The sequence below is a fragment of the Anaerolineales bacterium genome (assembly GCA_030583885.1).
In the GTDB taxonomy this organism is placed as follows: domain Bacteria; phylum Chloroflexota; class Anaerolineae; order Anaerolineales; family Villigracilaceae; genus Villigracilis.
In genome coordinates this window covers 801,582-916,924 of the sequence record CP129480.1, presented here as the reverse complement: position 1 = coordinate 916,924, position 115,343 = coordinate 801,582, and the positions used below count along the sequence as shown (strand labels likewise).

Sequence of the window (115,343 nt, the reverse complement as noted above, 5' to 3'; positions counted from 1 at the left end):
CAATCCACTGGCGTGTGGTCGCGCCGTTGATTGAGGGTCTGCGCGCGGAGCTCATCGTCCGCGATGATGCGGCGCGGACGTTATTCCCGCAGATCGAACCGCTCGATTTTCAGACTGCCGTCCATCTCGCGCTGGGCCGCATCCAACGCGACAACGTGGAGACATCCTGGTCGGACGCGCTGGTCACAGTGATGGGCGACTTCGAGCCGTACAAATTCACGGTCGAAGAAGGCATGTTCATAGAGCGCAGGCAGATACTGGTGGATCTGCCACCTGAAACCGTCTTCCGCTCGTACACGGGCATCGGCGGCGAGCGCGGCTGGTTGTTTATGGATTGGAGTTGGGCGTTCCGTGGCTGGCTGGATAAAGCCATCGGCGGAGTCGGTTTGCGGCGCGGACGCAGACACCCTGACGACATTCATGCAGGCGAGTCGCTCGATTTCTGGCGAGTCGAAACCGTGGACAAAGACCGCCTGATGCGCCTGCGCGCGGAAATGAAACTGCCGGGCAAGGCGTGGTTGCAATTCGAGTCCGTGCCCGCGGACGACGGGAAAACGCTGTTCACCGTCACCGCCTATTTCGCTCCGTATGGACTCTTCGGCTTTTTATACTGGTACGCCATGTGGCCCTTCCACAAGCCGCTCTTCGACGGTCTCACCCGCCGCATCGCTTCCCGTGCAAGGGTGCTGGCGCGTTCGTATTAAAACTATGGAGTGCAGGAGCTTGCTGTTGCACTCCAAAATGCCGCATTTGGGGTTATTTAAGACATGACGAATTTTCTCCTCCCCATTCTTGGATATGTATTCGGTTCGCTCCCGTTCTCGATCTGGGTCACACGCTACGTCAAAGGCGTGGACGTGCGCGATGCGGGCTCAGGTCACGCCACCACGACGAACACCATCCGCCAGGCCGGATTCGGCTGGGGCGCGCTCGTTTTGATCCTGGACATTGCCAAGGGATTTTTGCCGACGCTGCTTGCCGTGAAATATTCCGGCGAAACGTGGGTCATCGCACTGACAGCCACATTTGCAGTGGTCGGTCATTGCTGGACGGTGTTCGCGGGTTTTCGCGGCGGGATGGGTCTGGCAGCGGCGGGCGGCGCGCTCTTGGCGGTCAACCCGCTGGCATTTCTCATTTGCTTCGGGCTATTACTTCTGCTTGTTTTGATCATCCGTCACTCGGCGCGCGCGAGCGTGTTCACGGGCATCCTCGCGGCACCGGTCTTGTGGGCCGCCAACATCCGAGGCGACTCGTTCTGGCTGATGCTCGGCGCGGGACTCGTGATCGCAATCCGCTTTCTGATCGATTGGAATCGAAAATATCGGGAGTTATGGCTGGACCGCGAGAACTCTGAAAAAAGCGCGGGGTGAGATTCTGCTGTTAAGTCACAGGGCAGGTTGAAGCGTAGAAGGAAGCGTTGGGCATCTCAGTCCCCCAGCAGCCATTCGAAGAGACCGTGCTTTTTGCCGGAAATTTCCTCCAGGCGAGGCATGGACATCAACACGATGGTAATGTTATCGTGTCCGCCGCGTTCGTTCGCAAGATTGACCAGCGCATCCGCGGCAGACTTGAGATCCTTCTTCGAGTGGATGATCCTTTGGATTTCGTCATCCCAGACAAGGTCTGTGAGACCGTCACTGCAAAGCAGAATGGTATCGCCGGGTTCAAGATGGAAGCCCTGGTTGTTCTCGGATTCCTCGTCGGTTTCCTCATCATCGATCCGCAGACGGAAATCCACGTTGGGCAGTTTTACCCCGCCCAGATGGCGGCGAATGACATGCACATTCGGATGATCGTACATTTGCTCGGCAGTGATGATGCCTTTTTCGTAGGCTTCCTGCACCCAGGTATGGTCGATGGTCAGGCGCTGGATGAATTTTCCGCGCAGGAGATAAATGCGCGAATCGCCCACATACGCCGTGTAAAGTTTATTTTCAAGCACCAGGGCGCAGGCGCAGGTTGCGCCCATGCCCTCCTCATCCATCCTGCCGGCGGAATGCGCGGCAATTGCCTGGCTGGCATCATGGATGGCGCTTTCAAGTATTTTTATGGGTTTCCTTGCGGTGCTTTCTGCCACCCCCATGTTGATGTAATTCACCGCCAGTTCGGCGGCAATCTCACCGGCCCGGTGGCCGCCGATGCCGTCCGCCACAATCGCGAAGACAACCGGGCGGGCATCCTCCCTGCTCACCAAAAAAGATGAGACCGAGTAACGGTCCTCATTGTTTTTACCGGACATGCCGGCATGGCTGAGCGCGGCGACATGCAAATGAGCAAGTGTGGTACGGATCATTCTTCAATATCTTGAACAGTGATCGTCGGCGTTGAAGTCTTTGGCGGATTTTTTAACATAAACCGATAGGTTAATTGGCCAAAGTGTACCATATCGCCATGCGCCAGCCGGTACCCATCGCGCAAAACAGGCTCATAATTCACCCACGTGCCCGCAATTGAATGATTATCCATCAACACATAGCTTCCGTCATCCGTTTGCCTGAACCGTGCATGGACGGATGAAATGGACGGGTCGTCCATGATCTGCGTGCATTGCACCGGGTCGGTGCCAAAGATGATTTCCTTCTCAAGCAGCTGGATCGGCGCGACGGCGGCCGCCTGTCCATCTGGATTGAGGCGGATAAGCGACGCCGCCGCCACAGCAGACGTTGAGCCTGATTCTGTTTTCTTTGACTTGGTACGCGGCTTTCTACTCTTCCCCGCCTCCGCCACGGGCACAGTGTCCTGCTTCGTCACCTGGATCTGTTGTGTAAGCGGGTCCACACTGGCACGATGCGCTTCCTGTGCGGCGCGCAGGGACGGGATGCGCAATCGTCCGCTCAACAGGATGAGAAAGAGCACCAGCCCTGCCAGCAGGATCGAACCGAACGTGATCGGCGTGCGATATTTTGCAAGAAAGGCGGCGGGTCCCCTGGGGGCTTTGATCACGGTGACGGTCACCGGAATGGACGTGCTTGCCTTGCTCAAGCCCAGCACATCCATGGCCTCCACAACGATCTGGTGTTCACCACTGCTGGTATAGGCGTTCAAATCCCAGGTGAAGAGGTGGAACGGCTCGGTTGTGTTCTCGTCCACGATCAAACCATCCACATACAAGGTGGTGCGCGTGAGCGGGCGGACGTGGCCGTCGGGGAATTCCACGATGATCTCGATCTGCTGGTTTGCAGGCAGAAGAATCTCGGTATTGAAGGGATCATCCGCCGGCGCCTGCCGCGAAATCTGGGAGGGAGGCGCCACGGGGAATGGGTTGGGCGGCTGAATATCCACGTTGAAACGCTGCTCGGCGGATGTCAACGGACCCGAGGAAGTGTTCACCTGCACACCAAGGGAGTATTCGCCCGGGCTGTTCAAACGTGAAGTATAGGAAAGTGCGTATGTCCTGCGCAAACCGGAAAAATAGGCTTCGGGGTCGGGGAATCTCTCCTCGCCGGAATACTGGAACATGCTCCCGCCTGTTTGAATGGCGAGGTTATTGAACACTGCGGCGCTGGTGGTGGTAAAGGTTGTATTCGCATCCACGTACCAGACGAAGATGCGGATGTCATTTTCAAGCGCACGCTGAATGTACGGCTCAAGCGCATTTGCAAGGTTCGGGTCTTCCATTTGCGGGGTGATGAAGAGCACGGCGCGTTTCATACCGAGGCGCGGCGTCTGTGCACTGACGACATCCAGGGCAGTGGCGAGGGATTGCAGGTTGGGTATGGCAGCCCGCAGATCCGGTTGAAAGCCGCTTAACCCGACGATGAAATCCGCCGTTGCGGCATGGTTAATGACCGGTCCCGCCTGACTGACAAGGCTGAGGTCATCCGGCAGATCGGGCGGACGGCTTTGCGCCCACTGGGCAATGACCTGCGCCACACGTTGAAAGCGCGAGAACCCATTGGCATTGCGCACGTCCAGCGCTGTGCCCTGATTAACTGCAACCACGATCTGCATGGGGACGGCGATCTCGGTCAGCGAGTCGGCCGGGAAGGCGCGTCCGTCTTCGATAACAGTCACAGCCTCGGGGTTAAGTCCGGAGGCGAAGATTCGCTGGGCGTCGAATACATCCAAGAACGCGGAAACGGTTGGAAAGGATGCAAGATCGGCTGGGTAGAGAGTCGCAACCGCAGGGTTTTGCTGCGCGCGGACAGACGACACAACGCCAAGCAGGAGACACAAACCGAGAAACAGTGTTAAAAGTTTACGCATTACCCTCAACAAAAACAGGCGCTTCATCCCGCGGCCTGGACAGGCGCAGGTAGGTCAGCGTCCACACGGACTGGATATAGGCGGTGAGTATACCAGTGAGAAGGTAAAGCACGGGAATGTAAAGAGCGCAGCATGCCAGCGCAATATAGAGGGGCATAAGCGTCTCCTCGAGCGAATTTGCACCGATGGCGAGGGGAACAACCGCAATAATGATGGGAAACGCGATGACGATGCCAATGACCGCGCCGCCGACAAACAACACCAGCCCAAGGATGATGAAGTTAACCGCATTGGTTTTCACGATCTCCCAGCCGCGTTTGAAGCCCTCCCACATGCCGAGGTTCTCGACCACGATGGCAGCTTGCGCCTGCTCCAGAATAACCATCACCACCCAACTGATCGGGATCAGGATGCAGATCAGCGGAAGGATGCAGAGGAAGCCTACGCCTGCGGTAATCACGCCAAACAACACCAGCGGGACGAGCAGAACTGCCACCGCCAGCCCGATCAAAAAGTTCAAGCCGAAGATGCGCCAGAAGTACGGCATGCTCTCCGACCAAAGTTCGGCGAAGGCCAGGTGTTCGGCGCCTTTTTCAACCTTATACGCGCCCTGAATCAAACCGATCCTGCCCATGATGCCCAGTGCATAGAACAGGAGGGACAGCAGGATGATAAAGACGACAGCCACAAGGATGATCCACAGGTTTTGTTCGAGGAACTGACCAACCTGCTGAAATCCGCGTTCCATCTCACTGGTTGAAAATGGAAAATCCTCAGAACCTGTTTGATAACTACTGCCTCCGCCGCCTCCACCCCCCCCGCCGCCTCCGCTCGCGAACACGGCAAAGACGCCGAAGACCCACAAGATTTTATGTTTCCAGATGATCTGCCAGGCGCGTGTAAGCACCTCGCCAAGATTGAAATTATTCATACCGCCTCCAAATGTGTAATTTCTCCACCGTACAAGCGTTCATTTTTTATTCTGACCGCCGACCGTAGATGATGGCTGGCCCTGTCACGGGCAAACCTCGACGTACAGTGTTATGTACGAGAGAGAAACGGCAAAGTCGCTCATTCCCATTCAATGGTCGCAGGCGGCTTGCTCGTAATATCATACACCACGCGGTTGATTCCCTCCACTTCATTGACTATACGATTCGAAACCTTCGCCAGCAAATCCTGCGGCAGGCGTGCCCAATCGGCGGTCATGAAATCATCCGTGGTCACCGCGCGGATCGCGGCCGCCTCCTGATAGGTGCGCTGGTCGCCCATCACGCCAACAGAACGAACAGGCAGCAAAACCACAAATGCCTGTGAAGTCTGCGCACCTTTCCCTAAAAGCCCTGCATTGGATAATTCCTCCAAGAGGATCCTGTCCGCCGCCCGCAGGCGGGATACACGCTGTGGCGTGCACTCCCCGAGACAGCGTACGGTCAAGCCCGGACCCGGGAATGGCTGCCGCCAAACGAGGCTTTCGCTCAGTCCAAGCGCCTCCCCCACCAAACGGACTTCATCCTTAAATAAATATCTCAGCGGTTCGACGAGTTCAAATTCCATGTCTTCGGGAAGTCCGCCCACGTTGTGATGGGTCTTGATCTTTTCGGCTTTGTTTCTATCGGACGCAGAGGATTCGACCACATCGGGATAGATCGTCCCCTGCACCAAAAACTTTGGCTGACCGAGGTTCTTCGCCTCGCGCTCGAAGATACGGATGAATTTCTCGCCGACAATCCTGCGTTTCTTTTCCGGGTCCGTCTCACCCTTCAACGCACCGATGAATTCGTCGCTGGCTTCCACGGTGATGAGTTCCGCATGCAACCCACCCCGAAAGGCGGAAGCGACCTGCGCCCCCTCATCGGCTCGAAGCAGGCCCGTATCCACAAATACGCAGACGAGCTGGTCACCGATGGCTTTGTGAACGAGCGCCGCCGCCACGGAAGAATCCACGCCGCCCGAAACTGCCGCGAGGACGCGTTCGCTCCCCACCTGCCCGCAAATCCGTTTGACGCTGTCACCGATGATGGAGGCGGCGGTCCAGTCTGGTTTTGCGCCGCAAATATCAATCGCAAAATGCTTGAGCAATTCACTTCCGTTCGGAGTGTGATGCACTTCGGGATGAAATTGCACGCCGAAGTATTTTCGTTTGAGATCACCCATTGCCGCGTAGGGACTGTTGCCCGATTTTGCCAAGGGTTCAAAGCCTTCGGGAAGTTGGGTAACTTTGTCGCCGTGGGACATCCAGACGGTGGAGAGGTTGGAGGTTAGAGGATTGGAGATCAGAGATTGAATTTCAGCATGTCCATATTCGCGCTGTGCGGACGGGTCTACTTTGCCGCCGAGGGCGTGGGTCAGGGCTTGCATGCCGTAGCAAATACCAAGGATGGGAAGTCCGCTTTCGAGGATGAAATCTTGAATGAAGGGGGCGTTCTCTTCGTAGACGGATTTGGGTCCACCGGACAAAATAAATCCCTTCGGCTGGATCGAAAGGATCTTTTCCTGCGCTGCGTCCCATGGGAATAATTCGCAATAGACCTGCGCTTCGCGCACGCGGCGGGCGATGATCTGGGCGTATTGGGAACCGAAATCGAGAATGGCGATGGAATTCATAATTTAATCCTGTAGGGGCACAGCGGCGCTGTGTCCCTACGTGTTTGAAATAAGATGAAAATGCAAATGCGGGAAATCCTGATACCCCCCGCCGTTGACGATGAGTCGATAGGCCTTGAGGTCGAATTCGTTCACGAGGCTTTGGGCGGTGGAGTACAGGTCCGTGAGGAAGGCGGTATCCTGGGGGTCAAGTTCTGCAAGGGTCTTCACCTTTCGCTTCGGGACGATGAGCACGTGAAACTTGTAGCCCGGGGAAGGATGACGGAAAGCGACCAGGTTCGGGGTCTCACGGAGGCGTGTGACCGGGATGAGGAAATTCATGTAGACGAGAATCCAGCCAATGAAGGGAGAGAGGATCCAGAGAAGTTTCTTAATCAACGAAGGTGATCTTCCCATCATCCAGTGATTTGATGCAGGCAATGGATTCGATCGGTACGCCCAGGGAAGAAAGCACATCGCGTCCGCCTTCGAAGATCTTCTCGATGAGCGCGCCAATGCCGACGATCTTGGAGCCGGAGGCTTCCGCGAGACGCGCGAGACCGAGGATGGTCTGCCCGCTGGCGAGGAAGTCATCAATGATGAGGACTTTTTCGTCGTCCGCCAGATATTCAGGCGAGACAATGAGTTCGACCATGCGCCCCTTCGTGTGTGAGGGCGCAAGGGTGAGATAGACCTGGTCCGGCATGGTGATGGGTTTGGTCTTGCGGGCATAGACGACGGGCAGTCTCATATGAAGGGCAGTAGTCAGTGCGGGCGCGATGCCGGAGATCTCAGCGGTCAGGATCTTGGTCGCGCCGACATTTGCGAAGCGTCTGGCAAATTCCCGTCCGCAGACGTCCATGAGGTTTGGGTCCACCTGATGATTGACAAAGCTGTCCACTTTCAAAATCCCGCCGCCGAGCACCTGCCCCTCCTTCAAAATACGCTCCTGCAATTCGTTCATTTCGCCTCCGTTTGTCCAGACAGATTTAACGGGATTTTACAACCCTATGAAGGATGATGCCAGAGGGAAAATTTTATCAACCGCTCTTGTCCTCACTTAAGGTCGTAAATTACTCTGTGATAGAATCCTGCGCGTGAATAAAAAACTGATACTGGCGTCCAATTCACCGCGCAGGCGTCAACTGTTTGCGCTGGGGAATTGGGAGTTCAACGTCATCGGTGCAGATGTGGACGAAACGCCGCTTGCAAACGAAACGCCGGCAGAGTATGTTCTTCGGCTGGCGCAGGCCAAGGCTCTGGCGATCAAAGACAAGGCGGAGTCGGATGCGGTCATCATCGGCTCGGATACCACCGTGGTGGATGGCGATGTCATCCTCGGCAAGCCGGTTAATGCACAGGACGCTGAAGGAATGTTGAAGCAGCTGCGCGGACGCACGCATCAGGTCTACACCGGGCTTGCCCTGCACAGAATGCGGGATGGCAAAACGCTGACAGAGTTCTCCGTGACGGATGTGCCGATGCGGAATTATTCGGATGATGAGATCCGCGCCTACATCAAAACAGGTGACCCGCTGGACAAGGCCGGCGCGTACGCCATTCAGCATTCCGAGTTCCTGCCTGTCGCATCCATGCAGGGATGTTACGCCAGCGTGATGGGACTGCCGATGTGCCATGTCCTGCGCGCATTGCAAAAATTTAACATCGCCCCCACCGCAGACGTTCCCGCAGCCTGCCAGTCTTTATTGAATTACCAATGTCCCGTTTCCTCCGCGATCCTGAGCGGCGAACGGGTATCTTGAAAGGAAACGTAATGAAGCCATTACGCTGGATCTACACAGTCATCATCCTTGTTTTCCTCTCCGCCTGTGTTTCAAACGGAAGCAGCCTGCCACCCATTCTGGGCGGTCCCACTTCCGCGCCGCTGCCCACACCACAAGCGGGCGTAACCCCCGCACCGGATGCACAGGCGGCGGTAATGGCATTTTTGGATGCGCTGCAGCAGGACGATTATGAATCCATGTACAACATGCTGGCGCAGAACAGCCGCGCTGCGATCACATTGGAGGATTTCTCCAAACGCTGGAACAATGCCTTGAACGAAATGAGCCTGTCGGAAATCGAGTATTCGATCCGCTCCTCCCAGCTCAGCCCGGTCAACGCCGAGGTTGTGTACAGCATCACCTACAAAACCGTTTTGGCCGGCGATATCCAGCGCGAGATCGTCATGCGCCTTGCCAATGAAAACAACAGCTGGAAGGTGGAATGGGACGATGGCTTGATCCTGCCCGACCTCGCAGGCGGCAACCAGCTTGTCATGGAGTACAGCGTCCCCGCGCGCGGCGACATTTATGACCGCGAAGGTCAACCCATCGTCACACAGGCGGACGCCTTCGCCTTTGGCATCCAGACGGGGCAGATCGACCCGGACCTGCGCGAACTGCTGACCGGGGAACTCGGCGCATTGTGCGGACTCGATCCCCTCGCCATTGAAAATCAAATTGACGCCTCGGGACCCGGCTGGTACCTGCCCATGTGCGAAGGAACCCGCGCCGAAGCCCAACGGCTGCTCTCCCTCAATCCCGGCGGGTTGGTGGTGCAAAGTTATTCATCCCGCTACTACTTTGAAACCGGCATAGCACCCCAGGCGGTCGGTTTCACCCTGTCCATTTCGCCGGAACAATACGATTCCTACCGCCGCCGCGGCTACAACGGAAGTGAAAAGGTCGGGCAGCAGGGTATTGAAAGCTGGGCGGAGGAGTACCTCGCCGGACAGCATGGCGGCACGCTGCGCGTGGTTGCCGCAGACGGGCAGATCATCGCCACGCTGGGGCAGAGCAGTCCTCAGGCCGCCGACTCAATCTATCTGACCATCGATAACAACCTGCAGCTCTATGCGCAGTCCGCCTTGGAGTTCTTCCGCGGCGCCATTGTCGTCCTTGAAGTGGATACCGGGCGTGTGCTTGCCATGGCATCCAGCCCGGATTTCGACACCAATTACTTCGAGCCCACCAACCCGAACAACATCGGCTTGAGCAATTTATTGAACAACCCAAACAATCCCCTGCTTAATCGCGCCACACAGGGACAATATCCGCTCGGCTCGGTCTTCAAGATCGTCCCCTTTGCGGCCGCATTGGAAAGCGGCTTGTATCTGAAAGATACTCAATACGACTGCCAGTACGAATTCAGGGAACTGCCCGACCGTGTCCTGTATGACTGGACGTATGAATACTGCCAGCAGGCGCTTGCCAGAGGCGAATTCTGTAACACCTCGACCACCACACCCTCGGGCCTGCTCACCCTGCAGGAAGGCTTGATGCGTTCGTGCAACCCGTATTTCTGGCACATCGGCCTGGACCTATATAATTTTGACCGTCAGACGGACATTGCCAATATGGCACGCGCGTTTGGCTTCGGTTCCCCCACCGGCATCGAGCAGGTCCCCGAAGCCAGCGGACAGATTCTGGATCCCACCACTCCCGTGGATGCCGTCAACCAGGCCATTGGGCAGGGCGACGTGCAGGTCACACCCTTGCAGGTGGCAAGGCTTATGGCGGCAATCGCGAACGGCGGGACCTTGTACCGTCCGCAGATCGTCGAGACGATCCAGCCGGTGGACGGCGACCCGAAACTCGCCTTCCGCCCCGAAGCAACCGGAACGCTTCCTCTGCGCGACGAGAACCTGCAGATCCTGCAGGAAGCCATGTTCATGGTGACGAACTTCAATCTCGGTACGGCGCGTAACAACATCCGCGGCATCCAGTTCGATACGGCCGGAAAGACCGGTACCGCCGAATCTGGCAGCGGTTTGCCCCACGCCTGGTTTGCCGGCTATACCTTGAACGAGGAGGATCGAACTGGCAAGCCTCATATTGCCATTGCGGTGATCGTCGAGAACATCGGTCAGGGGTCCGATTATGGCGTGCCGATCTTCCGTTACATGGTGGAGGCCTATTACTTTGGAAGTCCGGGCAGGGTGTTTTATGATTTCGGTCAGATCGGGCAGCCGCTCCCCACGCCCACGCCGTTCGGCGGATTCCAACCATAACATGCCTCTGCATATGGGTACTAAAGGCCGCCCTTACACAGTCTTTTCCCAAACAGGGAAACTTTTAGGGTCTCTTGAAAGAAAAAGGTGAGCGTTTGACAAAAGCAGCCACCAAACAAGGTTTGATCACCAAAGCCCAATCCGGTTTCTTTTGGGTGGAAACCGGGGAGGGCGTTGTTATTTGTCAATTGCGCGGGAAGCTCAAACAGGGAAAAGCCGTCGGGGATATTGCTGCACTGGGAGACCGTGTCAGCATCACGCTTCTGGAAGATGGCAGCGGGGTGATGGAAAATATCGAAGAGCGCAAACAAGCCCTGGTCAGGCTGGATCCGCGCCCGCAGGGCATCTATCAACAGGTTCTGCTGGCCAATGCGGATCAGGCGGTCTTCGTCTTCGCGTGTGCAAATCCCGATCCAAGGTTGAAGATGCTGGATCGTTTTCTTGTCATTGCCGAAAAACAAAGAATTGCGGTCATCATCGTTGCCAACAAAATCGACCTTGTTCAAAACGCCAGGGATCTTTTTGGTCTCTATGAAGATATTGGCTATCACGTCATCTATACGTCCGTAAAAATCGAACAGGGCCTGGATGAATTGCGCGCTGTGTTAAAAAATAAGATCTCGGCGCTGGCAGGACCCAGCGGTGTGGGGAAATCCAGTTTATTGAACGCGCTTCAACCGGGGCTTGGGCTGGCGGTGAACGAGATCAGCAAATCCATGGGAAAGGGCAAACACACCACCGTCACGCGCCAGATGTTCCCATTGGAAGGCGGCGGATATGTGGCGGATACACCGGGCTGGAAGTCACTGGCATTATGGGATACACAGCCCGAGGAAATGGATGCCTATTTCCCGGAGCTGCGCGATCTTGTTCCGCACTGCCAGTTCAGCGATTGCACACATCAGCACGAGCCCGGCTGTGCCGTGCTGGCGGCGTTGAAGGATGGGAGGATTCATGCGGAACGATATGATTCGTATGTGAGACTGCGCTCCGGGCAGGAGTGACAACGATTTATGACTGGATACTGAGCGCTGATGATCAACAACTGGAACATCCTCGGACATGAATGGGCAGTGGATATGCTCCGCCAGCATGCCGCACGCGGCGAGATCCGCCATGCCTATCTTTTTTGCGGACCGCCCGGCCTGGGCCGGCGGACGCTGGCTTTGCGCCTCGCCCAATCTTTGAACTGCGAACATCCCGTTACGGCTGGCGAGCCATGCCTGACCTGCCGCACCTGCAAGCAGATCGAGTCCATGCAGCATCCCGACCTGACCGTGATCCAGGCGATGGATAATGAGTTCGCCCCAAAGGAAGGCGGCATCCTCAAAGTGGATCAGGTCCGCGAGGTGCAGCGTTCCCTGTCGCTAAAACCTTTTCAATCAAAATATCGCGTGGTTATTTTTTTACGCTTTCAGGAAGCCAACGATAATGCATCCAATGCCCTGCTCAAAACGCTCGAGGAAGCGCCGGCCCACGCCATCCTTTTGCTGACCGCCGATACCCCCGAAGGACTCCTGCCAACCATTGTTTCGCGGTGTGAGGTCCTGCGTCTGCGTCCACTTCCCACTGAAACCGTCGCGGTGGATCTGATGATGCGCGGCATGGAAGCAGACCGCGCCCGCCTGCTGGCGCATATTTCCGGCGGACGTCCCGGCTACGCTCGCAAACTGGTTGACGATGCAACCCTGCTTGAAAAACGCGAGGAAAGACTGGACGATCTTCAAACGCTCCTGCCTGCCCCTCGCGTGGAAAAATTCTCCTACGCCGACAAACTCTCCAAAGACAAGGATACCATGCGCCAGACCATCATGATCTGGCTCTCCTACTGGCGGGATGTGATGCTGCGCGCGGCGGGCGCAGGCAGTCCGCTTATTAATATTGACCGCAACATGGAGATCGAGTTCCTGGCCGGGCGGCTGGACCTGTCCACTGCGCGGAAGGTGGTCAACGAACACGAATCCGCGCTCGAAAAGATGGACCGCAACGTCAATTCGAGATTGCTGGCAGAAGTGCTGCTACTGAATCTGCCGAAAGTGTAAAAGCCCTTTACCACAGAATACACCGAGATGATTTTCTCAGAGTCCTCCGTGGTTTCCGTGCTCCTTGCGGCGAGATCTTTTCGTTACTCAATCGCCCCGCGCAGTTTTTTTGCAAGTTTCCCAAAGTGACCGGTATAGCGGATATCGTCCAAGCGTGGACGCGGGAGATCAACTTCCACGTCCAGTTTTATTTTACCGGGGCGCTGGGTCAATACGAGGACGCGGTCTGCAAGGAACAATGATTCATTGATCGAATGCGTCACCATGATGACCGTCTTCTGTTTTGCCTGCCAGATGCGCGAGAGTTCGGTCCACATGCGTTCGCGGGTAAGCGCATCCAGCGAGGCAAAAGGTTCATCGAGCAGAAGCAGGTCGGGGTCATGGATGAGCGCGCGCGCGATCCCCACGCGCTGCGCCATGCCGCCGGAGAGGTCGTGCGGGAGCGAGTCTTCGAATCCTTGCAGCCCAACCAGTTCGATCATCTCGTGCGCATTCCTCTTCGCTTCAGACGCATGCCTGCCTTCCAACTCGAGCGGTAGTTTGATGTTGTCGATGACCGAGCGCCAGGGCATGAGACTGGCTTGCTGAAACACCATGCCGATCTTCGGGCGGTGGTGATGCATAAAATGGATACTGCCATACGTCGGCTGGAGCAGGCCTGCCAGCACTTTGAGCAGGGTGGTCTTGCCTGATCCCGATGGGCCAAGGAAACAGATAAACTCACGCGGACGAACGCTGAAAGAGATGTCATCCAACGCGTGCAGTTCCCCGTTTGGGGAGGATGCTCCGTTGCCGCCATTGGGAAACAGCACGGAGAGATTCTTGACAGTCAGAGCGGGTTTGAAACTCATGAATCCTTTCACCACAAAGGGAACAAAGGGTCAAAGGTTTTCCTTCGTGCTCCTTCGTCCCTTTGTGTTAAGAACCGTTACTAGGGTACAAACTCGTTCGTGAACGCCTTGCCCAGATCCACAAGTTCGGGGATCAAGCCCATCTTCACCAGCAGGTCGTTCATATTCTCCCATGCCTGCGGGTCGGAATAGCCGATGCGTTCGGTTCCCCAAAACTCGATGGATACCAGCAATACCTGCATCTGCACATTTCTATCCTGATCCTTCAAATTCTCCACGAACTTCAGGCTGATGTCATACGCCTCTTCGGGGTCAGCCGCTGCATCTGCAATACCGCGCGCAAATGCACGCGCCATGCGCCGGATCAGGTCAGGGTCGTTTGCGATTGTCATCTCGCTGGTGACGATTCCGTTGGCGGTCAACTGCTCGTAATCCGCCACGCGCAGTTCGGTAAATTCAAAACCCTGCGAGCGCAGAACGATCGGTTCATTGGCGGCATATACAACCACAATATCGCTCTGTCCGCTGGCGAATGACTCCACCTGGTTAAAACCAACCGAATTGTATTTCACCTCCGACGAATTCACGCCGCCCGAAAACAGCAGCGCCTCCGCACCGATGTAATTCGCGCCGAACAAGCCGGGCAGGCCGAGGGTCCTTCCGCGCAGATCGGCGGGTTCGTTAATATTCAACTCCGGCGCAGCGATCACTGAAATCGGGAATTCCTGATACCACGCAAATGCATATACAACAGGCAGTCCCTGTGAACGCGCCAGCAACACCTGCTCGCCCGACGCCACCGAAAACGGGATCTCACCCGCGCCCACCAGCGCCACACCATTGGTCTCGAAGGAATAATCGAATTCGATCTCAATATTCTCCTCCGCAAAATAGCCCTTGTCTACCGCGACGTAGAACGGCGCATACTGGATGTTCGGGATGTAGCCCATCGGCAGTCGAATCTTGCGGACTTGATCCGCTTCATTCCGGGGCCCGGGGCTGGCACAAGCCATCAGGCCGAGTCCCAGCCCGAGCGTGAGTAAAATGATTTTCTTTAACATAGTGTCTCCTTTGAATTTTATGTCGTTGCGAGCCCCGAAGGGGTAAAGCAATCTCCTCGCAATGACATGGTTATTTCTGCCACTTCAAAAATCTTTTTTCCAACATCGTCACCACACCGTACAGTGACAAGGCCAGCGCGATCAGCATGAAGACCGCCACGAATACCATGGACGTGTCATACTGGAAATCGCCGAGTTTCAAAAGGAAGCCAAGCCCCCGGTTTGCATCCACCAGCTCCCCTACGATGGCGCCGATGACGGAAAGCGTTGCACCGATGCGCAGTCCGCCCAACAAAATTGGCAGGGAGGCAGGCAGTTCAAGTTTGAACAGGATCTGCCAGCGGGTGGCGCGCAGGGAGGCCATCATGTCATACAACGCTGCCGGCACGGCGCGGATGCCGACAATCGTATTCACCAGCACGGGAAAGAATACGATCAACGCACAGATGACCACCTTCGAGAGGATCCCGCTCCCCAGCCAGATGACCAGCAGGGGCGCGATCGCTATGATGGGAATTGCCTGACTGGCAACGAGATACGGCGCTAGCACCTTCTCAAGCGTGCGCGATTTTGCCAGCGCATATCCCACCACTGTGGCAAAGAGAATGCCCGCCAGCAGACCCAGCACGATCTCCAGCAGGGTGATGTGCGTGTGATACAGCAGGCTTCCATCGTTGAATGCGCGCAGGAAACGCGACCACACGTCCGCAGGGGCGGGCAGGATGAATCGCGGCAAGCCGCTCACCTGCACGATCATGTGCCATGCAAACAGTGCGAAGCCGATGGAAATCATTAAGGGAAGGATGCGTTTGAGCATGAAAAAGCGCCTCGGTTGAGTTAACCATCGAGGCGCGGAATCAGGCGCCAGCGGAGTGCGGAGCGGTTGTATCCACAAAAAATCCCGAAAACAACGAACGTTTGCGGGGCGTGAATCCAAACAGCGACGCGTGTGCTGTCGTCTTGTACCTTCTTCTATCCAGACTATTACTGTCGGCTCCGGAGTCACACCGGATCATGCCCGTTTTCCCAAGGAGGAAAGCGATGTACCCAAACAGGCTCGTGGGCTGTACCACCGATCGGGAATTGCACCCTGCCCCGAAGGTTATATTTGATTGATGCGATTATACCATTTTTACAACTTGAGTATCTTTCTTTCGCTGGTTTCGGAGACGGTGCGCAAAACGCCAAAGCGCGTGAGCAGGCGCAACGCCAGCCAGAGCAGGAGATAGGGAAGCCATCCCAGCGAATCAAGCAAGCCTATCAACAGCAAATACAAAGGGAGGGTCAGACCGAGCGGGACGAAACGTACATATGGCTGGATGGTCGCTTCGAGTTCGGTCCATGTGTTATCGAGGTTTGTGCGCGTCTGCTCCAAAAAGATTTCACGCTCCAGTGGATCGAGTCCGGGCTGGTTGTGCACCTGTGTCTCCAAACCTGAGAGCATCATTTCATCCGCCGCCCGTTTGAAATTCTCCGGAATGCGCAGTTCATCCTGCGCTGCGAACTGATACCCCGAGGCAAAACTGACGCTCAGCAACAACGCCATTACCATGAAAATCTTGCGCTGTTCATATAAGAGCGGACGCATCGAAAATTCCAAGCGCCTGCCCAACTCGCCGGTCAATATCCACGCGTGGAGAGTCATGCCCGCCATGTAGAGGATTGCGCCGGCGAACGCGATCCATCCGCCCCACCAGACGAGCAGAAAGGCTATTGCCCCAAGCGCATGCCCGAATAGAATCACTCTCAGCGGACGCAGGAACGCGCTGACAAGCGTGATGACCATGGACGTGACCAGCAAAGTCCCAATGACCCACGCTGCGGATTCCAATGCCTGCGAGAACGGGAAGAACAGTTCCAGATATTGATGCGACACCCTGCCGCAAAGAAAACCGATCACCCCGCCGCATAGAACGAGCAATGCAAGGAAGACGATCTCCCTGCGTTTGAGTTCGAACAGCCAATCGAGTTCCAGCCTCATGGGTTTTTACTATAACATAAGGGTCGGGGAAACAAGTTAATACAAACATGTCACTGCGAGGTACGAGGCAACCCCCGGCTGAAGGGGAGATTGCTTCGTCAGTCTATGCCCTCCTCGCAATGACATGAAGGTTATTTCAACTGCGCTTTGATCTTCTCGGCAGTGTCCTTGTAGCCTGCCAGCTTGTCGCGTTCCTTCCGGACCAGCGCGGCGGGGGCTTTGCTGGCGAAGTCGCTGGCGAGGAGTTTCTCCAGCCGTTCGATGTGGGACCCGGCTTCCTTGAGTTCCTTCTCGAGGCGGGATTTATCTTCTTCTGATGTTTCGATTCCTGAAAGATAGATATTGGTCGAGCCAACGACTAAAGAGGCTGTTGATGCAGCTAGTGCATCCGAAAGCTTATAGTCTGTTTTGACAAATGTTTCATTGATGTCGGTGCTAGACAGCGTTGAAATTATTGGTAGATATTCATTATATAAACCTGCATAGCTTCCTGTAACGAATGTGGCGCCAATTTTTTTGGATGGCTTAATGTTTTTCTCTGCTCGCAAATTTCTAATGGCACGAATTGACTCTTGGAGCAAAGAAAATTCAGTAATTTTTTGTTCTTCCCAGCCTTCGGGCTTGCGTGGTTCGGGGAAGCGGGCAACAATCAATGCATCCGGCCAGTCTTTGCAAATATCTTTTAACGATGATTCACGCAAAGCACCGTGCAGGTGCCCCCAGATCTCCTCAGTCACAAATGGTGTGAAGGGATGCAGCAATCGCAGGGACATATCGAACACGCGCGCCAGCGTCTTGACAGTCGAATAGCGGGTATCGTCGTTCTTCATCTGTTCTTTCGCAATTTCCACGTACCAGTCCGCAAAGTCAGACCAGATAAAATCGTAGATCTGCTGTCCAGCCTGCCCGTATTGGAAGTTCTGGAACTGGCGCTCCACATCGCGTACAAGTTGCTGGAGTTTTGCCCAGATCCATGAATCAGCGAGGGTGTAAGTTGGTTGACTAGTAGATTGGTCACCAGCCACCAATTTACCATCTTCCAATGTACTAATTGTATTAATCACAAACCTTCCCGCATTCCACAACTTGTTCGCGAAGTTGCGGTTGGCTTCCACCTTCTTCACCGACAGGTTCATGTCGTTTCCGGGTGTGGAACCAACCAACAGCGTGAAGCGAAGCGCGTCCGTCCCGAACTGGTCCATGACGGTGAGCGGGTCCGTCACGTTGCCATACGTCTTGGACATCTTGCGTCCGTGTTCGTCGCGCACCAGTCCGTGCAGGTACACAGTGTGGAACGGCGCTTCGCCGGTGAACTCGAGCCCCATCATGATCATGCGCGCCACCCAGAAGAACAGGATGTCGTAGCCCGTCTCCATGTAGGAGGTGGGATAGAAATATTTCAGGTCGGGCGTTTTTTCGGGCCAGCCCAACGTGGAAAAGGGCCACAAGCCGGACGAGAACCACGTATCCAGCACGTCTTCGTCCTGGCGAATGTCTTTCGAGCCGCAGGTGGCGCATTCGGTCGGGTCTTCGCGTGTGCAGGTCATGTGCCCGTCGGGGCAATACCACACGGGGATGCGATGTCCCCACCACAACTGACGGCTGATGCACCAGTCCTTGATGTTTTCGAGCCAGTTGTAATAGGTCTTTTCGAACCGTTCCGGCACGATCTTGATGCGCCCGTCCTTGACCGCCACCAACGCGGCATCCGCCAGCGGCTGGATTTTCACAAACCACTGCTCGGAGATCATCGGCTCGACGATCTCGCCGCCGCGCTGGGAACGCGGGATGGTGGTGACGTATTTCTCTTCGCGAATGACAAGACCCGCCTCTTTCATATCCGCCCAGAGCTGTTTCCGCGCTTCGAAGCGGTCCAACCCCTGATATTTTCCACCGTTCTCGTTGACCTTCGCCTCTTTGTCCAGCATGGAGATGATCGGCAGTCCGTGACGGTGGGCGATGTCGTAGTCGTTCGGGTCGTGTCCGGGTGTGATTTTCAACGCGCCCGTGCCGAACTCCATGCTGACGTATTCATCCGCGATGACAGGAATCTCGCGTCCAAGGATCGGCACGATGGCGGTCTTCCCGATGAATTTCTTGTAGCGTTCGTCCTCTGGATGCACTGCCACTGCCGTATCACCCAAGATCGTTTCAGGGCGGATGGTGGCAACGGGGATGTAGGGGTGAGTCTGAGACTCGCCCTTACCATCGTCTTTGAGCATGTACTTGAAGTGATACATCGTCGCTTCTTCTTCGCTGTATTCCACTTCAAGGTCGGAGACGGCGGTCTTGAGTCCCGGCGACCAGTTGATCAGCCGCGGACCGCGATAGATCAATCCCTTCTCATGGAGGTGGACGAACGCCTCCCGTACCGCGCGGCTCAGCCCATCGTCGAGGGTGAAGCGTTCGCGGCTCCAATCGCACGAAGCGCCGAGTCTGCGGATTTGGGTCGTGATGATGTTGCCGTATTTCTTCTTCCAATCCCAGGTGCGTTTGAGGAATTCCTCGCGTCCGAGTTCTTCGCGGGTGACTTCCTCGGTTCTCAAGAGGTTTTGTTCCACCATCAACTGCGTGGCGATGCCCGCGTGGTCGCTGCCCGGCACCCAGAGCGTGGGGATGCCCTTCATGCGGTGGTAGCGGATCATCAGGTCTTCGACGCTGACAAACATGGCATGACCGAGATGCAGTTCGCCGGTCACGTTTGGCGGCGGGATGGAGATGACGAACGGCTTGATGGACGGGTCGAAGCCCGGCTTGTTCGGGTCGTTCCACGCCTGGAAATAGCCGCCCGTCTCCCACAGCGCGTAGATGCGGTCTTCGGTGGATTTGAAGTCGTAGGCTTTCGGTAATTCTTTTGTCATTCGCTCTCCTCATGTCATTGCGAGGAGGGTGCTCTTCCCGACGAAGCAATCTCCCAATAATCTTGAGATTGCTTCGGGCTTCGCCCTCGCAATGTCATTGTTAAATAAAAACGCCTCGTCCATGATGAGGACGAAGCATATGCTTCGCGGTACCACCTCAATTCGCCGTTTTGTGCGGCGCGCTCGGTAACCGACAACCATCGGTCTTTGCTGTAACGGGCAACCCCGTGCCGTTCTACTTTCACATGGATTTCTTCGGCAACTTCATCAGACGACTTCGGCGCTGTTTTCCCGCGGAGACTTCCACCTTTTTGGTTTCGATGCCTTCGTACTCAACCAACGTCTCCTTCTCTATCAGGCAACCACACGCGTACTACTTCTGAATGGCGGAATTATACGCGCCGGACACGGAAGAGTCAAGAATTGAACAATGCCATACTTGCTTCATCCCAAATCAAGGATTTCCATTCATGCTCACCCCCCCACATCTTCTTCTCGCCGCTCTTGCCGCGCTTCTGGCTGGCGGAATCAATGCCCTGGCAGACGGCGGGACGCTCATCACCTTCCCCACGCTCACCTTTCCCGGCGTGCCGGCTGTGATGGCGAATGTCACCAATACGGTTGCGCTCTGCCCCGGCTATTTACCCGTCGGCTCCCAAACCTCTATGACCCATGTTTGATGAGTTTGAGGCATATCAAGCGTTATTGTTTCAACCTTGATATAGTATTGGTTGACAATATCTGGAGGCACCAGGTTCCTATGCCCTTGCGTTAAGATAACTTTATCAAATTTATGATGTCGTACGGCGTTCCGAATTGACCATTGATATGCTATTCCATTTCGCCTGACAGTTTCGAAACCAGGGCCGAATAACTTATTGGCGGGGTAGGGTTTGATGTTGTAATAATATTCAGTTTGCCCGGAATCGACGGGCATGATACCCGCATCAATCACCATGGACACGATTGCTGGTGAATTCACAATACGGTTAGAGCCCCTTATGTGGGCATATAGAATTGCCCACTCCGCCGAGTCCCTTTGACGCAGGAAGAACGGATTCAGAAAAAGACTACCCAAAATTAGAACGTTGCCAAAAAGCAAACAAATGGTGATCATCGAAAACCTGCTTTTAAAATTCGACATTTGAAAAAGCCATAAAACATACGGGGGCAGCACCAATTGGTAGGCATACGTCATATAACTCCATTTGTGCGGGCCGAGGATAAATAAAAAGGCCAGAAAACAAAGAATAAAGGTAAAGGCAAAATAATTAATTGGCAAACTGAAGAGGGGGCTGTCTAAATGCAAAATATTTGAGCGCGACAAAAAGCCTTTTCGAAACGGATTACTTTTCAAGAATCGTCGCGCACTCAAAAAAAGAAGCGACAGGCCCAATAGGATGCTGGGATAAAACTCCATTACCAGTTCAAATAATTGACCACGCAAATGATCTTGTGACCTAGTCGTGTTGGAAAGGTTGCCAATGAAAGTATCAATGAAATATAGTTTAAAACCCTGCCTGACCCCCAAAAAGAGAAGGCAAAAGACAAAAAGGAAAAGGAGACCGTATAAGATACCCTTCTTCTTCGAAACAAAGGCGAATGTGTAGACTGCCACGACCCCGAAACATATAACAAAATAGGATTTTGTGTAATAAGCCATCACCGATAAAAACGCGCTGGCGATCAGGCTGGGATAAGTGAACGAATAGCTGAATGGAATTAGTACTGCCGCCAGGAAAAGAAACACACCCATTGCAGAGGGGAAGGCTCCAAGACCACCACGGCCAGCCAAGACAACGACGATGAATACTCCACCCAACACGGAAATCAATACGTCGTTCTTGAGTGCGAAGATTATCCTTGCAACAAAAAGCAGGGAACCGAGAAGAAAAAAGAGGCTTATGCCCCTATACACCATAAGTGTGTTGCCAAACAATTTTGCAAACGGAATTGCAACCAGGTTATAACCGATGCCGTAGTTGTTCATTCCCAGCGGCTGATTCTCCAAAGAAAACGGATTCCCGCCTGCCAGAAAAATCTGCGTCATAACCTGGGATGCACCCTCCCGGTATTCTATTTGATAGGGAATAGCGATCGTGGATAAGGAAAAATACAGAAACCACAGGAGAACCATCATGATACCCGCCCAGAGAAAATACCTAATAGTTTTCATCGCATGGGTATTCGCCGGATCGGTTGGGGAAAAACGATAAATATTCCTAAAAATCATGCTGTGACCCTCGTATCTCTATATGTACTCAACCCATTTTTAGACGACAATAGTTTTTCTGAAACGGAACAAATCGGCTGGTCAACGGAGGTTTTAACGAGAAAACTCCGGCCTTGGCCATTCCTGTTTTATCCGGTAGATTTTCCATCTTTAAAAAATTGTGAAATTAAAATTCATGAAGGATTCTTTTTATCAAACATACATCACCTTCTTTGCGCACAAATGCAGCAAAAATCTAACCATACTTTTCTGATTTTACCATCCGGGTCGTTGTATGATATCAAATAGTAATATAGATTCCTTTACCATCCACATTTCTTTACTTACCCCTAAAAGTCAGGTCAGTCAACATGTTCTAAATAAATATCAACGATGCTATACTTGCCACATCCTAAATCAAGGCTACTCGCTCCATGCTGACCCCCCTTCATTTCCTCCTCATTTCCATCGCCGCGCTTTTGGCTGGCGGGATCAACGCCCTGGCAGGCGGCGGGACGCTCATTACCTTCCCCATGCTCACCTTTCTCGGTGTGCCTGCCGTCTCTGCCAATGTGACCAATACCGTCGCGCTCTGCCCCGGCTATTTCGGCGGGACGCTGGCACAATGGAACGACCTCAAAGGACAGAAAAGCAGGCTGTGGCTGATCGTCCCTGCGGGGGTCATAGGCGGTTTGCTGGGCGGCTGGCTGCTTTTGCAAACGGGCGAAAAGCTCTTCCGCGATCTGGTGCCGTATCTCATTTTGCTGGCTTCGGGTTTGCTGGCGGTCCAGGACCCCGTCCGCGCCTGGTTGACGCGGCGCATGGCGGCAGGACAAGGCTCGCAGTTGGAAAAGATCACCTGGCTGCCGGTCGCGCTGGCTTCGGTCTATGGTGGATATTTTGGCGCGGGGCTGAGCGTCATCGTGCTCTCCGCGTTGGGTTTGACGCTCGAAGACACGCTCACGCGTCTGAATGCGCTCAAGCAGGCGGTGGCGTTCTCCGTCAACATCGCCGCTGCGATCTATTTCCTCTTCTCCGGGCAGGTGCTTTGGTCCGCAGCGCTGGTGATGGCAATCGGCGCGTTGATCGGCGGATGGCTGGGAGGAAAACTGGCAGGGAAAATCAAACCATCCACGCTGAGATGGACGGTGGTGACGATCGGTGTGATCGTAGCGATCATTTATTTTGTGCGGTAATCCCGTTGGTTGAGCAGGGTGAGACGAACAAGTTAATGGAGTATTTTCACGTAGTAAATATAATCTATTCCCCCACCGACACCCCATTCTGAAAGACCGTCAACTCGTGACCCGCGCTCAGGTAGGCATGAACGGACGTGCCGGGCGGGATGGTCTTGGTGTGCGGTTTGAAGGCGTGGATCAACTTCCCAGACGATAAACGCAAACGATATTGATAATACGCGCCGCGGAAGAAGCGCGCCAGCACCAGCGCATTGGCAGGGTTCGCCTGGTCGAAGTTCACATCGTCGGAGCGCAGGGCGACCTCGACGGTTGAGTCAATGGGCAGGTTCACTTTCTGGGGGATCAAACCGAGTTCGGTTTCGATGCCGTTCTCTTTCACCACGCCGGGCAAAAAGTCGCTGTCGCCCATGAACTCCGCCACAAAGCGCGTGGCTGAGTCGTGGAAGATCTCTTCGGGCGCGCCTACCTGCTCCATCCGCCCGCTTTGGAAGACGGCGAGGCGGTCACCCATGTAGAGTGCCTCCTCCTGGTCGTGCGTCACAAACACCGCCGTGGCAGACATCGCCTTCAAAATGCCGCGCACCTGCTCACGGACTTCGTGGCGCAAGTCCGCATCGAGGCTGCTGAACGGTTCATCCATTAGAACGAGCACGGGACGAGGAGCCAACGCCCGCGCCAGGGCGACACGCTGACGCTCGCCTCCAGATAGTTGATGCGGGTAGCGCTCCCCAAAATTTTCCAACCCGACGAGTTTTAATATGCTGAGAGTTGTCTCACGCGCATGTACGGCGGGCTGTCCCTTCAAGCCGAATTTGACGTTCTCAAAAACAGTCATATGCGGGAAGAGCGCGTGGTCCTGAAAAACCATGCCTACGCCGCGTTTTTCGGGCGGAGTGAAATGCCTTTCGTCGGCAACCAGCCCTCCCTTGATGTGAAGCGAACCACTGTCGGGTCGCTCGAGTCCCGCGATCAATCGCAGGGTGGTCGTCTTGCCGCATCCACTCGGACCAACCAGCGCAAGAATCTCGCCGTTGGAAAGCGTGAAGGAAATATCATCCACTGCGGGCGTTCCTGCGGATGTGAATCGTTTTGTCACGTTGCGAAGTTCTAATGCATTCATCGGAAGATCTGTTCCCGTCGGAGTAAAAAGTATAACGGCGCGGCGGAGGCGACCACGAGCAACAGCGCGGCGGGTGCGGCCTGGATGTAAAAGCCTTCGGACGCCCAGACCCACACGCGCACAGCCAGCGTATCGAAACCCGCGGGACGAAGCAATAATGTAGCAGGCAATTCTTTGAGGGAGGTTAAAAAGACCAGCCCTGCGCCCGCCAGAAGGCCGGGCACGATCAGCGGCAGGATGACCTGGAAGATGGTCTGGATGGACGTGCGGCCCAGCGTACGCGAGGCCTCTTCCATCGAAGGCGACAGTTGATTCAGTGCGGATTCACTTGCCCTGACCGCCTGCGGCATATGGCGCAAGACATACGCCATGACGACGATCAGCGGCGTGGCATACAGGAATGGAAGATAACGGTTGACGAGCAGGACCAGACTCAACGCAATGACCACGCCGGGGATGGCATAGCCAACCTGGCAAAAACGCGAGATGGCTTGCGTGAGTTTATTCGGGTAACGCGCCGAAAGCAAGGCCACAGGCAGCGAAAGTAAAACAGCGATCACCGCCGCCAATGCGGACGCCCATAAACTGTTCCAAGCGTAATTGCCAAAGGTCTGCGACCCCGAACGCATGATGGAGGCAAGTGCGGCGGGGTCGAGCAAGGCTTGCACGCTCCACGCCGCAAGGACGATGACGGGAACCAGCAAACTGGAAAACACGACCAACGAGACGAGCAGGAAGGCGGGGACTTTCCATTTCTTGAGCGGCAGGGTCGGCGCGGGGCGCCACTGACTGTCCATCTGGGTGTAGCGCGCCTGTCCCTGCAAGCGGAGTTCGCCCCACAAAATCATGACCGCGATCACTATCAACACACCGCTCAACACCGCCGCGGCGGAACGGTCATACCGCCCGGAGAGTTGCACGAAAATCGCGGACGAAAAAGTTTCGTAGCGAAGCAATGCCACCGTGCCATATTCAGCCAGAACATCCAACGCGACGAGCAATGCGCCGGCTGTGATGCCGGGGCGCAAGGCGGGCAGGGTCACTTCCCACAAGGTTTGCCAGTTGCTGCGTCCGAACGTGCGCGAGGCTTCTTCGAGCGAGGCATTCAACGAGCGGAACGCCGCGCCACTGAGCAGATAGACATACGGGAACATGAACAACGTCAAAATGAACGCCGCTCCGCCGAACCCCAACGGGCTGGGCGTTGGGATCGGCTGACCGAACCACTCCGCCAGTAGTTGCGGAATCAAGCCGCCGCGTGGACGAAGAAGCGTCAGGTGGACGATGCCGCCGATGTAGGCAGGAATCGCCAGCGGCATCGCCAGCATCCAGCGGAAGACCTTGCGCCCGGGCAGGTCGGTGCGCTCGGTGAGGAAGGACATCGTCACGCCGACGAGCGTCGCGCCGCCGGTGACAGTGGCGGCGAGAAGTAGTGTGTTCCCGAGCAACTTCCAGATGCGGGTTTGCAAAAGACGCAGCCAGACTTCCTCCCCGCCCGTTGTCGCACGGAAGAATATATACGCGAGCGGGATGGCCACGAACAACGCCACCAGCCCCGCAGCAAACAGGAGCCGGGGGCTGATATGGTAGTGTCGGCGAAGTTGAGGTAGCGTGTTGCGTATCTGCATTTACTCTTAATTCACCACAGATAAACGCAGATGAATAGGATTGTGTATTGAACTATCCGTGTTGATCTGTGTTCATCTGTGGTTATTTGTATATTTTTCACCGCAGAGACGCAAAGGGTGAGGAGTGTAATATTTTTTCTCTGCGTTCTCCGCGCCTCTGCGGTGAAGATCAATTGGTTCTAGGGAAGACCAATTGCTTCCATCAAATCCAATGTGCCGTTCAAGTCAAGCGCGGCTTCGGCTACGTTCACATCCGCCAGGCGGAAGTTCTCCAGCGGTTCCACGCCTTCGCGCAGAGGCACACTAGCGAGCATCGGATATTCGTAATTCCCTTCCGCGAACAGTTTCTGCCCTTCCTCCGAGATCAGGAAGTCCAAAAATGCCTGCGCCGCGGTGACGTTCTTTCCGCCATTCACGATGGCGGCGGAGGTGGCGTTGCAGATCAAACCGATCTGTCCTTCGCCCTGGTCGGGGAAGACGATTCCAACAGGGCTGCCTTCCGCGAGTTGCAGGTAGTAATAGTAGTGATTGACCAGACCGATCTTGAACTCGCCCGCGCCGACGGCTTTGCGCACATCCGTATGACCACCGAAGAAGGTCACCTCGTTCACCATCAAGCCGGTCAGCCATTCCTGCGTGGCTTCATCGCCAAGCAACTGTCGCATCGCGGCGATCTGTGCCTGCATACCGCCGTTGGTCGAACCAGCCGCAGCGATCTGACCCTGCCACTTGGGGTCGGTCAGGTCAAAGATGGACTGCGGCGCTTCATCCGCGCCCACGAGTTCCGTATTGTACATGATAACGCGCGCGCGGCGGGTCAGTCCCACCCAGCTGTCCTCGGGTCCGATAAATTCCGCAGGCAGCAGGTCCGCGCCCACAGGGCGGTACGAGGCGAACAGTCCTTGCTGGTACAAGCTCTGAATGGTAAAGATCTCTGTCGTCACAAACACATCCGCCTGCGGGTTCGCCTGCTCCTCAATCAGCGCATTTGCCAGCTCGCTGTTACTGCCCGACTTGAGCAAAATTTTCACATTCGGATACTTCGCCTGGAACGCATCCAGGACGGGCTGGATGAGCGACTCGGAACGTCCCGAATAGATGACCAGATTGCCCGAAACGCCCGCCTCATTTTCTACGGGTGAATTTGATTCTACTGCGGGAGCATTTTCCCCAGGGACGGCTGTCCCGCCGCCGCACGCGCTGACCAACAGCGCCAAAACGAACAATAAACCAATTAGTTTTTTACTGAAGTGTTGCATCGAATGGGTCTCCTTAAAGGTAATTTTGAATAGACAAATATTGTCTCTTTCGTCTGATAGGGCGTAGTATAATGACCGCCACCTGAATAATCTAGATATTTGTATTAAAATTTATCTATATTGCATTGAGAACAGGTTTCAACCTGATTGAAAATTTTCGGAGATTTACCCCCCGCATGAACGTCAGCCCCGCCATGCAGCGCTATGCCGCTGAGATCTATCGGTTACAACACGACCATCAACAGGTCCCGCTTTCGCTTTTAAGTTCACACGTCGAAGCATCCGCGCAGGCGACTGCCAGCATGGTCAAACGCCTGCAAAAAAGCGGCTACCTCGCGCACGAACCGTATCGCGGCGTAATGCTCACCCCGGAAGGCGAACAGATCGCCATGCCGTCCCTGCGCCGCCACCGCCTGACGGAAGTCTTCCTCGTCAAAGTGATGAAATATGACTGGGCGACCGCCCATGAACTGGCAGACACCTTCGAGAAGGGCATCAACGACGAGATCGAAGACCGCATGGACGAACTCGCGGGCTACCCCACCCGCTGTCCGCACGGCGAGCCGATCCCCTCGAAGGACGGCGTGATGCCCCGCGTGGTGGATATGCCGCTGATCGATGTGCCATCTGAATCCGATTGTGTCATCAGCCGCGTCCGCACGCATGATTTTGAAAAATTAAACTACATTGGTGAACTTGGGCTTGTGCCGGGCACACCGTTTCATCTATTTAGCTGTGCGCCATTCAAAGGTCCACTGCGGCTGAAATTGCAAAAGCACGATCATCTCATCGGCTTTGAACTCGCCAGTTCATTGTGGGTGGAAGTGACCAAACAAGGCGCTGGAAACAAACTCCCCCCGAAGAAATAAAGCAATTATGGAGTCAGCCAGCTTGCTCCCGTGGAATACGCCAGCAAGCTGGCTGACTCCATATTTAAAAATCAACCCCTTGCCAACATATCTTTAAAACTCAATAATGCATGCTCCTCCGACGGGTCTGCGCCGTATGCCATGGCAAGATAATATGCCATGTAATCGCCAAAAATGATCAACGTCCACAAGTGGGCAATTATGGACTCGCCGCGCGCGTCGATCACATCCGTGTTGAGGGCTTCGAGCATGAAGGCCTGGCGCATCGCATCGGAGCGCAATTTGTTCCGCAGATGGTCGCTGGGTGCACGCATGAACAGGGTCATCGTGTGCGCATTAAGCGTGGGATTCGGGTTGAGCGTGGCAAGCAATGTGTTGTGCGTGGCTTCGGGGATGACCTCGAAATTCGCGCCCGCTTTCGCCATTTGATTGACCTGCGTCTTCCAGCGCCGCGCCACAGGCTCCAGATTTTGCGTGCCAACGAACGTCACCCAGCGCCCGACCAATTGACCAGCGTATCGCTTGGCGGGATTCTTCGCGGCGAGCACGTCCGCGGTAATGTGCTGTTGGGAGCGTTTCATCATCGCGACCGCTTCGGCTACGTCCGCGGCGGGGTCGGGGATAAGATCGAGACGGGTGAACAACGCCAATAACAAGCCAAACGGATATGCAATTGCGGCGTTGGCTTTGCCGTTGAAATCATATTTCCAAATGGGAACGTTCCTTGCTTCGGCATATTTCGCCATTTCTCCGCCGCTGGTGATGGCCAGTAAACTGCATCCGTTCCTGAATACGGCATCGAATGAGTCGAGGGTCTCTTCGTCGTCCCCGGAGTGCGAGACACAGACCGCCAATGTCCGCGCGCCCTGTGCGAACGCGGGGATGCCGTATCCGCGGTGGGTGGTCACGGGGAGGCGAATGCTCGAGGAAACAGAAGCAGTGATGAGGTCGGCAGGAAGCGCGGAGTCTCCCATCCCGGCGATGATAATGTTTTGTATATCCGTGAAAGCGGGGAGAGGCAGACTCTGTCCCAATTCCCATGCGGTTTGCAATTGACCCGGCAAACCGTCAATATGGGCAAGCATATGTTGGGTGTCGAGTTGTTTGAAGAGGGCGAGGTCATCCAGGTTCATCAACTTGCATCCTTGATGAATTTCGTCATGTCCTTCTTCATGGCTTTGAGCGAGGGCATGTGCACATACATCATGTGGCCTGCATCGTAATAGGACATGCGGATGTTCCCGCGCAGCGAGGCATCCAGGCCAAGATGGTCGAAGGTGTATTCGGTGGCGAAGTAGGGCGTGCCGAGATCGAAATATCCGTTGGCGACAAAGACCTTGAGATATTTATTGAAGTGCATGGCGCGGCGCAGGGTTTCAGCGACGTTGACATATTGATTCTGGAAATAACTGTACGACCAGTTCATCCAGACTTTTTCGCTGAGGATCTCATACGGCAGGTCGGTCTCGAATTTGAGTTCGGTGCGGATGTAATCGTTGAACGCCGCTGTGTACGGACCTGAGACCTGGGCGAACAACGGATCGTACTCATAGGTTTCAGTGACGCCGATACGGTCAATGCCCGTGTAACGGCTGTCCAAACGACCGACGGTTTTGCCGCGCTCGCGCAGGAGTTCCTTGAAATAATGGCGGTCGAGGATGCGCAGGTCACTGCGCTGGATGAATTCCTGCGAGATGCCCGTGTAGCGTGAAAGTTTTTCAACCACACTGGCGCGTTCCTCGGGCGTGAGCGCTGCGCCCTTGAGCAGGGCGGAGGCATACTCACCCAGCGCGAATTCCTCCGCTTCTTTTAACACGGTCTGCAGGGACGCTTTGAAACTCAACTTGTCGTGATACCAGGCGGTCGCCGCATAGGCAGGCAGGAAGAGAATGTAAGGCAGGTCGTTGTTGAAATTGAAGTCTATGGTGGTGAAATCGAGTACGGCGGAGATGAGGATCAGTCCGTTCAGCAGCATGCCGTGACGGTCCTGCAAATAACCGGAGAGTCCTGCCGAGCGTGTGGTTCCGTAGGATTCACCCGCGAGGAATTTGGGTGAGAGCCAGCGGTTGTAGCGCGTGGTATACAGGCGGATGAAATCACCCACCGAGGCAATGTCCTTTGTGAAGGTGTGCCACTCTTTGGATTTCTCGCCTTCCACGGGACGGCTGAAGCCCGTGCTCATCGGGTCGATGAATACGAGGTCGGTGTCATCGAGGATGGAGTATTGGTTATCGGTCAGTTTGAAGGGGGGCGGAGGCAACTCGCCATCTTCGGTGAGCACCACACGACGCGGACCAAGTACGCCGAGATGCAGCCATACGGAGGAGGACCCGGGCCCTCCATTGAAGGAAAACGTGATCGGGCGTTTGGATTTATCCTTTACGCCGTCCATGGTATAGGCGGTGAAGAAGATCTGCGCGCGCGGTTTTTCGATTTCGGTATCCTTTTCCTTGTCGTTGACCTCCTCCTTCAGCACCATCGTCCCGGTGGCGACGGTGTATTTGATCGTTTTACCGCCGATCCGCACGGAATGTTTGGTGGTGACGATGTTATCTTTTGGGACTGGCTTTTCTTCTTTTTCCTTCTTTTCTTCGTTTTTTTTTGTGTCTTCTGCCATGCGAGTCTCCATTTACTTAATTTGATTGACCAAACCATACACTTCCTTTTTATTCCAGCCGCTTGCCTCCGCCAATTTAGCGGAGATCTCCTTTGCAGACTTGCCCGCCTTCATTTCCTTCTTGATGGCCTTCAACAATTCATCCTCTGTCCACCGTCCACGGTCTTTGGTCTTTGGTCCTTCCACAACCAAAGTGAATTCACCTCTCGGCTCTTTTGATTTGAAATACTCGATCGCGCCGCTGATTTGGCCGCGCCAGTATTCTTCGTACATCTTCGTCATTTCGCGGGCAATGCAGATGCGGCGGTCACCGAGAATGGCGAGCAGGCCTTCGAGCGAATCCACGAGGCGGTGGGGAGATTCGAGGAAAATTAAAGTATAGGGCAGGTTACAAACCTGCCCTACATGTTTGCGGCGTTCGCTTGATTTATGGGGGAGATAACCAAGGTATAAAAAGGAATCGGTGGGCAGGCCGGAAACGGTCAGGGCGGCGATGGGAGCCGAAGGACCGGGAACAGGCACAACGTCGAAGCCGGAGGCGAGGGCGGCTTTGACAAGTTCATAGCCAGGGTCATTAATCGCGGGAGCCCCTGCATCGGAGACGAGCGCCACGTCACCCGTCGAAAGTTTTTCGAGGATGAAATCGAGTTTGTGTAATTTGTTGTGTTCGTAATAACTGGTCTGGGGAGTTTGGATATCGAAGTGTTTGAGAAGTTTTCCGGTGTGGCGGGTATCTTCGGCGGCGATCAGAACGACCTCACGCAGGATCCGCACGCCGCGCGGGTTCATGTCTTCCAGGTTTCCAATCGGTGTTGCGACAAGATACAGTGTACCCATTGGGTTATTCTATCACCCCATTGGATGAAAGGAACATCGGGCGCTTCGGCGCCCGATGGTTTTTATTGACAACCCTTCAGCTTGATCTCCAAAACGGTACAGCCTGCATCCCCGGGCGGGACGGCGACACAACACTGCGCCTCGGAGTTAAAGGTCGCATCGGATGGGCATTTGTTGAGATCATCATCGGAGAGGACAGGCGGGCTGCAGACCTTTACATCCATGACGAGAAAGGGTGTGCCTGTGCAGGAATAGGTTTGTCTTCCATCGCTGGTCGCTTCCAACCTGCACGATCCGTCGGGGTGAAGGGCTTCCACGACAGCACCCTCCTGAACGGAGACATAGGAATAGGGGAGTTTCCTGGTACAGATGCTGTTGGTCTCCCTGGCAAACGCTGAGTGGATTTCAATCCCCTCCGAACAGAACGGGGCGAAAGACGCCGAGGCGGATCCAGCCTCCTGAATCGTTGGAACCGTGGTCCATGTGGGGCTTTCAGGCGGGACGGTGGCGGCGGGCTGGCCGGGTGCAAACAGTTGATCTCGCAAAAGGAGGAAAGCGGTCACGGCAAAAACGAGAACAAGGCCGGTAACAACCCATCCCATTCTGCCGCGGGTGGATGGCGCGGCATTACCCAGGCGGGTTTTCGCGGAGCTGTTCGTACTGAAGGTCAGATTGCCCTCCTTGCCAAAGGCGATCAGGTTCAGGGCCTTTGCAAGGTCTATGGTCGTTTCGTATCGCCTGGACTTATCCTTCGCCATGGCGGTTTTGATCAGGTCATGTACCTCTTCCGGAAGATCGGGCACCAATTTCAAAATCTCCGGCACGGGTTCGGTGATGTGCTTCACCACCACACCCATCGGCGTATCGGCACTGTACGGCTGCTGCCCGCTCAACATCTGATAGACGATCACACCCAACCCATAGACGTCGCTGCGGCTGTCTATTTCATTCCCCTGCGCCTGTTCGGGACTCATATAGGCGGGTGTGCCGATGACGCCGCTTCCGGTCAACCCGCCGCCTGCCTCCGTCAATTTGGCAATGCCAAAATCCGAGATGAACGGCTCGCCATTTTCATCGAAGAGGATGTTATCAGGCTTGAGGTCGCGGTGGACAATGCCCTTTCTATGGGAATAGGCGAGTCCCTTTGCAATTTTTTCGATGATGCCGGCAGTATCCTGTATTGAAAAATTTCCCTTTGCAATCCCATCGGAAAGGGAACCGCCGGTCATGTAGCGCATGACAAAATACGGCTGCCCGTCCTCCTCCCCGACATCATACACCGGCACAATCGAAGGATGTTCCAACGCGGCGACCATCTTGATCTCGCGCTCAAAGCGGGAACGGAACTGCGGGTCATGCAGCATTTCACGCGGCAAAACCTTGATCGCAACTTCGCGGTCAAAACTTGGGTCGAAACCGCGATAGACCGTCGCCATGCCCCCGCGGCCCAGTTCAGATTTTATGACATAACGCCCGATCTTTTCAGGGATTGACATGCGCGCAAGTATAAACCAGCCGGAATGATGGCGCAAGCGGATAGATCCGCTTGCGCCTGTTTTTAGTATGCGGCCGGTCAAACTAAAATGCCAGCCTCAACGGCTGGCATTCCCCAACGATTCATAGGTCTGCAAAAGGCTGATCAGGATCCCGTCTGTAAAGGTGTGCATCTTCGAATACATTCGCGAAGTTTGGGAAGCCGGCACGTTCGCATCTCCATACACCTTGATCACCGACACGATCAGCGAATCGCGGAAGAATAAAAACGCCTTTGCCGCGTCCACGTAACTCAGACTGTAGCGCCTTGCGCGCGAGGCATATTCATAACCGATCGCATAGGCCTCGGATGCGGCTTCCTCATCATTGGCCGAGACGTAATTCATCAATCCATGAAATAACGAACGCGCACCGATGCGGTATTGCGCGCGCGCCTCCTCATCCAATTTTTGATACCAGGATTCCGCCTCGAGGCTTCCCTCCGAAATTTGCATGCGCACATTGCGAATGACTTCCTGCATCATCTTTTCAGGCTTGATCTCGCGGGACCCCTGGCTTGATTCCGCCCAGAGGGAGATTTCACTGCGCTTATAGCGGCGATGTCCGCCCTGGGTTTTATGCACGGGCAACACCCCCTTATCCGACCATAGCCTGACTGTGCTGGGATGCACGCCCAGTATTTCTGCTGCGTCACTTAAGGAAAGCCATTCGTCGGTCATATTTTCTCTCTGCAGTCCGACGGCAAACCGTCAGCGTGGAGCCTGCCCCGCAACTCCGAAAGGGTTAATCCGCCACCATGGCCATCTTGTCGGCAAAGGTCGGTTCATCCACCTTCTTCCTGAACGCGGTGACATCAATCCGCGTGAGTAGAATGGCGGCAATTAATAACATCAATGCTTCCATGCCAAATACAATGAGGTACCCGCTCAACGCATTCCCTGTGAGATGCGTTGCCGTATCCGCCACCACGCCCGCCATGAGCAAGCCTATGAGGCGCGAGAGTCCGTTTGAGAAGCCCCATGCGCCGATATACAAACCAACCTTTTCAGGGACGGTCAGGTCGAACATGAGGGAGAGATTGGCGATGGTGGAGATGCCCGTGCCAAATCCCAACAGGGTGATGCCAACGTAGAAGGTGGTCAGGCTGGTGGTCAAACCGCTGATGACGATCATTACAAATCCGAACAGCGCGCCAAGATTGCCCGCTTGGGCAGCATATTTCTTCTTCACGCGCCCGTCAAGGAAACCCGCCACGATAAAGGCGAGTAGAGTAAAGGTACTGCTGATGGACACGATGCGCGACGTCTGTTCGAGGGTCATGCCGAAGGCTTGGGCACCGAAGGGTTCGAGCAGGACGTCCTGCCCAAGGATGGCGGCGAGCAGCAACAGCAGATAAACGAAGAAGATCTTCGCTACGGGATTCTCCGTGATGGCGGAGATCATCTGTTTGACGGTGTACGTGTCCGCGCCGGAGGCTGGGGCGGAATGATCGAAGCGTGGCTCCAGCTTGAAGAGGCCGATCAAACCCAGAGTCAGGGCTGAAGCGGCAATGATGATGAAGGCGCGTTCAAGAGCCACAAGGTCAAAGGTCGTCACGAGGCGGCTGAGGGTGATGCCCGTCGCGATCATCCCGATGACCATGACCGTGAACATGGTGGCGATCGTTTTGCCGCGTCCCTTTTCGCCGGAGAGTTCGGAGGCAAGCGAGAGGTAGCAGACCGCGGAGAGGTTGTACCCCATCCCCCACGCGCCAAAGGCGAGGATGCCGGCAATGATGCCGAGGGTGAAGTTGTCACTGATGAGGATGGCTACCTGCGGTGAGACGGCGACGCCAATCACACACAGGATAAGACCAGCCAGAATATACGGTGAACGGCGATATCCAAAAATGGGGTGCCGATCAGAAAACGAACCGATGGCAACCTGGATGGGGGAAAGCAGATAGGGAAAAACAGCGAGGAGCGTGAAGAGGGTTTTGGAAAACTCGAGGTCGAAGATCATCACGCGGTTGAGCGTGCTGTTGATGGGGACGAGGGTCATGGCGACCGCGGTATGGATGAGGGCAAGTTGAAGGCGTTTTAGGAACATGGGTTCTCCCGTCATTGCAGCCAGCGGGCCGGCAAAGCAATGACGTATGTTTTTCTTAAACGGCGCAAGGGCGCTACTGACACCCTTGCCGTTATTGGTGAAATTTTACTTTTATGGACATATTGGTCAATGTAGATTTACATAGAATTTTACTAGAGAATTGTGAGCAGGTTCTGTGGAAATCTTCAGACCGTGAAGCATTCGATCAGGTTGTTATACGCCTGTACAATTTCCGTAGAGGGGTCATGTCCGCCGAAATTGAGGAAGACTTTGAACGCCGCGCTGCCGCGTTTATCGAAGAATTGGAAGCTGAGCGATTCGTGCCCGTCTAGGTGGCTCGGCTTGCGGAAGGCAAACACGGAGGCCAGTTCCCAGCCGCGGATGATCTCCTCCCAACGCGAGAAATCCAATTCGCGGGCGGCGTCACCTTCGAGTGCATGCACACTCTCCACTTCGGAGACCCGCAACTTGTGCGCGAGCATCAGCGTCATTTGGGAGCGGCCTTCGTTGTACGCTTTACGGATGATGGCAAGGCGTTCATCCTGAGTCAGGTTAGGGTTGAGAGGGATTGTAGTTTGGAACATGATTTGCAATCTCCTCTGAACTGTGATTGGGACGATCTTTGTCCCGTTCAGTGGCGTGGAGGATACAGACCCCCATTGCAATAAATCCAGATGACTGTTTGAAATCCCTTCTTAATTTCATTGCAAAGCATGTTCAACCGCATTGAAGATTTAAATAAAAAGGGAGAGACGATTTTCGCACCTCTCCTGACCTGAAGTTGGTTCGGTTATCCTGCAATCTTTGCCAACGCCTCACCCAATCTCGCAATCTCATCCAGCGTGTTGTGATGCGCCGCGCCAACGTGCACCATGCCGCCCTTGCCGCATAAAATACCCGCGTGCGGACCGAAGAGTTTTCACGGTTGAGCCGCACCCGACAAGAAGGCAGCCGCATAAAACGAATATAGCGTCCAAATGACATCCATCGGGCAATGTACGACAAACAGCATAAATCTATAAAACCAGGCACTCCAAAATAAGCATGGGATTAAATAATTCAAACAACTTAATTCAATGCTAAAGAAAAACATTGTAAATCTATCTGGCGCATGCCGTCCTTTGACAATAAAGTATATGAACATACTCTCAAAAGCGGTTGGTCAATGCATATCTACTGCCTCGGTCTCAATCACAACACCACACCCATTGAACTTCGTGAGCAATTCTCGCTCAGCGAAGATGCGATCCGTTCCGCATTATCCCGCCTTGCATGCGGACATCTCGCCGCATCCATCGCGGAATTGGTCATCATCTCCACCTGTAACCGTACCGAACTCTACGCCACCTCCAGTCATATGGCAATTGCCGAACTGGAGGCTTTTTTGTCGGACGCCTGCGGTGTGCCTGCGAAACAGTTTCGCACTCATTCCTACCGCTACGAGAATCTCGATGTCGCTCGCCATCTCTTTGAGGTTGCCGCAGGGCTTGACTCACTCGTCATCGGCGAACCTCAAATACTTGGACAAATCGTCCGCGCACTGGAGCTCGCACGCGGACAGAACATGGCGGGTCCCGTGTTGAATCGCTTGTTCCAATCCGCCATCCATGCAGGGAAGCGCGCCCGCACCGAAACGGACATCAGCCGCAACCCTGCTTCCGTGTCGTCGCTTGCCGCATCGTTGGCAGAGCGAGTCGTTCATCCGATTGCCGAAGCACAAGTGGTCATCCTCGGCGCGGGCGAAATGGCGGAATTGGCAGTGGAAGCCTTGCGCAAGCGCGGTGCGAACCGCATCCTGGTTATCAACCGTACTTTGGAACGCGCTCATACGATTGCAGACCACTGGGGGGCTGAAATCACAACCTTTGAAAATCTTGATTCTGCACTGGTATCTGCCGATATTCTGATCTCCTCTACAGGCGCGCCGCATCTGATTCTAACCGAACGCATGATCAGCGAAGCGATGCTCACACGCGCACACCGTCCGTTGGTGCTGATCGACATCGCCGTGCCGCGCGACATCGACCCCGACGCGGCAAACATTCCGCACGTCAAACTCTTTGACATTGATCACCTGAATGAAAAACTGGAAGGCGCGCTTGCCGAACGCATGGCAGAAGTGCCGCAGGTGAAATCCATTCTCGATGAAGAGATCAAAGAATTTGAAGAATACATGAAATCACTGGAAATGATCCCCATCATCTCCGATATTCGCCAACAGGCTGAAACCATCCGCAAGGAGATGCTCGAAAAAACCTTGCGCCGCCTGCCCGACCTGACCGATGCCGAACGCGCCCGCATCGAAGCCATGACCCAGGCGCTGGTCAAACAAATTTTGCACGCGCCCACCAACCGTCTGCGCGCCGAAGCGTCCTGTCCACATGCGCCCGAATATGCCGCCGTCGCCCGCACCTTGTTCGGTTTGCAAAGCGAAGGCTTGTGCGGTTTTTCGGGTCAAGCCTGCCCCATCTCTGCTACTGACTGACAACCATGAAGCTCATTTTTGCCACCCGCCCTTCAAAACTCGCCCGCTGGCAAACCCAATGGGTGATCAACGCCCTGCAAAATATTCATCCCAATCTTGTATGTGAAGAAAAGGTCATCACCACGCAGGGTGACAAAATTCTCGACAAGCCGTTGCCCGAAATCGGCGGCAAGGGAGTCTTTACGCAGGAACTCGAATCTGAACTCCTCAATGGCAATGTCCACTGCGCAGTTCATTCGCTCAAGGATCTGCCCGTTGAAAATCCTGCTGGATTAACCGTTGGATGTATCCCCGTCCGCGCGGAAGTGCGTGACGCGCTGATCTCACGCGATGATTACACCCTTGCGACTCTTCCAACAAACGCTTCCATCGGGACCTCGAGCCTGCGCCGCGCCGCCCAGATCCTTTCCCTCCGCCCAGACATTAAGACCGTGTCCCTGCGCGGCAACGTGGATACCCGCCTGCGCAAAGCCCTGGACGGTCAATACGATGCCATCATCCTTGCGGGCGCAGGGTTGACCCGCCTCAGTTTGGACTCACACGTGACCGAATGGCTCTCGCTGGATGTGATGCTCCCTGCACCTGGACAGGGCGCGCTCGCAGTCCAATGCCGTGCAGACGATACAACTACGCTTGAACTGCTCTCCATACTTGAAGACGTGTCCTCGCGAAAAGCGGTCGCGGCTGAACGTGCCTTCCTCAGCGGACTTGGCGGCGGATGTGCCGTGCCTGTGGCGGCTTACGCAGTGACCAGTGAACAGCCTGCCCTGAGCGAAGTCGAAGGGTCATCAGTCATCAGTCTTGTGGGGTTGGTGATTTCGGAAGATGGGAAGAAGGTTGTCAAAGTCACAGGCGAAGGAAGCGACGCGCTTGAACTTGGAAACGAACTCGCGCAAAAAGCGATTCAACAAGGCGCAAACGAAATCCTAAAACTGATCACTGCCCACTGATAACTGATTACTAATTACTATGAAAATCCTCATCACACGCCCCCGCGCTCAAGCCGATGAATTCGCAGAAAAACTGCGTTCTGTAGGCTTCGAACCGATCTCTTTTCCCGTCATTGAAATTCAGCCGATTGGAAATAACCTCGCACTGGAACGCGCACTCGAGAAATTGAATTGCTATGAGTGGGTGGTTTTTACATCGGTGAATGCGGTTGAGGTGTTTTTTTCTCCCTCATCCCCAGCCCTTCTCCCGAAGGAGAAGGGAGTCCCCTCTCCCTTCGGGAGAGGGCAGGGTGAGGGCACGAAAGTCGCCGCCATCGGACCGAAAACTGCCGAAGCCCTGCGAGTGCGCGGTGTGATGCCCGATTTTGTCCCTGAGGAATATGTAGCGGAGGCGATCCTGCCTGGCTTGGGAGATTTGCAAGGCAAGTGGGTCTTGCTCCCGCGCGCTGAGATTGCCCGTAAAGCCTTGCCCGAAGCGATTGCGGATGCTGGCGGAATCGCTCACGAGATTGCAGTTTATAAAACCTTGCCCACGGAACCTGCTCCCGAAGGAATCGCTGTGTTGAAATCAGGTGTGGATGTTGTGACCCTGACCAGCCCATCCACTGTTCAAAATTTCGTTGCCATCTGCAAACAAAACGGACTCGATCCATTGAACCTTCCAAACAATCCGTTATTCGCCTGCATTGGTCCCATCACCGAACAAGCTGCAAAAGAGGAAGGGTTGGTCAAACTTGTTGTTGCGAAAGAATACACAACCGATGGGTTGATCGAAGCGATTACACATACGGAGAAATCATGACTCTGATTGAACTTGAAAATCGTCAATCGTCAATCGTACATCGCAAATTGGTTCGTCCGCGCAGACTGCGCACCACACCCGCCCTCCGTGCGATGGTGCGAGAGACGGAACTTAACGCACACGATTTCATCTATCCCCTTTTTGTGCGGCATGGGACGGGACGAACTGCCATCAGTTCGATGCCTGGCGTGTATCAACTGTCAGTAGAGGAAGCGGTTCGGGAAGCTGAATCAGCCGCAAAGTCGGGTGTGAGCGCTGTCATCCTATTTGGAATTCCCAAAGAGAAGGATCCGATTGGGCTGGAGAATTTTGCGGAGGATGGAATTGTCCAGCAGGCTATTCGCGCCATTAAAAAAGAAATCCCTGAGATGGTTGTTGTCACCGATGTTTGTTTGTGTGAGTACACCAATCATGGGCATTGCGGCATTTTGAATACGGGCGAACATTTTCATACTGGTCTACCTGAGGGATACGTGCTGAACGACCCGACGCTGGATGTGCTGGCGAAGGTGGCGATCTCACACGCGCAATGCGGCGCGGACATGGTTGCGCCATCGGGCATGATGGATGGCATGGTCGCATCGATTCGTGAAGGATTGGATGGCGCCGGATATGAGAGCCTGCCGATCTTGTCGTATGCGGTGAAATACGCATCGTCATTTTATGGACCGTTCCGCGATGCGGCGGAAGGCGCGCCAAAGTTTGGTGACAGGAAATCTCACCAGATGGATCCAGCCAATGTGCGCGAAGCCTTGCGCGAAGCCGCCTTGGATGTGGAAGAAGGCGCGGACATGTTGATGGTGAAACCTGCATTGGCATATCTCGATGTCATTCGTATGGTGAAGGACGCCTTCCCTGAACTGCCGATGGCGGCATACAACGTCAGTGGCGAGTATTCGATGATCAAAGCCGCTGCCGCTAATGGCTGGGTGGACGAAGCGAAGGTCACACTCGAAACGCTCACATCCATCAAACGCGCAGGCGCGGATGTAATTATTACTTATCATGCCGTTGATGCGGCGAAATGGTTGAAATAAAAAGGAAACTATCATGTCAACAGAAAACCTAACTCCCCGCGCCGCATCTGAACGAACGATGCACAACGAACGCATGGTACATGCCGATTTCAATATGGCGCCCTTCACCATCGCCTGGGAAGTGACGCGTGCCTGCGCGTATGCCTGTGTCCATTGCCGCGCAGATGCGATGCACACGCCCGACCCGAACGAGTTGAATACGGAAGAAGCGCTGCGCCTCATCGACCGTCTGGCAGATTTTGGTTCCCCGATTTTGATCTTCACGGGCGGCGATCCGATGATGCGCAGAGACCTGCACGAACTGATCGCGTATGCTACGCAAAAAGGTCTGCGTTGTTCATTGACCCCAACCGCCACCGCCCTGCCGACAACCGCACGGCTTGAGAAAGTGCGCGATGCGGGCATTCGCCGTATTGCCCTTTCGCTTGATGCGCCGCGCCCCGAGATCCACGATGAGTTTCGGCAGGTCAAAGGTTCGTGGCAGCGCACGATGGATATTTTGCACCGTGCCCAGTCCATTGGGGTGAGCGTGCAGGTTAATACCACCGTTGCCAAACACAACGTGGACATTCTGGATGAAATGGTTCCGTTCTTGCAGGAAGTCGGCGCGGTGCAATGGTCGCTGTTCTTCCTTGTGCCGACGGGTCGTGCCCAAGTCAAAAATATGATCTCCGCCGAAGAACACGAACGTACCTTCAATTGGCTGTATGACCTTTCCAAGACTGCGCCATTTGACATTAAATCCACGGCTGCCCCGATGTATCGCCGTGTGGCAATCGAGCGTAAACGCGCAGAACAGGGCGGTGATAATCCCGTCACTTTTCAGGGCGCTGGCTTTCAATATGCAGATGGACTCAATCGCCCGACGCGCGGCGTCAATGACGGAAACGGTTTCCTGTTCATCTCCCACGTGGGTGATATTCAACCCTCTGGCTTCCTGCCGCTCACGGCAGGTAACGTCCGCACGGATGATGTGATCGATGTGTACCGCAACTCACAGCTATTCACCGACCTGCGCACTCCCGACAAGATCAAAGGACGCTGTGGAATCTGCGAGTACCGCGACGTGTGCGGCGGTCAGCGCGGACGCGCGTATGGTGTGACGGGCGATTATCTTGAATCCGACCCAGCCTGCGTATATATTCCACAAGGAGCGTAAATGACCACGGACACCACCGAACAACTTCAACGCACGTTCAACCATTACTCATTATTTTCCTTCAAGGATGCTTATTGGTCGCTGACTGCAGACGAACGTGCGAACTTCCACAAGAACTGGCTGGCTGCCTTGCGCGCGTCCGCCCAAAAAGTGGACCTGTTTCAAGGCACCGAACATGACGTAGACCTGATTGTCTGGTCTGCCTTAACCGTAAAGGACAATCAAGATGCCGCCACCTTTTTTGAAAAATTTGCAAAGGCTTTGGCTCCCTATCGCCATCTGATTGAACAAAGAGACTCCCTTTGGGGCTTTACGCGCCCATCGCAATATTCAAAGGCGCGCTCCAAACAGGAGATCGATCCGTTCTCTGATGAGCACAAGCCGTACTTGATTATTTATCCGTTCTCCAAAACGACCGAATGGTACTTGATGAGCCGCGAGGCGCGCCAGGGCATGATGAACGAACACATCCGCATCGGAAAGCAATACGAAGACATCAGCCAGTTGCTGCTTTATTCCTTTGGTTTGCAGAATCAGGAATTTGTCGTGGTCTATGAAACCGATGACCTGACCCGCTTCTCCGACCTGGTCAACGAATTGCGCGACACCGAAGCGCGCCGCTACACGTTACGCGACACTCCCTTGCACACCGCTATCTATCACCCCGCCGAAGAGACTCTTGCCTTATGGAAATGAACAGCCGTTTTCTACAAGCCTGTCAGCGCAAACCCGTTGACACGACACCTGTCTGGTTCATGCGTCAGGCGGGACGTTACATGCCCGAATACCGCGCCATTCGCGAGAAATATTCCCTGCTCGAAATTTGCTATCAACCCGAACTCGCCGCTGAAGTGACGCTTCAACCCGTCCGCGCTTTTGGGGTGGATGCGGCGATTCTCTTTGCCGATATTTTGCTGCCCGCTATTCCGCTCGGCGTCGGCTTGGAGTTTGCCAAGGGCGAAGGTCCCGTCTTGCAGAATCCTGTCCGCACGATGGACGATGTCAGAGCGTTGAAACCTGTCGATGCAGAAACAGACTTGGGCTACGTCATGGAGGCGATCCGCATCCTGCGCAGGGAACTCACGGATACTCCGCTCATCGGCTTTTGCGGCGCGCCGTTCACGGTTGCGTCCTACATCATCGAAGGCGGGTCGTCGCGTGAATTTCTCAAGACCAAAACGATGATGTATTCCGCGCCTGAAGTTTTTCATGCGTTGATGGATAAACTCGCAGATGTGTTCAGCGATTATCTGACGGCGCAAATCCGCGCGGGAGCGCAGGCAGTGCAAGTCTTTGACTCGTGGGTCGGCGCGCTCAGCCCATCGGATTACGAAACCTTCGTGCTGCCGTATTCGCAAAAGTTGCTCAAAGCCGCGCAGGCGATGAACGTGCCTGTCATCCATTTTGGGACGAACACGACGACGCTCCTGCCGTTGATGAAACGCGCGGGCGGTGATGTGATCGGACTCGACTGGCGCATCCCGCTTGACGACGGCTGGTCGTTGCTCGGAGACGATGTTGCCGTGCAAGGGAATCTTGACCCCATCGCGCTCTTCGCGCCTCTCCCTGAACTCAAAGCGCGCGTGCATGATGTATTACGTCGTGCAAACGGCAGACCTGGTCACATCTTCAATCTCGGACACGGCATCCTGCAACACACGCCCGTGGATAGTGTCAAAGCGGTTGTGGATATGGTGCATGAATTTTCTTCTGAGAAGGCGGAGGTCGGATGAATTGGATTGGTCTCCTCGCTGCCGCCACCGCTTTTCTGAGCATTTGGATCGGTCATGTGGCTGTCCGTAAGATCGAAGCTTCCTCACGGACGATTTGGGTTCCAACGGTGACGGCGATTGCTCTTGGTATTTCGCTGGAATATCTCTCATTGATCGTGGACAACCTGTTGTTGAAGACTGCCTTCGGCATCACAGGTATCACTCTTCTGTGGGATGCGCTTGAATTCACACGGCAGCAAAACCGCGTCAAACATGGACATGCCTCCGCCAATCCGAACAACCCGCGCCATGCCCGAATTCTCAAAGAACATCCCTCAGCCACGACGGTTGACCTGCTCGATCGCGAACCAACGGGCTCACAGATCACTGGACAGCGAACACCATGAACACTTTTGGATTGATCATTGGTATGGCGACCCTGCTTATCATCGGACTGGGGTTTCCGCTTGTCATCCGCGGTGAACGATACTTGGGCTACCTATGGTGGCCCTACATGATGGGTCTGGGTTTCCTGATCGTGTTTGCATCCCTCTTCATTTCATCGGATTGGTTGTCTGTTGTCGTTGGCGTACTGGGCGCAACCTTCGTCTGGGGCTCGACCGAACTCAAGGAACAAGCCGTCCGCGCGGAGTTGGGCTGGTTTCCTTTCAACGCAAACAAAATCAAACCGCCCTTTGAAGAAATCATCAGGAAATGGAAGGCTCCTCATCTATGATCGGATTATTGGTAATGGCATATGGAGGTCCCGACAAACTGGAGGATGTCGAGCCATACCTCCTGGATGTCCGCGGCTATCGCCCCACTTCGCAGGAGATCATCCATGAAGTACGCGAACGCTACCGCGAGATCGGTGGACGCTCCCCCATTCTGGAGCAAACTCAGGCGCAGGCAGATGCGCTCGAATCTGCTTTGAATTCGAATGGGAATGAATTCAAAGTCTATGTGGGGATGCGTCACTGGCATCCCTTCATCAAGGATGCGCTGGCAGAGATGCAGGCACAGGGAATCGAAAAAGCGGTCGGCGTGGTGATGGCTCCGCATTATTCGCGCATGAGCATCGGCGCGTATTACCAGCGGCTCGAAGAAGCCAACTCGCCCATAGCCATATCCCGTATCGAGAATTGGCATTTGGAAGCGGGGTATATCCATACGCTTGCAAATCGTGTGCGTGCTGCGCTTCAACGCTTCCCCGAAGAAATCCGCGCGGACATTCCCGTCATTTTCACTGCGCACAGCCTGCCCGAGAAGATTCTGGAATGGAACGATCCATATCCCGCGCAATTGCGTGAAACCGTCTCGGCAGTGATGGAAAAACTCGGCTCCCAACCGCATGAGTTCGCATTCCAATCTGCCGCCATCTCCACCATTCCCTGGCTCGGACCCGATGCGGGTGAAGTGATTGAAAGCCTTGTGGCGAAAGGTAAAAAGCATATTCTGCTTTGTCCCATTGGGTTCGTCTGCGAACACGTTGAAATTCTGTACGACATTGACATTGTCTATCAAAATCTTGCCAGGTCGCTTGGCATTCATCTCGAACGCATCGAAATGCTCAACACGGCACCCGAAATGATCGCAGGGCTGGCTGACTCAATTCGTGAGAAGGTAAAAGAAGCAGGTTGGTTATGAATCGAATCATTGTCATCGGCGGCGGGATCGCAGGTCTTTCTGCTGCCTATTACGCACAGAAAAAAATTCCCGATACACATATCACCCTGATCGAATCTGCTTCACACTGGGGTGGCAAGATCATCACGGATCGCGTTGCTTTCGATGATGGTCAATTCATCATCGAAGGCGGACCCGACACCTTTCTCGCCAGCAAACCCTGGGGCGTGGCGCTGTGCAGGGAACTCGGTCTTGGCGAGCGGTTGCATGGCACGAATCAAAACCAAAAGAACACTTATGTTCTCAACAAAGGGCGTTTGTTGCCGTTGCCTGAAGGTCTTGCCATGATGATTCCCTCAGATGTGCCATCCATTCTGCGTTCGCGTCTCATTTCATGGTTTGGCAAAACGCGTATGGGGTTCGATTTTCTGCTACCAGCAAAAAATGTCAACCCCGATAAGACTGGGGCAAGTGGCGATGAATCACTCGGCTCATTTGTCAGTCGTCGGTTGGGGCGTGAGGCGTACGAGAATCTCATCGAGCCGCTCATGTCTGGCATTTACGCGGGTGATGGCGATCAACTTTCGCTGGCATCCACCTTTCCTTATCTGCGCGATCTCGAAACTAAATATGGCAGCCTCGCCCGCGGCGCGCTTGAAATGCGCAAAAAATCCAACGGCAAAGCCGTGCAGGGTTCGCGCTCCGCGTTTCTCACGCCCACAACCGGGCTGGCGGAAATCGTCGAAGCCCTTGTAGCGCACCTTCAATCGCATCACGTAGATTTACGCCTGAACACCAACGTTCAAACGTTAAAACGTTCAAACGTTGAGACATGGCACGTGACACTGGACACCGAAACACTTGACGCTGACGGACTCATCCTCGCCACTCCCGCCTATGTCAGCGGACGACTGCTCGCCTCTTTCGACCCCGAACTTGCCTCTGCCCTTGAAAGCATTCCCTACGCCTCGACCGCCACCGTCTCCATCGCCTACCGCCTGAGCGATGTTCCCCGTGATCTCGACGGTTACGGCTACGTCATCCCGCGCCGCGAAGGACGCAAAGCTCTCGCCTGCACATGGACATCCACCAAATTCCCGCACCGCGCGCCTGAAGGATATGCATTGATCCGAGTATTTGTCGGGCGGGCAGGACAAGACATCCCCTGGAATGAAAATGATTTGTTGGAATTATCCAAAGAAGAAATGAAATTGACTTTGGGCATTACCGCCGAACCGCTTCTCTCCCGCGTCTTCCTGTGGGCTAAAGCCATGCCGCAATACAATCTGGGTCATCCCGAAATTCTCAAACGCATTGACGCCGCACTCGAAAAACATCCTGGTCTAGCTTTGGCTGGCAATGGCTATCGCGGCATCGGTATCCCTGATTGCATTCATTCGGGTGAAGTGGCTGTAGAACGCGTTCTCAAATTTTCACGTTCAAACGTTGAAACGTTACAACCTTCAAGCTAAAGGCAGGATAGTAATGAAAATCGATAAATCCATTTCTTTATTTCACGAAGCACAAACCCTATTTCCTGGCGGCGTGAACTCGCCTGTGCGCGCCTTCCGCGCAGTGGGCGGACAGCCACTCTTCATCGAACGCGGTGAAGGTTCATATCTCTATGATGTGGATGGCAACCGCTACATTGATTACGTCCTCTCATGGGGTCCGCTCATCACGGGACATGCGCATCCCGATGTGGTGAAAGCCATCCAGGAAGCCGCACTGATGGGAACATCCTACGGCGCGCCGAGCCCGTTGGAAATTGATCTGGCGAAGAGCATCATGGAGTTCATGCCGAACATCGAGATGATCCGTTTCGTCAATTCGGGCACGGAAGCGACCATGTCTGCGTTGAGACTTGCCCGCGCGTATACCAAACGCGAGAAGATCATCAAATTCGATGGTTGTTACCACGGTCACGCGGACATGCTGTTGGTACAGGCGGGCTCGGGCGTGGCAACGTTAGGCTTGCCTGACTCGCCTGGAGTGCCGAGCGCGGTCGCCTCAGATACACTTGTCGCACAATTCAACGATTCGGAATCCGTTGAAGCTTTGTTTAAAAAGTATCCCGACCAAATTGCGGGGCTCATCGTTGAGCCTGTCGCTGGGAATATGGGTGTTGTCCCGCCTGTTGAAGGATTTCTCGAAGGCTTGCGGAAATTAACTACCGAATACGGAGCGGTCTTGATCTTCGATGAAGTGATGACAGGCTTCCGCGTCCACAAAGGCGGGGCACAGAGTCTCTACAACATCAAACCAGACCTGACCACGTTGGGCAAGGTCATCGGCGGGGGGCTGCCCGTTGGTGCATATGGCGGGAGGAAAGAGATCATGCAGCTGGTCGCGCCTGCGGGTCCGATGTATCAAGCGGGGACGCTGTCGGGGAATCCGCTGGCCATGAGCGCGGGAATCGCGGCGTTGAGTCTGATTCGGGGTGAGGAATGTTGGGGGAAACTGGAGCAGGCTGCGGCTAGGCTGGAGGCGGGTGTAGCCTCTGCGGCAAAACAGGCTGGAATTCCCATCCAACAGACGAGGGTCGGCACGATGTTCACAACCTTCTTTAGCGAAACCAAGCCTGTAGGTTGGAGCACGGTCAAGGTGGCGGATAAAGTCCAGTTTGGAAAATTCTTCCAGAAGATGTTGGCGAATGGCGTGTACCTTGCACCGTCACAATTCGAAGCGGGGTTTATTTCGATCATGCACACTGATACAATTATCGAAAAAACCCTTGAGGCAGTGACGGAGGCTTTTCGCACATGGTAACGGATGGGAAGGTTCACAACGCAGCTTTGATACGGTATCGCCTTGGAAATGTATTGATCCTGCTAGGCGTGCTGACATGGCTGCCGTTTATTGTTTTACGAATAGCAGGAGAAAAGCCGGCCCTGCTTTGGTATTTGCCGTTTCATCTGCTTGGCGTGGTCGGCGGGTCGCATCTGCGTTCGATTTCCCGCAGGGAGATGGGCGCATTGTCCCCAAAAAAGAGTCGCTTGTGGGTTATCGGACATGTCTTGATCTTTCTTGGAGTCCTGGTTTGGGCACCCTACTTTTATCTGAAGGTTTTTTCCCGGGCATCCGTTGAATTGATGAACTTTCTGCCATATCATCTGATTGGCGTCTTGGGGGGAATCGTTGTGCTGGCGATAAACTACTTCATCTCCCGAAGGGATGTTTAACAGGCTGGACAAGGGGTGTGAGCCCTCTGCCTTGCCAATCGGCATCACGGAACAGAAGTTGTAACAAAACTCCTTGATTTTCGTCTTATATCATGAACCCGGATGATGAACTCAAAAAAACAGACCTGTCCGATCAGACGCTTCTTGCACGCGCCATTCAGGGCGACAAGGAAGCCTTCGGCGACCTGTATGAGCGCCATTTGGATGAGATTCAACGTTATATTTTCTACCGCGTGGCAAGCCGCTTGGACGCGGAGGATTTGACCGAAACGGTGTTCCTCAAAGCCTGGGAGGCTTTGCCGCGCTTCGGATCCGACCATGTAAATTTGCGTGCCTGGCTTTATCGCATCGCACATAATATCGTTGTGGATTATCACCGCACCCGCAAGCCTGACGATGGCCCGCCTGCGGCCCAACTGCATGACGACCATCCGTCCCCCGAGCACCAGTCCCAGATGCGGGATGACCATCAACATCTTGCCGCCGCCATTCAATCACTGGATGCGAACCTGCAGCAGGTGATCATCTGCCGTTTCGTCAATGGCTTGAACCATACCGAAACGGCGCAGGTCATGGGCATCCAGGAAGGATATGTTCGCGTGCTGCAACTTCGGGCGTTACAAAAACTACGGCAACTGCTGGAGAAAGAATGAAGAAAGAAACATTTGCTGATACTCTGGCATCCTGCCTTGAGGCCATTGAACGCGGGGAACAGACCGTGGAGGAATGCCTTAATCGTTATCCCGCGCATCGCGACGAACTCGAAAGCCTTTTAGAGACCATCGTCTCCATCCGGGAACGCGCCAACTTTGCACCGCGCCCGAGTTTTCAGCTATCCAGCCGCGCACGTTTGCTGAGGCGCCTTGATGGGGGGCATCGGCCTCTGGGCGGGCAACCGCTTCGTGATTCAAAACGAGTCCCCATCCAAAAACTTTCAAGAAAATATGCCATGTTCTGGGCAATCGTCCTTGTTTTGTTTGTTTCCCTGCTCGGCGGCGGAACAGTGCATGCATCCAAAGGCACTCTTCCTGGAGATGCCTTGTATCCGGTCAAGTTATCCATTGAAGATGTTCATCTACTCGTATCCAACGATGCCGAAAAGACATTGCTGGCGGTCGAATTTATTCAAAGGCGGGTCGAAGAAATACAAGCCTTGATTGCCCTGGAGAGGAATGATGACCTGCCGCTGGCCGCGTCTCTGCTCGCCGGGAGGGTTTCTCTTGCCACAGATACTCTGGCGGTTATTGAACAGAAAGATCCCGAACAGGCTGCCCAACTCGCAATTCAACTTGAGAGTTCATTTCGACTCCACACCAAAAACCTGACATTTCAACTTGAGATCGCCCCGAACGAAGCAAAACCTGCCATTGAACAAGCCATCCTTGCTTCGCGCAGCGGGCAGGAGGTTGTGCGGGATATGTTTGGGACAAACCTCCCCGCCCCATTCGTGACCCCGCCGGCCGGCCTCCCGCCGGAAAATATCCCTGCCCCAACTGTTACACCGCCGGCCGGCGTCCCCAGCCCGGTTGAAAATCCAACTGGCGGCCCGCCGGAAAATATCCCTGCTCCAGTAACCCCGCCCGGCGGTGGACCTCCCAAAGACATCCCCGGTCCACCCGGCGGCAGACCATAATTTTCCTCCAAAGAGTACCCTTGGGCCATCCTGTTTACAAATTTGTTAATCGTTGACATGATAACTACCCGTGCAAAAGGGCATCTTGGAGTAGCATATCAGTATCAGGCCTGATAATTGCTGTAACAAATCAGCCTCTCCTTCGTCATATAGGTCACAACTGTGCAGGTAAATAAAAATGAAACTATCCCTCAAGAAAAATTTACCGGGTGCCCTGCTCACGCTGGCGCTCTTCGGAATGGTTGCATGCGGCCTTCTCCAACCAGGCAGTGATGCGGCAGATGACAACGCACAACCAACCTCATCTCCGCTATCAAATGATCGGGAAGCGGGTCAATCCGCGGGAAATTTCGATTGTACGGACATCAACAACCTGCATCCAATCGGTCAAAGCATTTCGAAAACCCACGAAGTTCCCTACGAACAGGTGATGACCTGGTTTTGCGACGGTTACAGTTTTGAAAACATCCTGATTGCGCTGGAAACCAGCAAAGCGGTCGATGTCCCGGCGAACGCATTGCTTGAAATGCTGTTGGAAAAAGAATGGGAAGAAATCTGGCGAGATATTGGGTTCACAACCGATCCGTAGGCATGCTTGTTGACAGTTTCCCCGCCATGTTGACCTTGTGTACGAATAGTTGATAAAAGGAGTAAATTATGCAGAAAAATCTGATTTTTGCGCTGTTCATTGCCATGTCCATGGTGATAGCCAACGTACAGCCAGCCGCCGCCCAGGCAGGTACAGAGGTGGAGTTCACCGGCACAGTAACAGCCATTGATGCGGATGCCGGCACGTTCACGGTTGAAACCGAAGGGGGAGAAACCTATACAGTCGTCCCCGGCGAGGATTTTGACTTTACAACTCTTCAAGTGGGCGATACTGTGGAGGTGGATGGAACGTTGATTGAAGATGGCAACGTTTCCGCACTCAAAGTCAAGGTTGAAGAGCAGGATGACGAAGGGGACGAGCAGGATGATCCGTCCAGTGGATACTTCTGCACGCAATCCGATGACGAACATCCGTTTGGCGGCCGGTTGTCTGAACGCTACGAGACGGATTATGAAACGTTACAAGCCTGGTTCTGTGAGGGATTTGGCTGGGGGCAGATCATGCTGGCTTTACAAACCAGTCTGATCACCGGTGATGATCCTGCCACATTCCTTGAAGCCCGCAGCGCTGGCGCAGGGTGGGGCGAAATTTGGCAGGGACTGAATCTGATCGGACGCCCTGAACACGCGGGTCCGCCGAATGACGAGGATGGCGACGGAAAACCCGATTTTGCCGGTCAGCCGGAAGGTGTTGGGCCTCCGGAAGGTGTCGGTCCGCCGGCAGGCGCTGGCCCTCCAGAGGGAGCCGGTCCGCCGGCAGGTGTTGGTCCCCCAGCTGGTGCGGGTCCGCCGGGAGGCCGCCCCTAGGACGGCATAACAAAAACATTATAGGAGGCATCCCAAACCAGGATGCCTCCTTTCTATTTTTTAACTTAACTGCCTGTCGAGGTTGTAATTTTTATTAATGATTCCCTTAAACGCTCCACTTCATCAAGAGTGTTATAGTGGGTGAGGCCGACCCGCACCATGCCGCCATTGTCTTCCAACCCAAGCCGCTCGGTTACGTTGACGGCATAATAGTTCCCGTCCCACACATAAATCCCCTGCTGTGCCAGCTTTTCAGCAACGACTCGTGGATGCAGATCTTTCAAACGGAAGGAAAAGGTCGCCACACGCTCTTCCAAACGGCGGACATCGCTCAGTCCATAAAGTCGCAGTCCTGGAACAGATTCGAGGACGGAAAGAAGTGCGCGCCCAAGTTCGTATTCATAGGCGCGGATGGCTGTCATCGCCTTCTTGAGCTCCAATCGACGGTCTTGATAGTTATCCTCAGCCAGTCCTTCGACATACTCTGCGCCAAACTCCCTCCCGACCCATTCAAAATATTCAATTGCGCCAAGCACGCCGGCAATGCCCTCGTGATTTTGTGTTCCGGTTTCGAACTTACCGGGGGGTTGATTTGTTGCAGGACGCACCTTGTATGCAAATAATTTCTCCAGCAGGGCGTGTTTCCCATACAATATCCCCGAATGGGTTCCAAAAAATTTATAGGCGGACGAAACCAGGAAATCGCAGCCCAACTTCTGGACATCAATGGGGCCATGCGGGGCATATTGGACCGCGTCAATATAAACCATCGTGCCAGCCTCATGCGCCATGTTTATGATCTTCTCCAGCGGGTTGATCGTCCCAAGCGAGTTGGACGCGTATCCCACGGCCAAAAGACGCGGTTTTCGCCCCAATGCCTTTTGCAGGTCATCCAGTTTCAGCGTACCATCCTCAACGTCGAAATCCACCCAGTTGACCGTTACCCCTCGGTCCTGCGCCGCCAATACCCAGGGTGTTACATTGGCATCGTGATCGAGACGGGTAACCACGATTTCATCCCCTTGCCTCCATTCGCGCGAGATCGAGCGGCTGAGATGGAGGGTTATGGTGGTCATGTTATTTCCGAAGATGATCTCCTGCGGAGAGGCCGCATTGTAAAAGTCAGCCATTGCGCGGTGAGCCTCGTCCAGAACCTCATCCGATGCAATACTGGTTGCAAATACACCTTCATGATTGGCATTGCACTCAATTAAGTATCGATTGATACGTTCCAGGGATGGCTTGGCAATTTGAGTTCCACCGGGGTTGTCAAAGAACACAGCGGGGCGGTTCAGGGAAGGGAACTGCCTGCGGATCAAATCGAGGTTCGCACCCAGCCGGGTTGACGAGGGGATGGACATGTAAGTCTCCTTTAATATAATTTATATGAACTGATTGTATACTAGAAAAGAAAGGCGTGTAAAAACACAATAAGGAGGTAATATGTTTGACAATATCCTTTTGGCAGTGGATGGTTCGGAACATGCCCTGCGGGCCGCTCAAAAAGCCGCCGAACTGGCGCGCTCAGTGAAATCCAGCGAGATGCATGTTGTGGTCGTGTACGATACGATTCCCGTTTATCTGGGCGAACCGAACATGCAGATCGCCATCAACAGCCGCAAAGGCGAAGCAGAGAAGATCCTCGCAGATGCAGTGGCGGAAGTGGGGGACGTGCCATGCAAGCTCCACACGCATCTCATCGAAGGCAACTCCGCCGAAGCGATCATCGAGATCGCGACCACGCGCAAGAGCGACCTGATTGTGATGGGGTCGCGCGGTCTCGGCAGGCTGGCAGGCCTGATCCTGGGCAGCACCAGTCAAAAGGTCGTGGCATATGCGCCCTGTCCGGTTTTAATAGTCAGATAGGTTGGAGACTGGTTAACCGGTTTGTTGAGCACGCCGCTCGGCTTCCAAAAATTCCTCGGGTGTGTTGAGATTCCAAAAGCACAGGCCCGATGGATCCAAGGCACGGACTTCCTCGGGCGATAATGTCCGTACTTTTACCTGCGGGAACCAGGCGATGACCTTCCATTGATCCGCTTCAATTGCAGATTCGATGGCGGGCAGGCAGGTCCCGCGACGGTACAAGGCATGGATGGGCTCATAGCCTTCGTCCAGTTTTGCGATGACGACATCCGCCTCCTGAGCGACCATGAGCCTGCTTGCACTTTCAAAGAAATTTTTACTCGCAAAAGGCATGTCGCAAGCGACCACCGCCACCAGCGGATGGCTTGCAGATGCGACCGCAGTGTAGAGTCCGCCGAGGGCGCCGCGCCCGGGCTTGAGGTCCGAAATGAGGCGCACATTCTTAAGAAAAGCATAGTCGGCGGGACGATTCGTCGTTACAATCACCTCATTCGCGATCGGCGACATCCGCTCGACCACGCGCTCAATGAGCGGCTTCCCCAGAAAAGGTTTCAGCGCCTTATCCTCCCCCATGCGCGAGGATTGCCCGCCTGCTTGAACCACAACAGTTATCGCTAGTTTCACTGATTAATAAACCTTTCATCAAAATTTACGAGTAAGTTTCGCACGCAGATTAAACAAATTAAGCGATACCATGTACCACAGGCTTATTATAATGAGTTCGCTGGCAAATGTACTGGACGGTTTGACGGTTGAAGGCGAGTTGTATGAAAAGCTGGAAAACAACTCGCTGCGCTGTTTCGCGTGTGGACACCGTTGTTTGATTCGCGAGGGCAGGCGCGGGATTTGCCAGGTACGTTTTAACAAGGGTGGAACGTTACGCGTACCGCACGGGTATGTGGCGGCACTGCAAAGCGACCCCATCGAGAAGAAACCATTTTCGCACGTCCTGCCCGGCACGAATGCGTTAACGTTTGGAATGCTGGGCTGTGATTATCACTGCCCGTATTGCCAGAACTGGCTGACATCGCAAGCCATGCGCGATCCCGCTTCGGATGTGTCGGCACAGTTCATCCGCGAGATGACACCGCAAAAGATGGTGGAGTATGCGCAAAGCACGGGCGCCTCGGTGGTGGTCTCTTCCTACAACGAGCCGCTCATCACCAGTGAATGGGCATTGGATATCTTCAAGGCCGCCAAGGCAAATGGATTGATGTGCGCCTACGTCTCGAATGGGAATAACACACCCGAGGTAATGGAGTACGTTGCCCCATACCTGGACGCCTACAAGGTTGACTTGAAATGCATGACCGATAAAGGCTATCGCAAGATGGGCGGCACGCTGCAACACACGCTGGATGGGATCCAGCGCGCGCGGGAGGCAGGGCTGTGGGTGGAGGTGGTGACACTGGTAATCCCCGGGTTCAACGATTCAAATGAGGAGTTATGGGATGCGGCGCGTTTCCTCGCGGGCTTGTCTGTGGATATTCCCTGGCACGTGACGGCCTTCCACAAGGACTACAAGATGACCGAGCCGGATAACACGGACGCAAAGACCCTCATCCGCGCGGCAGAGATCGGACGCGAGGCGGGACTGCGATACGTCTATGCCGGGAATCTGCCGGGACATGTCGGGGAGTATGAAGATACCCTGTGCCCGGCCTGCAGGCACCCGCTGGTAAAGAGACGCGGGTACGTTGTGCGGGGGTATGACATCACAGGGGACGGGAAATGCCCGAAGTGCGGGGAGAAAATTGGCGGGGTATGGCATAAAAACCCCTCCGCAGTAGGGTTAAATGGAATTGGTTTTCCACTGCGATTGTATTAAGTGTATAATGTGAGCCGTTGTTCTTTTGAAAGGAGGCACCCTGCAAGAGAGTAATTTCCCCCTGCTTTTCCCGAATGAAAACCCCAAACCCCTTATTTCTCTATGGAGGAGAAACGTGAAAAAAAACCTGTTCGCCCTACTCTCGTTGTTCATTCTCGCCAGCATGGTCCTCATGGCATGCGGCGGAGCAGCAACCGAAGCACCCGCTCCTGTTGAACCGGTAGCGCCTGCACCAACCGAAGCCCCCGCCGAACCCATGGACGACTTTGAAGGAAAGTCCCTGACATCTGAATGTGTTGCACCTCAAATCATTCAGTCGGTTGAAGCAACCGGTCAGTACGAAGTGACATTTAGCTTGTGCCAGCCCGATCCCGCCTTCCTCGCAAAGATCGCCTTCAACGTGTACGGTATCTACCCGGAAGAATGGCTTGAAGCCACTGCCGGTGACGAGAGCCGCACCAGCGAAGGTCTTGAGAATCCGATTGGCACAGGACCATACGTCCTCAGCGAATGGAACCGCGGTGAAAGCATTACCTTCACTGCCAATCCTAATTATTGGGGTGAAGCACCTGAGGCGGAAACCCTCGTCTTCCGCTGGTCCACTGAATCGGCACAGCGCCTGCTCGAACTGCAGTCCGGCACGATTGACGGCATTGACAATGTCGGTCCTGCCGACTTCGATGTCGTTAGCGCTGACACCAACCTGTCCCTGAACGAACGCCCGGCTCTGAATGTGTTCTACATTGGCTTTACCAACACCTTCGCGCCGCTCGACAACCAGGATGTCCGCCAGGCGATCTCCAAGGGCATTGACCGCCAGCGCATCGTGGACACCTTCTATCCTCCTGGATCTGAAGTTGCTTCGCACTTCACCCCGTGCTCCATCCCGAATGGCTGCACCGGTGATGAGTGGTATGAATTCGATGTGGAAGCTGCCCGCGCCCAACTGGCAGCGGCCGGCTTCCCCGATGGCTTCAGCACCAAACTGTTCTATCGCGATGTGGTCCGCGGCTACCTGCCGCAGGTCAGCAACGTTGCCCAGGATATTCAGGCACAGTTGAAGGCCAACCTCAACATTGACGCCGAGATCGTCGTCATGGAATCCGGCGCCTTCATTGAAGAATCAACAGCCGGCCGCTTGGATGGTCTCTACCTGCTCGGTTGGGGCGCAGACTTCCCGCACGTTACCAACTTCCTCGATTTCCACTTTGGCGCCGCCAACCCGCAGTTCGGCAATCAATCGCCGACCTATACTGAGTTACTGGCTCAGGGTGCCCAGATCGCCGATCCCGCCGAATCCGAACCGCTGTATGTGGAAGCCAACAATGCCATCCGTGAATTCGCCCCGATGATCCCTGTGGCTCACGGCGGTTCCGGCACAGCCTATCTTGCGGATGTCACCAACCAGCAAGCCAGCCCGCTGGGTAACGAATACTTTGCCGTAATGGATCCAGGCGGCCGCGACGTCTTCGTCTGGATGCAGAACGCTGAACCGATCAGCCTGTTCTGTGCGGATGAGACCGACGGCGAATCCCTGCGCGCTTGTGAGCAGGTTGTTGAAGCGCTCTATACATACGAGATCAACGGCACGGCAGCTGTCCCCGGCCTGGCAACCGTCTGTGAACCGAACGATGAACTCACAGTTTGGGTCTGCACCTTGCGTGAGGGCGTAACATTCCATGATGGCTCGACCTTCGATGCCAATGACGTGGTTGCGACCTTCACCATGGGTCTTGACGCATCATCCCCACTTCACAAGGGCAACACCGGTGCCTGGGAATACTACGACTATCTCTGGGGCTTGATGAACAAGTAAGAACACGTTTAGTGTAATAAAATACGGGATGGTAGTTTTTCTACCATCCCGTATTACTAGAGAGGCATATCCCCATGCTCCAGTACTTCATCCGCAGGGTCATCTCATCCATACCGGTATTATTTGGAATCCTAATCGTTACATTTATTATCGCGCGCGTGATCCCCGGCGATCCGTGCAAAGCCATTCTTGGCGAAAAAGCCACGCCGGCCGTCTGTGAAAGATTCATGCGCGAAAAAGGGCTTGATAAACCCATTCCCGAACAGCTTTTTATTTACATGGGCGAGGTGCTGCGCGGCGATTTTGGCAATTCGATCCGCATGAATATCCCCGTCACACGCCTGTTGATCGAACGGCTGCCGACCACCGTGGAATTAAGTCTTGCCGCTCTTTTCATCAGCATGGTCGTTGGAATTCCGCTTGGGGTCATTTCCGCGGTAAGACACAACACCTGGATCGACGTGCTTACCATGATATGGGCAAACATAGGCGTGTCCATGCCGGTCTTCTGGCTGGGTTTGATGCTGGCGTATGTTTTTTCCCTGTTGTTGAAGGACACCCCCTTCTGGCTGCCTCCCTCCGGGCGGATCACTGCCGGCATCCCAAACGATCCCTTTTTCAAGGTGTGGGGCTGGGATCTTCCCGATGGCGGATTTTGGGCGGCGCTGCTTGTCTTCCTTTCACGCATGAATATCCTGAACGCCTTGCTGACCTCCAATTGGAAACTTCTCAGGGATGCGGTGGAGCATCTTATCCTGCCGGCGGTTGCGCTCGGCACAATCCCCATGGCGCTGATCGCCCGCATGACGCGTTCCGCCATGCTGGATGTGCTCGGGCAGGACTACATCCGCACCGCAAGAGCCAAGGGATTGGGGAAAATGGGCGTGATCGTAAAACATGCATTCCGCAACGCGCTCCTGCCACTTGTCACCGTCATAGGACTCTCGCTGGGAGGCTTGCTGGGAGGCGCGGTGTTAACCGAAACGGTCTTCGGCCTCTCCGGGTTGGGACGCACACTGTTTGAAGCCATCACTGCGCGTGACTACGGCATCGTGCAATCCTTTACCGTTGTGATCGCTTTCTTCTACGTGATCATCAACCTGATTGTGGATATATCGTATGCATATCTCGATCCTCGGATACGTCTTAGCTAGGAAGCACCCATGGCAAACACTGATACAAATATTGCACAACTACTCGACGCGGAACGATTACCTCTGCAATCCACAAGCCTATGGCAGATCACTTGGCACCGCTTATTCCGCCGCCGTTCCGCCATTGTAGGCATGATGATACTCGGCATTTTAGTGTTCATTGCCCTTTCGGCACAATGGCTTGCGCCATATGGATATCAGGATGTGTTGATTGGTCTTGAGGATGTCAAGGCAAGGGAAAAGCCCTGTATCCATCTTCTGGGATGTCCAGAGGATAAACCCCAGCACTTTGCCGGCATTGATGGAAACGTACGCGATCAGTACAGCCGCCTGTTGTATGGCGCGCGCTTGAGTCTGATGGTGGGGTTTTCCACGGTCACCTTTGCAATCATTATTGGGACAACCCTGGGGGCGCTGGCTGGTTACTTCGGCGGCTGGTGGGACAACATCATCATGCGCATCATGGACGTCCTGCTCGCGTTTCCATCCCTGATCCTTGCCATTGCCATTGTTACGGTTCTCGGTCCGGGGCTGATCAATGCCCTGCTCGCAATTGGCATCGTCTCCATCCCGGCCTATGCCCGTGTGATGCGCGCCTCGGTCCTGACGGTGCGTGAAATGGAATACATTTCAGCGACGCGCGCCCTGGGCGGGAGCAATATGCAGATCCTCTTCCGGCGTATTCTGCCGAATGCGCTGACCCCGTTGATCGTTCAAGGGACGCTTGGAATCGCATCCGCTATCTTGGACGCGGCAGCGCTTTCCTTCCTTGGCCTTGGCGCACAACCTCCCACACCTGAATGGGGTTCCATGCTTGGCGCGGAACGCAACCAGGTATTCACCGCCCCCCATCTTGTGTTCTACCCCGGATTTATGATCATGATCACGGTGCTTTCCTTTAATCTGATCGGTGATGGTTTGCGCGATGCCCTGGACCCAAGACTGGCGCATGCAAGTTAATCAAAGCGACACTTATTTTTCAAACGCCCGCCCATAATGGGCGGGCGTTTTATTATTTGTAAAACATTCCCCACGCGGCAAGCAGACCGAAGGTAAGAAACACGATCCCAGCGCCGGTGAATATCTCACGCGGCTCGCGCTGATCAGACAACGTCATGTCAGGTGGAATGCCGATCACCATCCAGCGAACACTGGCAAACCAGGCGAACATTGCCCCACCCAGCAGACCGCCCACATGGCCCCAATTGTCAATGCCGGGCGACAAACCGATGAACAGGTTGATGGCAATGATAAAGACCGTGTTGCCGATCGCCTGACGCGCCTGCCCGCCAAACAACTCGCGGTTCTGGTAAAAGAAAACCGCCTGCGCCCCGATCAGGCCGAATACCGCAGTGGATGCGCCGACGGAATATCCGTTCTCCCCCGTAAAGAGAAAGGAAAATACATTCCCCGAAAATGCACCGAGAAAATACAGCAATGCAAACCTGCCGTGCCCAAGCTGGCGTTCCAGAAAACCGCCGATCGCCAGCAGCGCATACATGTTGAAAAAAATATGCGGCAGGGAGCCGTGCAGGAAAACGGGAGTAATAAACCGCCACAACTCCCCCACACGGATGGCGCTGTTGATCCGCGCACCGTAAATTTCGAGCCAGTCGATCTGATAGGCAGCATGGCCCCACAGCGCCACGCTCAGCATCTGCAGCAGATAAACGAACACCGTGAAACCGATCAGCACGTACGTCACAGTGGGAGGCAGGGAGGGCAGGGCGACGCGCACTGTCTGGGCGGGAGCGGCAGGCTCAAGCGTGGAGGGAGGCGCGGGCGATTCCCGTCCCGATGGATAATTGCTCATAAAGTCACCTTGCGATGATGCACGCGTAAATGTTCGGCGGAAATAATGGCGCGCACCTTGTCCACCGTATCATCCAAATGAAAATCCTGGTTGACGATCACATAGTCAAAGGCGTCGAGGCGCTGCAATTCCTTACGCGCGGTGGCAATGCGCAGGGAAAGGGAATCGGCGGTTTCGGTTTTGCGTTCGCGCAGGCGGCGTTCCAACTCATCCTCGCTTTCACAGGTGATGAAGATCAACAAAGCCTCGGGCGCAAGTTTACGCACACTTTCAGCACCCTGCACATCGAGCCGCATGACCACGTCCTTGCCGCTGGCAAGCGCCTCGCGCACCTGCGCCTTCGGAATACCCTTGTAATCGCCGTACACGATCGCATATTCGATCAATTCATTCTGCTCGATCATGCGCGCAAATTCATCTTTTGACACAAACCAATAATCCCTGCCATGCGTTTCGTTTTCGCGTCTTTCGCGCGTGGTGGCGGTGACGACAAAATGGAATGGGAACCCGCGCTCGATCATGCGCTGCACGATGGAATCCTTCCCAACCCCGGACGGGCCCGAGATGACGATCAATAATGGGTTGGGCTTGCGGAGATCGAATTCAGTGGACATTGATTAATTGTACCAAACAGGCTGCCGCCTCTTCCACAGCCCGGCCTGATTCGGTTAAAATAGGCCTATGCCCACCTATGACTTCCTTTGCAACGCCTGCGAAAAGCGCTTTGACGTGTTCATGACCTTCAGTGAATACGGCAACAAGCCCATCCATTGCGCATCCTGTGGGAGCAGCCAAGTCCGCCGCCGTATGACGAAAGTCCGCATCGCGAAAAGCGAAGAGAGCCGCCTCGAGTCCGTTGCAGGGGATTTCTCCGGCTTCGAGGGTATCAAGGATGACCCCAAAGCCCTCGGACAGATGATGCGGAAAATGAGCGGGGAAATGGGCGAAGACCTGCCGGCCGAATTTGACGAAGTGGTGGACAGGCTGGAAGCGGGTCAAAGCCCCGAAGAGATCGAATCCGTCCTGCCTGATCTGGGCCTGGACAGCTCATCTGATGTCTAATTTGTCCTAACAACTTTCCCCGTACCACTACAAACCTCATCCAGATTGTCGTGACTTTTGTCACGTATTTTCAGCCAAAATTAACTTGCCATTAATATTACAAATGCGTAGAATTCTGAGGTATTTGCTCGAATTACAAGAATACATAAGAAGGAGGTTCTCACAACATAAAGAAAAACACATCTTACGATTAATACTAACAAAAAGGAGAATGCAACAATGAATCTTAAGAAAATGCTTGTTTTAGTAGGCGTCTTGATCATCGCTGCGGTTGTTGTTACAGCCTGTGGCACACCCGGTCCTGTCGGTCCCGCCGGTCCTGTCGGTCCCGCCGGTCCTGTCGGCGAACCAATGAGCATCGCTGACCTGACCTGTACCGAATGCCACAACGACACAGCCCTTATCACGCGGCATAAAGCCAATTGGGAAACATCCGTCCACGGCACCGGTGAAGGGCTCGCCTATGCAGGCGAACGGCAAGCTTGCGCGGGCTGTCACGATGGCGCCGCTTTCAGCGAAATGATCGCAGCCGGCTTGAACTTCAGCCAGGTCGAGTCGGGCAATACTGCTCCGACCCACCAGGACTGCCGTACCTGCCATCAAATCCATACCACCTACACCGGCGAAGACTGGGCGCTCGAGACCAATGATCCTGTGACCTTGGTCACCAGCGGCGCGACCTTCGATGGCGGCGCGGGCAACCTGTGCGCCAACTGCCACCAAGCCCGTCGTTACCTGGGCAGCTTCGTGGATGCGAACGATGCCACCAAGTATGCAGCCACCGTCCGTTTCAACACCCACTACAGCGTTCAGGTTGATGTGCTGATGGGCCTTGGCGACTTCGGCGTGGAAGGCAAACCCGGCGCGCACTACTCCATGGTGGAGAACACCTGCGTGGGCTGCCACATGGGAGAGAATCAGGTCCACACCTTTGAAGCCCAGATCTCATCCTGCCAGTCCTGCCATGACGGCGCAGAAAACTTCGACGTTGGCGGCTACCTGACCGAATTCAACGCGAAATACGAGGAACTGGAAGCGGCTCTGCGCGCAAAAGGCATGATTGACGCAGAAGGAGCCACAGTTCCCGGCAGCTATGACGCAGGTCCCGCCCAGGCACTCTTCTTCTACAACCTGGTTCATGAAGATGGCAGCAATGGCATCCACAACCCGAACTACTTCAACGCCCTGATGGAAATGGCTCTCGAAGCACTGAAATAATCGGACGCCGTCCGCAAGGACAGCCTTTAAAGCAGTTGGGTAAGAAAAACGATGACGGGAAAGGCCCAAATCCCGTCATCGTTTTGTTTATTCATTGCGCCTGCAAGAATGGGAAGAAGGGTTCTTGATGTGCCTCAGAAATTTTTAATGGTGTATAATTTGTATTGACAAATCCCCGCCGATACACTAAAAAGTTAAATATACTTATTGTGACTTTTATCGTGCATTCCCAGCCTAAATTAACTTGTTATTAATAATCTATAAAGTTAGAATTTCGGTAAATTTTCTCATGTTACATCAGTGAACCTCCCAAAAAGAGGTTTCGCACCCATATATGTCTTCTATCGTTCTAACACGAAAAAAGGAGAAACTCACGAATGAATCTTAAGAAAATGTTTGTTTTATTCGGTGGATTGATCGTCTGCGGCGCAGTATTGATGGCGTGCGGCGGCGGAGCAGTCGCCGAGCCAGTTACCGAGACCGAAGTTCCCGCCGCAACCCTGCCGGAAATGCCCTATCTGGCGGAATGGCAGGGCTCCGCTCATGCCGATGTCGCCGGTCAACCCTTCCGTCATTGGGATGCGGAAGATCCCGCTGAGGTTCCCACCTCGTGCGCCAAGTGTCATTCCGCCGATGGCTACCGGGATTTCCTGGGCGTGGACGGCTCTGAAGCGGGCAAAGTGGACACCGCCGTACCCGCTACGAATGCCCAGGGTGTGACATGTGTGGCGTGCCACAATGCCGGTACCATTTCCAAGACCACTGTAAAGTTCCCCTCCGGTGTCGAAATCACCGCAGGGGATGATGTCCGCTGCATGGAATGCCATCAGGGACGCGAGTCCAAGGTCAGTGTGGATGCGCAGATTGAACGCTTCTCCATCACGGATATGGACGCAGTTGTCGCCCCCATCAAGGACGACCAGGGCAATGATGTCCGCTTTGGTTTCCGCAATGTTCACTACTACGCTGCCGCCGCAACACTCTATGGCGGCATGGTACAGGGCGGGTATCAATACGAAGGTCTGGTCTACGACTCCAAGAACGACCACGTCGAAGGCTATGACTCCTGCACTGGCTGTCATAACCCGCACACGCTCGAAGTCAAAGTCGAGCAGTGCGCGTTCTGCCATGAGGATGTCTCCACAGTGGAAGACCTCAAGAACGTCCGCATGGTCTCCTCTGCAAAAGACTACGATGGCGACGGCGATGTCTCTGAAGGCATGTATTATGAAATCGAAGGCTTACAAACTGCTCTGTATGCCGAGATCCAGACCTATGCCGCCGATGAAGCCGGCACCGGCATCGTCTACGACTCTGCCGCCTACCCCTACTGGTTCGCCGATGCTGATGGGGATGGCGTTGCTGATCAAAGCGCAAATGGTCCGGCAGGATACACCACCTGGACAGCCCGCCTGCTCAAAGCCGCCTACAACTACCAGGTCTCCCTCAAAGATCCCGGGGCGTTTGCCCATGGCAATAAATACATCGTCCAGCTGCTGCACGACTCGATCGCCGACCTCGGCGGCGATGTCAGCAGCATGGCGCGCGATGACGCCGGTCACTTTGCCGGTAATACCACCGCCTTCCGCTATTGGGATTTGAACAGCGACGGCGAGCCTGTTTACACCGTGCCGGGCACATGCGCGAAATGCCACAGCGCCTCGGGCCTGCCCCAATTCCTGAAAGAAGGCGCGAACCTGTCGAACCCGTCCTCCAATGGCTTTGCCTGCTCCACCTGCCATAACGAAGCCTCCTGGCCCGACCGCTATGTTGTCGCCAGCGTAACCTTCCCCAGCAGTGCTGTACTGAGCTTTGGCGGCAAGGATGCGGACGGTAACTACGTGGCGAATGAAGGCAACATGTGCCTCCTCTGCCATCAGGGACGCTCCTCCACACCCACGCTGAACCGCGCACTGGGCACCAAAGACCTCGACACCCCCGATCCAGGCATCCGCTTCAGCAACATCCATTATTTCGCCGCGGGAGCAACTCTCTTCGGTGCAGATGCGCAGGGTGCATACATGTACGATGACAAGGAGTATGTGGGGCAGAATATGCACGCCAGCGAGACCGGCAGACTGAACAAGTGCCAGGATTGTCACGACGTCCACGCGCTGGAACCCAAGCTCGAAGCCTGCCAATCCTGCCACGGCACGGCAGATCCAACTGCCATCCGCGAGAACGATGTAGATTATGATGGTGACGGTGATGTGACCGAAGGCGTCAAGGGCGAGATCGATACGCTCACGGAAGCCCTCTATGCCGAGATGCAGAAGTATGCCGAGGGCGCAGGCGGCGCGATCACCTATGACGCGCATGCCTTTCCCTACTTCTTCAATGCAGAAGGCAAGGGCTATGCAGCATGGACTCCCCGCCTGCTCAAAGCCGCCTTCAATTATCAATACGTTCTGAAGGACCCGGGCGCCTACACCCACAATCCCAAGTTCGTGATCCAGTTCCTGATCGACTCGATCCAGGATCTGGGCGGGAATGTAAGCATGTACACTCGCCCGTAAGCAATGCCCGCAACAAAAAGATGGCGGACTTTGTAAGTCCGCCATCTTTTTTGTTAATCACCCCGAAATAGTGATAATCAACACTTTTTCCCCATGACAGCCCCTTTTACAATATGGGGCATATACCCCATGACGTTATTTCATACTATAATACAGCAATTATTTTAAAGCTAAGGAGATTGTAATGCCCCAAAGGACACTGCCTCGCCTGCCCCGCACCTCGACCCTTCGGCTTCGCCCAAGGCAGGCCTTCATCCTGATCCTCGGATTTGGGCTTTTCGCCTTCGCCCTGACATCTCTCACAACGCCCGCCCAGGCCGCGCCCGTCCATCAGGACGACAAACCCTCCAATGATTTTTGTCTGGCCTGCCACCAACAGCAGGATATCACCAAAAAACTCGGGACAGAATTACTGGCCGTTACCATCAACCCCATCCAATTTGGGCGGTCCGTTCACGCGCAGGAAAACATCAACTGTGTGGACTGTCACACCGACATCAGCGACTATCCCCACCCATCCGTAAGGGAAAACAACATCCGTGCCTATTCACTGGCGCTCGCCGACACCTGCAAGGAATGTCACGAAGACAAATACGAAAGAATACAGGACAGCGTGCATCAGATCGCCTTCGATGCAGGCAACCAAAATGCCCCCATCTGCGCGGACTGTCATAACCCGCATACACAACCCCGCCTGATCGGGCAGGAAAGCGGACAACTAACCATCGCCGCCCGCAGGCTTGTCCCTGAAACCTGCGCCGAATGCCACTTGGAAAAGTATGAGCAGTACAAGGAAAGCGTCCACGGCAAAGCGCTGACCGAGGAAGGCAACGTGGACGTCCCCACCTGCACCGACTGTCATGGCGTGCATGATATCCATGATCCCACCACAGCCTCCTTCCATAACAGCACGCCCGGTCTATGCGCCCAGTGCCATGCAAACGCCGAGATCATGGATAAATACGGCATTTCCACAAACGTGATCAACTCTTATGTCGCAGATTTCCACGGCACGACGGTAAAGCTCTTCGAGGAACAATTCCCCGACCAGCCCACCAACAAAGCCGTCTGCACCGACTGTCACGGCGTGCATGACATCGTAAAAACAAGCGACCCCGCAGCGGGCATCGCCATGCAGGAGAACCTGCTCGTTCAATGCCAGCGCTGTCACCCCGGCGCCTCTGCAAACTTCCCCGCCGCATGGATGAGCCACTACGAGCCCAGTCCTGAACATTACCCCATCGTCTATTATGTCAACCTCTTCTATAAGTTCTTCATCCCCACCGTTCTGGGCGGCATGATCTTTTTTGTCCTGACCGATATTTACAGGCGCATCGTCAACCGCATGAAAGGAAAGAAACCCGCATGAACAAAGTAACCCAAGCCTACCTGCGCTTCCCGCTTGTGCGCCGCATCGAACACTGGCTGATGATGCTCTCCTTCACCATCCTCGGCACCACAGGGCTCCCGCAGCGATTTCCGGATGCCGCTCTCTCCCGCGCCATCCTCAACGGAATGGGCGGTATTGAAACCCTGCGCGAGATCCACCACATTGCCGCCATCGTGATGATGCTCGGCACCGCCTGGCATATCCTCGTCATGGGCTACAGCGTTTTCGTCTTGCGCGACCAGATGTCCATGCTGCCCACGTTGCAGGACGCCAGGGACGGTATTCAAGCCCTGCTCTACAATATCGGCTTTGTAAAGACCTACCCGCAAATGGGCCGCTACACCTTCGAAGAAAAGATGGAATACTGGGCATTCGTCTGGGGGGCCATTATCATGGGGCTCACAGGCTTCATCATGTGGAATCCCATTACTGCGACGACCTTCCTGCCCGGCGAATTCGTCCCTGCCGCAAAAGCCGCGCATGGCGGTGAGGCCGTGCTGGCTGTGCTTGCCATCATCATCTGGCACATGTATGGCGTGCACATCAAACGCTTCAACAAAGCCATGTTCAACGGCAAAATGACCGAAGAGGAAATGCTTCATGAACACCCTCTTGAACTGGCGGATATCAAAGCCGGTATCACGGACCGACGTCCCGACGCTGCGACCCTGCGCAAACGGCAGATGATCTACTATCCCATCGCCGCAGCCCTGACCCTGGGCATGCTGGCTGGAATCTACGGCTTTGTCAACGCTGAAGTAACCTCCGTGACCACGGTTCAGCCTATTACAGAATCCGCTCCGCAGGAATCTGGAACCACACCATAGTTAATCGAAATGGATGCACCGGGAAATTTAGCGCATCCATTTTTTAAGACAGTTCTTCGAAAAAACATCAACTGCACAAGCCGGAGGGCATCATGAAATTTCGAGAACGATTGAGAAGGTTTTTCTTCCCCGCGCCGGATTCCCCGCGCTGGATTCTTCTGCTGCCATACATCACCTTGATCGTTGCTGGGTTTGCCATCCTGTTTGGCGGGATTCATACATGGGAATACACCAACTCGAACCAGTTCTGCGGCGCGGTCTGCCATACCATGCCCCCGCAAAGCGTGGTGTTCCAGGAATCGCCTCATTCCAACGTCACCTGCGAGGAATGCCATATCGGGCGCGCTTCATTCTTCGATCAGGCAATGCGAAAGACGCAGGGCATCAAGGAATCCTACTATCAGATATTCAATCTGTATGAATTTCCGATCCGCGCCAAGGTGTTGCGCCCATCCGTGGAAACCTGCGAAAAATGCCACCGCCCCGAAACCTTTTCGGATGACAGCCTGCGCCTGATCCATCGCTTTGGAGACGACCGCCTGAATACCGCCTCCACCACCTACATCATCATGAAGACAGGCGGGGGCGATGCCCGCACCGGGGAAGCGCGCGGCATCCACTGGCACATCGCAAATAAAGTCATGTACTATTCCAGCGACGAACTCAACCAGGATATCCCTTATGTGCGCGTTTATAACGACGATGGCACATATACGGAATACACCGACGTCGAATCGGGTTTTGATCCCGCCGGCCTGGACGAAAACCAGCTCAAACCAATGGACTGCATTACCTGTCATAACCGTGTGACCCATGAGTTCATGTTCCCGGCTGATGCCGTTGACCTGTCGATGTCGCGCGGTCTGATCGACCCATCCATCCCCTTAATTCACGTAAAGGCTGTGACGGCTCTCAGCGCAGCCTACGCAACGCATGAGGATGCAGTGAAGGCCATAGCGTCCATCGAAGATGACTATAGCAGGAACCTGTTCGATTACTACAGCCAGAACGGCCAAAAGATACAACAGGCCGTGAAAGAGATCCAGGCCATCTATGACCGCACCGTATTCCACGACCAAAAAATAGACCCGACGACCCATCCCAACCACCTTGGTCATATGAATGAGCCGGGGTGTTTCCGCTGTCATGGCGGCACGCATCTCAACGCGGAGAAGGAAGCGATCCGCCTTGAATGCAACCTGTGCCACTCCATCCCGATTGTGGCTGGTTCGCAGGATTTTCTGATCAACATCGAGATCAGCCGCGGACCCGAACCAGAGTCCCATTTCAACCCAAATTGGATCAACCTCCACAACCAGGCGCTTGGTCCCTCATGCTCCAACTGTCATGGCGTAAGCGACCCCGGCGGAACGAGCAACACATCCTTCTGCTCGAACAGCGCCTGTCATGGGAATGTGTACACCTTTGCCGGATTTGACGCCCCGGCCCTGCGCGAGATATTGAAAGCGCAGCTCCCCCCGCCCGAGCCTGCCCTTGAAGTCCCAACCCTGAGCGACGACCCGACATTTGACAACTATATCGGTGTGCTCTTTGCAATCAGCTGTACGGGGTGTCACACGGAAGGGGACAGCGCCCCGGAAGGCTTGGACCTTTCGTCGTATGAGGCATCCATGCAAGGCGGGGACAACGGCGCGGTGATTCTGCCCGGCAATGCCGATGACAGCCTGCTGATACAGGTTCAATCCGATGACCACTTTAACACGTTCACCTCGGAGGAATTGGAGATCGTCAAACAGTGGATCAATCTGGGTGCACCCAGATAAAAAAGTGTCCTGGAATAAAAAGAGACACCCCGGAAAACTCAAGGGTGTCTTTTTTTATTCAGGCAATGGTATTTGAAATCAAATACGCACTGTATCGGTTGCCTGTACAGACACAGTCTCATGCACCTCGCTAGTAATGCGATGGTCGACCACACGCAGGTATTTCACGCCGAGCGAGAATGCCAGCAGACCGTAGGCAATGATGCCCATGCCGGTCACCCATTCCACTAGGGACGGGGTGTAACTGGCATAGGAGACCGTCGCCTGACCGGGCAGGTAGGAGATGACCGCCAGCAGGCCGACAATGTTCGTGTTGAAGCGGAAGGCGACCACACCACCGACGATCATCGCCAGCCCAAGCATGCGCCAGAAGGGGGATAGCCGCGTGGGCCGATAGAGCAGGAGGAAGGTCGGAAGAAGCGTGCCGACGATCATCTCGCCGAACCAGAAATTGAAGGAGAGAGTCCCCTTGGTGAGCAGTTCAAAAGCTTCCGTTCTGCCGGGCTCGTAGGTGTAGGTCTGGGCAAGCCAGTCCCAGAAGCGGAAGTAAAGGTAGCCGATCATCAGGTAGCCGAGGAATTGCGCCACGCGCTCGATCAACCCGTCGTTGATCTTCGCCTTGGGAGTTAGCCGTGCCGAGAGCATCGACGCCAGCAGGGTGAGGGCAATGCCACCCACGATGGCAGAGAACATGAAGAGCACCGCCATTTCGGGCTTGTACCAGATCGGGCGCGCCTTGATGACGCCGTAGACCGCACCCAGGGAGGATTGGTGCAGACTGGAGAGCCCCAGACCGACAATGGCAAGGAAGGGCGCATAGTTATGGACGTGTTCCATCTTCTCCGTCAATTTTGGGAAGCGTTTTTTCAACCACTCGAAGGAGGCGAAGATGGGCATGGTTTCGAGGACGAGGACAGTCAGGTAGAGCATGATGCACATGGTCACTTCCCAAAGCAGGGAATGGGTGTTCCAGTACACCAGCGCCTTCCAGAAGCGGTCCGGGCGGCCGATGTCGAGGATCAAGGCCAGCATCGCCATGGTGTAGCCAATGAGACCGACAAAGGTGGCGGTGCGGGCAATGGGCGCATAGCGTTTGAGACCGAAGAGGTACACGCCCGCGCACAGACTGAACGCACCCGCGCTGACCGCAATGGCAGAGAGGTCAATCGTGATCCACAAGCCCCAGGGGACACGGTCTGTCAGATTCGTGATCGAGAGCCCCTTCCAGAACACGGTGAGACCTCCAATGAGTGCGCCGAACAGGATCACGGCGAGAAAGGCAAGCCACAAGCCCCAGGGAGTGCGGACGGTCTTGATAATGGTTTGGATGATGGTTTTCATGTCAACCCTCCAAGGTTACATCGCGGACAGGCACCACGCCGACGGGCAGGTAGTATACACGACAGCCCGTGCCCAGGTTCTCGCGCAGGCGGTAGGATGGATATTTCTTCAACAACTGGCTGACTTGTGAGTTCGGGTCGTTCAGGTCGCCAAAGGTGCGGGCGCCGGTTGGACAGGCCACACAACAGGCCGGGGTGGCGGCAGGGTCCTCACCGGGGGTAAGACCAAGCGAGAGGCCGCGATCGATGCGCTGGTAGCAGAAGGAGCATTTCTCCGGCACACCACGTGGGCGGCGTTCCACTTCCGGGGTACCCCATTCCGGCACAGCGGGGTTGTCGCCATCGAAGTTTTCCCAATTGAAGGTTCGCGCCTCATACGGGCAGGCGATCTGGCAGTATCGGCAGCCGATGCACTTGTCATAGTCCATCATCACGATTCCGTCATCACGGTAATAGGATGCGCCGACCATGCAGACCTCCACACAGGGGGCTTTTTCGCAGTGCATACAGGGACGCGGCAGGTAGGTCATCTTGCCGTCCACTTCCCCGGCTTCCAACACCTTGTTCCACTCGATGTCAGGGTTGACATTATTGCGAGCCTGGCAGGCAAGCGTGCAATGGTTGCAGCCGATACAGTTGGACTGGTCAATGATCATTGCCCATTGATGTTCCCCCTTCGCGCCTTCAGAGGCTTCCACCTGGGTGATGGCACGCGTCCCTGCGGCAACGGCAGCGCCGACTGCGGCGAGTTTGATAAAGTCTCGGCGGCTGACAGTCTGGTTACTCATTTTCATCCTCCTCGGTATGCTGACGTTTTACTTCGCGGCGATAGAACTTTTCCAGCCAGGGTGCAAGCACAATCCCGCCCGCCAGGCCTAAAAGTCCGGCAAGCCCGGCATATCCCATCGGGCTGACAGGGGTCGGCTCGGGAGTCACTGCGGTTGCCACTAGAACATTTACTGGAACATCCGCGTTGGCAACAACACTCGTCTCACCCGTGCTGGCCGCTTCTGCCGAGGCGTGCATCTGTTCGGAATGACAGGTGTTGCATGAGTTCAAACTCGCCTTGAAGGAATGATCGGGAACGGTATGCGGCTGGTATTCCGCCTGCTGCAGATGATCCACGTGGCAGTTGATGCAGGAAACACCCTGCTGATGGTGCTTTGTATATGGGAATTCCATGCTCGCTTCCCGATGGCAGGAAATGCACAATTGGGAGGCATCCTGAAACCCGTTGCCGTCACGCGCCACTGTAAATTTCAAGGATGCGCTGTGGGCATCATGGCAGGTGGTGCATTCCATCCCGCGGGCATAGTGCGTGCTGCCCTCCCATTCTCCCCATCCAAAGCGGGTGTCGCTGTGGCAGCGGCCGCATAATTCCGGGCTGTCATCTGTCGTAATCGTTGTTTTTGGGTGATCACCGCCTTCGTCCACATGGCACGCGGAACAACTGACGCCATCCGCCTCCCATGTAGCGGTCGCAGGGTCAAACCCAGTTGCATGGCAGACGAGACACGCACCGGGCTTTCCCTGCTTCTCCCAATCCATGAGAAATGCCGAGCTTGTGCCGGATTGACCATGGGGGCCGCTCATCCATTGTGTCTGAAAATCGGTATGGCATTCGGCGCAGGCATCATCATTTTGACCGGCGGGTTCCCGAACCGGCGGGTTCACCCCTTCCTGCGCATCCGCCACCATCAAAGTCACCCCCGCAAACACCAGGGCAAAGATCAGGGCAATTACAATTCGATTCAACCAAGAGGACATGTTGGCATCTCCTTATTAAATGATTTATATGTGGACGTGTCGACGGGAGACAGGCACAGGTGCATCACGGAACACATCGCAATCGAGACATTCCTCGCGCAGGTGCCCATTGGGTAGGCGGCAGGTTTGCCAGCAGGGGCGTTCCCCTTTTGCCAGGCGTAATTTGATCTCGCTGTTTGGAAGCCCCTCTTCCTTCCAGCAGTGAGCCTGCCCGTTTAGCAACAGTTTCTTTTCCCTAGCGGCTTCCGCCTGCCAGCGCGCATCCAGTCTGTGAAGCACCATAACCACAAGCGCAGTCAAAGTCAGCGGCACGATCAGGCGAAGCACTGTACCAACCAAAACTACGAGTATTGAGGTAAGCGTATCCATGGTTTCCTCACGATTTCAGCCAGTAATTGACATGGCGACGGCGAACCCATTCACCAGCCAGCAGGAGCAAACCGAACGGCACCACCAGGCGAACCAGGAAGAGCAACAAAATGATCTCAGAACCGTTCATGACAATCTCTCCTTTCTTTATCCTGCCCCCACTATACGGCTTCCTTAAAATAAAGTAAATTCGGGACGCTCCCCATCTTTGACGATGGACTCACGCATCTTTCCCCGCCCAAACCTGCGGACTTCACCCCATGCATTTCCCATGCCCGTGGGGCATTCGCCCCATGCCGCAAAAAAGGAGGCTCCCGCTTTCAGCGGGAGCCTCCTTTTAAATTCAGAAAATCCTCGGAAAATTACGCCTTAATGATCCCCTTGCGGATCGCATAACGCACCAATTCAGAGCGCGAATGCAGGTTCAACTTGCGCATGATATTCTCGCGGTGACGCTCCACTGTCTTCGGGCTGATGACCAGCACCGCTGCAATCTCATCGTTGCTCTCACCCTCTGCAAGATGGGTCAGCACTTCGCGCTCACGATCCGTCAGCCCGTCAAGGTTTATCTTTTCCTCAGCCATGCGTTCCGTGTTGAAAAAATCACGCACCAGCAATTTCGCGAGCGATGGATACAAATACACCTCCCCGATCGCCGCCGCCTTGATCGCTGTGATCAATTCCTCCGGCGCGGCGCGCTTGGGAACATATCCCGATGCGCCCGCATCCAGCATCTGGAAGAAATATTCCTCGTCCTCGTGAATGGTCAACGCCACGATGTTCACATCCGGAAATTTAGCCTTTATTTCGCGCGTGGCTTCAATGCCGGTTTTATCGGGCAGACCAATGTCCATCAAAATAACATCGGGCTGGATGCGCTCTGTCTCCGCCAATGCCTCCGCAGCAGAACCGGCCTCCCCAACGATTTCCATTTCACTGTGCCCGCCCAACAGCATTTTCAAACCCGAACGCACAACCGCATGATCATCCACCAACAACAAGCGGATCGTCATTTAAGCCTCTTCCTTCCTGATCACATGATATGGGATCGCCGCTTCGACCTCGCTTCCATACTCAGGTCGCGAGTGGATCTCCACAGTCCCACCCAGCAGGGCAGCACGTTCTGCCATTCCCGCCAGCCCCAGCGAGCCTCGTCCAATGCGGTTTTTGACAGCCTCCATGTCGAATCCGATCCCATTATCCCTCACCAGAATATAGGCGTTTTTTTCCCTATATTCCAGGCTGACACTGGCGCTGCTGGCCTGTGAATGTTTGATAATGTTATTCAATGCTTCCTGAATGATGCGGAAGATGGCGATCTTCACCGTTTCATCGAGCGCATGTTCCTCGCCCGAAATATCCACTTTGATGTTCAGGTGCGTCAACTCCTGCAGCCGGCTCGCATACCATCTTAACGTGGCGGATAAACCCAGGTCGTCGAGATGGGCAGGCCTGAGGTCCGAGATGATGCGTTGTAATTCCCGCAGGGAGTCGGAGGTCAGAACCTGTAACTGATGCAGGGTGTCACGTTGTCCGCGCTTGTACTTCAATTCATTGGCAAGCCCGCGCAAGCCCATGCCGATTGCCGTGAGCGATTGACCGGTTTCGTCGTGCAGGTCGCGCGCAATGCGTTGTCTTTCGGCTTCCTGGGCGGCGACCACCCTGCGAAACAACTCAGCGCGCAGATTCTCGCGCTCGCGCGCCTCATGCAAACGCGCCTCTTGCAGCTCTGCGATCTTATGGTCGCTTTCCACCTGAAAGGCACGCAAAAAACGAATAACGAATATAGAAGCAAAAATGGCGCTGACCGCCCGCAGCAGCTGGACGGGAAAGCCAAAACTGTCGAAAAACAACTCGGAATTCAGGAAGGTGGATGGGGGCAGTTTGCTCGGCGCGGTAAATACCTGCCCGACCAGACTGTACCAGCCAAAGGCAACCGAAGCCCATAAACTATCGCGCCCAAAACTGACCAGACCCGCGCGGCGGAAGGCGCGCTGCTGCACCACAAGCCCGGCGGCGGCCAGCAGGCCTGCAGGGATGGCAATGGAGTAACGCGTCCACACATCGGCAATGATGTAAATATCTTCAAGTACATACGTGCTTTTAAAGCTCAGCAAACCATACACCCAGACAGCTTCCAGCCCAAGCGGGATGATAAGGCTCACCCGCCACGTGGATTCGCTCCCCAACACGAGATAGGATCCGAACGCGGCCAGCGACAGGAAGGAAAATGCCAGAAGCGACAGCGCGAGCATGGGATACACGGCAGCGAACAGATCGCCAAAGTGCCCCATGACCCTGAACATCTCCAGCCACTCATGCGCTGCATGGACAAACCCAAAGGCTGCCAGCGGGCGCAATGCCATCCTTAAACGCGCATCTGTCGAACGTCCGCCTTCCATTGCCACCAGCAGACCCATGCTGAAAAATGAAAGGCCGTAAAAGAAGTAGATGCCAATGAAAAGTGACTGATTCATAAATGTTCGTCAGCAGGTCCAAAGGTTTACTGAAACCTTTGGACCTGCTTATTATTCTTCCTGATTCCTCAGCCGCGCACCGCATATGCGGCAGAAATGGTCACCGGGTTTTGCCCTCATGCCGCACTGCGGACAATACGAATCCCCACCCGCATCTTCGTTCTTCGCCTCAACATGCGTCCTGCGCCTCGTCCTTTTGGATGGCGCGCGCCCCGCCTGCCAGTAGTACACAATGCCGCCCACGATCATCACAACGCCCAATCCGCCAATCAGGTAGGGCAGGGAGTTATTGAGCGAGACGCGTCCCAATGTGTTTTCATCCACCGGTGCAGCGGGTTGAAGTCCCTGCGGTGGTGCAGAGAGCATGTCCGTCGTCTTTTCGTATTGCAGGTTTAAGGCGAATTGTTCGCCGCCGGCAAGTTTTACGAGACCGCTATCGTAATATTTCCCGCCGCTCTCCACGGCAACAGATGCATGGGCGGGAGTCATCGACAGGGAAACAACATCCCTGGGTTCCAGCACAAGGACATGGAACTCATCGACCGCATACGCTCCGTCCCATAAGTAGGAAAAGATGCGCTGGTTTCCATTCAGCGTGAGCGGTTGATAATATTCAAACCGATACATGGTATTGACGGTGAGCGTCATGGTAAAAACCTGCCACTCACCATCCCGCCCAACCCCGCTGAAGGCGGAATTCATAAAATTGCCGCTGCCCGCATGAGATGCCACCGCAATCAGGTTCGCATCCGGCGGGATGCGGAAGGTCAGATCCACAGGTAGGGCAGTATCTGCAGCGGGCAGAAAATCCACGATCACCAGCATGCTGGGCTGGTCATATTCAGGCCACAACTGCACCGTCATGCTGGAAATGGTCACATTACTTTGTGCAGATGCGAGGGATGGGAACACAAACACAACCCAAAGTATCAATGACAGGAACAACTTGCGCATGGATGCCTCCAAACGATAAAGATTGCTTTATCTTACCATGCGGTTTTTAGGATGGGCATAGATGAAATCACGAACTGTTGTGGATAAATGTCACCCTTTTTATCTGCAAGTCATTTACAGCGCACTTACCAGCTGCCAGCACGCGCGGTTGTACGGTGTGGGAATCCCATGTTTTGCGCCGCGTTTCGTCACCGCACCGCAGATCGCATCGATCTCGGTCGGGGCGCCACGCCGCACATCCTGGAACATGGAGGAATGATTCACCGCTGTCCTGCGCGCCACATCCTCCGCCGCCGAAACGGGATTGCTGAACGGCAGCTGCACACGCTCCGCCCTCGCCACCTGTGCCGCCTCATTCGCCAGCGCAGACATCACCCTGCGTGCCGGGGGACGCGACAACAACTCGCCGTTCGGGATGCGCAGCAAGGCTGTCAAAGGATTGATCGCCGCGTTGATGACCAGTTTGCCCCACACGAGCGACTGTGCATCATCCACGATCTGCAAATTAAAATTGGAGGAACGCAGCGCCTCCTCAAGCGGACCGAGCGCCTGATTCTGCTCCAATGAAATGAGGCCTTCACCGCCGACTTTTACCAGTCCCGGTCCCAGCAGGGTGGCGCCAGTGGTGGTAATGCCGAGGGCGACCCGCGCAGTTCCAAGGTCCCGTATGAGCGTTTCGCGGTTGCCGAGTCCATTTTGAAGAGTCAGTGCAAGTCCATCGTCTGCGAGCGACTCTTTTAATTGACGCGCTGCGCGCTCGGTCTGCCACGATTTGACCAGCACCAGCGCATACTTCGAACCGCTCACTTCGCGCGGATCATCCGTGGCATGGACTTTGTATGCGTGTTCATTACCCTGTGAGTCCACGATACGCGCACCGTTTTCCTGAAGCGCTTTCAATCCATTCCTCCAGGTGCCGAGCATGGACACGGAATAACCCGCTTCGCCCAAACGCGCGGCGAAAAGTGTGGCTAATGCACCGCTGCCGACAAGAAGAATATCGTTTTTCATTTTATATACCTTTATACCCAGCGCGGTCACAAATTTCGCTTTTTTAGAAACGGGAGAGCGCAATTTGTGACCGTGGGCATTATATATGTCATTGCTAGGAGGATGCGTTTCGCCCGAAACAATCTCCAATTTTGCGCGAGAGCGATTCACCGCAAAGAACAAGAGCGCGGTTCGCAATGACACGGATTTATTTTATAAACTCTGCCCATTCTTCATCCGTCATTTCAACCGTGTGTTCAACGGCAGGGAAGCGTTTGCTCTCGACGTCGTCGATGTACTCGGTGAAGGCCTTGTTCATCCCGGCATGGAAGTTTGCATACTGCCTGACGAACTTCGGTGTGAAACGGTCGAACAGACCCAGCAGGTCATGCGTGACCAGCACCTGCCCGTCACAACCCAGGCCCGCGCCAATGCCGATGGTTGGGATCGAAATTTGTTTGGAGATGGCTTCCGCCAGCCGCGCAGGCACAGACTCAAGCACAAGGCTGAAGGCGCCTGCCTCTTCGAGGATCTTCGCATCCTCCAGCAATCGTTTTGCCGCGGAAGCGGTTTTGCCCTGCGCGCGGAATCCGCCAAGTTGATGCACCGACTGAGGCGTGAGGCCGAGATGACCCATCACGGGAATGCCTGTTCCCACTATCGCACGGACGGCATCCGCCCGTTCACGTCCGCCTTCGAGTTTGACCGCGTCCATGCCGCCCTGCTGCAAAAAACGGCCTGCATTACGGACAGCCTCCTCAATCGAAACCTGATACGACATGAACGGCATGTCGCCCACAAGCAATGCGGATTTCGCCCCGCGGGCAACGGCGCGCGAGTGATGCAGCATTTCCTCCATGGTGACGGGCAGGGTGTTTTCATAGCCCAGCACCACCATCGCGAGCGAATCGCCCACCAGGATGGAATCAATACCCGCCCTGTCCATCGCCATCGCGGTGGGATAGTCATAGGCAGTCAGCATGGTGATCGCCTCGCCGCGTTCCTTCTTCCGGCGGAACGTGAGAGTTGTCACCTTTTTACGCTGTGACGTGCTGGTTGAAACTGGCATTACAGTTGACATGGTACCCTCCGATAAAGGTAGAGTCCGCGTTGCGCGCCGGCACCCCTGGATGTGCGCGCGATTTCGGGTTGGCAGGATATAACGCCGTCACGTTCGGTTGGATACGTGCGGCATCCACATTATTCCATATTTTTGTCTTTTCGCCTATAATAAATTTGTCAGAACTTTGTCTCAGAAACTATCATATTTCCTTCAAGGAGAGACACCCATGCGAAGAATGTTTGGCTTTTTGATCGGGGTTTTTGCCGGCGGGTTGGTCGGCGGTGTATTGGCCTTGCTGCTGGCGCCTGTATCCGGTGAAAACCTGCGCGCCCAGCTCCGCGACCGCGGACAGGGCTTTGTCAACGAAATCCGTCACTCGGCTGATTCGCGCCGCATCGAACTGCGCAGCCGGCTCGATTCATTGAGGGCGCCCAGGGAGGAATTCTAACCGCGCATTACGGCCTCATAAAACTCCACCACCCTCCGCATATTCACCTCATAATCCGCCTTCGCGGAGATTATGTGCGTATTAAGACCTGCCGCCTCCCGCCGCAGGTCCTCCCTTTCGAGGCCCAGCAGGATCGCATCCGCAATGGACTGCGGGTCGGCGGGGTTGACCAGCAAGCCGTTCTGCCCGTGCGTGATCCATTCGCGGATCGATTCCAGGTTCCCCGCGATCGGGAAACAGCCGCAGGCCATCGCCTCGATCAATGAATTCGGCGTGCCGTCATGGACGCTCGGCGAAACCACGATCTGTGCGCCGCGAAAATACTCCCCCATCCTTTCATGCGGCACGGACGGCAGCAGTTCCACTGCGCCTTCGATCTTAAACTCCCGAATCCATTGCAGCGCCTGCGCCTCGCCCTGCATGGAGGCACACAGGAATTTCGCATCTGCGCGCTTTTGCAAGACAAGCGGGATCGCCCTGAAAAACGAATCGTTGCGGACGTACGGACGCACCCCGCGCGGATTGATGATGACCGGTTTCTTCGCAGGCTCATCAGGCGGATAAAACACATCGCTTCGGATGCCGCCGTTACCTGGCACGACCAATGTGGCTTTCCCCCCGCTGAGACCCCATTCCCGCGCAAGGCGGACATCGCGTTCCACGTCCGCGTGCAGGGCGTGGACCCTGCCCAGCGTCAGGCGCGTGTAGCGCCTCATCAACGGCGTGGACGGGGCGTGCAGGGTAAAGTCGTTGCCCCAGATGGAAATGATGAATTTTGGTGGTTGAGCGGAGCGGGTGCTTTTCCCGCTCGTATCGAAGCCGCTTTTCCAGGCCGCCGCCGTCAACATGCCTTCATACGGCACGCGCATGGCATGGACGATATCCGGTTGAACCTCCTGAATCAATGCCCGTAATTTTTTCGCGGAGTGGGGAATGGTCAGGGGGCCGGCCCATTGCCTGAAGAGGGTACGCAGGCCGAGGGTACGTGAGGAGGCGGAGGCGGGGCGTGAAGTCTGCTTTTTTGCGGCGCTGAAGGCAACCGGGGTGAATTCCAGGCGCTTGACGGGAAGATCCATTTCACATGGAAAGGTGGATGCGATGAAAACCTCGTCGCCGCGTTCCACGAAATAACGGATCCAGTTTTGGGAGATGGGGGAACGGGCGTCCGTTACGAAAAGCAGTCGCATCTCATGATTATACTCATTGCCCGCATTTAAGAGACGTAGTATATTTAAGGGATGAGCAAGGGACGCGTCCTCGTGGTCGAAGACAATATGGATACGTACGAGCTTGTGCGTTTCATCCTTGAGACGAACGGGTTTGAGACCTTCCTGGCGGTCAACGGACGCGACGGGGTCCATGCAGCAAACAGGCAGCTGCCGGACCTGATCATCATGGATCTCGCCATGCCGGAAATGGACGGCTGGACGGCAACACACCTGATCAAAAGGGATGCCCAAACCTCCTCGATCCCATTGATCACCCTTACGGCACATGCCCTGCCCATGGACCGCCAGCGTGCCATGGATGCTGGGTGCGATGAATTCATTACAAAACCCATGGACTTGATCGAGCTTGTGGAATCTGTGGAATACTGGGTCGGCAGGCGTTAATCCCGTGGTATGGTTCGAAAATCTTTTCAGTCAAGAGGAAAAATATGAAGCAAATTTGTGTCGTCGGCGTTGGATATGTCGGCCTGGTAACGGCCGCGTGCTTTGCCGATCTCGGCAACCGCGTCAGCGCGCTGGATGTGAATGAAGAACGCGTGGAGAATCTCAAAAAGGGCATCATGCCCATTTACGAACCGGGGCTGGATGAACTGGTCAAGCGCAATATGAATGCGGGACGGATCACATTCACGACCTCCTACAAGGAAGCCCTGAAGAATGCGGAATACGCCTTCATCGCAGTCGGCACCCCGGCGGGCGGAAACGGCGAAGCGGATCTGCAGTACGTCGCCGCCGCGGCAACCTCCATTGCGGAGAATATGACCGCGCCGCTCGTCATCATCAACAAGTCCACGGTTCCGATCGGGACCGGCGACTGGGTGGCGGACATTGTGAAGGGAGCCCAGCCCAAACAGATCGACTTCTCAGTGGTCTCCTGCCCCGAATTTTTACGCGAGGGATCCGCCATCGGCGACTTTATGAATCCGCACCGCACCGTCATCGGCTCATTGGACAGGGAGGCTGCGAACAAGGTGGCGCATTTGCATCTGCCGCTGCGCGCGCCGATTGTCATCACCGATCTGCGCACCGCAGAGATGATCAAGTATGCCAGCAATGCCTTCCTTGCCACGAAGATCTCCTTCATCAACGAACTCGCGGACCTGTGCGAACTCGTCGGCGCGGACGTGAAGGAGGTCGCGGCAGGCATGGGCTACGACGCGCGCATCGGACGTCACTTTTTGGATGCGGGCCTCGGCTGGGGCGGATCGTGCTTCCCCAAGGATGTGGAGGCGCTGGCTTTCATGGCCAAGGAGAAGGGATTGAATCCGCGCATCCTGAATGATGTGATGGAAGTCAATTATGACCGCCGCAAAGCCGCAGTTAAGACCTTGGAGAAAATGCTCGGCGGTAGTTTGAAGGGCAAAACCATCGGTTTGCTTGGGCTGGCGTTCAAGCCCAACACCGACGACATGCGCGACGCACCCTCCATTGACATAGCCGAGGCGCTGGTCAAGGGCGGCGCAAAAGTCCGCGCCTATGACCCGGTGGCGATGGAAGTCGCCCGTCCCATTTTGCCTGCCGTGGAGATGTTTGATGAGCCGTACAAAATGGCAAAGGATTGCGACGCGCTGATGGTCGTTACAGAATGGAACGAGTTCAAGCAGCTGGATCTTGAAAAAGTAAAAGGGTTGCTCAAGTCCCCGCTTGTTTATGACGGGCGTAATATTTACGACCCTGCCATCATGAAGGATATGGGCTTTACGTATCGCGCCATTGGCAGATAATCGCGCAGTTCGAGGACCGTGCAGTTCAATAGTCGGGTAGCCGCAGGCTAGTCGACTATTTGATTATTTGACCAAAAACAAAAAAAACACTACACTACCAGACCATGACCAATCCCCCCGTTTGTGATTACGAAGGCTCCGATTATCAGCAGTCCTTTTGGGAGCAGGGCGGGCGCGAATACGAAGACCGCGCAGAAGCCATCGCATTGAAAAGGATGCTCCCAAAAAATGGAAAGCTCATGCTCGAACTCGGCGCAGGCGCGGGACGCAACACGCCGCGCTATGCGGGCTTTGAGCGCATCGTCCTTTTGGATTATTCGACCACACAGCTGGCGCAGGCACAGCACAGGCTGGGACGTTCCGATAATTACATCTATGTCGCAGCAGATGTCTACCGCCTCCCCTTTCCGGACCATGTATTTGATTCCGCCACGATGATCCGCGTCCTGCACCACATGGCGGACGCACCGAAGGCATTGAGTCAGATCCGCAATGTGGTACAGCCGGGTGCCGTTTTCATCCTTGAATTTGCGAACAAATTAAACCTCAAGTCCATTCTGCGCTACTGGTTCGGAAAACAGGATTGGAGTCCGTTCACACTCGAGCCCGTGGAATTCGTGGACCTGAATTTCGACTTTCACCCAAAAGCCATTCGCGGCTGGTTGGGCGGACTTGGCTTTTCCATCGAGAAAACCCTTACCGTTTCCCATTTCCGCCTCGGTGTGTTAAAACGATGTTTCCCCGCCAAACTGCTCGCGGCACTGGACGGTCTCTTCCAGCCGACAGGCGCATACTTTCAATTCACGCCCAGCGTTTTTGTGAAGGCAAAGGCGGGCGGAGAAAACCAAGCGTGCGAATTTCCCCTCGATGTGATCGGCTTGTTCAAATGCCCGGATTGCGGGAGTGGAAAGTTACAGGAAAAAATCGATCACCTGCTTTGTCCCTCCTGCACTGCCCGCTGGGCCGTCCATGACGGCATTTATGATTTCCGCGAAAAAATGAAAGCGGAGTAAAAATCGGCAGGATAGTTGTTTATGAGGGATAAGGTTTCAAACCGTATTGGGAACGGGAAATGACGGCAACTTAATTACTTCACCAGCGGCAGGCGGATAAAAAAGGTGCTTCCCGTAAAATTCTCTTCATCATGTCCAGCGCTCTCCACCCAGATCCTGCCCTTTAGTGCCTTTACGATCCCGGATGCGATTGCCAGGCCAAGCCCTGCGCCGCCGCCCTTGTAATTGGTGCGGCTGGAGGAGTGCAGTTCCACCTTGCCCAATTGATATAACTTCTCAAAAATTATCGTATGATGCTCGGGGTCAATGCCGATGCCGCTGTCCTGTACGCGGATCTCCGCCATTTTCCCCCCATGTTCATCCTCCACAACAACGGCGGAGATGGTGATCGAGCCGCCATCCGGCGTGAATTTGATGGCATTGACAATGACGTGGTCGAGCGCCTTCTTCAGCAGTTCCGTGTCCGCCAACAGCGGGGGGATCTCCTTGATGGCCTCATCCAGTGTAAAGGTCAGGCTGCGAGCCGCGAGGTCGTCCACATAATCCTTGTGGATCAGCCGCAGGATCAGCCCCAGATTTACCGCCTCCACCTGCGGGCTGACAACCTGGCTGTCGAGCCGGGCAACGTCCAGCATGCTGTTCACGATCTGGTGCAAACGGTTCGTGCCCTGCAGCACCCCTTCGATAGCTTGCGAGATCGCCGGGTTGTTTTGAATGACCTCATCCGCGCGCAGCATACCGAGATACCCTTTGATCACGGTCAGCGGGGTGCGCAGCTCATGCGCGGCGACCTGGATGAATGCGGATTTGTTCTTGTCATGTTCTGCAAGCGTGGCATAGGCGATGTTCAATTCCTTCACACGCTCAGTGACAATGCGCTCCATCACCTGGTTCATGCCGGTCACCTCGTCATACAAACGCGCATTCTCCAGCGCAACGGTTGCCTGCATGGCAAAGGTGGTCACCATCAGTCCGTCATCCTCGCTGAAGGATTGTTTCGCGCGGCTCAACACGAGCAGGCCGACCACATTATCCTTTGCATACAAGGGCACGCCCAGCCAGGAACGGTCACCCGGAAGCCAATTGGGCTGCGCCCAGCCTTCCGCCGCATTCACGTCGCCGATGAGCAGAGTCTCCCCCCGGCCCGCAACGGTCTCATAAAAATCTGCGCCCTGGATCTGTAGCTGGAATTCTTCAACCGGCGCATCCGCCGGCATCCCGCGATGTGCACGGATATGCGGCGTGCCGTTGACATCCTCCATGAACAAAATACCGCGCTCATAAGGCAGGACCTGCAGCAACTGCTCGAGGATCTGCTGGGGGAGTTTCTCGATGGTGGTCAACGACGATAATTGACGCGAGGAACGCGCCAGCGCCTCCGCGCCGCGCCGCCGGTCCTGCTCGAACTCAAACAACTTTGCGTTTTGTGCTGCGGCTTTTTCCGCCACATCCCGCGCGCGGGCAAGTTCCACAGCCCGTTCACGCGCCTCTTTCAAGAGACGTTCCACCTCCTTTTGAGCCTGTTCGCGCTGCTGCACGAGCATGGTGCGCAGGAGCGCACTGGAGAGCAGGTTCTTCAAGCGGACATAGATATCCCAATCGGCGGGTCCCATCTCCACCCACATGAAGCCGAAGCGGTTGCTTGCCAAAGCCAGCGGCATGACCACGGCATCGTACCGATGATCCTGCGGAGTCTTCCCACGCGGCACCAATCGTCCCGTGGCAAGCGTGGATTTCTCCCGCGGGATCTGGAATTTGTTCTGGTCGTATTGCAATAACAAGCGGTAGTTTTCAGGCGGCGGGGAGGAGATCGAGCCGGGCGCGCTGAGGTCGCTGTAGAACATGACATACCAGCGTTCCAGCCCCATCAATGGGAAATGCCTTGAGATCGCAGCGCCAATGCCCTCCAGGGTCATGGCGGGCGCCATGGAAAAACTGAAGCTGCTCAGGGCTTCCTCCTTCTGCTCAAATTGCAGACGGCGGTATGCCTGCGCCCGTTGGGACAATTCCCCGACCAGCATGCGCGCCTGCTGGAAAAGATTCTCAGCCCGCAGCATGACGGCATGGTCCGTAATGCCGCCAAGCGCATATTTCCTGAACGTGGAGATGACGTTATCCCAGGTGGTGAAATCATATCCATTCCCTTGCAGCACCTCCACCATCGTCTGCACCATCTTCAGGAATGCGTCGCTTTTATCCGTCTCGCGCAGGCTTGCCAGGAAGACATCCCACGTGCGGCCGAATACATCAATATACTGCGCCCTTGCAGGAGCGCCCTCCTGGATGCCGGCCGCCCCGAATAACGCGCGGATGGCGGCATCGCGTTTGTTCTCCAGCCGGCTGGTATGCGCCACCTCCTTTGTAAGCACGATCGCTTTCTGGATGCTCTCCGGCAAACATCCGCAGGACCAGCGCACGACCAAATTCACCGGCAGGATGTTGACATCCTCCACATGCTCCCCATTCATGCGTTTCAACAGCGCATCAAAGGTTAATTTTCCGGCTTCATAAAAGGACTGATGCACCGTCGTCAACGGCACGCCCATGGATTGCGACTCGGCCACATCGTCAAAGCCGGTCAGGGCAATGTCATCCGGCACATGGATGCCGCGCTGCTGCAGAGCCTCCATCACGCCGAAAGCCATGCGATCATTGGACGAAGCTATGGCCTGCACGCGGATTCCGCGTTCATCCAGCAGGGTGCGGATTGCGGCACGTCCACTTTCCGGGGTGAACTCACCTTCCACCACAAGGTTCTCATCAAAGCGGATGTTATGTGCCTTCAATTCCTGCTTATATGCATTAAAGCGCAGGTCCGCCTCCAATTGACCGCGAATCCCGCGCAGGAACGCAATTTGTTTGTATCCATGGGCCTCGATCAAATGACGGATCACCGCGCGCATGCCGCCCTCATTATCCGAAATGAACGAAGTTACGCCCTCCACTGGAATTGCAAAGGATGCAATCGGCACAGGCGCAAAGATACTGCAAAATGTTTTGATATCGCCAAGTGACGTTCCGTGGGCAAGGTCTGCAGAAAGCAGCACCCCGTCAAATTTACCCGGCGTGATCAAGTCATACAATCCATAGGAACGTCCCCCTTGTGCAGGCGCGGCAAGTTCCACCGGCTTACCACCCACAAAAAAAACCGCATTCACATCATGGGTTTTGGCGGAATCAAGCACACCCGCCATGAATTCGGCGCCCCAAATACGGGACAACTGTGCGCCAAGTACGGCGATCGTCCTTCGTTCACCTGCGGGTTTTTTGGATGCTGTCATTCTATGATGATGGGATTATACGTCATGAAGGAAAAAACAGCATGAAAATAATTAGAAAATGTCCCGCAAAACACTGCGGGACATTCCACTGCCTTTATCGAATCTCGACCTGATAGGATGCGAGTTCACGCGTGAAGCGGGTCGTGCCGGAGACGGCCAGATACGCCTTTTCACCGGATGTCAACGAAAGCGAGATCTCGGCGGTCTGGTCTTCGTCGAGCGGGACCATGGTGACGCTTGAATCAGCTGTCAGGATGAGAGCCAGCCCGAAGGTCTGCGGAAGAACGTTCTGGACGCGCACGAATCCCTGCGCCTGCCAGCCTCCCTCATCCGCTTCAAAATCCGAGCTGTAGCCTGCCGCCTGCACCTGGACATCATCCAGCAAAAAGCCCTCGCCATTGACGGCGGCATCGGTGATGTATTCAAAGCGGATGAAGATGTTTTTACCGGCATAACTTGAAAGGTCTATCTTCTCTTCGATCCAGCCATTTGTGGCGCCGGTGTACCCCCAGCCATAGGAATTGCCGGAAGGGTTCGTGCCGGTGCCGGATGGCGTGGTGATGATCTCCCAGGTCTCGCCGTCTTCGGAGACTTCCAAATAAAGGTAATCCCAATCGGTTTCAATATCGTACCAGGTGCGGTATGACAACTCAATGGGAGCACTGACATTCGTAAAATCGAACTCGCGCGTCAGGGTCATGTTCGATTCATCGCCCTTGTTCGACCAGAATGCATACTCACCGGAGTACGGGTCGGCGGGCAATAATTTGGTAATGGTGGACCCTGTGAATGAAAGGGTGTACTCGCCCGCGCATTCGATGCCAATATAATCCGCACCGTATTGATGGACGGTGCGCGCAAGGGGCGCCTGCGGGCAGGCATAGATGCTTTCAGTGGCCGAGGCACGATGTGCGCCGGGATAATTATCATAAATATAGCGTCCGTCACCCACGGATCTATCGAGTACGAAGTTGGTCACCACCCAATCCATGAAGAAATCATCGGCAGTGATGGGTTCTCCCGTGAGCGGATCAGTGGCGGCGCTCTCACGCAGAACATCGTCCACACTCTCCAACCCATTGGCAGGGTCCCGTACGAGCGCTTTTGTCGCATCTTCTCCGAAGCGGTTGAGGAAATAGTTCATGAACAGGAAGCCCGCACCGTAATGCGGCGTGGTTGCATTTTGATCGTTGGGCCAGTCGTTCAATTGCAGGTCCGGATCATTGATGTACAGCCAGTCGAAGCCGCCGGGGTCATATCCGTTCAGAAACGCGGCAAGTTCAGAAGACCCTTCATTCAACCACGAAGTTTCATTGGCGTCCAAATTCCAATGGATCATATGTTGGAATTCGTGTGCCAGGACGCCGTACGTAAAGTTGTCGCCCAGCGCGGTATTGTCCGCATTGAAAAGGAACATCTCATGGCCGTTCGAATACTCCTGGATCAGCGGGTGGACAGAGTCCGCTGAAGAGAAGTATCCCGCGATCGAGAAACCCAACCCGCGGGCATACAGGATGTAAATATGCTCATCGCCGTCGATGCCGGGCGACCATTCACTGCCGAAGAATTCGCGGTTGGTGGGGTAGATCTTGTTCTCGAATTCATCCACCAGCGCCTTCATTTCGTTTTCGTTATATTGAACCCCGTCCTGCACCCAGAAATAAACATGCGGAGTGATATACCGCAGGGTGGCTTGAACTTCGTTGTTCACGTTCGTATCCAGGTTATGCACCCAGAAGGGCTTCGTATCTCCCACGGAGCGCGGAGCGGCGGAGGTTGCCATCACCTCGGGGATGTCACATAATCCTTTCAGGCGGCAGGCCAGTTCCCTTGGGTCGTTCGACGGGACAATGGTGTTCTGCAATGTCTGCAGGGTTTCGTTGGAGACCGAATCCACAGGCGGGCGGGTGATCTCAGGCTCAGCCGTGGGCGTGCCCCCGTCTGTAAAAACAGGAAAATCTGTGAATTCGGACGTCTGCTGAAACGCGTAATAGGCATAGCCAGCCATCCCCGCCACCAGCACACAGATACAGCATACCAGTGCCGCGATCCCGATCCCTATTGCAGTCATGCTTGATTTATTTTCTGTCATGGTTTCCTCTGGCATTAAAAGATTGCCCCATGATACCGCGCATCCGTGAAAAGCGGAGTAGGAAATTCAGACGATAAAAGCGGCGCGGAACTTGAAAGTTCCGCGCCGCTTTGGGTTACGCATCCACTTTTTGTCTGGTCTTCCTTGCGGAAGTCGTGGCTGTCTGGAAGACGATCTTGTTTTCCTTTTCATCCACATCCACGACCACGGTTACGCCGTCTTTGTACTTGCCGCTGAGCAATTCCACCGAAAGCGGACTTTCGACGTACTTCTGAATGGCTCTGCGCAATGGGCGCGCGCCGAAGGCCGGGTCGTAGCCTTCCTTGGCAAGCCAGGCACGGGCGGCATCGGTCAGTTGCACGCTGATGTCATGCTCGTTCAAGCGGTCCTGTACTTCCTTCATTTGAAGCACCACGATCTCCTCCATCTGTGCGATGGAGAGCGGCGAGAACATGATGATCTCGTCAATGCGGTTGATGAACTCGGGACGAAATGCATCCTTGAGCGCCTTCTCGATCTTGCTGTGCGCCTCGCGATCCTCATCCCCTGATTTGTGCGGCAGGAAGCCCAACGTGCCGCCCTTCTTCACGTATTCAGTCCCCAGGTTCGAGGTCATGATCAGAACCGTGTTGCGGAAGTCCACCACGTTGCCCTGACCATCTGTCATGCGCCCGTCATCCAGAATTTGCAGCAGTGCATTCCAGACCTCGGGATGGGCTTTCTCGATCTCGTCAAATAACAGCACGCGATAGGGACGCCTGCGTACAGCCTCGGTAAGTTGGCCGCCTTCCTCATAACCGACATATCCCGGAGGCGCGCCGAAGAGACGCGAGACCGTGTGCTGTTCGCGATACTCGGACATGTCGATGCGTACAAGCGCATCTTCATCATCGAACATGAACCAGGCCAGCGCTTTGGCAAGTTCGGTCTTTCCGACGCCGGACGGTCCGATGAAGATGAATGAACCGATCGGGCGGCCCGGGTCTTTGAGACCGGAACGCGCGCGGCGGATGGCATCCGAGATGGCATGGATGGCTTCTTCCTGCCCGATGATGCGCTCGTGCAGGCGAGCCTCCATGTGCAGCAGTTTTTCCGATTCGGTCTCCATCATCTGCGTCAGGGGGATGCCCGTCCACTGATGGACGACGGATGCGATGTCATCCACATCCACCACTTCATCAAGCTGATGCTCCGCCTCCCAGATATCACGTTTGGCAGTGTATTCCTGTTCGAGACGCAGGCGTTCGGCCTTCTTCTGGGCGGCGCGTTCGTAATCGCGTTCCAAACCGGCCTGTTCCTCCTCCGCGTGCATCTTGTCAATATCCGTTTTCATCGCCTTGAGGTCCGGCGGCATGGAGTAGAGCGCCACGCGCAATTTCGCAGCGGCTTCATCCATCAGGTCAATGGCTTTATCCGGCAGGTGACGGTCGGTCACGTAGCGGTCTGCAAGACGGGCGGCGGCAACAAGCGCCTCATCCGAAAAATGGACCTTGTGGTGTGCTTCGTAACGATCACGCAAGCCCTGCAGCATTTTGATGGTATCGTCCACGCTCGGCTCGTCCACAAAGATGGGGGCGAAGCGGCGCTCAAGCGCGGCATCTTTTTCGATGTGTTTGTGGAACTCGTCCAGCGTGGTCGCGCCGATGCATTGCAGTTCGCCGCGCGCCAGCGCAGGCTTGAGCATGTTGCTCGCATCCATCGCGCCCTGGGCTGCTCCTGCTCCGACAACCGTGTGCAACTCATCGATCATCAGAATGACATCGCCTTTCGCGCGCTGGACTTCGTCCATGACCGCTTTGAGGCGTTCTTCAAACTCGCCGCGGAAACGGGAGCCTGCGATCATCGCCCCCAGGTCCAACGCAACCACGCGCTTGCCTGAAAGGATCTCGGGAATATCGTTGGTGGCGATCTTCTGCGCGAGACCTTCAGCAATGGCGGTCTTGCCCACACCGGCCTCGCCGATCAAGACCGGGTTGTTCTTCGTGCGGCGGGAAAGGATTTGAATGAGACGCAGAATCTCCTTGTCCCGTCCGATGACAGGGTCCAGTTTGCCTTCGCGCGCAAGCTGGGTGAGGTCACGCGAGTATTTTTCGAGGGTGCGGTATTTCGTCTCGGCCTGCGGGTCGGTTACACGCTGCCCGCCGCGCAGGTCTTGAATGGCGTCGTAGACGCGGTCACGCGTCAGCCCGGCCGATTCCAAGATGCGCGCGGCGGGGGTGTTGCGTTCGGTGAGGATCGCCAGAAAAATATGTTCCGTTGAAATGTACTCATCTTTCAGGCGGTTGGCTTCCTCGTTTGCCAGATCAATGATCCGCTTGACGCGAGGCGTGATGAAGATCTGTCCCGCGCCGCCGCCGAAGATGTTGGCCTTCGGGCTGGCACGCAGAGTCGCATCGAGTCGTTCGGTCAACGCTTCGGCGCTGACGCTCAATTTCTCAAGGATCTGGGGAATCACACCGCCGGGCTGTTCGATCAGCGCCAGCAGGATGTGTTCGGTATCTATTTGATTGTGGCCGTAGCGCTGGATGATCTCCGCGGCGCGCTGGGCGGCTTCCTGGGCTCTCTCGGTAAATCTGTCAAATCGCATCATGGGATGGTTCCTCCGCTGGCGGACGACGGACGGAGGACCATTGTCTACGGTCCACGATCTACGGTCAGCCAATGGGAACATTATAACAAAAGCCGCATCGGCGGATTGTCAACGCGGCGTAAGAGATGTGTTAGATTTGCGAGCGTTCGACCAGAAACGGGATGATCTTCTCCCGCCAAAACTTTGGAAGGAGCATGCCGCTGGACATGCCGCCTGTGTTATAGCGTTCGGTGAAAAACGGCTCCGCCTCGGAGATGGGGTGACCGGTCAGGATGCGGAATGCTGATTCTATGAGGGCAACCAACTCATCGGGTGAGGAGGGAAGCGGAACTCCATCAAAATGTTCGCGCATCTCCCGCCAAAGATGGGGATCACCGCGCAAATTCCATTGCATGGGCTGTTCATCGAACAGGGATGCGATGGTTTTCATATCTACCCTTTCACATAGGACAATTTTTCGCAGATCAAGCCGGCCTCCACCTTGAACACATCCACGCCACGGACATGTCCATCCACCCAGGTGTAGCGCCAGCGCATGATGCAGCGATTGCCAAAGCCGAAGATCTCCTCGATCTCGATCCGCGCATGAGGCGACCCGCGGAAGAAGTCCTGCCAGAACCGACCAACCGCTTCCTTCCCCGAATAGACCGTTCCATCAGGAGCGGGATCCGTATTCTCGAAGAGACAATCCCCGCTCATCAACTGCATCATCCCTGCAACATCGTGGCGGTTGAAGGCCTCGTTGAACTCAAGGACGGTGCGGATCGCCGATTCCATCTTTGACATGCGGGCTGGACTCATGTGAACGGCTCCTCATTCATCTGGATTATCTGCAATATGGCTGCGCTGAAAGATCACCACGCGGCTGCCGTCCTGCCACAGGACCGTCAAGCCGAAACGGCGGCACAGGAAGTCGAACGTGTTGGCATGATAAAACGATACATGCGTCGGGTCTTGTGTGTAATACCAGTCTGCAAATGATTCGAGAGTCGCCCAGCGCTCGGTCATGATTCCCAATAACCCGACGGGCTTCAACAAGTCGCAGACACGTTGGATCTCCGCCTGCGGATTCTTGAAGTGTTCGAAGCACTCGGTCGAAAACACGAAATCATAGGGCGGGTGGAGCGGATGGTCGCCGAAAAAGGGATCGTAATCCTCGCAGTCGATGCCCTGCCGCCTGACAAGCCGGGACAAGGCCGGGCCAGGTCCACTTCCATAGTCCAGTCCACGCATGTCCTTGTGCAAATAGGGAAGCATCGGCTGGATGACACGGTTCAAGAACTGGACGTAGCCTCCATCTTCGATGCTGTTATTGTGGGTTTCGTAACGTGCCTTCTCCTCCGCCGGGGACAGGTGATGAGACGGGTCCGCAAAGATCAGCAGGCAGTTACCGCACAGATGATAACGGCGCGCATCCATGCCGCGCACGTCCGTTATCGAAGCGGACGCCAGGCACAAGGGACAATTCATGAGGATGATCTTCGCCAGATTGAAGCGCAATCCAGATCGTCGCAGGCGGTCAGCGCTCTTTGCATCATCGGCAGCCAGATCGAAACCCAGCGCTCGCTTGTTCCGCATCCGCCGCAACAATATTCGGTGGCAATATAAATGCACATCCCCACACATAGCTTGTAATCATCGTACAATTGCTCCCATGAGTAGTCGGGCACGCCGTTTTTGACGAGAGTTTCGTGATACCGTTTCAGCATGGGGATTTCGCACTGCCTGCGCATGTCAATATCCCAATCCAAAACGATGGCGTACGCCAGGTCATAGACTCCCAGCCAGGTGGTCAGACCCCAGTCAAAAGGCTGGCGGTCAATGATATAGATGGGACCATCCCCCTCACGCGGGACGAGAATATTGCCGTCACCGACATCCCCGTGGAAGATGGTAAAGCCGTTCAGATCTTGCGCGCGTCGAATCATGGCTTGCGGATGTTTGGCGAAAAGTTCGCGCATCAAATCATGCCAATGCGGATTCAACTCATCGGAGAATCGATTCCAGATATGCTCGACCCCCGGCTCAGCAATGTCCACAAAATTCTGAATATGCGCCGCATCATGGACAGGCGCGCCCGCTTCCGCCAGCCGCTGTGCGCCCCACCAGCGGGCATGCAGGATCGCCAGTCCTTCTGCGAGAGCCAGCCCATATTCAAGCGTCGGCTCTTTATCCCCCGCCTTGATGTGGGTGTCTGAAACATCCTCCAAAAGGATGTGATACCGATTGAGTTCCGCTGAATATTCCGCATCGTACCATCGCAAAAGCGGAGCGTTCTCCACATCCACGTAATCACGGGTGTAAAAGTTAACTTCCGAATCGGTAAAAAATTCGCCGTCGCCCGTGTCGGTATCGACCATTTTCAGGAACAACCGCTCGGGAAGTTGTCCCTTCGCATCAACGGAATATTTCACAAGCAGATTGGCGCTCGTGGACCAATTCCCCTGCCCCGTGCCCAACTCGAACGACTCCACCACGCCATCTGTCAGTGCGCCTCTTTTGGTCAACACCGACGTCAGCCACTGCACGGAGATTTGGTCGATACTGGTGATCACGTTGTTTGTCATCGGCTGCTCAATAAATGGATTGACCTGCAATTTTCATCATCTACACTGTATATCGCTTATTCCAACTATCCGGGAAAGTAAGCCCGTTTCCATAGACAAAGCGGATGAGCTGCCCGTGGTGCTGGACTTCATGTTCAAGCAGGTCGAATGCAAGTCCGATCTGCGGGTCGCTCAACTCCATGAAGTCGATTTCGTTCATTTGTTTATGCGACTCTTCCAGAGCGGCAAGCACAGACTGCTTCACGCGCGGCGTTGTGAGACTGCACGAGAATCCCTGCCAGCCACCCGCCTTGATCGCCTTGGTATAACTTTCACGAGCGCCGACGATGCACCACAATTGACCCGCAATACGATTGGACGGCAGGTTTGGCAAATCCAGGTTCAGGGATGTCTCATCCAGATGGATGACAAGATCGCGGGTCAGTTTGAATGACCGATCCAGTTTTGCCCTCAGTTGTTGGTTCATGTTTATCTCCTCAACCTTGCCGTTATACCCAGTGCGGTCACAAATTGCAGCGTTTTACAAGCGGGAAAGCGCAATTTGTGACCGTGGGCATTATATATGCGGGGATCCCATGGGAGGTACCGCCCAACGGTGCGCAATATCATCCCCACAGGGGATTGCGAAGCCACCCAGCCATGCGCTCTGTAAGCAAAGCGAGACGGAGTACATTATCCTGCCGTCTCGCACCGTGGTGCTCGTCCGGGACGCTTTGGTAGCCCGCTCCTTGTCTTTAGGCTTTCCCGTTTTTCGCAATGGCCTCTTTGATGGCGGCGATATGCACCAAAGGATTGGGAAAGTCTTCGCAATATTGCCAACGATAGATAAGACGAATAATCCCGCTACGATCTACAACAAACTCACTTGGCATTAACCAAGGATTGTCCACGATTGGACGACCTGCCTCCCTGCGCGTTTGCGCCAACTTAACGCCTGCCTCATAATCGCAAAGCAGGAATTCTTCCGGCGCGTCAAAAAATATCTGGGATGGCTTGCCTTCCAAACACCCATATTTTCGATAGGCACGTTCTTCGGGGTCACACAAAACAGGACAAGGCACGCCGTACTTTTGGGCGTATAAGGCGGCGCGTTCCGGCTCGCCTTGGCCAATAACAACTATTTTTGCGCCTGCTGAAACATAATCGGTATACTCATTCTGCAGGCGTTGAGCGCGATCCATGCCACAGCCGCAACCAAATTGACGCCAGAATAATATCAGCGCAGGTTGTTCACGCCAGAAATCACTTAAACGAACGGACGCGCCTGACGAGTCGAGCATTTCAAAATCGGGGGCGGTATCGCCAACTTGAGGTGGCATCTCTGTCCAACGTAAACGAGTTGGTCCTTTTTTATAATGCCCCATCCATTCCTGTTCGGCGGACTTAATTTGCGACTCTAAATTTGATGACATGATTTCCTCCTAATATGTAAACATGCGGTCATGGTCCAACGACAAGCGAATGAGAACATTCGGCATGGCAAACTCTGCGGGTTTGCCGCTCAAATCCGAATCTGTTACGCCGCGCCCTTTGCTGGACATGCCTGATATATGGAATTTCCCACCGCCTGCAACGATGGCGTCATAATGTTCGCGCAATTTGCCTGTGCCAAGTCCCGCCAGGTTATCAAGAACAGCGTCGCGGATTAATTGAACTGCGTCGCCTGCGAGAAAGAGTGAAACAGAATGTCCCTCCTCAATTGCACTTTTAGCGACCAAAAATGCTAAAGCCGCAAGAGTAGGGTTTTCGGGGCCATTTGTTACATGAACCAGTATTTTTGCCATCGTTGTCTCCTTATTAATAAGATTTGGATGATATTGTACCTGTTATGCAAGGGGCGGGGACAGCGAAGCGTGGCGCAGAATCCCACCCGTCAGGCCGTTCGCCCCGCGAAAACGGGCTACATTATCCCGACGATTTTCGGGACGCTTTGTTGGGCAGCACTCTCATGGGCTTACTCCGTTCGAATCATCATCATCAAAACGACGCTCAAATGCAAGCCGCAATTCGATATTTCTCGGATCGCGCAATTCACTTGCGTACGCATCGAATCGGATACGAACATCATTAACAAATAGATCCGGGTCAATGGCGAGCATGTTTGCGGAGGCTACGAATCCAAGAGAGCCAGGACTGCCAGAGACCAGATAGACATTGGGTCTCGTCATTCCAGCATGATAGAGCCCGCAACGTACGGATTTGTAAAAGGTATTGAGCAAAGCGACTTCAGCATCAGAAATTTCGTGAAAAGTCCAACGGAGACCTTCTTTAAAATACTTTGCGGAGCCGCCCTCCCCAACAAACCCGGCGCGATATTTCCCGATCATCTCAAAAACACTTAGCACAATAAGTAACTGGGCAAAGCCGCGATTTGGAATGTCCCGGCTTTGCATTTCGATTGCCGGCTGAATCTGAAGGCGTACTGTTCGACGAACAAAGAACTCAATCTTTTCATCCAAGCTCAGTTGGCGATCAGACCCAGTGTGCGGTGAAAAGAAAGCAGAGAAATCGCTAGTAGTCATTTCATTTAACTTGCTGCCTAACGAGCCTGCTGGCGGGCGTGGATTCTGTTTGGGAGCGAGATTGTAAAGAGTGCCGCACCTTTGACAACCGCAAATTATTGTGTGAGCACTGAAGACTATCCGCACATTATACAACCTCCCTCCCCAAAAACCGACGCAACGGGGCTATAATCCCCGTAATGGCATCCATCACCATCCCCGCGCGGGAGGACGCGCAGGCGCATCCGCACCTGCGCCCGCTCAGCATCCTCAGGGACCTGCCCGCCGTGGCAGACCTGATCGAACTGTGCTTTGCCGACAGCATGGACGGCGAAGGCCGGCGCTACGTGCAGGACATGCGCCGCGCGGGCAGCGACAACTCCTTCATCAAGTGGGCCAATCGCGCCGCCGAAACCACCTCCCTGCCGCTGACCGGCTACATCTGGGAGGAGGCAGGGCGCATCGTCGGCAATGCCAGCCTCGTCCCCTTCCGGCAGCGCGGCCAGCGGCTCTATCTGATCGCCAACGTCGCCGTCCACCCTTCACAACGCGGCAGGGGCATCGCGCGCGCGCTCACCGAACGCGCCCTGCGGCACGCCCGTGAAAAAAAGGTGGATACCATCTGGCTGCACGTCCGCGACGACAACGCCTCCGCCATTCACCTCTACAGTGAACTCGGATTCGTCGAACGCGCCCGCCGCACCACCTGGAAAGCCTCCACGGACTCCCAGGCCGAATTATTGGATACAGGCATCGCCGTCACCGGCCGGCATCCCGCCTTTTGGGAGACCCAGCGTCACTGGCTTGCGCGCCTCTACCCCGAGGCTTTGAGCTGGCACCGCAACTGGAACTTCAACTCCCTCAAGCCGGGTCTGTGGAACTGGCTCTATCTGTTCTTCGTGGATATGAACATCCGTCAATGGGCGGCGGTAAAAAAAGACCAGCCCGAAGCCACGCTTGCATGGATCCCCGACGGGCGGGGCGAAGAAGGTCTCTTTGCAGGAGCAGGCGAAGGGTCCGACCCCGAAGCGTTGACAGCGCTGCTCATCCGCGCGCGCCGCGACCTGTATCATCTCTATCCAGCCGTCTCGATGGATTTCCCCGCCGGCCTGTTCGACGGCGCCATCCAGGCCGCGGGCTTCAAACCCGCCCGCACCTTGATCTGGATGCAGGCGCCGTTATAACAAAGTGCGTCGCACCCTCTGGTGAAAGGCAACTTAATCACCCATCCTGCGTATAACCTGTATCAAAAGAAACTGCCCGCGTTCATTGCGGGCGAAAAGGAGTAACCATGACAAGATTTCTACTTCGCTGGGCGATCAATGCGGCGGGACTATATGCCGCGATCTGGATCGTGCCGGGCATCGATTACCTTGGGGAGTGGTCGGGCATCCTGTGGGTCGCGCTCATCTTCGGCCTGCTGAATGCGCTGGTGCGCCCCCTGCTCAAACTGCTCACCTGCCCGCTCATCATCCTGACGCTGGGACTGTTCAGCATCATCGTCAACACCTTCATGCTGATGCTGACCAGCGCCGTCGGCCAGTCGTTCGGCCTGGCCTTCATGGTGGACGGTTTCTGGTCTGCGCTGTTGGGCAGCCTGGTCATCAGCCTGGTCAGTGTGGTGTTGAGCCTCCTGGTCCGCGAGGAGTTGAAGGGAAAAGGCTAGGGAATTAAACAGACGTCCCGCGGGCGGTTTTTACAAGCCTGCGGGACGTCTGTTATTTAATGCGCAGGGCGGATGTGCTTAACATGGTGAATATCAACTGCGAGTTGTTCAACATCATCAACACGATAAAGACCAATAGCGCTATTTGAAACCAGCGTTTGTCGGCAAGTTCCCTCCATGCCAGTGCAAGGAAAAGCACAATGGCATAGGTCCAGTTGACGGAGTAAAGGAATACGTCCTTGCCGTAGCGCATGTGCAGGGCGAAATTGAATAACAGGATCAGGAGGAAGGTCAAAAAGAAGCGGTTATCCTGTTTGCGCAGGTTTTTCAGGAAGAGCGCGCCGCCCAGCGCCATGAACGCCAGCCACGCCATCACCAGCGTGCGGCTGAGATCGGTTTCATAGCGGCTGATGCGCATCGGGTCCTTTTTGATGGATGCCCGGAACATCCAGACCTTCAGGAAGGGGATCTCCTCCTCAAGGATGAGCGGTTCCGGTGCGACGAAACTGTGCAGGAACATCACCCGCGCCAGCAGGTTCGCCCGTTCGAGCGCCGGCGGGAATTGATTATGTCCCTCGCCTTCATAACTTTTGAGATCGAAAAAATACGGCTGGGAATCGGGGTAGATGACGTTATTCAGCAAGGTCAGCGGGACGACCAGCGCCGTGACGATCGATCCATAAATAATGATCTGCCTGAGGTTGCGTTTGATCATCAAGTGCGCGATGAACGTCTGACCGAGATTTGAAATGGTGATGCCGAACGCGACCAGGCCCGTAATCACCTGCATAGAAAGCGGCTTGTCCTTAAGCAACAGAATGAGAAAGATCAACGCGACTGCCGCCAAAAAGATATACGTCTCGATCAGGGAGCTGAATATCACTTGCGCCGTGGAAGCACCGAACAGGGCGGCCATCAGCAGGGCATATAACGAATTGCCGGTCACCTGCCTTACAAAATACCAGACAAGAAAAACACACAGCGCGCCTGTCAGAGCGACCAGTATAAATGCGGCATAAAGCGTGTTCCCCTTCAGGAAAAGCGCGATCAAACCAACCAGCGGGCGGATAATGAGCAGCACGAATGGATGCACCGAACGCCAGTAATAATCACGGGCATGGTCTGTTGCAAAACGCAAGCGCCAAAGGCGGCTGTCTGAGTCAAAGAAAATATCGTCCGAATCGAAGGCGGGCTGGTTGAAAATGGAAACAAGAAAAAAATAGACGGAAAAGAAAGCAAAAGCAAGCAACCAGCCGCCCAGGTCTCGATCTACAAACCTGCCCAATGAGAACCCCTTGAACCGTACATCCCTGAAAACCGTCACCACCCACGCGGACAAGGACAGCCCCAGCGCCGCTCCGATTCCAAAGGAATTCCACTGAGTCCCTTCAAGCTGATAAAACCGCGCATCGAACAGACTGGGGAATTGATCCGCCATCTTGAACAGAATCCACCCGAAAACGGCAATGGAGCCGAACAAGGGGATGGCGATCACCGCCTCAAAGGGTCTTGATCGGAGCCTCGTGAGCAGCATAGGCAGGGTAAAATAAAGGAACAAAACCAGGCCGGCATCGAGAAGTAATATGGATGGGATCAGTTCGTGAGGCGTGGAATGGAAATTACTTAAGAAACCCGCCCCAAAATAACAAAACGGGAGACTCACCAGCCAGGCAGGAACCAGGCGTTTAATTAGTTTCATTGGCATGGATTATAAAATATAATTCAGCCATGAAGAGTCGGCTTATGCTGAACCAATTTCTCACCAACTGGAGGACCCGCCTGCTGTTTACCGTTATCCTGGCGGTTGGGATCTTTGCCCGCCTTTGGGAGTTTTCATCCCTGCCACCGGGCTTGAACCCGGACGAAGCCTCCATTGGCGTGGAGGCATACTATCTTTACAAATTTGGCATGGATAGATACGGGCTGTCCTACCCGGTTCACCTGATCTCCTGGGGCAGCGGACAAAACGCACTCTATGCGTATATGCTGATCCCCTTTGTTGCATTAAAAGGTGTCAACGCCTTTGTCATACGCCTGCCGATGGTGCTGGCCGGCATTCTCTCCCTGCCGCTGATCTATATTGCAGGCCGACGCCTGCTCGGCGAAAAATTCGCACTGCTGGCGATGTTCTTCATGGCGATCTCCCCCTGGCATATCGTCAATTCACGCTGGGCGGTCGAGTCGAATATCATGCCGTTTTTCTTTCTGGCAGGCTTCACCGCCCTCACGCTGGCGAACACCAAAAACCGGTGGTTCCTTGTTTCCTCGATCACCTTTGCATTAAGCCTGTACGCGTATGGGACGGCCTATGTCGGCGTGCCGGTATTCATCCTGCTGACCATCCCCCTGCTTCTAAAACTCAAACGTATCGACATTAAGCAAGTTGTCATCGGGGCGATCGCCTTCGTTTTGATCGCTTTTCCCATCGGGTTGTTCCTCCTGGTCAACACGCTTCAGCTGGAGCCCCTGCAGCTGGGTGCTGTGACCATACCCCGCCTGCCTGTGGAGGCGCGTTACGAGACGATGGCAGCGGTCTTCGGCCAGAGTCCGTTTCAGGCGCTTGCAGCCAACGCCAGAATCATGTTCGACGTCCTCTGGAGGCAATCTGACGCCTATCCGTGGAACTTCGTCGAACCGTTCGGGTACTTCTACAAGATCACATTCCCGCTTGTGCTGGCAGGTTTCATCCTTACGCTGCCATTCAAGTTCGTCAAAGAAAATCGTGTAGAGCACTGGCTGATCGCGGCATGGATGATCGCGTCCATTGTCGTTGGCATCCTTCATCCCGTCAACCTGACCCGTCTCAACATCATCTTCACCCCCCTCCTGTTTAGCATCGCCGTTTTCATCCTCTGGCTCGACAGGCGCATTCCGCACATGATCCCTGTCACGGCCTCTGTTCTCATGATCGGGTTCATCTTTTTCACTCAGATGTATCACGGGGATGAATATCGAAGGCGGGCAAGCGGCATTTTCAATGAAGGCATTATTCCTGCCATTCAATATGCCATGCAAAACACCGATTCGATGATCTGCTTTACCGAGCAGCGCTATTCCATGTACATTTACGTCCTGTTGACCCAGCGCTTCCACCCATCGGAATATGCGGGGGAACTTGAATGGACAGAACCAGACGACCCCTTGGATTCGGCGCGCATCCTGCGCTCGCTAAAGCAATTCCGCTTCAAACTGGACGATTGCCTTGATTCTCCGGGTGCGGTGTACATCCTCACGCTGACGGAGGAGCCGCCCAATACAAGCATCGATTACAAGGATAAAAAATTCGAAAAATTCCGCGTTCACCTGCCAAAGTAACACCGTCAAATTTGCGACGCGAGAATTTCGAAAATTTCCCTTAATAACAATCCATTGTTGACCGCCAAAAGCGCAAGGAATACCAGCAGGACAGCGTGGAACCATGTATGCTTTGCAAATCCCTGCCAGCCCAAACCAGCCAACAGGATCAAGGCATACGTCCAATTCGGCGAATATAGAAAAAACTCCTTGCCGTAGCGGAGATGAAGTCCAACATTCATTAATATGCAAGCCAAAAGGGCAAGGGAGATGGGCTTGTATCTGTTCTTCTTGAAGTTGATAAAGTGGGTTAAACAAGCCAACGCGAGCAGTCCCAGCCAGTATCGCACAGTGACGTTTTGAAAAAATGTTTCATATCTGCTCAAACTATTGATCTCGGGCTTGAAGAAGCGGAACTGCACGAACGGAATGTCGCCAGTGTACAAAATGGGAGTCGGCGCAACCATGTTATGAAAGAAAAACGCCCGCACAAGCGCCTGAATTCTAAGCGTGTTCAAGGGGAATAGATTCTGCTGTTCCGCCTGCAAGGTGGACGGGATGAAAAAGAACGGATGCGCCTCGGGATAGAGCAGGTTGTTCAACAGGGTCAACAGCACCAAAAAGACTGCAACAGTGGCCATGAAGCGAAACGTCTGCTTGATGTTCGGCTTGACCGTAAAAAACGCAATCACGTTCTGGGCAAAATTCGAGTGAGTGATGCCAATGGTCGCCAAGCCGGCCATGACAAGCGCTGGAAAAGGACGATCCTCCGCAAGCAGCACAAAGAACAAGAGCAAACTTGCGGCTAAAAAAATGTAGCTTTCGATCAATGAACCGAAAATCAGATGGGATGCGCTCAAACCCAGCAGGGATGCGGTCAACAGGCTATAAACCGGCGCCTGCGTTACTCGCAGGATGAATTTCCAGGCAAGGAATACACAGGCTGCCCCGCCAAACGCAACGATGATGTACGCACCAAACAGTTTGTCCCCTTTCAGGAACATGGCAGCCAGCTCAATGGGCGGCTTGAGCAGGATCAACATAAAGGGGTGAACCGACCGCCAGTAGTAATCCCGCCAGTGATCCGTAGTGAAGCGGAGTCGCAAATTGAACACATCCGCGTCGAAAAAGACATCGTCCACATCGAAGCGCGGGTGGTTGAGCATGGAAGCGGTCAGCAGGTATAACGAAAAAAAGACAGAGGCAAGCAAAATCCCCGCAATGTTTTCGTTCACGAATGAATAAAAACCGGTTTCCTTCAACTTGAAAAACTGTTTCGCCCTTAGTGTGTCCAGCATCCATGCCTGCCAGGGAAGCGACAGCAGGCTCACAGCCAAAAACACGGGAAGCAATCCGCTTTTCAGTGAAAACGCGGCGGGATTGAACAGTTGTGGATAGCGGCTTCCAAAAACGAATATCGAAGCGATAAACACGAAGAGCAGCAGAAATAAGGCGGATGTAATCGCAACGTCTGGCAAGCCCGTTTTGAAAAATTGCTTCATCCGAACGGCGAGAAAATAGCCCGCCAATCCAACCGTAAATTGCAGAAAAAGCACCAGGCAGGCGAACTCAAAAAAGCCGCCGTAATAATCATCCAGAAAGCCTGCAAGGAAAAAGATGATTACATTGGACGCCAGCCATCCCCCAAAAATCCGGGGGTGGAGGTTGGCGTCAAGGACTCTTTGAACAAGGGGCGCGGAGGGGATAACCCCTGCCAGAAAGAGAATGAACAGCGATACAAATGCGCCGATGGAAAGCGCGTTCAGATTCTCGAAACTCAAAACCGCCACAGTGAGGGCGGAAAATACAGCAAGCAAAAAAAGGAATATTTTTGTAAAAACAGACGTCTGCTCGATTCGTTCTTCCAAAAATGGGATCAGATAATATATGCAAACGATCAAGGCGAAGGCGGGGACGACTACAAGGAACAGGCGGTCGATCAAGGCAAGTTCATTGAAATTAAGAAGTTGCAGAGCCAGAGTCAGTGAAATTGCCCCCCCTGCCGCCGCGCCAAAAAGAAACCGTGTTAGTTTTGTGGAAATCCGCTTATCTTGTTTCATTTCACGTCGCCAACCCCGGCAAACTGCCCGCTGAAATGGACATGCGCACGGCACAGGCTGGCTGCACAGCCAGCCCGTCAATACCTTTTTGTTTTGTGCATGACCTGCTACAATCCCTTTACCAGCTGCAGGAATTCCGTCCATTCCTCTTCGAAGAAGTGGACGGTGACATTGTTCAATTCGATATGATAGGTGGTTTCGCCGTCGGGTTCCTCGGCTTTCCAGGCGAGGAAGTTTTCGGTCTCTGCAATGGTGCCGGTGCGGGGTTCATCATTATGATTACTCATGCTATTCTCCTGTTGGATGGGTCTATTTTAAAACGCTGTTGGAGGGAGGTCATTTTCCCTTTTTGAGCCTCAGGCTGAGGCGGCGGATGAGGTTGCGGATGAAAACCATGGTGCGCGAACCGAACGGTGGAGGCGGATGATAATCCTCCTTCTCAGGCCAGGGGTCCAAGTCCAGCATCTTTCGCATCGTATATCCCCAAAAAAGTGCGGCGGTGGCAAGGATGGGGGCGGCGACGACAACGCCAAGGATGCCGAACAGGTTGGCCGCGATGATGGCGGCGACAAGCACGGCGGCAGGGTGGACTTTCAGTGCGTCGGAAAGAATGCGGGGGGAGACGAGGTTGTCGAAGATCTGGTCGATGAAAAGCGCCACGAGCAGGATCAACAGGGTGTAGTACAGGGGCGGCAGGTCGAACAGTTTGAAGGCTTGAAAATAAGCCACGATGACGAGCAATGTCCAATTGATGGCGGGTCCCACATAAGGGAGGAAGCGCGCAAACCCGGCCAGAAACGCAAGCCCGATGGCATATGTAACTCCCAGGGTGCTGAGGACAACCGAATACACACTCACTGCAAGGAGAAAGAGGATGATCTGTCCGCGCAGGAAGGCGTTCCAGATTCTGCCCAGTTCACGGCTGAGACGCGCAAAGTCCTGCGCATAGCCCGGCACATCCACCGCGATGATGCGGTTGCGCAGACCTTTGCTTTCTGAAAGCACAAAATAGGAGACGACGATGACAAATAACGTCCAGCCGAGGAAACCAGCCGCGCTGCCCGCCACCGCGCCCAGCAGTGTGCCGGTGCGGTTCAGCAGGGGCTGCACCATGCCGAGGATCTGGGCGCTGAGGTCCTGCAAATCCAGCGTGCTGAAGTCAATTTTGAGGGGACCGAATTGATACACCTGCCCCGAAATGGTTTCGATCAGCTGCGGCAGCTGGCGCAGCACATCCTGCACGATGATGACCAGGCTTTGGATCTGCTGTATCAGCCCCACCCCGCCAACGGTGAGCAAACCAAGCAAAAGCAGCAGGATAATAATGTAAATGAAGCCGACTGCAAGCCCCCAGGAAAAATGCAATTTGCGCTGGAGAAAATCCGCCACCGGGTGGAACAGGTAGGAGAGCGCCAGCGCAATCAACAGAGGCGTCAGGATGAATTGAAATTTAACCAGCAATGCGCCAACGATGACAATGATCGTGAGCGCGATGACCAGTTTTGTGTTTGTGCCCCAGGTTGGGGAGGTTGAGGGTTGCGGATGATCCATGAACGTCATTCCATTTCAGCTTTCGTCATTCGATTGTATCAAAGATGGAAAATTTTACAACAAAAACATCCAATCCAAAAGAAAACGCCCCGCGAGAGATAACTCACGGGGCGTGATTGGATGTTGATCAACAGCCAGCGATAAAGGGGAAGAAGACACACCAGCGGAAGGTCGCATCCACCCACCAGAAGAAACCGGCGCAAAGGCAGATGAAGAGGAAAACACCGCCGCCGATGAAAATCGGGGTCATGTTCGTTTTCTTGCTGTTCATGGGGGCGGATGGAGGCGGAACGTACGCAGGCGCTGGTGCAGCCGCATAGGCCGGCTGGGCGGGCGGCGCCTGCACCGCCTTGCGGGAGACCGCAACAGTCGCGCCGGGGTCCATATTGATCGCGTCATACATCAGGACGATTTGTTCACCAAGTGAGACCACATCCCCGGCTTTCAGTACCACAGGGCCCGCAAGACGCTGTCCATTCACAAACGTGCCGTTGGTGGAGCCAAGGTCCTCAATAACGTACTTGCCGCCTTGAAAGGAAAGACGGGAATGCTTGCGTGAAACTTCGGCGTCGTTAATCGCAACCCCGTTGGACGAATCACGCCCAATGGTGAGCTGGTCCCCATCAAGCGGGAAGGTCACGCCTGGGGTGGGGCCCGACCTCATAACAAACTGGAACTGTGCCATCTTCTTCCTCCGGGATAACGTAAAAATGATTTTACCTAGTGTACAATCTTCGCGCTAAAAAGTCAAATCACCCTTTCTTACTACTCTTTTTGGGCGCATCTTTTGCATCGCCCACACGAGGCTGAGTCCTGGTTGATCTGGGCAAAAAGATCGTGAACACCGTCCCCACCCCGATCTTGCTCTTCACTTCCATGCGTCCGCCGTGCCCATGGATAATCTGCTTGCAGATGGACAGTCCAAGCCCTGTGCCGGATGCCCGTGATTCGTGCTCCCGCACGCGGTAGAACTTCTCAAACAAATGCGGCACCGCTTCATCGGGGATGCCCACACCTGTATCTTGAATATAGAGCGCCAGTTCGTTCTCTTTTGCCTCCGCGCGCAGCATGACCGTGCCGTTGGGGCGGTTGTATTTTATGGCATTGCTCAATAAATTCAAAAACACCTGTTTGATCTTGTCCCTGTCCGCTTCGAGCAGGGGAAGCCCATCCGGCGATTCCACGCGGAGCTGAATATTCTCATCCTGCGCCTTGGTTGCCATCACATCCCTGCATTCATACATCAAATCCGCAACGCTAAAGAGCGTGTTGCGGAATTGCACCCGGCCTGATTCGAGTCTCGCCAGGTCCAGGAACGAGGATGCCAGCGCATTCAGACGCATGGTCTCGTTATGAATGCTGTTGATGATCTGATCGCGCTGTTCCTGTGACATCTCAGGGCGCAAAAGCAGATACGTGGCAGTACTGAGGGAAGAAAGCGGCGTGCGCAATTCGTGGACAAATTCGGAAATCAGGTCAGACTGCTGGAACAAACGTGCATTCTCAATCGCAACCGCTGCCTGCGCCCCCAATACCAGGAGCATGGATTCGTCCGTATCGGTGAACTTTCCGCCGTGTTTATTCAACGCCTCCAGGACCCCGACAATTTTATTTTTGGTAACCAGCGGGATTCCGAGCAGCGATTGGGTTGGAAATCCCGTGGTCGTCTCCACATTGGAGAAGAAACGGGGATCATCATGTGCGTTTGCAATGCGGACCGGCTTGCGGTTGTTCACGATCCAGCCTGCAATGCTTCCCTCGAGCGGGACCACCAAACCTCGCCGGGTGGATTCATCCAGATTTGTGGAGACCTGAAAATACAACTGACGCGAGGTGTCATCATACAACAAAATGGAGGCGGCTTCGGCGCCGCTGATCTCAGCCGCTGCATGGACAATTCGCGAGAGCAAAATGTCCAGGTCCAGTGTGGAGGCGAGGTCTCGCGCAATGTCGATCAGACGGCGGTAGCCGTCCAGCCGCTCGGTTTTTATCTCAGCCACGCAGCACTCTCTCCGTAATCGCAGGGATGATCTCTGCCACATCATCAAGGATGGCCACATCCGCACGGACATTCAAATACGTCGGCGTATTGTTAATAATGATCAGGTGGGCGCCTCGATCCAGCGCTTGCATGGGCAGCCCTGCCACAGGCAGGACCTCCAAAGAGGAACCGGCAACCAGAATCAGGTCGCAATGACGCGCTCCCTTTTGTGCCTGGAACCAGGCTGCCTGCGGCAATTGTTCGCCAAACAGGATCACATCCGGCTTGAGAATTTGTCCACACCGTGGGCAGTGTGGGATCTCGCCCGTCTCCACAAAAGGACCAAGGTAAGGCTCTGCCTGTACCTGATGATAACACTGCGAACAGGTTAACGTTTGCAGTGTGCCGTGCATCTCAATTACCGTTTTTGAGCCGGCCTTTTGGTGCAGCATGTCAATATTCTGGGTGATGAGGGATTGTACATGACCCGCTTTTTCCAGTTCGGCCAGTGCGAAATGTGCTGGATTCGGCTCGGCATGGAAAATCTGACCCGCCAGCGGGCGGAACCACTCAAAAAAACGCTCGGGCCGGGTGCGAAAGGTGTTCAGGGAAGCCGCATCCAGCGGTTCATCCTTGGACCATAAGCCTGTTCCCGTGGAGCGAAAATCCGGAATCCCTGACGGAGTGGAAAGCCCGGCACCTGTCAGCGCAACGGCATGTTTGGACTGGCGGAACAAGTCCGCGGCAAATTCGATGTTGGTCTGCGTCTGTGAAGAAAAGGTGATCATCGCGCCTTTTCGCGCTCAATGACCACATCTGCAAGTTTCATGAACTGCTGGGAGGTCATGTTCGTCGGTTGAGCCATCACAGCGGTTGTCTGTAAACGCACGGCTTGCAGGAATAGTTCCGGGGCGGGGGTCAATGTGGCAGCAATCGAATGACCCAGTTTTTCCTGGACCTGTGTCCACGGCATCTGCGCCTCGGTACGCTGACGGTTGTTCAAGACAACACTGACGGTCTTGCGGTCGATGTTCAACCCCGCGATCTCATCAATTAACAGTTTGGTGTGTTGAATGGTGCCCGGCGTACCCTCCACCACAACCAGGCGCTCGTGGCAGAGTGGAAGGAGTTTCTGCACAAAATTTGGCAGACCAATTCCAAGGTCCAGGACAACGAAGCGGGCAAGCGAACCCAGGCGGGCGGTCAGTGCTTCGTAGTTATGTACCTGCGAGATCAAGGTCACATCGCTTGGTTTCTCAGAAGCCGGAAGAAACTTTATACCGGAAGCATGCTGTACGAGGGAGGATTGCACTTTCTCGCGCGTCACTTCAACCGGCGTGCCTTGCAGCATCTCGGTAAGGTCTTTCTGGTTCGGGATACCCAAATCCGTGGCGAGTGTCCCCTGTCCCGGCGTGAGTTCAGCCAGAATCACATCCGCTTGGACGCGGGTAAACAACGCCGCCGCCAGATTGGAAGCCAGCGAAGAGACGCCCAGTCCGCCGCGCGCGGAAAGCACGCCGATGATGTAGCCGCGATGCTCGAGTATGGCAGTGGCAAGCCCGCCCGGATCCCTTGGAGCCGCGCGCGCCAGCAGCGCCTTGACGTGCGATTGCAATTCAGTGGGATGCGTGGGCTTGGTCAGGTAATCATCCGCCCCGACCTCAAACCCGGACACCTTGTCGTCCAGCTGCGATTTGGCAGTGAACATTAAAATGGGAATGGCCACGGTTGCAGGATTCTTGCGCAGACGACGCGTGACCTCATACCCATCCATGTCCGGCATCATGACATCCAGCAGGATGAGATTCGGGCGCTCCTCCAATGCCTTCGCCAGCCCCTGCGAACCGTTGGAAGCCGCAATGATCTGATAGCCCTGCCTCTGCAGCATCAACCCGACAAGTCTTAAAGTATCCACATCATCATCAATAATCAGGATTTTTTCAGCCATGTTTCCTCTGCTTCCAAGCAAGTCTAGCACAAACAGGTATAACGGACAAGTTCTAACGCTTCATTAATGGCGTTATGCTATAATGAATAAGCAACGGGACGTTTCTCGTCATCTGGGAAAGTTCCCAAGCCTTGGGGATGACAGGCTTCGACGGGAGAGGCTGGTTCCGGAATGCGAGCCGAGCGCGCACCGACCTCGATAAATCAGTGCAAACAATCAAGTGCCAACAACCGCACTTACGCTGCCATGCCCCTCGCCGCCTAAGGTGAGAGCTAACAGTTCAGCCTCCTAGGAGGCTGCGTCCGCCGTCCTCGTCCTCTACCCGGTGACGGACCGGGCGAGACAATGATAGAGTGCCGCGCGTGATTCTGCTAAGCGCGCGAAAGACCAGCAGATGGTCACAGGCTTACCAGCCCGCCGGGGTGTCTGTGATGACGAATAGCGGCAGGCTACGCTCGTAGATTTCCGAGGGTCGAATCTTTCGGACGCGGGTTCAATTCCCGCCATCTCCACCTTGCCCATTGCCCAGTCATTATGCTGGGCAATGAGTGTTTATATGAAGGCTCACATGAAAAACACATTCTCCGACCTTAAACCCGCAGTGGTCCTTGGTTTTCTACCTGCGCTCCCATTCATTCTCCTTGAACTGGTCAATAGACGGGTGGCAATCCTCTGGCACATCCTTCCAGCCTGCCGGCCAGAATCGTTTTCCTGTTCCTCGTCCTTATCATGTGGCGGGGAATCATCGTTGATCAGATTGACCGCTCCCCCGGCGTTCTCCGCTGCGATTGACCCCGTCTTGTGATATAAAAGGCGGCATGAAAAAAGTTTTTTTTATTGGGTGCCTCCTGCTCCTGGGCTCGGCCTGCAATATGCCTGCAACTCCTGCGCCAACTGCCGAATCTGCCCCAGCGCAGACGGATTCCCCCACACCAACCCCTGCCTCGCCCAACCTGGATATCCCCACAAGTATTGCTGCCTCTCCCACGCCTGAACCGCCTCCATACTTCTTCACTGACGAATTTGATACAGGGTCACCCTATTGGGAATTCCTCCAAAGCGGGGGATTGAGTGAAGCCACCCTCCTTTTTGAGGATAACGCCCTCCGCATTGACATCTCAACTCCCGACACCTGGTCGATCGGCATCCACAATGCGCACAGCTACGCAAATGTCTTCATCCGCGCAAAAATATCCGCCAACCCAACGGGCTCGGCTGGCTTGATCTGCCGCTATGATGAATCGAAAGGCTGGTTTGAATACAATGTCGCAAGTGACGGGACATACAGCGCGCTCCATGGTCAATGGCTGGCGCCGGGCATTGCAAAATATGTTCCCATCATCACGGACAGAAGCGGACATTTAAATGCCGGCAGTTTGAATTACGAAATTGGACTTTCCTGCCAGGATAACTTCATCTTCCTTTATGTGAACGATGCCCTCATCCGCAGGTTGGAGGTCACCAACTATGGGCTGACAGAGGGAAATATCGGCATCACGGTATCTTCCTTCAAGGAAACGCCGATGACGGCATCCCTGGCATGGGTAACCGTTAACGAGAAGTGACATCATGTTTTGAGCCGTCCCGGGTACGGGACGGTTTTTTTGATTAAAAACCTACGCGCCGTTAACAGGATTCTTGCATATTTCGTTTAAGATTCAGGTATTGAAAACCATGAGTAAGGAGTTCTAAAAATGGGCAAAATCATAGGCATTGACCTCGGCACGACCAACAGCGTTGTCTCCGTCATCGAAGGCGGCACACCGACCGTCATCACGACGGCGGAAGGCGGGCGGCTTTGCCCGTCCGTTGTGGCGTTCAACAAGAACGGTGAACGCATGGTGGGGCAGACCGCAAAACGCCAGGCTGTTGTGAATGCAGATAACACCATCTATTCCATCAAAAGATTTATCGGGCGCCACTTTGACGAGACCAGTGTGGAACGCGGCATGGTTCCCTATCAGGTCGTGCAGGGACCGGCGGGCGATGTGCGCGTCAAAGTACCCGTGACCGGAAAGGAATATTCCCCGCAGGAGATCAGCGCAATGATACTGGGGAAGCTGAAGTCCGATGCAGAAGCGTATTTGGGCGAAGCGGTCACGCAGGCGGTCATCACCGTACCGGCCTATTTCAACGACAGCCAGCGTCAGGCGACCAAGGATGCGGGCAAGATCGCCGGACTGGAAGTGCTGCGCATCATCAACGAGCCGACGGCCTCCGCCCTGGCATATGGACTGGATAAAAAGAAGAATGAAACCATCCTCGTCTTCGACCTCGGTGGCGGCACGTTCGACGTGTCCATCCTTGAAGTGGGCGAGGGCGTGATCGAAGTGAAGTCCACACACGGCGATACCCACCTCGGCGGCGACGACTGGGACCAGAAGATCACCAACTGGGCGGCGGACGAATTCAAAAAGGATCAGGGCATCGACCTGCGGGCAGACAAACAGGCGCTGCAGCGGTTGCGCGAAGCCGCAGAGAAGGCAAAGATCGAGCTTTCCACCGTGATGGAAACCGAGATCAACCTGCCATACATCACCGCCGATGCCAGCGGACCGAAGCACCTGCAGTTAAAACTCAGCCGCTCAAAATTCGAACAGATGACCGAGGACCTGCTCCAGCGCTGCCGCACTCCGTTTGAGTCTGCATTGAAGGATGCGGGCATGACAGCCGACAAACTTGATGAAGTTGTTTTAGTCGGCGGTTCATCGCGCATGCCGATGGTGCAGGAACTTGTCCGCAAACTGACAGACGGCAAGGAACCGAACAAGGGCGTGAATCCCGATGAAGTCGTTGCCATTGGCGCGGCAATTCAGGGCGGCGTGCTTGGCGGCGATGTGAAGGACATCCTCCTGCTCGACGTCACCCCGCTCTCGCTCGGCGTGGAAACGATGGGCAGTGTCATGACGGTGATGATCGAACGGAATACCACCATCCCCGTCCGCAAGACCGAGACCTATTCCACCGCCGCGGATAATCAAACCGCAGTCGATATCCATGTCCTGCAGGGCGAGCGCCCGATGGCAAATGACAACATGAGCCTTGGACGCTTCCGCCTCGATGGAATTCCACCGGCGCCGCGCGGCATCCCGCAGGTGGAGGTTACCTTCGACATTGACGCGAACGGCATTTTGAACGTAGCCGCAAAAGACAAGGCGACCGGCAAGGAACAAAAGGTGACCATCACCGCCTCTACCAACCTGAACAAGAACGACATCGAACGCATGGTGCAGGAGGCCCGCCAGAATGAAGCCGCAGACAAGAAACGCCGTGAAATGATCGACGTGAAAAACACCGCGGACAATCTCGTCTACCAGACCGAGAAGGCCCTGCGTGACCTCGGCGACAAGGTTCCGTCCGTGGAACGCGGTGAGATCGAGACCAAGATCAACGACCTCAAATCCGCCGCGCAGGGCGACGACCTTGCCCGCATCCAGCAGGCATCCGAAGCGGTTCAGCAGGCGTTCCACGCGCTCAGCCAGCAGTTGTACGCGCAGGATCAGCCGCAGACGCAGCCCGAAGGCGGACCGTCCACATCACACGGCTCTGCCAGCGGCGACGTAATTGACGGCGAAGTGAAGGAATAAATAATAACCAGATTAGACCCTAAAGGTTCCAAAAACCTTTAGGGTCTTTTGTTTTATAATCCTTTTCATGAACAAACTCGGAAAGATAAACAAACGCTGGCTGATCCCGCTTGGGCTTTTGTTTGCCGTCGGCATCTACTACCTGCCGCCGGTGCACAGCCGCCTCACAACACGCGTGGATCTCCTGCGCACGCGCATTGTTTACTTCTTCAAGCCGCCGAGCGAAGCCGTCTTTCAACCCGGCGAACAGAATCCCTTTACCGTTGAAACCGCCGTTGGGACCGCCCGTGCCGAAATGCTTTTGACAATGACTCCCAAAGCGACATCCACGCCGCAGGCAGATCCCGCCTTCATACCGACGATCACCACCACGCCGATTCCTGATTCGGTTATGCTGCCGGGCGTCGTCTACGTTGACCAGCACAACCGCTGGAACTATTGCGGTCCCGCCAACCTCACCATGGCACTTAACTTCTGGGGTTGGAAGGGAGACCGCGATGATGTTGCAAAGGTGATCAAACCGGGCTCGCCGGACACAAAATTGAACTTCATCGAGCGCGGCCTGCCCGATAAGAACGTCATGCCGTATGAAATGGTCAACTTCGCCAATGAGCATACGGAATATCGTGCGTTGTATCGTCACGGCGGTGATATGGATCTGATCAAGCGCCTGATCGCCGCGGGCTTCCCTGTTGTGGCGGAAAAGGGATATTACGAACGCGATTACACCGGCAAGATCGACTGGCTTGGCCACTACCTGTTCACCACCGGTTACGATGATGCACAAAACGGATTCATCGTGCAGGACGCCTATCTCGAGCCCGGCCAGGATCTTTTGAGCGATTATGATGAATATCGGGACGGCTGGCGTTCTTTCAATTATCTCTTCATGGTCGTTTACCCCGCAGGTCGCGAAGCGGAGGTGTTGAACCTGCTTGGTCCCTGGGAGGATGAGGGCTGGGCGGCACAATATGCGCTCGAACTGGCCGAAAAAGAAATCCAATCCCTTCAGGGAAATGACCTGTTCTTTGCGTGGTTCAACAAGGGCACCAGCCATGTCGCCTTGAATCAATATGTAGACGCCGCGGCTGCGTATGATCAGGCATTCCGTGAATATGCCGGATGGGATACCACCAAGGGCAACCGTCCCTTCCGCATGATGTGGTATCAAACGGGACCCTATTTCGCCTACTATTATGCAGCCCGTTATCAGGATGTGATCAATCTTGCCAACACCACCCTGAACGACACCATCTCCACTCCCACCCTTGAAGAGTCCCTGCTTTGGCGCGGACGGGCATATTACATGATCGGCAACACCCCCGCCGCCATCGCGGATTATCGCGCCGCATTACAAGTCCACGCGAATTGGTTCCCCGCCGTGCAAGCGTTGCAGGAATTGGGAGTGCAGCCGTAGGATAGTTGGGTAGTTTTGTAGTTCATTGGTTTTGTAGTTGAAGGCAGAATGTAGTTCAAGGAGGACATTGAGATGGCAAAAATTGAGCGGTTTGAAGATTTGCAGAGTTGGCAGAAAGCGCGCCAACTTGCAAATTTGATCTATGATTTGACGGAGCATCAGAACTTTGCAAAGGATTTTCGCCTGCGAGGTCAAATACAAGATGCGGCTGGTTCGGTTATGCACAATATTGCTGAAGGATTTGATGCGGGAACCAATCCCGAATTTATCCGCTTTCTTAAGATGTCCAGACGCTCTGCAAGCGAAGTACAATCGGAACTATACTTGGCACTTGACCGAAACTATATCGATCAAAACGAACTCACCGAAGCATACAATCTGGCAACAGAAACAAAAAGACTGATCAATGGCATGATCGCTTACCTCCGTAAATCAAAACCACCCAAAGCCACTACCACCTAACTACTCAACTATCCAACTATGAGACTATTACACTTCGCCGACGCGCATATCGACATGGCAAACTACGGACGACATGACCCTGTTTCGGGTCTGCCTCTGCGTGTGCTGGATTTTCTCAAATCGCTGGATACCATCGTGGATACCGCCATCGGGCGCAAGGTGGATATGGTCATCTTTGCGGGCGATGCCTACAAAGACCGCTCCCCCGCGCCGACGTTCCAGCGCGAATGGGGCAAGCGCATCATGCGATTGTCTCAGGCGGAAATCCCCACCCTGCTGCTAGTTGGCAACCATGATATTTCTCCCGCCGTTGGGCGCGCGCATGCCTTGCAGGAGTTCAAGACCCTGCAAGTTCCGTATGTTAAAGTTTTGGATGCGCCCACTCTGCTGAAATCTGAAGACCTGTGGGATTTGCCGATCCAAGTCATCGCCATGCCGTGGATCGCGCGCTCGGGTTTGATGGCGCATCTCGAAATGAGCGCCGAAAAGCCCGATGAAATTTATTCGCATATCGAATCTCGAATATCGGACCTCATGGAAGATATGCTCTCACAAACCGATGACTCTCTGCCTGTCATCCTCACTGCACATGCCTCCATCGAAGGCGCGAAGTATGGCGGAGAACGGCTGGTCATGCTCGGCAACGATTTGGTTCTCTCAGGGAGTTTGGTGAAGAATCCGAAATTCAATTACGTCGCGATGGGGCACATCCACAAGCCGCAGGATGTGAACGAAGGCAGTCAGCCGCCCGTTGTTTACCCCGGCTCCATCGAGCGCGTGGATTTTGGCGAGGCGAAGGAAGAGCGCTTCTTCGTCATTGCGGATGTGGAAGCGGGGAAGGATACCAGCGTGGAGTGGATCCAACTCAAAGGCGTGAGAAAGTTCATAGATCGCCGAACAGTTTTAATGTCCAGCGAGAACGTGACCGAGGCTCTTAAAGAAGCATTACCCCAACCGAAGGAACTGTCCGGGGCGATCGTGCGGCTCGTGGTGGAATATCCAAGGGAATGGGATTCGCTCATTGATGAATCTGCGCTGAGGAAATATGCCGAGGATACGTTTGAACTTCATCTCGTCAAACGCCCGCAAAGCGAGGCGCGGGTGCGTATCCCCGAGGGACGGGCGGTGAGCAGTTTGAGTCCGCTGGAATTGCTGGAACAATATTTCGACTCGGCAAAAGTGACCAATGCGGATGAGTTGAAAAAACTTGCGCAGGAAATTATTTCGGACGACTCGCCTGATACTTGACACCTGACCCCTGACCCCTGATACTTGGGTATCCCATCTTCGCGAGGCTTCTATGTCTAAGGAACATTCACGTTATCGCTGGTTCGTGGTCGCTGTGTTCTTTTTCTTCATGCTCCTGCACCAGACCGACAAGTTGATGATCGGCTCGTTGCAGGTTCAGATCACCGATGAGTTTGAGATCAGCAACACACAATGGGGGCTGGTGAATTCAGGCGCATTGATCGTCGCCACCATCCTCTACCCGATCTGGGGATATTTATACGACCGCTACGCGCGTGCCAAATTGCTCTCACTGGCTTCGTTCATCTGGGGCGCGACGACGTGGTTGAATGCGCTTGCGAGAAATTTCGGCGTCTTTCTCGTAACCCGCGCCTCCACGGGCATTGACGACTCCTCCTATCCCGGTTTGTATACGCTGGTCGCGGATTATTTCGGTCCCAGCCTTCGTGGAAAGGTGTATGGTCTCCTGCAGCTCGCACAGCCCATCGGCTATCTGGTCGGCATGATCCTCGCCTTGATGATTGCGCCGATGATTGGCGGCTGGCGCTCGGTATTCTTCATCACCGGCGGGCTGGGACTGGTGCTTGCGCTGTTCATCTATTTCGGTGTCAAGGACATCCCGCGCGGAAAGGCCGAACCCGAATTCGAAGATATGCAAATGACTGAGATGCAGAACTTCAAATTCTCATGGGAGGAGGCGAAGCAGATCTTCAAAAAGCGCACCATGTGGTTCGTCTTTGCGCAGGGATTTGCGGGCGTCTTTCCGTGGAACGTCATCACGTATTTCTTCTTCGCCTATCTCGCACGCGAACGCGGCTACGACGAAGGCAGTATCCTCTTCACGATGGCGCCCGTCATCCTCATTCTCGCCAGCGGATATTTCGTCGGCGGCGCGCTCGGGGATGCCGCGTTCAAGCGTACACGCAAGGGACGCATCATCATCTCCAGTATCGGCGTCTTGATGGGTGCGGTTTTCATCACTCTCGCGCTCAACAGCCCCATCGAGGCGCGGAATCAATTCTTTATCTTCATGTGCCTGACGGCCATCTTCATGCCGCTTTCCTCCGCCAACGTGGTCGCCACCGTATACGACGTAACCGTCCCCGAAGTCCGCTCGACGGCGCAGGCCACGCAATACTTCATCGAGAACGCGGGCGCGGCATTTGCCCCCATCCTGACCGGTCTCATTGCCGATGCGATCGACCTGAAGACCGCCATCCTGCTCATCTGCGTGGTGGCATGGGGTTTGTGCTTCTTCTTTTATCTCGGTGCGCTCTTCACGATCGACAAGGACACAACCGACCTGCGGGGCAGAATGGCGGAGCGCGCCAAATCCATGTAATTCCCGTAGGGACACAGCGACGCTGTGTCCCTACATTTTTATGAACATCACCCGCATCGATCTCGCCAACAAATCCCATCTGCGGGATTTCCTTGCCCTGCCCTTCTCGATCTATCGGGATATTCCACAATGGGTGCCGCCCCTGCAAACCGACCAGCGCCTCCGCCTTAACCGAAAACGGTT

At 54.8% G+C, this 115,343-nt stretch carries 108 protein-coding genes, 1 other RNA gene and 1 riboswitch (2 of these 110 cut by a window edge); of the genes, 53 read left to right on the top strand and 56 right to left on the bottom strand.

Annotated elements, in window-relative coordinates; all coding sequences use genetic code 11:
* Both QY332_04655 and QY332_04650 read left to right on the top strand, forming a co-directional pair.
* A protein-coding gene (locus QY332_04655; protein WKZ37217.1) for a DUF2867 domain-containing protein crosses the window boundary here: on the top strand, positions 1–704 show its 3' portion. It extends 763 nt beyond the left edge of the window; only the last 704 of its 1,467 coding nucleotides appear in the window; its start codon lies beyond the left edge, outside the window; the stop codon is at positions 702–704.
* Positions 705–767: 63 nt separating this feature from the next.
* Complete coding sequence (locus QY332_04650; protein ID WKZ37216.1) at positions 768–1,370, top strand: glycerol-3-phosphate acyltransferase; 603 nt, start codon at positions 768–770, stop codon at positions 1,368–1,370.
* Positions 1,371–1,426: 56 nt separating this feature from the next.
* Here QY332_04650 and QY332_04645 read toward each other — a convergent pair whose 3' ends face one another.
* The 6 genes from QY332_04645 to xpt all read right to left on the bottom strand — a co-directional run bounded on the left by QY332_04645 (position 1,427) and on the right by xpt (position 7,756).
* The gene (locus tag QY332_04645) at positions 1,427–2,293 is read right to left on the bottom strand and encodes a protein phosphatase 2C domain-containing protein (protein ID WKZ37215.1); all 867 of its coding nucleotides are present in this window, start codon (positions 2,291–2,293) and stop codon (positions 1,427–1,429) included.
* On the bottom strand, positions 2,290–4,206 hold the full coding sequence (locus QY332_04640; protein ID WKZ37214.1) for an FHA domain-containing protein: 1,917 nt from the start codon (positions 4,204–4,206) through the stop codon (positions 2,290–2,292). Before QY332_04640 ends, QY332_04645 begins: the two co-directional genes overlap by 4 nt.
* On the bottom strand, positions 4,199–5,137 hold the full coding sequence (locus QY332_04635) for a hypothetical protein (protein ID WKZ37213.1): 939 nt from the start codon (positions 5,135–5,137) through the stop codon (positions 4,199–4,201). The genes QY332_04640 and QY332_04635 overlap by 8 nt, the downstream gene beginning before the upstream one ends.
* Before the next feature lie 140 nt (positions 5,138–5,277).
* Positions 5,278–6,813 (bottom strand): glutamine-hydrolyzing GMP synthase, encoded by a 1,536-nt coding sequence (guaA, locus tag QY332_04630; protein WKZ37212.1) that lies wholly within the window; start codon positions 6,811–6,813, stop codon positions 5,278–5,280.
* Between the two features lie 36 nt (positions 6,814–6,849).
* Complete coding sequence (locus tag QY332_04625; protein ID WKZ37211.1) at positions 6,850–7,191, bottom strand: HIT domain-containing protein; 342 nt, start codon at positions 7,189–7,191, stop codon at positions 6,850–6,852.
* Entirely contained in the window at positions 7,184–7,756 is a 573-nt protein-coding gene (gene xpt / locus QY332_04620) for a xanthine phosphoribosyltransferase (GenBank protein ID WKZ37210.1), read from the bottom strand. The genes QY332_04625 and xpt overlap by 8 nt, the downstream gene beginning before the upstream one ends.
* A gap of 133 nt (positions 7,757–7,889) precedes the next feature.
* Between xpt and QY332_04615 the strand changes: the two genes are divergently transcribed.
* From QY332_04615 to holB, 4 genes are all read left to right on the top strand, one after another.
* On the top strand, positions 7,890–8,555 hold the full coding sequence (locus tag QY332_04615) for a Maf family protein (GenBank protein ID WKZ37209.1): 666 nt from the start codon (positions 7,890–7,892) through the stop codon (positions 8,553–8,555).
* Positions 8,556–8,566: 11 nt separating this feature from the next.
* On the top strand, positions 8,567–10,804 hold the full coding sequence (locus QY332_04610; GenBank protein ID WKZ37208.1) for a penicillin-binding transpeptidase domain-containing protein: 2,238 nt from the start codon (positions 8,567–8,569) through the stop codon (positions 10,802–10,804).
* A 95-nt stretch (positions 10,805–10,899) separates the two neighbouring features.
* A complete protein-coding gene (rsgA, locus tag QY332_04605) occupies positions 10,900–11,808 on the top strand; it encodes a ribosome small subunit-dependent GTPase A (protein ID WKZ37207.1) in 909 nt (302 codons plus the stop codon).
* A gap of 30 nt (positions 11,809–11,838) precedes the next feature.
* Positions 11,839–12,846 (top strand): DNA polymerase III subunit delta', encoded by a 1,008-nt coding sequence (gene holB, locus QY332_04600; protein WKZ37206.1) that lies wholly within the window; start codon positions 11,839–11,841, stop codon positions 12,844–12,846.
* Between the two features lie 83 nt (positions 12,847–12,929).
* On the opposite strand, the gene QY332_04595 is transcribed toward holB, so the two are convergent.
* The 5 genes from QY332_04595 to QY332_04575 form a co-directional block, all read right to left on the bottom strand.
* Positions 12,930–13,697 carry an ABC transporter ATP-binding protein gene (locus QY332_04595; GenBank protein WKZ37205.1) on the bottom strand — a complete coding sequence of 256 codons (768 nt, stop codon included), beginning with the start codon at positions 13,695–13,697 and terminating at the stop codon, positions 12,930–12,932.
* 80 nt (positions 13,698–13,777) lie between these two features.
* Entirely contained in the window at positions 13,778–14,758 is a 981-nt protein-coding gene (locus QY332_04590; GenBank protein WKZ37204.1) for an ABC transporter substrate-binding protein, read from the bottom strand.
* Positions 14,759–14,828: 70 nt separating this feature from the next.
* Entirely contained in the window at positions 14,829–15,575 is a 747-nt protein-coding gene (locus QY332_04585) for an ABC transporter permease (protein ID WKZ37203.1), read from the bottom strand.
* Between the two features lie 143 nt (positions 15,576–15,718).
* A riboswitch (FMN riboswitch) is annotated at positions 15,719–15,865 on the bottom strand.
* 25 nt (positions 15,866–15,890) lie between these two features.
* Positions 15,891–16,739, bottom strand: a complete 849-nt coding sequence (locus tag QY332_04580) for a hypothetical protein (protein WKZ37202.1) — start codon at positions 16,737–16,739, stop codon at positions 15,891–15,893.
* Positions 16,740–16,870: 131 nt separating this feature from the next.
* The gene (locus QY332_04575) at positions 16,871–19,600 is read right to left on the bottom strand and encodes a valine--tRNA ligase (GenBank protein WKZ37201.1); all 2,730 of its coding nucleotides are present in this window, start codon (positions 19,598–19,600) and stop codon (positions 16,871–16,873) included.
* Positions 19,601–20,070: 470 nt separating this feature from the next.
* On the opposite strand from QY332_04575, the gene QY332_04570 reads away from it, so the two are divergent.
* Positions 20,071–20,280 (top strand): hypothetical protein, encoded by a 210-nt coding sequence (locus QY332_04570; protein WKZ37200.1) that lies wholly within the window; start codon positions 20,071–20,073, stop codon positions 20,278–20,280.
* On the opposite strand, the gene QY332_04565 is transcribed toward QY332_04570, so the two are convergent.
* Entirely contained in the window at positions 20,238–21,833 is a 1,596-nt protein-coding gene (locus tag QY332_04565) for a hypothetical protein (GenBank protein ID WKZ37199.1), read from the bottom strand. The genes QY332_04570 and QY332_04565 overlap by 43 nt on opposite strands.
* Positions 21,834–22,246: 413 nt before the next feature.
* Between QY332_04565 and QY332_04560 the strand changes: the two genes are divergently transcribed.
* The gene (locus QY332_04560) at positions 22,247–23,008 is read left to right on the top strand and encodes a sulfite exporter TauE/SafE family protein (protein WKZ37198.1); all 762 of its coding nucleotides are present in this window, start codon (positions 22,247–22,249) and stop codon (positions 23,006–23,008) included.
* Between the two features lie 64 nt (positions 23,009–23,072).
* Here the strand turns inward: QY332_04560 and QY332_04555 are convergent, their stop codons facing one another.
* The 3 genes from QY332_04555 to QY332_04545 all read right to left on the bottom strand — a co-directional run bounded on the left by QY332_04555 (position 23,073) and on the right by QY332_04545 (position 27,018).
* Positions 23,073–24,131 carry an ABC transporter ATP-binding protein gene (locus QY332_04555; protein ID WKZ37197.1) on the bottom strand — a complete coding sequence of 353 codons (1,059 nt, stop codon included), beginning with the start codon at positions 24,129–24,131 and terminating at the stop codon, positions 23,073–23,075.
* On the bottom strand, positions 24,128–25,759 hold the full coding sequence (locus QY332_04550) for an iron ABC transporter permease (protein ID WKZ37196.1): 1,632 nt from the start codon (positions 25,757–25,759) through the stop codon (positions 24,128–24,130). Before QY332_04550 ends, QY332_04555 begins: the two co-directional genes overlap by 4 nt.
* 179 nt (positions 25,760–25,938) lie before the next feature.
* The gene (locus QY332_04545) at positions 25,939–27,018 is read right to left on the bottom strand and encodes an extracellular solute-binding protein (GenBank protein ID WKZ37195.1); all 1,080 of its coding nucleotides are present in this window, start codon (positions 27,016–27,018) and stop codon (positions 25,939–25,941) included.
* A 176-nt stretch (positions 27,019–27,194) separates the two neighbouring features.
* Between QY332_04545 and QY332_04540 the strand changes: the two genes are divergently transcribed.
* Positions 27,195–27,887: a metal-dependent transcriptional regulator gene (locus tag QY332_04540; GenBank protein ID WKZ37194.1), complete on the top strand. Its 693-nt coding sequence runs from the start codon at positions 27,195–27,197 to the stop codon at positions 27,885–27,887.
* 71 nt (positions 27,888–27,958) lie between these two features.
* Here the strand turns inward: QY332_04540 and QY332_04535 are convergent, their stop codons facing one another.
* From QY332_04535 to QY332_04505, 7 genes are all read right to left on the bottom strand, one after another.
* On the bottom strand, positions 27,959–29,020 hold the full coding sequence (locus tag QY332_04535; protein ID WKZ37193.1) for an SIS domain-containing protein: 1,062 nt from the start codon (positions 29,018–29,020) through the stop codon (positions 27,959–27,961).
* The gene (locus QY332_04530) at positions 29,020–30,504 is read right to left on the bottom strand and encodes a hypothetical protein (GenBank protein WKZ37192.1); all 1,485 of its coding nucleotides are present in this window, start codon (positions 30,502–30,504) and stop codon (positions 29,020–29,022) included. The genes QY332_04535 and QY332_04530 overlap by 1 nt, the downstream gene beginning before the upstream one ends.
* 12 nt (positions 30,505–30,516) lie before the next feature.
* Complete coding sequence (gene rsmI / locus QY332_04525; GenBank protein ID WKZ37191.1) at positions 30,517–31,341, bottom strand: 16S rRNA (cytidine(1402)-2'-O)-methyltransferase; 825 nt, start codon at positions 31,339–31,341, stop codon at positions 30,517–30,519.
* A gap of 62 nt (positions 31,342–31,403) precedes the next feature.
* Positions 31,404–32,837 (bottom strand): serine/threonine-protein kinase, encoded by a 1,434-nt coding sequence (locus tag QY332_04520; protein ID WKZ37190.1) that lies wholly within the window; start codon positions 32,835–32,837, stop codon positions 31,404–31,406.
* 96 nt (positions 32,838–32,933) lie between these two features.
* The gene (locus tag QY332_04515) at positions 32,934–33,554 is read right to left on the bottom strand and encodes a helix-turn-helix domain-containing protein (GenBank protein WKZ37189.1); all 621 of its coding nucleotides are present in this window, start codon (positions 33,552–33,554) and stop codon (positions 32,934–32,936) included.
* Between the two features lie 64 nt (positions 33,555–33,618).
* Complete coding sequence (locus QY332_04510) at positions 33,619–34,923, bottom strand: BCD family MFS transporter (protein WKZ37188.1); 1,305 nt, start codon at positions 34,921–34,923, stop codon at positions 33,619–33,621.
* Positions 34,924–35,108: 185 nt separating this feature from the next.
* Complete coding sequence (locus QY332_04505; protein WKZ37187.1) at positions 35,109–35,507, bottom strand: ChuX/HutX family heme-like substrate-binding protein; 399 nt, start codon at positions 35,505–35,507, stop codon at positions 35,109–35,111.
* A gap of 581 nt (positions 35,508–36,088) precedes the next feature.
* Here QY332_04505 and hemA point away from each other — a divergent pair.
* The 17 genes from hemA to QY332_04420 all read left to right on the top strand — a co-directional run bounded on the left by hemA (position 36,089) and on the right by QY332_04420 (position 50,925).
* Entirely contained in the window at positions 36,089–37,408 is a 1,320-nt protein-coding gene (hemA, locus tag QY332_04500; GenBank protein WKZ37186.1) for a glutamyl-tRNA reductase, read from the top strand.
* Positions 37,409–37,413: 5 nt separating this feature from the next.
* The gene (gene hemC, locus QY332_04495; GenBank protein WKZ37185.1) at positions 37,414–38,358 is read left to right on the top strand and encodes a hydroxymethylbilane synthase; all 945 of its coding nucleotides are present in this window, start codon (positions 37,414–37,416) and stop codon (positions 38,356–38,358) included.
* A 19-nt stretch (positions 38,359–38,377) separates the two neighbouring features.
* Positions 38,378–39,160 carry a uroporphyrinogen-III synthase gene (locus tag QY332_04490; GenBank protein ID WKZ37184.1) on the top strand — a complete coding sequence of 261 codons (783 nt, stop codon included), beginning with the start codon at positions 38,378–38,380 and terminating at the stop codon, positions 39,158–39,160.
* Positions 39,157–40,197: a porphobilinogen synthase gene (gene hemB, locus QY332_04485; protein ID WKZ37183.1), complete on the top strand. Its 1,041-nt coding sequence runs from the start codon at positions 39,157–39,159 to the stop codon at positions 40,195–40,197. Before QY332_04490 ends, hemB begins: the two co-directional genes overlap by 4 nt.
* A 13-nt stretch (positions 40,198–40,210) precedes the next feature.
* The gene (locus tag QY332_04480; protein WKZ37182.1) at positions 40,211–41,356 is read left to right on the top strand and encodes a TIGR04053 family radical SAM/SPASM domain-containing protein; all 1,146 of its coding nucleotides are present in this window, start codon (positions 40,211–40,213) and stop codon (positions 41,354–41,356) included.
* Positions 41,357–42,052: a chlorite dismutase family protein gene (locus QY332_04475; protein WKZ37181.1), complete on the top strand. Its 696-nt coding sequence runs from the start codon at positions 41,357–41,359 to the stop codon at positions 42,050–42,052.
* Entirely contained in the window at positions 42,043–43,089 is a 1,047-nt protein-coding gene (gene hemE / locus QY332_04470; GenBank protein ID WKZ37180.1) for a uroporphyrinogen decarboxylase, read from the top strand. The genes QY332_04475 and hemE overlap by 10 nt, the downstream gene beginning before the upstream one ends.
* Positions 43,086–43,475 carry a DUF4491 family protein gene (locus QY332_04465; GenBank protein WKZ37179.1) on the top strand — a complete coding sequence of 130 codons (390 nt, stop codon included), beginning with the start codon at positions 43,086–43,088 and terminating at the stop codon, positions 43,473–43,475. The genes hemE and QY332_04465 overlap by 4 nt, the downstream gene beginning before the upstream one ends.
* The gene (locus QY332_04460) at positions 43,472–43,804 is read left to right on the top strand and encodes a DUF4491 family protein (GenBank protein ID WKZ37178.1); all 333 of its coding nucleotides are present in this window, start codon (positions 43,472–43,474) and stop codon (positions 43,802–43,804) included. The genes QY332_04465 and QY332_04460 overlap by 4 nt, the downstream gene beginning before the upstream one ends.
* Positions 43,801–44,715, top strand: a complete 915-nt coding sequence (gene hemH, locus QY332_04455) for a ferrochelatase (protein WKZ37177.1) — start codon at positions 43,801–43,803, stop codon at positions 44,713–44,715. Before QY332_04460 ends, hemH begins: the two co-directional genes overlap by 4 nt.
* Complete coding sequence (gene hemG, locus QY332_04450) at positions 44,712–46,166, top strand: protoporphyrinogen oxidase (protein ID WKZ37176.1); 1,455 nt, start codon at positions 44,712–44,714, stop codon at positions 46,164–46,166. The genes hemH and hemG overlap by 4 nt, the downstream gene beginning before the upstream one ends.
* A gap of 13 nt (positions 46,167–46,179) precedes the next feature.
* The gene (hemL, locus tag QY332_04445) at positions 46,180–47,463 is read left to right on the top strand and encodes a glutamate-1-semialdehyde 2,1-aminomutase (GenBank protein ID WKZ37175.1); all 1,284 of its coding nucleotides are present in this window, start codon (positions 46,180–46,182) and stop codon (positions 47,461–47,463) included.
* Complete coding sequence (locus QY332_04440) at positions 47,457–47,876, top strand: hypothetical protein (GenBank protein WKZ37174.1); 420 nt, start codon at positions 47,457–47,459, stop codon at positions 47,874–47,876. The genes hemL and QY332_04440 overlap by 7 nt, the downstream gene beginning before the upstream one ends.
* Positions 47,877–47,968: 92 nt before the next feature.
* On the top strand, positions 47,969–48,529 hold the full coding sequence (locus tag QY332_04435) for an RNA polymerase sigma factor (GenBank protein WKZ37173.1): 561 nt from the start codon (positions 47,969–47,971) through the stop codon (positions 48,527–48,529).
* Positions 48,526–49,509 (top strand): DUF5667 domain-containing protein, encoded by a 984-nt coding sequence (locus QY332_04430; protein WKZ37172.1) that lies wholly within the window; start codon positions 48,526–48,528, stop codon positions 49,507–49,509. Before QY332_04435 ends, QY332_04430 begins: the two co-directional genes overlap by 4 nt.
* A 178-nt stretch (positions 49,510–49,687) precedes the next feature.
* Complete coding sequence (locus QY332_04425) at positions 49,688–50,098, top strand: hypothetical protein (GenBank protein WKZ37171.1); 411 nt, start codon at positions 49,688–49,690, stop codon at positions 50,096–50,098.
* A 68-nt stretch (positions 50,099–50,166) separates the two neighbouring features.
* Positions 50,167–50,925, top strand: a complete 759-nt coding sequence (locus QY332_04420; protein WKZ37170.1) for a DUF5666 domain-containing protein — start codon at positions 50,167–50,169, stop codon at positions 50,923–50,925.
* Positions 50,926–50,990: 65 nt separating this feature from the next.
* Here the strand turns inward: QY332_04420 and QY332_04415 are convergent, their stop codons facing one another.
* Positions 50,991–52,286, bottom strand: coding sequence for a cysteine desulfurase-like protein (locus QY332_04415; protein ID WKZ37169.1), 1,296 nt, complete (start codon positions 52,284–52,286; stop codon positions 50,991–50,993).
* 82 nt (positions 52,287–52,368) lie between these two features.
* On the opposite strand from QY332_04415, the gene QY332_04410 reads away from it, so the two are divergent.
* Positions 52,369–52,791: a universal stress protein gene (locus QY332_04410; protein WKZ37168.1), complete on the top strand. Its 423-nt coding sequence runs from the start codon at positions 52,369–52,371 to the stop codon at positions 52,789–52,791.
* A 12-nt stretch (positions 52,792–52,803) separates the two neighbouring features.
* On the opposite strand, the gene QY332_04405 is transcribed toward QY332_04410, so the two are convergent.
* Positions 52,804–53,415 carry a molybdenum cofactor guanylyltransferase gene (locus QY332_04405; GenBank protein WKZ37167.1) on the bottom strand — a complete coding sequence of 204 codons (612 nt, stop codon included), beginning with the start codon at positions 53,413–53,415 and terminating at the stop codon, positions 52,804–52,806.
* 91 nt (positions 53,416–53,506) lie between these two features.
* Here QY332_04405 and amrS point away from each other — a divergent pair, with 91 nt between their 5' ends.
* The 4 genes from amrS (at position 53,507) to QY332_04385 (ending at position 58,549) form a co-directional block, all read left to right on the top strand.
* Positions 53,507–54,619, top strand: coding sequence for an AmmeMemoRadiSam system radical SAM enzyme (gene amrS / locus QY332_04400; GenBank protein WKZ37166.1), 1,113 nt, complete (start codon positions 53,507–53,509; stop codon positions 54,617–54,619).
* Positions 54,620–54,734: 115 nt separating this feature from the next.
* The gene (locus QY332_04395; GenBank protein WKZ37165.1) at positions 54,735–56,435 is read left to right on the top strand and encodes an ABC transporter substrate-binding protein; all 1,701 of its coding nucleotides are present in this window, start codon (positions 54,735–54,737) and stop codon (positions 56,433–56,435) included.
* A gap of 74 nt (positions 56,436–56,509) precedes the next feature.
* Positions 56,510–57,589, top strand: a complete 1,080-nt coding sequence (locus QY332_04390; protein ID WKZ37164.1) for an ABC transporter permease — start codon at positions 56,510–56,512, stop codon at positions 57,587–57,589.
* A 9-nt stretch (positions 57,590–57,598) separates the two neighbouring features.
* Positions 57,599–58,549 carry an ABC transporter permease gene (locus QY332_04385; protein ID WKZ37163.1) on the top strand — a complete coding sequence of 317 codons (951 nt, stop codon included), beginning with the start codon at positions 57,599–57,601 and terminating at the stop codon, positions 58,547–58,549.
* A 52-nt stretch (positions 58,550–58,601) separates the two neighbouring features.
* Here the strand turns inward: QY332_04385 and QY332_04380 are convergent, their stop codons facing one another.
* Both QY332_04380 and QY332_04375 read right to left on the bottom strand, forming a co-directional pair.
* Positions 58,602–59,402 (bottom strand): rhomboid family intramembrane serine protease, encoded by an 801-nt coding sequence (locus QY332_04380; GenBank protein WKZ37162.1) that lies wholly within the window; start codon positions 59,400–59,402, stop codon positions 58,602–58,604.
* The gene (locus QY332_04375; protein ID WKZ37161.1) at positions 59,399–60,016 is read right to left on the bottom strand and encodes a guanylate kinase; all 618 of its coding nucleotides are present in this window, start codon (positions 60,014–60,016) and stop codon (positions 59,399–59,401) included. The genes QY332_04380 and QY332_04375 overlap by 4 nt, the downstream gene beginning before the upstream one ends.
* Before the next feature lie 67 nt (positions 60,017–60,083).
* Here QY332_04375 and QY332_04370 point away from each other — a divergent pair, with 67 nt between their 5' ends.
* The 6 genes from QY332_04370 (at position 60,084) to QY332_04345 (ending at position 68,199) form a co-directional block, all read left to right on the top strand.
* Positions 60,084–60,464: a zinc ribbon domain-containing protein gene (locus QY332_04370; GenBank protein WKZ37160.1), complete on the top strand. Its 381-nt coding sequence runs from the start codon at positions 60,084–60,086 to the stop codon at positions 60,462–60,464.
* Positions 60,465–60,683: 219 nt separating this feature from the next.
* Positions 60,684–61,682: a collagen-like protein gene (locus QY332_04365; GenBank protein ID WKZ37159.1), complete on the top strand. Its 999-nt coding sequence runs from the start codon at positions 60,684–60,686 to the stop codon at positions 61,680–61,682.
* 377 nt (positions 61,683–62,059) lie between these two features.
* Positions 62,060–64,198: a hypothetical protein gene (locus tag QY332_04360; protein ID WKZ37158.1), complete on the top strand. Its 2,139-nt coding sequence runs from the start codon at positions 62,060–62,062 to the stop codon at positions 64,196–64,198.
* A 184-nt stretch (positions 64,199–64,382) separates the two neighbouring features.
* The gene (locus QY332_04355) at positions 64,383–65,567 is read left to right on the top strand and encodes an ammonia-forming cytochrome c nitrite reductase subunit c552 (protein WKZ37157.1); all 1,185 of its coding nucleotides are present in this window, start codon (positions 64,383–64,385) and stop codon (positions 65,565–65,567) included.
* Positions 65,564–66,415, top strand: coding sequence for a cytochrome b/b6 domain-containing protein (locus QY332_04350; GenBank protein WKZ37156.1), 852 nt, complete (start codon positions 65,564–65,566; stop codon positions 66,413–66,415). The genes QY332_04355 and QY332_04350 overlap by 4 nt, the downstream gene beginning before the upstream one ends.
* A 92-nt stretch (positions 66,416–66,507) precedes the next feature.
* Positions 66,508–68,199, top strand: coding sequence for a NapC/NirT family cytochrome c (locus QY332_04345; GenBank protein WKZ37155.1), 1,692 nt, complete (start codon positions 66,508–66,510; stop codon positions 68,197–68,199).
* 78 nt (positions 68,200–68,277) lie between these two features.
* On the opposite strand, the gene nrfD is transcribed toward QY332_04345, so the two are convergent.
* From nrfD to panB, 10 genes are all read right to left on the bottom strand, one after another.
* Positions 68,278–69,540, bottom strand: a complete 1,263-nt coding sequence (gene nrfD / locus QY332_04340) for a polysulfide reductase NrfD (GenBank protein ID WKZ37154.1) — start codon at positions 69,538–69,540, stop codon at positions 68,278–68,280.
* 1 nt (position 69,541) lies between these two features.
* Complete coding sequence (locus QY332_04335) at positions 69,542–70,327, bottom strand: 4Fe-4S dicluster domain-containing protein (protein ID WKZ37153.1); 786 nt, start codon at positions 70,325–70,327, stop codon at positions 69,542–69,544.
* The gene (locus tag QY332_04330) at positions 70,320–71,306 is read right to left on the bottom strand and encodes a cytochrome c3 family protein (GenBank protein ID WKZ37152.1); all 987 of its coding nucleotides are present in this window, start codon (positions 71,304–71,306) and stop codon (positions 70,320–70,322) included. The genes QY332_04335 and QY332_04330 overlap by 8 nt, the downstream gene beginning before the upstream one ends.
* A gap of 24 nt (positions 71,307–71,330) precedes the next feature.
* Entirely contained in the window at positions 71,331–71,675 is a 345-nt protein-coding gene (locus tag QY332_04325) for a hypothetical protein (protein WKZ37151.1), read from the bottom strand.
* A gap of 7 nt (positions 71,676–71,682) precedes the next feature.
* Positions 71,683–71,805: a hypothetical protein gene (locus QY332_04320; protein ID WKZ37150.1), complete on the bottom strand. Its 123-nt coding sequence runs from the start codon at positions 71,803–71,805 to the stop codon at positions 71,683–71,685.
* 232 nt (positions 71,806–72,037) lie between these two features.
* Positions 72,038–72,688 carry a response regulator transcription factor gene (locus tag QY332_04315; protein WKZ37149.1) on the bottom strand — a complete coding sequence of 217 codons (651 nt, stop codon included), beginning with the start codon at positions 72,686–72,688 and terminating at the stop codon, positions 72,038–72,040.
* A complete protein-coding gene (locus QY332_04310) occupies positions 72,689–74,152 on the bottom strand; it encodes a sensor histidine kinase (GenBank protein WKZ37148.1) in 1,464 nt (487 codons plus the stop codon).
* Between the two features lie 51 nt (positions 74,153–74,203).
* A complete protein-coding gene (locus QY332_04305) occupies positions 74,204–75,106 on the bottom strand; it encodes a zinc ribbon domain-containing protein (GenBank protein WKZ37147.1) in 903 nt (300 codons plus the stop codon).
* Positions 75,107–75,220: 114 nt separating this feature from the next.
* Positions 75,221–76,117, bottom strand: coding sequence for a 2-dehydropantoate 2-reductase (locus tag QY332_04300; protein ID WKZ37146.1), 897 nt, complete (start codon positions 76,115–76,117; stop codon positions 75,221–75,223).
* Between the two features lie 187 nt (positions 76,118–76,304).
* Entirely contained in the window at positions 76,305–77,177 is an 873-nt protein-coding gene (gene panB / locus QY332_04295; protein WKZ37145.1) for a 3-methyl-2-oxobutanoate hydroxymethyltransferase, read from the bottom strand.
* Between the two features lie 208 nt (positions 77,178–77,385).
* On the opposite strand from panB, the gene QY332_04290 reads away from it, so the two are divergent.
* Entirely contained in the window at positions 77,386–77,607 is a 222-nt protein-coding gene (locus QY332_04290) for a YtxH domain-containing protein (GenBank protein ID WKZ37144.1), read from the top strand.
* On the opposite strand, the gene QY332_04285 is transcribed toward QY332_04290, so the two are convergent.
* On the bottom strand, positions 77,604–78,794 hold the full coding sequence (locus tag QY332_04285) for a glycosyltransferase family 4 protein (protein WKZ37143.1): 1,191 nt from the start codon (positions 78,792–78,794) through the stop codon (positions 77,604–77,606). The two genes, QY332_04290 and QY332_04285, sit on opposite strands and share 4 nt — an antisense overlap.
* A 51-nt stretch (positions 78,795–78,845) precedes the next feature.
* Here QY332_04285 and QY332_04280 point away from each other — a divergent pair, with 51 nt between their 5' ends.
* The 3 genes from QY332_04280 (at position 78,846) to QY332_04270 (ending at position 81,573) form a co-directional block, all read left to right on the top strand.
* A complete protein-coding gene (locus QY332_04280; protein ID WKZ37142.1) occupies positions 78,846–79,220 on the top strand; it encodes a response regulator in 375 nt (124 codons plus the stop codon).
* A 44-nt stretch (positions 79,221–79,264) separates the two neighbouring features.
* On the top strand, positions 79,265–80,560 hold the full coding sequence (locus tag QY332_04275; GenBank protein WKZ37141.1) for a UDP-glucose/GDP-mannose dehydrogenase family protein: 1,296 nt from the start codon (positions 79,265–79,267) through the stop codon (positions 80,558–80,560).
* Between the two features lie 104 nt (positions 80,561–80,664).
* Positions 80,665–81,573, top strand: coding sequence for a class I SAM-dependent methyltransferase (locus QY332_04270; GenBank protein ID WKZ37140.1), 909 nt, complete (start codon positions 80,665–80,667; stop codon positions 81,571–81,573).
* Positions 81,574–81,647: 74 nt separating this feature from the next.
* Here QY332_04270 and QY332_04265 read toward each other — a convergent pair whose 3' ends face one another.
* The 11 genes from QY332_04265 to QY332_04215 all read right to left on the bottom strand — a co-directional run bounded on the left by QY332_04265 (position 81,648) and on the right by QY332_04215 (position 94,625).
* Positions 81,648–84,854, bottom strand: coding sequence for a substrate-binding domain-containing protein (locus QY332_04265; protein WKZ37139.1), 3,207 nt, complete (start codon positions 84,852–84,854; stop codon positions 81,648–81,650).
* A gap of 94 nt (positions 84,855–84,948) precedes the next feature.
* Positions 84,949–86,946, bottom strand: coding sequence for an immune inhibitor A (locus QY332_04260; GenBank protein WKZ37138.1), 1,998 nt, complete (start codon positions 86,944–86,946; stop codon positions 84,949–84,951).
* 115 nt (positions 86,947–87,061) lie between these two features.
* Complete coding sequence (locus QY332_04255) at positions 87,062–89,536, bottom strand: AAA family ATPase (GenBank protein ID WKZ37137.1); 2,475 nt, start codon at positions 89,534–89,536, stop codon at positions 87,062–87,064.
* Between the two features lie 130 nt (positions 89,537–89,666).
* Positions 89,667–89,966 (bottom strand): hypothetical protein, encoded by a 300-nt coding sequence (locus tag QY332_04250; protein WKZ37136.1) that lies wholly within the window; start codon positions 89,964–89,966, stop codon positions 89,667–89,669.
* 2 nt (positions 89,967–89,968) lie between these two features.
* Positions 89,969–90,337: a nuclear transport factor 2 family protein gene (locus QY332_04245; protein ID WKZ37135.1), complete on the bottom strand. Its 369-nt coding sequence runs from the start codon at positions 90,335–90,337 to the stop codon at positions 89,969–89,971.
* 12 nt (positions 90,338–90,349) lie between these two features.
* Positions 90,350–91,006, bottom strand: coding sequence for a class I SAM-dependent methyltransferase (locus QY332_04240; protein ID WKZ37134.1), 657 nt, complete (start codon positions 91,004–91,006; stop codon positions 90,350–90,352).
* Positions 91,003–92,103, bottom strand: coding sequence for a hypothetical protein (locus tag QY332_04235; protein ID WKZ37133.1), 1,101 nt, complete (start codon positions 92,101–92,103; stop codon positions 91,003–91,005). The genes QY332_04240 and QY332_04235 overlap by 4 nt, the downstream gene beginning before the upstream one ends.
* Positions 92,104–92,143: 40 nt before the next feature.
* Entirely contained in the window at positions 92,144–92,569 is a 426-nt protein-coding gene (locus tag QY332_04230) for a hypothetical protein (GenBank protein ID WKZ37132.1), read from the bottom strand.
* Positions 92,570–92,837: 268 nt separating this feature from the next.
* Positions 92,838–93,515: a peroxiredoxin-like family protein gene (locus QY332_04225; protein WKZ37131.1), complete on the bottom strand. Its 678-nt coding sequence runs from the start codon at positions 93,513–93,515 to the stop codon at positions 92,838–92,840.
* A 9-nt stretch (positions 93,516–93,524) separates the two neighbouring features.
* Positions 93,525–93,887 carry a DsrE family protein gene (locus QY332_04220; protein WKZ37130.1) on the bottom strand — a complete coding sequence of 121 codons (363 nt, stop codon included), beginning with the start codon at positions 93,885–93,887 and terminating at the stop codon, positions 93,525–93,527.
* A 162-nt stretch (positions 93,888–94,049) separates the two neighbouring features.
* Positions 94,050–94,625, bottom strand: coding sequence for a hypothetical protein (locus QY332_04215; protein ID WKZ37129.1), 576 nt, complete (start codon positions 94,623–94,625; stop codon positions 94,050–94,052).
* Positions 94,626–94,804: 179 nt separating this feature from the next.
* On the opposite strand from QY332_04215, the gene QY332_04210 reads away from it, so the two are divergent.
* Both QY332_04210 and QY332_04205 read left to right on the top strand, forming a co-directional pair.
* The gene (locus QY332_04210) at positions 94,805–95,788 is read left to right on the top strand and encodes a GNAT family N-acetyltransferase (GenBank protein WKZ37128.1); all 984 of its coding nucleotides are present in this window, start codon (positions 94,805–94,807) and stop codon (positions 95,786–95,788) included.
* 107 nt (positions 95,789–95,895) lie between these two features.
* Positions 95,896–96,270 carry a phage holin family protein gene (locus QY332_04205; GenBank protein ID WKZ37127.1) on the top strand — a complete coding sequence of 125 codons (375 nt, stop codon included), beginning with the start codon at positions 95,896–95,898 and terminating at the stop codon, positions 96,268–96,270.
* A 52-nt stretch (positions 96,271–96,322) separates the two neighbouring features.
* Here the strand turns inward: QY332_04205 and QY332_04200 are convergent, their stop codons facing one another.
* Positions 96,323–97,969: a hypothetical protein gene (locus tag QY332_04200; GenBank protein WKZ37126.1), complete on the bottom strand. Its 1,647-nt coding sequence runs from the start codon at positions 97,967–97,969 to the stop codon at positions 96,323–96,325.
* Between the two features lie 44 nt (positions 97,970–98,013).
* Between QY332_04200 and QY332_04195 the strand changes: the two genes are divergently transcribed.
* On the top strand, positions 98,014–99,585 hold the full coding sequence (locus QY332_04195) for a phospholipid carrier-dependent glycosyltransferase (GenBank protein WKZ37125.1): 1,572 nt from the start codon (positions 98,014–98,016) through the stop codon (positions 99,583–99,585).
* A gap of 5 nt (positions 99,586–99,590) precedes the next feature.
* Here the strand turns inward: QY332_04195 and QY332_04190 are convergent, their stop codons facing one another.
* The 7 genes from QY332_04190 to QY332_04160 all read right to left on the bottom strand — a co-directional run bounded on the left by QY332_04190 (position 99,591) and on the right by QY332_04160 (position 107,104).
* On the bottom strand, positions 99,591–101,624 hold the full coding sequence (locus QY332_04190) for a hypothetical protein (GenBank protein WKZ37124.1): 2,034 nt from the start codon (positions 101,622–101,624) through the stop codon (positions 99,591–99,593).
* A gap of 107 nt (positions 101,625–101,731) precedes the next feature.
* Positions 101,732–101,911 carry a hypothetical protein gene (locus tag QY332_04185; protein ID WKZ37123.1) on the bottom strand — a complete coding sequence of 60 codons (180 nt, stop codon included), beginning with the start codon at positions 101,909–101,911 and terminating at the stop codon, positions 101,732–101,734.
* 49 nt (positions 101,912–101,960) lie between these two features.
* The gene (locus QY332_04180) at positions 101,961–103,175 is read right to left on the bottom strand and encodes an AI-2E family transporter (GenBank protein ID WKZ37122.1); all 1,215 of its coding nucleotides are present in this window, start codon (positions 103,173–103,175) and stop codon (positions 101,961–101,963) included.
* A 127-nt stretch (positions 103,176–103,302) separates the two neighbouring features.
* A complete protein-coding gene (locus QY332_04175) occupies positions 103,303–103,860 on the bottom strand; it encodes an FHA domain-containing protein (protein WKZ37121.1) in 558 nt (185 codons plus the stop codon).
* 67 nt (positions 103,861–103,927) lie between these two features.
* Positions 103,928–105,175 (bottom strand): ATP-binding protein, encoded by a 1,248-nt coding sequence (locus tag QY332_04170; protein ID WKZ37120.1) that lies wholly within the window; start codon positions 105,173–105,175, stop codon positions 103,928–103,930.
* The gene (locus QY332_04165; protein ID WKZ37119.1) at positions 105,168–105,944 is read right to left on the bottom strand and encodes an NAD-dependent deacylase; all 777 of its coding nucleotides are present in this window, start codon (positions 105,942–105,944) and stop codon (positions 105,168–105,170) included. Before QY332_04165 ends, QY332_04170 begins: the two co-directional genes overlap by 8 nt.
* A complete protein-coding gene (locus QY332_04160; GenBank protein ID WKZ37118.1) occupies positions 105,941–107,104 on the bottom strand; it encodes a response regulator in 1,164 nt (387 codons plus the stop codon). The genes QY332_04165 and QY332_04160 overlap by 4 nt, the downstream gene beginning before the upstream one ends.
* A gap of 133 nt (positions 107,105–107,237) precedes the next feature.
* On the opposite strand from QY332_04160, the gene ssrA reads away from it, so the two are divergent.
* The 9 genes from ssrA to QY332_04115 all read left to right on the top strand — a co-directional run.
* Positions 107,238–107,619, top strand: a transfer-messenger RNA (tmRNA) gene (gene ssrA, locus QY332_04155).
* 53 nt (positions 107,620–107,672) lie between these two features.
* Complete coding sequence (locus QY332_04150) at positions 107,673–107,909, top strand: hypothetical protein (GenBank protein ID WKZ37117.1); 237 nt, start codon at positions 107,673–107,675, stop codon at positions 107,907–107,909.
* 13 nt (positions 107,910–107,922) lie between these two features.
* Positions 107,923–108,669 (top strand): hypothetical protein, encoded by a 747-nt coding sequence (locus QY332_04145; GenBank protein WKZ37116.1) that lies wholly within the window; start codon positions 107,923–107,925, stop codon positions 108,667–108,669.
* Between the two features lie 129 nt (positions 108,670–108,798).
* Entirely contained in the window at positions 108,799–110,691 is a 1,893-nt protein-coding gene (gene dnaK / locus QY332_04140; protein ID WKZ37115.1) for a molecular chaperone DnaK, read from the top strand.
* A 67-nt stretch (positions 110,692–110,758) separates the two neighbouring features.
* The gene (locus tag QY332_04135) at positions 110,759–112,108 is read left to right on the top strand and encodes a C39 family peptidase (protein WKZ37114.1); all 1,350 of its coding nucleotides are present in this window, start codon (positions 110,759–110,761) and stop codon (positions 112,106–112,108) included.
* A 72-nt stretch (positions 112,109–112,180) separates the two neighbouring features.
* Positions 112,181–112,570: a four helix bundle protein gene (locus QY332_04130; GenBank protein WKZ37113.1), complete on the top strand. Its 390-nt coding sequence runs from the start codon at positions 112,181–112,183 to the stop codon at positions 112,568–112,570.
* An 18-nt stretch (positions 112,571–112,588) separates the two neighbouring features.
* Positions 112,589–113,818, top strand: coding sequence for an exonuclease SbcCD subunit D (locus QY332_04125; protein ID WKZ37112.1), 1,230 nt, complete (start codon positions 112,589–112,591; stop codon positions 113,816–113,818).
* A 52-nt stretch (positions 113,819–113,870) separates the two neighbouring features.
* A complete protein-coding gene (locus tag QY332_04120) occupies positions 113,871–115,160 on the top strand; it encodes an MFS transporter (GenBank protein WKZ37111.1) in 1,290 nt (429 codons plus the stop codon).
* Between the two features lie 40 nt (positions 115,161–115,200).
* Positions 115,201–115,343, top strand: partial view of a hypothetical protein gene (locus QY332_04115; protein ID WKZ37110.1) — the beginning only. 979 nt of this gene lie beyond the right edge of the window; only the first 143 of its 1,122 coding nucleotides appear in the window; its start codon is at positions 115,201–115,203; its stop codon lies off the right edge, out of view.

Coding starts and splice junctions, on each gene's coding strand:
- QY332_04255 (WKZ37137.1), bottom strand. CDS start 89,536: ATGATGCGATTTGACAGATTTACCGAGAGAGCCCAGGAAGCCGCCCAG.
- amrS (WKZ37166.1), top strand. CDS start 53,507: ATGAGTTCGCTGGCAAATGTACTGGACGGTTTGACGGTTGAAGGCGAG.
- QY332_04345 (WKZ37155.1), top strand. CDS start 66,508: ATGAAATTTCGAGAACGATTGAGAAGGTTTTTCTTCCCCGCGCCGGAT.
- QY332_04330 (WKZ37152.1), bottom strand. CDS start 71,306: ATGTCCTCTTGGTTGAATCGAATTGTAATTGCCCTGATCTTTGCCCTG.
- QY332_04435 (WKZ37173.1), top strand. CDS start 47,969: ATGAACCCGGATGATGAACTCAAAAAAACAGACCTGTCCGATCAGACG.
- QY332_04325 (WKZ37151.1), bottom strand. CDS start 71,675: ATGGATACGCTTACCTCAATACTCGTAGTTTTGGTTGGTACAGTGCTT.
- QY332_04135 (WKZ37114.1), top strand. CDS start 110,759: ATGAACAAACTCGGAAAGATAAACAAACGCTGGCTGATCCCGCTTGGG.
- QY332_04275 (WKZ37141.1), top strand. CDS start 79,265: ATGAAGCAAATTTGTGTCGTCGGCGTTGGATATGTCGGCCTGGTAACG.
- QY332_04350 (WKZ37156.1), top strand. CDS start 65,564: ATGAACAAAGTAACCCAAGCCTACCTGCGCTTCCCGCTTGTGCGCCGC.
- QY332_04270 (WKZ37140.1), top strand. CDS start 80,665: ATGACCAATCCCCCCGTTTGTGATTACGAAGGCTCCGATTATCAGCAG.
- QY332_04515 (WKZ37189.1), bottom strand. CDS start 33,554: ATGACCGACGAATGGCTTTCCTTAAGTGACGCAGCAGAAATACTGGGC.
- QY332_04540 (WKZ37194.1), top strand. CDS start 27,195: ATGAACGTCAGCCCCGCCATGCAGCGCTATGCCGCTGAGATCTATCGG.
- QY332_04440 (WKZ37174.1), top strand. CDS start 47,457: ATGGTAACGGATGGGAAGGTTCACAACGCAGCTTTGATACGGTATCGC.
- QY332_04550 (WKZ37196.1), bottom strand. CDS start 25,759: ATGCAGATACGCAACACGCTACCTCAACTTCGCCGACACTACCATATC.
- QY332_04225 (WKZ37131.1), bottom strand. CDS start 93,515: ATGTCATCAAATTTAGAGTCGCAAATTAAGTCCGCCGAACAGGAATGG.
- QY332_04220 (WKZ37130.1), bottom strand. CDS start 93,887: ATGGCAAAAATACTGGTTCATGTAACAAATGGCCCCGAAAACCCTACT.
- QY332_04265 (WKZ37139.1), bottom strand. CDS start 84,854: ATGACAGCATCCAAAAAACCCGCAGGTGAACGAAGGACGATCGCCGTA.
- QY332_04385 (WKZ37163.1), top strand. CDS start 57,599: ATGGCAAACACTGATACAAATATTGCACAACTACTCGACGCGGAACGA.
- QY332_04480 (WKZ37182.1), top strand. CDS start 40,211: ATGTCAACAGAAAACCTAACTCCCCGCGCCGCATCTGAACGAACGATG.
- QY332_04635 (WKZ37213.1), bottom strand. CDS start 5,137: ATGAATAATTTCAATCTTGGCGAGGTGCTTACACGCGCCTGGCAGATC.
- QY332_04185 (WKZ37123.1), bottom strand. CDS start 101,911: ATGAGTAATCATAATGATGAACCCCGCACCGGCACCATTGCAGAGACC.
- QY332_04195 (WKZ37125.1), top strand. CDS start 98,014: ATGCTGAACCAATTTCTCACCAACTGGAGGACCCGCCTGCTGTTTACC.
- QY332_04250 (WKZ37136.1), bottom strand. CDS start 89,966: ATGAAAACCATCGCATCCCTGTTCGATGAACAGCCCATGCAATGGAAT.
- QY332_04430 (WKZ37172.1), top strand. CDS start 48,526: ATGAAGAAAGAAACATTTGCTGATACTCTGGCATCCTGCCTTGAGGCC.
- QY332_04545 (WKZ37195.1), bottom strand. CDS start 27,018: ATGCAACACTTCAGTAAAAAACTAATTGGTTTATTGTTCGTTTTGGCG.
- QY332_04475 (WKZ37181.1), top strand. CDS start 41,357: ATGACCACGGACACCACCGAACAACTTCAACGCACGTTCAACCATTAC.
- QY332_04180 (WKZ37122.1), bottom strand. CDS start 103,175: ATGGATCATCCGCAACCCTCAACCTCCCCAACCTGGGGCACAAACACA.
- QY332_04285 (WKZ37143.1), bottom strand. CDS start 78,794: ATGCGACTGCTTTTCGTAACGGACGCCCGTTCCCCCATCTCCCAAAAC.
- QY332_04200 (WKZ37126.1), bottom strand. CDS start 97,969: ATGAAACTAATTAAACGCCTGGTTCCTGCCTGGCTGGTGAGTCTCCCG.
- QY332_04300 (WKZ37146.1), bottom strand. CDS start 76,117: ATGAAAAACGATATTCTTCTTGTCGGCAGCGGTGCATTAGCCACACTT.
- hemL (WKZ37175.1), top strand. CDS start 46,180: ATGAAAATCGATAAATCCATTTCTTTATTTCACGAAGCACAAACCCTA.
- QY332_04640 (WKZ37214.1), bottom strand. CDS start 4,206: ATGCGTAAACTTTTAACACTGTTTCTCGGTTTGTGTCTCCTGCTTGGC.
- QY332_04230 (WKZ37132.1), bottom strand. CDS start 92,569: ATGAACCAACAACTGAGGGCAAAACTGGATCGGTCATTCAAACTGACC.
- hemA (WKZ37186.1), top strand. CDS start 36,089: ATGCATATCTACTGCCTCGGTCTCAATCACAACACCACACCCATTGAA.
- QY332_04595 (WKZ37205.1), bottom strand. CDS start 13,697: ATGAGTTTCAAACCCGCTCTGACTGTCAAGAATCTCTCCGTGCTGTTT.
- QY332_04580 (WKZ37202.1), bottom strand. CDS start 16,739: ATGAGGCTGGAACTCGATTGGCTGTTCGAACTCAAACGCAGGGAGATC.
- QY332_04585 (WKZ37203.1), bottom strand. CDS start 15,575: ATGCTCAAACGCATCCTTCCCTTAATGATTTCCATCGGCTTCGCACTG.
- QY332_04240 (WKZ37134.1), bottom strand. CDS start 91,006: ATGAATTGTCCCTTGTGCCTGGCGTCCGCTTCGATAACGGACGTGCGC.
- QY332_04555 (WKZ37197.1), bottom strand. CDS start 24,131: ATGAATGCATTAGAACTTCGCAACGTGACAAAACGATTCACATCCGCA.
- xpt (WKZ37210.1), bottom strand. CDS start 7,756: ATGAACGAATTGCAGGAGCGTATTTTGAAGGAGGGGCAGGTGCTCGGC.
- QY332_04160 (WKZ37118.1), bottom strand. CDS start 107,104: ATGGCTGAAAAAATCCTGATTATTGATGATGATGTGGATACTTTAAGA.
- hemH (WKZ37177.1), top strand. CDS start 43,801: ATGATCGGATTATTGGTAATGGCATATGGAGGTCCCGACAAACTGGAG.
- QY332_04535 (WKZ37193.1), bottom strand. CDS start 29,020: ATGAACCTGGATGACCTCGCCCTCTTCAAACAACTCGACACCCAACAT.
- QY332_04145 (WKZ37116.1), top strand. CDS start 107,923: ATGAAAAAAGTTTTTTTTATTGGGTGCCTCCTGCTCCTGGGCTCGGCC.
- QY332_04245 (WKZ37135.1), bottom strand. CDS start 90,337: ATGAGTCCAGCCCGCATGTCAAAGATGGAATCGGCGATCCGCACCGTC.
- QY332_04320 (WKZ37150.1), bottom strand. CDS start 71,805: ATGAACGGTTCTGAGATCATTTTGTTGCTCTTCCTGGTTCGCCTGGTG.
- QY332_04210 (WKZ37128.1), top strand. CDS start 94,805: ATGGCATCCATCACCATCCCCGCGCGGGAGGACGCGCAGGCGCATCCG.
- QY332_04505 (WKZ37187.1), bottom strand. CDS start 35,507: ATGTTCCAAACTACAATCCCTCTCAACCCTAACCTGACTCAGGATGAA.
- QY332_04560 (WKZ37198.1), top strand. CDS start 22,247: ATGCTGACCCCCCTTCATTTCCTCCTCATTTCCATCGCCGCGCTTTTG.
- QY332_04370 (WKZ37160.1), top strand. CDS start 60,084: ATGCCCACCTATGACTTCCTTTGCAACGCCTGCGAAAAGCGCTTTGAC.
- nrfD (WKZ37154.1), bottom strand. CDS start 69,540: ATGAAAACCATCATCCAAACCATTATCAAGACCGTCCGCACTCCCTGG.
- QY332_04465 (WKZ37179.1), top strand. CDS start 43,086: ATGAATTGGATTGGTCTCCTCGCTGCCGCCACCGCTTTTCTGAGCATT.
- QY332_04215 (WKZ37129.1), bottom strand. CDS start 94,625: ATGACTACTAGCGATTTCTCTGCTTTCTTTTCACCGCACACTGGGTCT.
- hemB (WKZ37183.1), top strand. CDS start 39,157: ATGACTCTGATTGAACTTGAAAATCGTCAATCGTCAATCGTACATCGC.
- QY332_04425 (WKZ37171.1), top strand. CDS start 49,688: ATGAAACTATCCCTCAAGAAAAATTTACCGGGTGCCCTGCTCACGCTG.
- QY332_04165 (WKZ37119.1), bottom strand. CDS start 105,944: ATGATCACCTTTTCTTCACAGACGCAGACCAACATCGAATTTGCCGCG.
- QY332_04235 (WKZ37133.1), bottom strand. CDS start 92,103: ATGACAAACAACGTGATCACCAGTATCGACCAAATCTCCGTGCAGTGG.
- QY332_04280 (WKZ37142.1), top strand. CDS start 78,846: ATGAGCAAGGGACGCGTCCTCGTGGTCGAAGACAATATGGATACGTAC.
- QY332_04335 (WKZ37153.1), bottom strand. CDS start 70,327: ATGAGTAACCAGACTGTCAGCCGCCGAGACTTTATCAAACTCGCCGCA.
- QY332_04360 (WKZ37158.1), top strand. CDS start 62,060: ATGAATCTTAAGAAAATGTTTGTTTTATTCGGTGGATTGATCGTCTGC.
- QY332_04120 (WKZ37111.1), top strand. CDS start 113,871: ATGTCTAAGGAACATTCACGTTATCGCTGGTTCGTGGTCGCTGTGTTC.
- panB (WKZ37145.1), bottom strand. CDS start 77,177: ATGTCAACTGTAATGCCAGTTTCAACCAGCACGTCACAGCGTAAAAAG.
- rsmI (WKZ37191.1), bottom strand. CDS start 31,341: ATGGGTACACTGTATCTTGTCGCAACACCGATTGGAAACCTGGAAGAC.
- QY332_04645 (WKZ37215.1), bottom strand. CDS start 2,293: ATGATCCGTACCACACTTGCTCATTTGCATGTCGCCGCGCTCAGCCAT.
- QY332_04380 (WKZ37162.1), bottom strand. CDS start 59,402: ATGAGCAATTATCCATCGGGACGGGAATCGCCCGCGCCTCCCTCCACG.
- QY332_04410 (WKZ37168.1), top strand. CDS start 52,369: ATGTTTGACAATATCCTTTTGGCAGTGGATGGTTCGGAACATGCCCTG.
- QY332_04190 (WKZ37124.1), bottom strand. CDS start 101,624: ATGAAACAAGATAAGCGGATTTCCACAAAACTAACACGGTTTCTTTTT.
- QY332_04510 (WKZ37188.1), bottom strand. CDS start 34,923: ATGTTCCTAAAACGCCTTCAACTTGCCCTCATCCATACCGCGGTCGCC.
- QY332_04530 (WKZ37192.1), bottom strand. CDS start 30,504: ATGGCAGAAGACACAAAAAAAAACGAAGAAAAGAAGGAAAAAGAAGAA.
- hemE (WKZ37180.1), top strand. CDS start 42,043: ATGGAAATGAACAGCCGTTTTCTACAAGCCTGTCAGCGCAAACCCGTT.
- QY332_04570 (WKZ37200.1), top strand. CDS start 20,071: ATGCTCACCCCCCCACATCTTCTTCTCGCCGCTCTTGCCGCGCTTCTG.
- QY332_04575 (WKZ37201.1), bottom strand. CDS start 19,600: ATGACAAAAGAATTACCGAAAGCCTACGACTTCAAATCCACCGAAGAC.
- guaA (WKZ37212.1), bottom strand. CDS start 6,813: ATGAATTCCATCGCCATTCTCGATTTCGGTTCCCAATACGCCCAGATC.
- QY332_04315 (WKZ37149.1), bottom strand. CDS start 72,688: ATGACGATCCGCTTGTTGTTGGTGGATGATCATGCGGTTGTGCGTTCG.
- QY332_04415 (WKZ37169.1), bottom strand. CDS start 52,286: ATGTCCATCCCCTCGTCAACCCGGCTGGGTGCGAACCTCGATTTGATC.
- QY332_04460 (WKZ37178.1), top strand. CDS start 43,472: ATGAACACTTTTGGATTGATCATTGGTATGGCGACCCTGCTTATCATC.
- QY332_04290 (WKZ37144.1), top strand. CDS start 77,386: ATGCGAAGAATGTTTGGCTTTTTGATCGGGGTTTTTGCCGGCGGGTTG.
- QY332_04205 (WKZ37127.1), top strand. CDS start 95,896: ATGACAAGATTTCTACTTCGCTGGGCGATCAATGCGGCGGGACTATAT.
- QY332_04590 (WKZ37204.1), bottom strand. CDS start 14,758: ATGTTAAAGAAAATCATTTTACTCACGCTCGGGCTGGGACTCGGCCTG.
- QY332_04375 (WKZ37161.1), bottom strand. CDS start 60,016: ATGTCCACTGAATTCGATCTCCGCAAGCCCAACCCATTATTGATCGTC.
- QY332_04305 (WKZ37147.1), bottom strand. CDS start 75,106: ATGCGCAAGTTGTTCCTGTCATTGATACTTTGGGTTGTGTTTGTGTTC.
- dnaK (WKZ37115.1), top strand. CDS start 108,799: ATGGGCAAAATCATAGGCATTGACCTCGGCACGACCAACAGCGTTGTC.
- QY332_04610 (WKZ37208.1), top strand. CDS start 8,567: ATGAAGCCATTACGCTGGATCTACACAGTCATCATCCTTGTTTTCCTC.
- hemG (WKZ37176.1), top strand. CDS start 44,712: ATGAATCGAATCATTGTCATCGGCGGCGGGATCGCAGGTCTTTCTGCT.
- QY332_04565 (WKZ37199.1), bottom strand. CDS start 21,833: ATGATTTTTAGGAATATTTATCGTTTTTCCCCAACCGATCCGGCGAAT.
- QY332_04390 (WKZ37164.1), top strand. CDS start 56,510: ATGCTCCAGTACTTCATCCGCAGGGTCATCTCATCCATACCGGTATTA.
- holB (WKZ37206.1), top strand. CDS start 11,839: ATGATCAACAACTGGAACATCCTCGGACATGAATGGGCAGTGGATATG.
- QY332_04150 (WKZ37117.1), top strand. CDS start 107,673: ATGAAAAACACATTCTCCGACCTTAAACCCGCAGTGGTCCTTGGTTTT.
- hemC (WKZ37185.1), top strand. CDS start 37,414: ATGAAGCTCATTTTTGCCACCCGCCCTTCAAAACTCGCCCGCTGGCAA.
- QY332_04420 (WKZ37170.1), top strand. CDS start 50,167: ATGCAGAAAAATCTGATTTTTGCGCTGTTCATTGCCATGTCCATGGTG.
- QY332_04260 (WKZ37138.1), bottom strand. CDS start 86,946: ATGACAGAAAATAAATCAAGCATGACTGCAATAGGGATCGGGATCGCG.
- QY332_04365 (WKZ37159.1), top strand. CDS start 60,684: ATGAATCTTAAGAAAATGCTTGTTTTAGTAGGCGTCTTGATCATCGCT.
- QY332_04355 (WKZ37157.1), top strand. CDS start 64,383: ATGCCCCAAAGGACACTGCCTCGCCTGCCCCGCACCTCGACCCTTCGG.
- QY332_04130 (WKZ37113.1), top strand. CDS start 112,181: ATGGCAAAAATTGAGCGGTTTGAAGATTTGCAGAGTTGGCAGAAAGCG.
- QY332_04490 (WKZ37184.1), top strand. CDS start 38,378: ATGAAAATCCTCATCACACGCCCCCGCGCTCAAGCCGATGAATTCGCA.
- QY332_04520 (WKZ37190.1), bottom strand. CDS start 32,837: ATGTCAATCCCTGAAAAGATCGGGCGTTATGTCATAAAATCTGAACTG.
- QY332_04650 (WKZ37216.1), top strand. CDS start 768: ATGACGAATTTTCTCCTCCCCATTCTTGGATATGTATTCGGTTCGCTC.
- QY332_04125 (WKZ37112.1), top strand. CDS start 112,589: ATGAGACTATTACACTTCGCCGACGCGCATATCGACATGGCAAACTAC.
- QY332_04310 (WKZ37148.1), bottom strand. CDS start 74,152: ATGAATCAGTCACTTTTCATTGGCATCTACTTCTTTTACGGCCTTTCA.
- QY332_04175 (WKZ37121.1), bottom strand. CDS start 103,860: ATGGCACAGTTCCAGTTTGTTATGAGGTCGGGCCCCACCCCAGGCGTG.